The following is a 95,031-nucleotide window of genomic DNA, read 5'->3' on the forward strand; positions in this document are numbered from 1 at the left end:
TTCAAGGCCATCCTTTTTGCTCCTTCAAGGTCGCCGTTTCCGAGCATGGGGATCCCGCAGCATCCCTGGGCCGGCAGGACGACCTCGAAGCCATTGGCCTCCAGGACCTCCACGGTCGCCCTGCCCACATCCACCTCGTTGGTGTTGATGAAACAGCCATAGAAATAGGCGATTTTTTCCCCCTCGCAGGGCGACCGTTTCCTAAACCATTGCCTGAAGGTCGGGGATTGGAAGAAGGGAAGTTCTCTCCGGCGATCGATTCCCAAGAGGAGATGGAGGGTTCTTCTGACGATGCCGCTCCTCCAAAGCGGGTTGAGAACCCGGGAGAGCCTGGAACCCATCTCGCCAAAGAGGTAAGTATGGGAGAGAAGCCAATCCCTGAGAGGCCTTCCTCTCTCGTCGAGATGTTTGGCCCTGGCTATCAGGTTCATTTCGGAGATGGGGACCCCTGAAGGGCAGGCGAGATCGCAGAGGTGACAGCCGATGCAGAGGTCGGTCCATTCGCCTCCCGGATATGTTGAGGTTATTCGGAATCGCTCGGCCCCAGGTCCTGCCTGCTTCGGCCCCGGAAAGAAGGGGGTCACCCTCGAGACCGGGCAGACCGCCATGCAGGTGGCACAACGAATGCAGGCATCCGCTCCTCTCTTCGCTGAAAGGGCCCTTGTGGAATGTTCGGTCTTCGATCTGGAATGCTCATGGGAAGGCATACTTCGCTGCCCAATACCCTGTGACGATTTCAATCCCCTCTCTCGATTTTTCTTTAAGGAAATGATGGCCGGCAAGGAGGGTGCCAGCGATCCGGACGTTTTCAAGGACGATGTTTCCCCTCTCATCCAAGGGGCGAAAAGAGGCATCGGTTGAGATTCCCATCCGGTGAATCGGATGATCGTCGAAGAAGGAGGCCCCAAACCAATCCCTTGGGGAAAGAAAGGGGAAAACAGGGAGATGGAAGAGGGGTTCCCATACGCGATCTCGATCGGCCATCAACCCACCCCCCATAAAACGGCCCGTGGCAACGATATATTGTTCTGCCGTATCCAACCGGGTCACCGGAGGATGGCCGATTTCGATGCCTTCGCAACGTTTTCCTTTCAGGGTGGCCTTCGAAACCCAATGGCCCTGGAGAAAGGTCGCTCCCCGACGGATCAGCCACTCCTTGAAACGACCGAAGATTCTCAATCCGGGGATGGAGGGAGGGAGGATGGGAATCTCGAAGACGGCCACCCCGAGCCTCTTCTCGAGATCCCTTCTCGCCCTCATCGGATCGCGAATCCCCAAGACCGCGGGAAGCCCGACCATTTCCTCTCCCTTCAGCACGGCCTTTATTTCTCCGGCGACGAATTCCCGGAAGGGGGGCTGTTCCATCCACCTGGCCAGGGCAAGGGCCGAGACTTCGGTTCCGAAATCTCCCGGAAGGGGAAGAGTCGTTTGGCGGGACCCGTAGAGGTCAGCGAGGCGCCGGGGATGAAAATCTCTTAATCCTTTAAACCCTACGATGAGCGTCCTCTTCTCTCTGAGATGGATTCCCCTCATCAGGGTCGATGGGACGAGGTAGGTGGGCCTAAACGTTCCGGCCCCGGTAGGGATCAGGCTGTTCCTTCCGTCTCTCGCTTCAAAGGTGTAGGGCGGAGGAAAGAGGACCCCGAAGGAGGAGAGGGCCTCCTCGATCTTTTCCACCCCCACCCGGGCATAAGGGTGTTCAGGATGGTCATGGACCCAACCGTTCAGGGCTTCTCTCATCTTGCCTCCTTCCAGGGGGGTGCCGAGGAGGTCGATCGTATTGGAGAAGAGGGTGAGGCCGCCCATCCCTTTTCCCACGACCAAAACCTTCCTGCCTGCCTCGACGGCCGTTTTTGCCGCCATCAGTCCCGAAAGCCCCATCCCGATGACGATGAGATCGTAATGCATAGGCCCGACCAGGATCAGAAATCGGAATCTCGAAGTTGGAAAGGAAAATTACCCAATGCCTTAAAGGTTGAAGATTCCCTTGTAGATCCCCTCGATCAATTCCTCTTCTTTTAAGGCCGCTCCCCAGAGGATCGGCCGGATTCCTCTCCACCTCTCCTCGAGAAACCCTTTCAATATCCCGATGGAATCTCCATCGATCTTTCCCCTCTCGTGCAAAAGGCCCAAGAGTCGATAGACACAGAAGGCGCCCTGGCACGTCCCCTTGGCGAGCCGCGTCCGGTGGAGGATGTCCTGGAGGTTCTTCAGCTCTCTCTCCATGACCGCTTCTTCGATTTCGCCCTGAGAGACGAGCTCGCAATCGCAGAGGATTTCTCCGTGGCCAAGGGTTTTGAGCCGTTCGGCAAGGCCCGAAATTTTGAAAGCCTTCGGCAGGGGTTTCAGATGGGTGGTGCACGAGGCCGAAACCCCCATCTTCTGACAGATCAGGTCAGAGGTCTTTTCAGCCATCATTCGGTAGGTGGCGAGTTTTCCTCCCGTGATGGTGATCAAATTTTGGAGGCCGTCCCTCTCCCCATGATCGAGGAGGACGAAGCCCCTGCTAAGGGCACGGTCATCGCCCCTTTCTTCGGAGCGAAAGAGGGGTCGAATGCCGGCATAGGCGCGGAGGAATCGTGCCTCTTCTATGGCCGGGATCATCCTCGATGTCTCCCGGATCAGATGGGAGACCTCGGAGGGGGTGACCTCGAAATTCTCGGGATCTTCGACGCGCACCGATGTGGTCCCAAGAATGGAGACGGTATGGTTGGGGACGATGATATCCCCATCCGATGGAGGCCGACAGCGATTGATCACCCGGCGCGAAAGCCTCTGGTTCGTGATGAGCATCGACCCTTTTGAAAGGGCCATGGGAAGACGGAGGTTTAACCGTCTCAGAAAACCCTCCGCCCAGGCCCCGGTGGCATTGATGAGGAAGGAGGTTTCGATCTGATGCTCTTCACCGCTGAGAAGGTCTCGGAGGATGGCCCTCCGCACCCGATCCCCCTCCACGTGGAGGCGGGTCACCTCGGTGTGGAGGAGGGCCTTGGCGCCGTGGTCCTCCGCATCCCTCACGTTGGAGAGGACGAGTTCGAAGGGGTCGATCGCGGCGTCGGGAACCTCAACGGCGCTGAGAATCGCGGGGTTGAGTTCCGGTTCGAGGCCCAGGGCTTCGTCCCTGGATAGAAGGCGCGCGGGGAGGCCAAGCGCATCACAGGCCGCTAAAAATCGCCCTCGGAAATCGAGGCCGTCTTCGGGAAGGGTGACGAAGAGGCCCCCGGTCTCTTCGATGCAGTGGGAGGCGATCTTTTTAAGGATCTTGTTCTCGGAGAGACATTCCCGGGCCGCCTCTGGGTCGGAGACCGCATATCTCGCCCCGCTATGAAGTAGACCGTGATTTCTTCCGGAAGCCCCGGAGAGGAGATCTCCCTTTTCCACAAGGAGGCAGGGGATGCCTCTCAAGGATAAATCCCTCAAAATGCCTGCCCCTGTGGCGCCTCCTCCGACGATCAATACCTCGGTCGTAAACTTCATGTCCACCTCTTAACGAGATTTTCCATCCCCTGTCAAGGAAGAAGTTCTCATGCCGGCCCGAAAGAAGGAACTTCTCCGGAGGAGGGGCTCGATTTTTCTCCGTCGGTTTTTAAAAGAAGTCCTTGACTTTTTGAGGGGGCTTCATAAAATTCTTTTATCTGTCTCCGATCCTGGCGAACCATGGCCGAGCTCCTGCAGAACCGACATCCCCTGCTCGATTTGATCCATGTCGCCTTCATCCTTACAGACCTCCATGCGAGAATCCTCTATGTGAACCGTTTCGGAGAATCCCTGTTCGGCTATTTGAGGGAGGAGATCGAGGGGGAGAGGATTCGAATCCTCTTTTTTGACGAGGACCTGAAATACTTCCTACCCAATATCCTCTACCTGGCGATCGACAAGGCGGGTTTCGAGGGAGAGGCCCTTCTCAGGCAGAAAGATGGCAGGGGGGTCTTTGTCTACCTCAGGGTCCAGGCCTTTCAAGAAGGTGGGGAGAAGTTTCTGGCCTTCTCGTTCCAAGAGATTCAAAGGTTGAAGAGCCTGGAAAGGGAGAGGCTGGAGATGAGGCAGCAAGCAAACCTCGGATCGATGGTGGAGGAGATCGCTCATCAGATCAGGAATCCCGTGACCGTGATCGCGGGTTATATCCGGCGCCTTCGCAAAGCCTCCCTCACCACCGATCGGGTGGAGGCCTATCTACGGAGAGTCCTCAAGGAGACGGAACGGCTGGAGGAGATGATCCGGCGGGTGGAAGAGTTGATCAAGATGCCCCGGCCGGTCTTCCGAAGGGAGAAGGTCCTGGAGGTCGTCGAGGGGATCGTTCAGACCCTCTCGGAAGAGGCCAAAGCCAGGGGAATCTCTTTTAGGCTGGAAGAGGGTTCCCTCGGAAAAGAGGAAAGCTTCTTTGTGGATCGAGCGCTGCTGGCTCGGACCCTTTCCCACCTGATCGAAAACAGTCTCGAATCCCTCAAAAGGATTCAGGCCAAAGGGATTCGAAAGGTGATTAAGGTCTCCCTCTCCTGTGATGAGGAGACCGTTGAGATCACCGTTTCGGATCGGGGCGAGGGGATTGCCAAAAAGAACCTCCCGCGGATCTTCGAACCCTTCTTCTCTACCCGGCCCGAGCGGGTGGGATTGGGGCTCACCTTTGTCAAGAAGGCGGTAGAAGACCACGGTGGCACGGTCCGGGTCGAAAGCCGTCTCCACCGAGGTACGACGGTCAAGCTTACCTTTCCGAAAGACCGTCGGCGTCCTATCCGAAGAGGTTGGATTTCTTCGGAGGCCCAGGGGGCAGCCGCCTCCACTTGAGCCAGCGGGTTAGAGGGCATTCTCTTTTTCAGGGGGGAGACTCTCGATGGATTTCAGGACCAAAAAGGCCTTTTTCGACGAGGTGAAGCGGGAACCCCTTGCCAAGAAACTTGGCATGAGGTTGGTGGATGTCGACGAGGGCTATGCAAGGGTGGAGGTGAGGTTCACTCCGGATTTGGAGAACCTCTTCGGCATGGCCCATGGAGGCGCGATCTTTGCCCTGATCGATGAGGCCTTTGAGATTGCCTCCAATTCCCATGGAACATTGGCGGTGGCCTTGAGCATGAGCGTCACCTACCTCTCTTCGCCGACCCCGGAGAGCCTGTTGATGGCGGAGGCGAAAGAGGTTCATCAAACTCAAAAGACGTCCCTTTACGAGATCAAAGTGTTTGACGAAAAAAACAGGCTCATCGCTTCCTGCCAAGCCCTTGCCTATAAGAAGGGCATCCCCCATCCCTTCCTGAAATCGGAAAACGAATAGAACCCCTTTCTTTGGGTTGACATCTTTCCTGGACAGGTTAAAATTGGTCTATCTTCATTAGAGGACCAGACTATGGGGCTTGACCAGGAACTCTTAGAGATGAAGGTGATGGGGATCGTCCTCGATTCGAAGTCTTCGAACCCTGTTGTTGTCTTGACGGATCTTAACGGCGAAAAGGCCCTGCCCATCTGGATCGGCGTCTTTGAGGCCGAGGCGATTTCGAGAGGCCTCGAAGATACGATCACCCTCCGTCCTATGACCCACGATCTTCTCAAGCAGATTCTCGATACCCTCCACACCCCTCTCCTCCGGGTGATCATCCACGATCTCAAGGAGAACACTTATTATGCCCATCTCTATTTCGAGGTCGACGGAAAGGAGAGGGTTGTGGATAGTCGACCGAGCGACGCCATTGCCCTGGCCGTGAGGGTTAAGGCTCCCATTTATATCACCCGTTCCGTGCTTGAGGCGACGAAGAGTTTGGGCCTCCTGGCTTCCCGTCTCCTCGAGGAACAGGATGAACTGAAGGCCATTATCGAAAACATGACGCCCGAGGATTTCGGCAAATATAAGATGTGATATTAACCCCCTCGGCCCTGAGCAAAATCTATCCAGAATCGAAAGCCTGTCAATTTTGACCCCAGCCTCCCACCCCAACACCCGCGCGTTGAAATAGACTTTCCTTTTTAAATTGTAAAGTTACGGACGAAAAAGCGAGACTTCATTTTTTGGCCTACCTTTTGCAATTAATCAATTGAGGAAAAGTGTGAGAAAGAGGGGGCAAATCGATGTCTTTATCAAATAGGGATCAAGTCCTGACAACCGAGGATGCCATTCGATACCTCAAGATCTCCAAACCCACCTTCCTGAAGTACGTCCATACCGGCAGGATCAAGGCCATAAAGGCGGGGAAAGGGTGGAGGGTCCTCCTTTCGGAGCTGAACCGGTTTTTAAGAGGGGAGGAATATCGAAGATGAAGGCCTTCTGGAAGAGCATCACCTTTAAGTGGATGGCCTTTTCGATCCTCCTGGCCACCATCCCCCTTGCCATCGCAGGGACCAAGATCATCCAGTCCTACCAGAGAGATTTGAAGCATTCGATCATCAATCTCCAGAAGGAGAAGGCGACCCGGGTGGTCGAGAAGACTCGGGGCTACCTCGAAAAGACGAGGGATAAGCTACAGTCCATCTCAAAAGAGGCGCCCTTATTAAGATTGGGCATGTCGCATTACATCAAGGATTATTTCAAACATTTTCTCTTAACGGAAAAGGATATTATCGAACTTGCCCTTTTGGACGGGGACGGTTTTGAACAGCTTCGGGTTTCGAGACAGAACGGGGAGGAAAGGCCTACCCGAAAGGATCTATCCATGAGCCCGGTATTCCAGAGGGCTTCCAAAGGGGAAATTTATTATGGAGGGTTTCATTACACCCCTGAGGGCAAGCCTTCGCTGATCATCGGGATCCCTCTTCGGGGGTCCCAGGGGGAGCCGGTCTGGGTGGTTAAAGGCAAGGGCCATCTCGAGCCATTAATCGACCTCCTGAGACAGATGAGGATCGGGGAGAACGGCTCCACCTATGTGGTCGACCATGAAGGTTATCTCATAGCGACCAACCAAGATCAACGGATCCTTTTGGGACCTTTTGTGGATTGGGTTCTGTCCGGGAAGGAGGGGAGCCTGGAGTTTGAGGATCAAAGAGGTCGAAGATTCCTGGTGTCCTATGAACCCATCCCTGAATTGAAGTGGGGGGTCATCCTCCATGTGCCCCTGGAAGAGGCCTACCGACCTCTGCAGGAGGTCACCTGGACCGCCCTGAAATGGATAGGGATTGCATCCGCCTTCGCCTTTCTCTTCAGCCTCTTTCTCACCCGTCGGTTTACGGCCCCCATCAAATATTTGTCCAGAGAGATGTCCAAGGTCTCCGGGGGCAATCTGGAGGTCCAGATAAGGCCCTCCACCAATGACGAAATAGGGGAGCTGACTCATAACTTCAACCGGATGATCTTCGCGTTGAGACAATCGCAGGAATCGATCCAGGAGGCGAAGAAGATCTACCAGGCCATCTTCGAAAATTCGAAGGACATGATCTATATCACCTCCAAAGAGGGCCGGTTCCTTGATGTCAACCCGGCCGGGGTCGAGATGTTAGGATACGGTTCCAAAGAAGAGCTGATGGGGGTGGAGGTCCGAGAGATTTACCGGGATCCTGAGGAACGAGGCCGTTTCCAGGAGAGGATCGCCGAAAAAGGGTTCATCAAAGACTTCGAAGTCCAATTGAAGAGGAAGGACGGAACCCTTCTCGACTGTCTCATTACCGCCACGGTGAGAAGAGGACAGGATGGGAGGATCATCGGGTATGAGGGGACGATCAAGGACATCACCGACCGGAAACGGATGGAGGAGGAACTGTTCCGCAGAACCCGAGAGCTTGAAACCCTCTATGAACTGAGCAACCTGGTCAACGAGAGCCTGAATTTGGAGCAGATGATGCCCTTAGCCCTCGAACGGGTATTATCCCTTACCGGATTCGAGATGGGGACGATTTACCTCCTCAGCGACGATGGGGAATGGCTGGAGTTGAAATACCATCACAATTACCCCCGCCATTTGGCCGAGACGGTGAGAAGGCTCAAGGTCGGGGAAGGGGTGGCGGGAGCTGCGGTCCAACGGAAAGAGGTGGTCATCTGCCCGATCGAGGAGTATCCCTCCGCACGGATCCTGCCCAGTTTGATTCAGGAGAAGGTGAAAATGCTTGTGGGAATTCCGCTGATCTCCAAAGGCAACGTCATCGGAGGTTTCTGTCTGACCAGCCGGAAAGCCCACCTTTTCGGAGAGAGGGAGGTTCGTCTCTTACAGAGCGTAGGAAACCAAATCGGCATGGCCCTCGAGCATGCCCACCTTTTCACCTCCGTCTCCAAAGCGAAGGCCGAATGGGAGGCCACCTTCGATTCGGTCACCGATATCATCTCCATCAAGGACCGGCAATTCAGGGTCCTTCGGGGAAACCGGGCTTTTTTCAATCGTTATAGAATGAAGCCGGAGGACGTCGTGGGACGGAAGTGTTACGAGGTCCTCTACCATCGAGACCTCCCCTGCGAGGGCTGTCAGGTGAACGAGACGTTCAAGACCCATAGGCCGTCTTTTCGGGAATATTGGTCCGAACTTTTGAAAGGGGTCTTCGAGAACTTCACGTTTCCTGTTTTTGACGAGTCCGGGGAAATCGTGGCGGCGATCGATATGATGAGGGAGGTCACCGAAAAGAAGAGGCTGGAGAAGGAGAAGGAGGTGATTCACCAGGTTTCCAGAACCTTGGCCTTAAGCCTGGATATCCGGGAGGTTTTCAAGGCGGTCCACAAGGAATTGAAAGAGGTTCTCGGCAGCGATCGAATGGTGGTGACCCTTTTCGATGAGGACGGAGAGCGTTTCCGGATCTTCGCCAGGGATGGGGAGAATGAGACGGATGGCCTTCAAGAGGGGAAGGCCTACCCCCTGGAGGGGACCCCTCTACAAAAAGTGGCCGAGACAGGATTCCCCGTCCTCGTCTCTTGTACCGTGGAAAATGAGGACGGATACTGCCAGCCCCTGGCGAAGGAGGGGGTGGGTTCGATCCTGGTCTATCCCCTCGAGTCTCAGGGGAGGATCTTCGGAACCCTCACGTTCGGGGCCAGGGACGTCAATCATTTTTCCGAGAGACATCTCACCATCCTCCAGCAGCTCGCCCCCGGATTATCCATTTCTGTTCAGAACTCCCTTCTCCTGGAGGCCATCAAGGGTTCCGAAGAGAAATATCGGCGCGTGGTCGAAGGGGCTCTTGATGGCGTGCTGCTCGTGGGAGAGGATTATCGGATCAGGTTCGTCAACGGAAGGCTTGCCGAAATCCTGGGCTACACCGTGACCGAATTGATGGGCATGGATTTCCGGCGGCTTCTCGATGAAGAGAGCAGGGCCCTCGTCGAGGACCGCTACCTTCGGCGACAGGAAGGGGAGGAGGTCCCTCCGCAGTACGAAATTAAGGCGATTCGAAAGGACGGGACGATTCGGCATGTGGAGATCAGCGCCAATCTCATGAGGGATTCGAAGGGGGCGGTCCAGACCATCGCCTTCGTCAAGGACGTGACCGAAAAGAAGAAGATGGAGGAACAGCTCCTCCAGGCGGAAAAGCTCCGGGCCCTGGGAGAGATGGCGAGCGGCGTGGCCCACGATTTCAACAATGCCCTGGCCTCCATCCTCGGAAACACCCAGCTTCTCCTTTATACCGTCAAGGACGAGGAGGTTCGGGAGACGTTGAAGACGATCGAGAAGGTGGCCAAGGACAGCGCCCAGACCGTCAAAAGGCTTCAGGAGTTCACCCGTAGGAAGGCCCGGGAGGAGCTCTTCAAAGTGGACCTCAACCCCGTCGTCCGGGACGTCATCGAGATCACACGACCGAGGTGGAAGGACGAGGCCCAAAGGAGAGGGATACCGATCGACGTGCGGTTCCATCCCGAAGAGGTCCCCACCGTCTCCGGCCATGCCTCGGAAATGCGCGAGGTCCTCACCAACCTGATCCTCAATGCCATCGAGGCGATGCCCGAGGGAGGTAGGATTGAGATTCGGACCTATCAGAAGGCCACTCGGGTTTGCCTCGAGATCACCGATACGGGGATCGGCATGACCGAGGAGGTGAAGAAGAGGATTTTCGAGCCCTTCTTTACGACGAAGCCTTTCACCAATTCAGGCCTCGGGCTGAGCATGTCCTACGGGATCATCAAGCGGTTTGGAGGCGAGATCGAGGTCGAGAGCCAGGTCGGTTCGGGGACGACCTTTAGGATCCTCCTTCCGGTTTCGGAGGAAGGGATCGAGGAGAGGGCCTCCGACCCCGTTCCCCGGGAGATGCCTTCTGCCCGCATCTTGGTCATCGACGACGAAGAACCGGTCAGAAATGTCCTCTCCAAAATCCTCTCCCAATTCCACCACCGGGTGGTGACCGCACAGAGCGGTGAGGAGGGGGTTCGAATTTTCGGGGAGGATCGATTCGACATGGTCTTGACCGACCTGGGAATGCCCGGTCTTTCCGGCTGGGAGGTCTGCCGCCGGATTAAAGGGGTGGACCCTTCCGTCCCCGTGGGAATGATCACGGGATGGGGACTCGAAATCGAAGAGGAAAAGAGAAAGGAGTCCGGCCTCGATTTCATCCTCACCAAGCCTTTCGAGATCAAACAGGTGTTTCAGGTGGTCTCCATGGCCTTGAGAAAGAAGGGCCCCAATCTTCGTTCCTCCCCTTGACCCGCCCTCTTTTTTCTTTTATAGATCGATGGAAGGTCTTTTCCAACGCTTCTCCGATGGAGGGAGATAGGGGAAAAGGCGAATCGAGGTTTTCTGAGGAGGGGTGTTATGAAAAAGTTCACTTACATAGGATTATTTGCAGTCATTCTCCTTTCCATCCTTACCTCTGCACAAGCCCAGGAGGCGATCCGGATCGGGTTTTTTGCCCCGATCACGGGGCCGGCCGCAGCCGACGGGATGAGCGCCAAAAACGCGGTGGAACTGGCCTTGAAGGAGGTGAACGAGGCCGGTGGCATCCGCGGGAGGAAGGTGGAGCTGATCATCTACGATGATCGGCTCAACCCCCAGGAGGCCGTGGCGATCGCCAACAAATTGATCGAAAAAGACAAGGTCATCGGTGTGGTCAGCGGTTCTTACAGCGGTCCCACCCGGGTGACGGCTCCCATCTTTCAGAAGGCGGGGATTCCCATGGTGGTCGGCTATGCGGTCCATCCCGATGTGACGTGGGATCCGAAGGAGAAGAAACCGAACGACTTCATCTTTCGAAACGGGTTCCTCGGAGAGGTCGAGGGGGCTGCGGCAGCCGAGTTTGCGGTCAAACATTTGAAGGCCAAGCGGATCTCCATCATCTCCATGGACAACGATTTCGGAAGGGCCATCTCCGCGGGGTTTGCCGAGAGGGCAGAGAAGTTAGGATCGCAGATCCTCACCAAACAGATGTATAAATTCCCAGGGGAGAAGGACTTCCGGCCCTTCCTCACCCGAATCAAAGAAGGAAACCCGGACCTGATCTTTGCCGCAGGGTACTACAACGAGGCGGCCTCGATCGTCCGCCAAGCCAAAGAGCTCGGCATTACCACGCAGATCCTCGGTGAAGAGGGTTTCGACTCCCCGAAGTTTTTAGAGATCGCAGGCCCGGCGGCTGAAGGCGTCATCATTGCCACCAACCTCGACCGCGACGACCCCAGGCCGGTCGTCCAGAACTTCTTGACCAATTATCGGAAGGCTTATAACGAGGATGCGGATATGGTGGGCGCCTCCAGCTACGATGCCTTTATGATCCTCGTCGATGCGATCCGCAAAGCCGGAACCGATCCCAAGGCGATTCAGAAGGCCCTGCTTGAGACCAAGGACTACAATGGCTTGACCGGAAAGATCAGCCGGTTCGTCCAGGGTGAGGTGATTAAGCCCGTTCAAATCCAGATCGTCCGGGGCGGCAAATTCCGAAGGCTTGCCGTGATCGATAACCCCGAGGTGATCCCCCCGCCTCCGAAACAGTAGCTGAAAGAGGGGATCGCCCCCCGGAAGGCCTCGATCCCCTCCCTTTTTGATATACCTCTTATGCTCATCCAGCAACTCGCCAACGGGATCGCCATGGGGAGCGTCTATGCCCTTGTCTCCTTGGGCCTGACCATGGTCTATGGCATCCTCCGGATCCTCCACGTGGCCCATGCAGGGGTCTATGCCCTGGGCGCCTACATCGGCCTCTTCTCCTTCAAGCTCACGGGAGATTTCTGGGTTTCGTTGCTGATCGGGATGGCAGGGTCAGCCCTTGCAGGCTACCTCATCGAGCGCCTCCTCTATTCGCCCCTCCTTCATCTGCCGAGGATTGCGCCCCTTATCGTCTCCATCGGCCTCTTCATCGCGATGGAGGAGGCCTTCCGGATCATCGCCGGCCCCCATACCCTCACCTACAATGCCCGGATCGGAATCGGGGACGTCTCGATCGGAAGCTTCCGTCTCACCGAGACGCAGATCCTCATCCTCCTGGTGACCTTTGGGGCCCTGATCTTCCTCTGGGTCTTCCTCACCCGGACGAGGACCGGCCTGGCCATGCGGGCCTGTGCCCAGGATGCTGAAACCGCCTCGGCCTTCGGCGTCAACGTGAGGGCGATCATCGCCATCAACTTCCTCTTCGGGTCGGCCATGGCCGGGGCTGCAGGCGTCCTCATCGGCGTTTACGACAATCAGGTCTGGCCCACCATGGGCGCGATTCCGGCCTACAAGGCCTTGGCCATCGTCGTCCTTGGAGGGCTGGGAAACATCCCGGGAACGGTGCTGGCTGCCCTCGGCGTAGGGCTGGCCGAGACCTTCTTCATCGGCATCTTGGCCATTCCTTTTCCGAGGGATGCGGTGGCCTTCATCGCGATGATCCTGGTGTTGATGTTCAAGCCTTATGGATTGTTAGGGAAGGGGTAACCCTGAGATGATCAGCGGCTATCTCATCACCATCCTCATCACCCTCCTGATCTATGCCATGCTGGCACACAGCCTTAACATCATCACCGGCCAGGCAGGCCAGATCTCCCTCGGCCATGCGGCCTTCATGGCGATCGGCGCCTACACCTCGGCCATGCTTTACACGGAGGCCGGTTTTTCCTTCTGGTTCAGCCTCCCCCTGGCGGGCCTCGTGGCCGGAGCGATCGGAGCCCTTCTCTCCATCCCCTGCCTGCGAGTCCGGGATGACTTTCTGGCCATCACCACGATGGGAATCGGCTTTGTGGCGGAGGCGGTTTTCCTCTATACTCCTTTTTTCGGAGGCGCCATGGGCATCGGGGGGATCGATCTCCCGAAATGGTTTGGCAGGGAGATGACCAAGCCCGAATATTTCTTGCTCATCGTCGTGGTCTTCGGGCTTCTCCTCCTCTTGGATCACCGGTTAGGGCGATCCTGGATCGGTCTGGCCTGGGCCTCCATTCGCGAGGACGAACTGGCCGCGGGAGCCCTGGGAGTCCACGTCGTCCGATTTAAAGTCCTCGCCTTCGTCTTGGGAAGCGCAATTGCCGGCCTCGCGGGAGGGTTTTACGCCCACTTTTTGAGCTTCATCATGCCCCAGAATTTCGGCTTCGGTCAATCGATCGCCATCCTCTGCATGGTCGTCTTCGGCGGGATCGGAACACGTTGGGGGCCGATTCTGGGCGCGGTCATCCTGGGCCTACTCCCCGAACTCTTCCGACCCATCATGGAATATCGGACCCTACTTTACGGGCTGCTCCTTTTGGCGATGATGCGGTTTCAGCCCGGAGGTCTCCTCGGGGAAGAATCGACGATCCCAAAAACCCTGAAGCGGTTCTTTCTCCGCCGCAGGGGGGGTGAGTGACGATGCCCCTGCTCGAAGTCTCGAATCTCGGCAAGGAGTTCGATGGACTGAAGGCCCTCGACGGGGTCAGTTTTTCAGCCGAACCCGGAGAGATCCTCGGCCTCATCGGACCCAACGGCGCGGGGAAGACGACCCTTTTCAATATCATCACCGGGATCTTTCCCCCCACAGCGGGAGAGATATTCTTCCAGGGAAAGGCCATCCACACCCTCAAGACCCACGAGATCAGTCGGCTTGGAATCAGCCGGACCTTTCAGATCGTCCGGCCTTTTCAGAATCTCGATGTGGAGACCAATATCCTGATCGCCCTCGGGCACGCCTCCTATCCCTCCCTGAGAAGGTCCTTGGGACTGTGCCGGACTCCGGATCATCTTCGGGAGGTCCAGAGGTTGATCGATCGAACCGGCTTAGGGCCATTCGCCGGTCAGTTGGCGAAAAACCTCCCCCTCGGGATTAAGAAACGACTGGAGATCGCCCGGGCCCTGGCCCTGAAGCCCAGGCTGCTCCTTCTGGACGAGCCCTCCGGGGGGCTTCGTTTCGAAGAGTCGGTTCAATTGATGGGGCTGATCCGACAGATCCGGGAGGAGGGGATCGGGGTGTTGCTCATCGAACATAACATGCAGGTGATCATGGATCTCTGCAAGAGGATCGTGGTGCTCGATCATGGGACGAAGATTGCAGAAGGCTCTCCGGAGGAGATCCGTTCGAATCCGCTGGTGATTCAGGCCTATTTAGGAAAGGAAGCCTGAGATGCTCGAGGTGCGTCAGATCGAGGTGGCCTATGGCGAGTTCTTAGCTCTCAAAGGGGTGAGCTTTACGGTGAGGGAGGGTGAACTGGTCACCATCATTGGAGCCAATGGAGCGGGAAAGAGTACGATCCTTCGGACGGTCATGGGTCTGGAGAGGTGCCGAAAAGGGGCCATCCTCTTTCAGGGAGAGGAGATCACCGGGACTCCTTCCCATGTCCGGGCGCGGCTGGGCATCAGCATGGTCCCGGAGGGGAGGAAATCCTTTCCGGACCTCACCGTGGTCGAAAATCTGCTCATGGGCGGTTATATTGAGAAGGACCGGAAGAAGCTCCAAAACCGGATGGAAGAAGCTTTCCAGCTCTTTCCGGTGCTCCGGGAGAGACAGAATCAGGTGAGCAAGACCCTGAGCGGAGGGGAACAACAGATGCTGGCCATCGCCCGGGCCCTCATGTCGAAACCCAGGGTCATTTTGATGGACGAGGTCTCCTTGGGGTTGATGCCGATCTACGTGGAGGAAACCTTTAGGGTGATCCGGGACCTTCATCGTCAGGGCGTGACGATCCTTCTTGTGGAGCAGAACGCCCGAAAGGCCCTTTCCGTGGCAGACCGGGGTTATGTGCTCGAAACGGGAGAGGTGATCTTGAGCGATACGAGCGAGGTCCTCGCCAACCACCCCCTGGTGAAGAAGGCCTATCTCGGGGGAGCATGAGGGGACCTCTCTTTTCGAGGTGAATTATGGAAAAGACGAAAGTTGGGGTGAAAGAGAGAGAAGAGACGATGGTCGGCGTTCAGGTGGGGATTCGGGCACCGAGGGGAACCCAATTGACCTGCAAGAGCTGGCAGACCGAAGCGGCCTTGAGGATGCTGATGAACAACCTCGATCCGGAGGTGGCCGAAAAGCCGGCCGAGCTGATCGTCTACGGAGGCTCGGGCAAGGCCGCACGAAACTGGGAGGCCTACCACCTGCTGGTCAAATGCCTCATGGATCTGGAGAAGGACGAGACCTTGCTTGTGCAGTCGGGCAAACCGGTGGGAATCTTCAAAACCCATGAGGACGCGCCCAGGGTCCTCATCTCCAATGCGATGCTCGTCCCCCACTGGGCCAACTGGGAGAAATTTAGGGAACTCGAAGAGCTCGGGCTCACGATGTATGGTCAGATGACTGCCGGCAGCTGGATCTACATCGGCACCCAGGGGATCCTTCAAGGGACCTATGAGACCTTTGCCGCTGCGGCAAAAAAGCACTTCGGCGGGTCCCTCAGGGGTAGGCTCGTCCTCTCCGGAGGGCTGGGGGGGATGGGCGGGGCCCAGCCCCTTGCGGCCACCATGAACGAGGGCGTTTTCATCGGCGTGGAGGTGGATCCGAATCGGATCAAACGCCGCCTCGAGACGGGCTACCTCGATGTGATGACGGACCGGCTTGAGGATGCGCTCATCATGGCCCTGAGCGCAAAGGAGAAGGGGATGGCGAAGTCGATCGGCCTCGTCGGAAATACGGCCGAGGGGCTTCCCGAAATCGTGAAGAGGGGGATCATCCCAGACCTCGTCACCGACCAGACCTCCGCCCACGATGCGCTCAATGGGTATGTGCCGGCGGGCTTGGGCCTCGATCAGGCTCTCGAACTCCGTAAAAAGGATCCCCAGGAGTACATCCGGAGGTCGATGGAGTCGATGGCAATTCATGTCAGGGCCATGCTCGACTTCCAAAAGAGAGGGGCCATCGTCTTCGACTACGGCAACAATCTCCGGGCCCAGGCCTATCAGGCAGGGGTGAAGGAGGCCTTCGATTATCCGGGGTTTGTCCCGGCCTTCATCCGGCCCCTCTTCTGCGAAGGCAAAGGCCCCTTCCGATGGGCCGCCCTTTCAGGAGACCCTGAAGATATCTACAAGACGGACGAGGCGATCCTCAGGACCTTTCCCGACGATGTCTCCTTGACCAGGTGGATCCGTCTGGCAAGGGAGAAGGTCAAATTTCAGGGCCTGCCTGCACGGATCTGCTGGTTGGGCTATGGTCAGAGGGCGCGCATCGGCAAGGTCTTCAACGATATGGTGGCCAGGGGGGAGTTGAAAGCCCCTCTGGTGATCGGAAGGGACCATCTTGATAGCGGCTCGGTGGCCTCGCCCTATCGCGAGACCGAAGGGATGAAGGACGGAAGCGATGCCATCGCGGACTGGCCCATCCTCAACGCCCTTCTCAACGTGGCTGCCGGTGCCACTTGGGTCTCGGTCCATCATGGCGGAGGGGTGGGGATCGGTTATTCCATCCATGCGGGCATGGTCGTGGTCGTGGATGGGACGAAGGAGGCGGAGCGGAGGCTGGAACGGGTCCTCACGACCGATCCCGGTACAGGCGTGATGCGGCATGCCGATGCCGGCTACGAGGAGGCGATCGAGACGGCCAAAGAGAAGGGGATCAAGATTCCAGGCATAACCCTCTATCAGAAATGAAGACCCAGAGAGGAAACGAAAAAAGGACAAAGACCATCGTACTGGACGGTCACTCTCTCAGCCTGGAAGAGGTTCGGGAGGTGGCCGAGGGAAGGGCGATCGTCGAGATTTCTCCCGAGGCCGTTGAACGGGTCCGGCGATGCCGGGAATTTGTCGAGCGGGCCCTGGCGCAGGGCGAGAAGATGTACGGGGTGACGACGGGGTTCGGCCTCCTTGCCGATCAGGTGATCGATCACTCCCAGATCGAGGCCCTTCAGAGAAACCTCATCCGGAGCCACTGCGTGGGAGTGGGGCCCTATTTCGACGAAGAGACGACGCGGGCCATCATGCTGCTTCGGGCCAACGTCCTCGCCAAGGGCCATTCGGGGGTTCGGCCGGAGGTCGTCCAGACCCTCCTTGCGATGATCAACCTCGGCGTCCATCCCTTGCTCCCGGAACAGGGGTCGGTGGGCGCAAGCGGAGATCTTGCCCCCCTGGCCCATTTGGCCTCCGTGCTCATGGGAGAGGGCGAGGCCCTCTACCATGGGAAACGGATGTCGGGGAGGAAGGCCATGGAGAAGGCCGGGATTCCCATCCTCACGCTGAAGGCCAAAGAGGGCCTCTCCCTGATCAACGGCACGCAGGTGATGACCGCGGTGGCCATCCTCTCCCTGTTGCGCGCGGAGCGGCTCTGCAAGATGGCCGATATCATCGGGGCCTGCACCCTGGATGCCCTGAAAGGCAGTTTCCGGGCCTTTGACCTCGATATCGACCGGGTCAGGCCCTATCCCGGCTCCTTTGCCGTCTCGAGGAACTTCAAGAAGCTGGGCCAGAGGGACGAGATCGCCGAGTCGCATAAGTCCTGTTCCAAGATCCAGGACGCCTACTCCCTGAGGTGCATCCCCCAGGTCCACGGCGCGGTGAGGGATGCCTTGGCCTTCGTCCGGAAGACCCTCGAGATCGAGGTCAATGCCTCGACCGACAACCCCCTCATCTTCCCTGATAAGGGCAAGATCCTCAACTGCGGAAACTTTCACGGAGAGCCCGTGGCCTTCGCCATGGACCTTTTGGGAATCGTCGTCTCCGAGCTGGGAAGCATCTCGGAGCGGAGGATCGAGAAGCTGATCAATCCCGCCCTCTCCGGGCTTCCCGCCTTCCTCACCACCGAGGGAGGGCTCCACTCGGGGCTGATGATGGTGCAGGTCAGCGCAGCCTCCCTCGCCTCGGAAAATAAAGTGCTCGCCCATCCGGCAAGCGTCGATACCATTCCCACCTCCGCGGACAAAGAGGATCATGTCTCCATGGGGACGATCGCCGCAAGAAAAGGCCGTGAGATCGTCCGAAACGTCGAACACATCCTGGCGATGGAGCTCCTCTGCGCCACCCAGGGATTGGAGTTTCACCTCCCCCTTCGGCCGGGATTGGGGATCCACGAGGCCTACCGTGCCGTCCGGGAGAGGGTCCCGGCCATCAAAGGGGATCGACGGTTCAGCAAGGACATTCAGGTGATCTACCAGATGATCGCCTCGGGAGAGCTGCTTCAACGGGTCGAGAAGGTCGTGGGGGAATTAGATTAAGACCTCGAAGAAGAGACTGGACTCGTCCACCTCTTGGAGGGTGATCTCCCTCTGGGGGCCGGGAAGCAGGGCGAGGAAATCCGCAGGCCCATAGGTCGTCGCCCTGAACCCATCGCGGCAGACGATGACCCCGTCACGGGTGAGGCCCCAGTCGATCTCACCGATCAGCCCCGCCTCCGCCTGTCGGACAAACCACTCCAGTCGGTCTTTCCAGAACTTTTCGGAATAGCTCGAGAAGAGGACCCTTCCTCCGACCCGGGTGATCCGGAGGCTCTCCCGCAACAGCTCCTTCGGATCGACCTTGAAGGCCGAGATCCCGTTCTGGATACAGACGACCCGGTCGAACGATCGATCCGCAAAGCCAAGGCAGGCCGCATCCATCTGAAGGAGGAAGCAGTGGGAAAGTTGGGCGAGACGCTCCCTGGCGAGCCTCAGACTGGCCCAAGAGGTGTCGATGCCGACGACCTTTCTGGCCTTCTGCGCCAGCCTTTCGAGGACCCGGCCGTAACCGCATCCCAGCTCCAGGACGAGATGGGAGGAGTCGATCTGGCTCAGGACGTGCTCGATTTCGGCCTCCAGATATTGCTTCACCCTTGGAGGAGCGATGTCGTAGCATTGTCTTAATCGTTCGCCCGAAAGTTGGGTGGTGTAGTACCGATCCGGAGGCAAGGGGACCCTCCTGTCCGAGAGGTCCGGGGTTTTTCTACGCCTCTTTCATTTAACTGAAGAGCAGCCCCGGGAGCCAGGTCGCAATGGGAGGGAAGAAGAAGACCAGTGCCAGTCCGATCATCTGGAGGATCATGAAATCGATCATGCCCCGGTAGATGTCCTTCAGTTCCCATTGGGGAGCGACGGCTTTAAGGTAGTAGGCGGCCATCGCCACCGGCGGCGAGAGAAAGGCGGTCTGAAGGTTTACCGCGACCAGCGTCGTGAACCAGAGCAGGTCCATCTTCAACTCCTGGACGACCGGGAGAAAGATGGGGAGGAAGATGAAGACGATGGCCGGCCATTCGAGGGGCCACCCCAACAGGAAGATGATGAGCATGACCAAGGCGATAAGCCCCAGGGGAGGGATCTGGAGGCCGAGGAGCGATTTGGCGATCATCGTGCTCGTCCCGAGGCGGGTGAAGACGGCCCCGTAAATATTGGAGGCCATCCCCAAGAAGAGGATCATGCTGGAGGTCTGGAGGGTCTTGTAAACGGCCTCTTTGAGGGTCGACCAGGTCAGGCGGCGGTAGGCCAGGGTCAGGAGGAGGGAGGCCGTTGAGGCCATGGCCGCAGCCTCGGTGGGCGTCGCAAGCCCGAGGATGATGCTCCCCAAGGCCGAAAAGATGATGAAGGCCATGGGAAGGATGCCCGACATAAATTCACCCACGATCTTTCGGCTCGAGGTGAGCCGCTGCTCCGGCGGAAGGGGGGGGCCAAGCTCGGGGTTGAGATAGCTTCTGATCATGGCATAACTGATATAGAGAACCGAGAGCAGGAGGCCTGGAAGGATCGCCGCGCCGAAGAGCTTGACCACCGACACTCCGGCCACCGGGCCCATCACCACGAGCATCACGCTGGGGGGGATGAGGATGCCCAGCGTCCCTCCAGCCGTGATCGTCCCTGCTGAGAGCCTCACGTCATACTTGCTCTTCATCATGGCGGGAGCCGCCATAATGCCGATCACCGTGACCGAAGCACCGATGATACCGGTGGCGGTGGCAAAGATCGTGGCGGTCAGAAGGACGCCCAGGTAGAGAGACCCTCTCACCCCACCCAGCAGGTGCTGGAAGGAGGTGAAGAGGCGTTCCATCAACCCCGCCTTCTCGAGAAGATGGCCCATGAAGATGAAGAGGGGAACCGCCGCCAGGGTCTCCTCTTTCATGACGCCGAGGGTCTGATAGACCATCAGGGGGAAGACGGTTTCTCCGAATCCGATATAGCCGAAGACGATGGAGAGGATGATCAGGGTGAAGGCGATCGGAAACCCCGCGAAGATGCCGACGAGAAGGGCGGCCAGAAAAATCAACCCTAACTGCTCGGAGCTCATATCCACTCTCCCTTCAGGGCGGCGTGGAGGCTCTTAAGAAATTCGGAGACGCCTTGAATCATCAAGAGAAGGGCGGTCAGCGGGATGACGGTCTTAAAGGGGTAGAGCGGGGGCCGCCAGGGGCTGAGGTCCGACTTTTCGAGGATCGCCCAGGAGTGGATCGTCACCTCCAGCCCGGAGATGAAGAAGAAGATCATCCCCGGAAAGAAGAGGAAGAAATAGGAGATGACGTTGACCCATCCCTGCTTTCTCGGAGACCAGCGATCGTAGAGCATATCCGTCCGGATGTGGCCGTTGTTTTTCAACGTGTACATCGCGCCCAACATGAAAAGGGTCCCATAGAGCATGTAGGAGATATCGAAGGCCCAGACGGTGGGCGACTTGAACCCGTATCGGGCGATGACCTCGTAGGTGAGGCTGAAGACGAGAGGGAGGATCAACCATCCCACAATCCTTCCTGACCATTCTCCGATGGCATCGATGGTGCGTATTACCCTTTGTAGGACTTTAGGATAGGAATTCATACGAAGCCCTCCCCTCCCAGGAGCTTCGCCTGACCCGGAAAAAACCCTCCGCTCCCCTCTGAAGGGGGAGCGGAGCTTCGGTTTTGGCCACCCTTGAGTCGGTTGATAGGAATTAAGGTTTGATCACCTTAAAGGGATTGGCCCCTTTCCAGTAGTAGTCAGCGACCATATCATACGGGGGATGGCTCACCTGACGGAAGGGGACCATGCGGTTGGCCCAGGCCTTCTGGGAGGCCAACACCTTGGCAAAGAAGGGGCTCTCCTTCGATTTGCGCTCGGCCAGCCGGTCCCAGGCCTTGAGCATCTCCAAAAGCATCTCCCTCGGCGTCTCCACGACGTTGACCCCGTGTTTGGTCACCATCGTCTCGAGGTCTTTGACGTTCTGTTCCAGATGCTTCAGGGAGAAGTGGAGGGTTTCGGCAAGGCAGGCCCCCCTGACGATGGCCTTCAGATCGGGGGGGAGTTCCTCCCACTTTTTGCGGTTGATGAGGATCTCCATGTTGCCGGTGGGTTGATGGAGGCTCGGCATATGGAAGTACTTGCGAACATTATGGATCCCGATGGACATGTCCGCACTGGGGGAATGGAATTCCGCCCCATCGATCACGCCCCGTTCAAGGGAGGGGACGATGTCGCCACTGGGGAGGATGACCACCGACATTCCCATCTCTTTGAACAATTCGGCGGCCAGCCCTGCGGTGCGGAATTTGACCCCCTTGAATTCGGCCGTGGTCTTCATCGCCTTCTTGAACCAGCCCAGGGGTTCCGGAGGGTCGATGGAGCTCGGAAAGGCGACGACGTCGAACTTCAGCTCCTTCTGAAGGAGCTCGTTGTAGAGCTCGACCCCCCCTCCGATGAAGAGCCAGCTCATGTACTCCTCGTTGCTCATTCCGAAGGGACCGCCGCCCGGGGAGCCGAAGAGGGCGACGGCGGGATGTTTTCCTCCCCAGAAACCTGCCCAACCGTGGCCTGCATCGAGGACCCCTTTGTGGACGGCATCGAGGACTTCAAAGGCGGGGACCACGGCCCCTGCCGGGAGCAGTTCGATCTTCAATCGGCCCCCTGACATCTCCTCGATCCTGGCGACCAGGTCTTTGGGGTTCACGTACTCATAGGCTCCGGAGGTAAAGGCGCTCTGCATCTTCCAGGTGTAGACCTTGGGTTGGGCCGAGGCCGTCCCCTCGAAGCCGAGGATGACCACTAAGAAAAATACCCAGACCAAGCCGACCGATTTCTTCATTCCCAGCACCTCCTCTGAGGAAATTCAATCACCTGTGATTTAATACGTTCGGTTTCGTTTGTCAAATCGCCTCCCAGCCTTTCCTTGACATACCCACCGGATTCATTAAAATGAACACCATGCGACCAATCTCCGAGGGAGGAGAAGGATACGTGAAGATCGAAAGGTTGACGAGGAAAGGCATCCTGAACATCGCCCCTTATATCCCTGGAAAGTCGATCGAGGAGGTCCAGAAGACCTACGGAAAGAAGCGCTGGGTCAAGCTGGCCTCGAACGAGAATGTCTTGGGACCTTCTCCGAAGGCGGTGGAGGCGATTCGGGAGGAACTTCTGAACCTCCATCTCTATCCCGAGGGGCCCTGCCCGGACTTGAGGGCCGCCCTCGCTCGGAGATTTTCATTGTCGGAGAGAGAGGTGGTCATCTCCAACGGTGCGGACAACCTCATCCTGATGATCGCCAACGCCTTCGTGAATGAGGGCGACGAGGTGGTGATGGCCGATCCCACCTTCCCGGTCTATACGAACGTGACCCAGATCATGGGAGGAAGACCCCTCCGGGTAAAGCTTAAGGATTTCACCCACGACCTCGAAGGGATGTTGAGGCGGGTGACCCGGAAGACGAAACTGGTCTTCCTCTGCAACCCGAACAACCCCACGGGCACGACGGTCAGGAAAGACCAGTTCGAGGCCTTTCTCTCGGCACTCCCAGATCGGGTCATCGTCGTCCTCGACGAGGCCTATGGAGAGTTTGTCACCGATCCATCGAGCCCGCGGGGCCTCGACTATTTGTGGAAGAGACCGGTGATCCTCCTCAGGACCTTCTCGAAGGTCCACGGCCTGGCCGGGTTGAGGATCGGGTATGCCCTCGGACGGGAGGACCTCATCGATGCCCTCTACCGTGTGAGAGATCCTTTCCCGGTTAACCGCCTTGCCCAGGTGGCGGCCCTGGCCGCCTTGGGGGATGAGGCCCATGTCCAACGGACCATCCAGATGGTTCGCGAGGGGAGGGAATATCTCTACCAAGGGCTGGATGAGATGGGTCTTCCCTATGTTTCCAGTCAGGCCAATTTCGTCTTCATCGATTTCAAGAGGGATTCGGAAGAGGTCTTCCAGGCCCTTCTCGAGAAGGGCGTGATCATCCGACCGGGAAAGGCATGGGGTTATCCGACCTTTGGAAGGGTGACGGTCGGAAGGAGGATGGAGAATCGCCGATTCCTTCACGCCCTGAAGGACCTTTATGGGCGATAGAGACCGAGGATGAGCGAAAGGCTGATCATCAAGAAGGCGAAGGAACTCCTCACCCTCTCCCCAGCCTTTTCGGACGAATCCGGGCTGGGAATCCTCCGGGATGGCGCCGTGGTTCTCAATCAAGGGAGGATCGAGTGGGTCGGAAGGACGGAGGAGTTGCCCACGGCCCTTTCCAAGGAATCGGAGGGGAGGGTGATCGAGGCCACCGGAAAGGTGGTGATGCCCGGGCTGATCGATTCCCACACCCATCTCGTCTTTGCGGGTTCGAGGGAGAACGAATTTGAACAGAGGATTCGGGGGCGATCCTACCTCGAGATCGCGGCAGAGGGAGGGGGGATCCTTTCCACGGTTGAGGCGACCCGAAAGGCCGCATTCGAAGAGCTTTTCTGGCTGGGGATGAGTAGGCTTGACCGACTTCTCTCGATGGGGGTGACGACGATCGAGGCCAAAAGCGGTTACGGCCTCTCGCTCGAGGACGAATTGAAAATCCTTCGGGTGGTCCGGTCCCTGGCCCGCGAGCATTGGATTGAGATCGTCCCCACCTTTTTGGGGGCCCATGCCCTTCCGCGGGAATACAAGGCCGATCGAAAGGGTTACCTCGATCTTCTGACCAAGGAGATGATCCCCGAGGTGGCCAGGGAAGGCCTGGCGGAGTTCTGCGATGTCTTCTGCGAGGAGAAGGCCTTCACCCTGGAGGAGTCGAGGGAGATCCTCGAAACCGGAAAGCGGCATGGCCTCAAGCCGAAGATCCACGCAGACCAGCTCACCCCCGGGAAGGGCGCGGAACTGGCCGCAGAGGTCGGCGCCTATTCCGCAGATCATCTCGAATACGTGAGCCCTGAAGGGATGGAGCGAATGGCAGAGAGGGGCGTTGTGGCCGTGCTCCTGCCCGGCGCCAGCTTCTCCCTTTCGATGAAGAGGTATCCACCGGCAAGGGAGATGATCGAGAAGGGCCTCGCCGTCGCCCTTTCCACCGATCTCAACCCAGGCTCCTCCATGACCGAATCCCTTCCCCTCATGATGACCATGGGATGCCTCCTCTACCGGATGACCCCTGCGGAGGCGATCAAGGCCGTGACGATCCATGCGGCCAAGGCGATCGATCGGGAGAGGGAGATCGGGAGCTTGGAGCCTGGGAAAAAAGGCGATCTTGTCCTGCTCGATATTCCCAACTACCGATACCTTCCCTATCATTTCGGTGTGAACCATGTCGAGAAGGTGATCAAGGGAGGGCGGGTAGTCTATACGAGGCCCCCTATTTCCGAAAGCAAGGCATGAGGCTTCAAAGGCGGAGAAGGAAGGGAATAGAGGATGAGACTTCTGGAGTGCGTCCCCAACGTGAGCGAAGGAAGGGATGAAGGGAAGATCGCCTCGATGGCGCGGGAGATCACACGGCATCGCGGGGTGAGGCTTCTCGATATTTCTTCAGACCCGGACCATCATCGGAGCGTCTTCACCTTTGTCGGGGAGCCCGAGGGGGTCAAAGAGGCCGCCCTCTCGTTCGCCTTCAAGGCGATCGAGCTGATCGACATGAGGGGCCATCGGGGCGAGCATCCCCGCCTGGGAGCGGTCGATGTCGTTCCCTTCGTCCCCCTTTCGGGCGTGGAGATGGCCGAGGCCGTTGAGATCGCCAGGGAAGTCGGCAGGAGGCTTGGGGAAGGAGGCATCCCGGTCTTTTTTTACGAGGAGGCGGCCTCAAGACCGGAGAGGAAGGAACTTCCCGCCATCCGAAAAGGAGAATACGAGGGGCTTCCCGACAAACTGAGGGATCCCCTCTGGCAACCTGACGAAGGCCCTGCCCAGTTTAATCCGAAGTCCGGGGCCACGGTCGTGGGGGCCCGTTATCCCCTGATCGCCTACAATGTCAATCTCAAGAGTCAGGACCTCTCCTTGGCCAAGGAGATCGCAAGAAAGGTGAGATACAAAGACGGCGGTTTTCCTCGAGTCAGGGCGATGGGCGTAGAGCTGAAGGAGAGGGGATGGGTTCAGGTCTCGATGAACCTGACCGATTACCGGGTGACGAATATTCCGACGGTCTACAATTTTATAGAAGCGGAGGCCCGGAAGCACGGGGTGGAGGTGGCGGGGTCCGAGATCGTGGGGCTCGTCCCCCTTGGGGTCTTGGAGGGTGTGATCCAACATTACCTGAAGTGCCCTGAATTTTCGATCCGCCAGGTGATTGAACAGCGGATCCTCGAGTTCGAATAGGCTTTCTAAATCTTAAAACGATGGGGGAGAGTGAAGATGGACATCGAACAATTTTTGGAGGACCTCGCCTCGGATCGGCCGACCCCAGGGGGAGGGAGCGCCTCCGCACTGGCGGGGGCCCTTTCCGCTGCCCTGGTGGCCATGGTGGCCGGCCTGTCGCTCAGGAAGGACTCGAAGAACCGGAAGGCCATGGCAGCGATCCAGAAGAAGGCCACGGCCCTTCGGAAGCGGCTCTCCTCGGCCATGGTTGAGGATGCAAGGGCCTTCGAGGAGGTGATGAGGGCGTTTCAACTCCCTCGGATGACGGAGAAGGAACGGTCGATCCGGACGAGGGCGATCGAGAAGGCCTACCGGAAGGCCACGGTCACCCCGAAACTCGTATGCGAGCATTCCATTCGGCTCCTCGAAGCTTCGCGATTTCTCATTCACCATGGCAATCCCAATGCGATCAGCGACACAGGGGTGGCGGCCTTCCTTGCCGATGCCGCGCTGGCCGGGGGGTTGCTCAATATCGGGATCAACCTTCCTCCGGTGAAGGACAAGGCCTTTTTGAAGAAGACCCAATCCGAGATGAGGCAATGGGTCAAGCAGCGAAATCGACTGATGAGTGAGATCGTGAGCAGTCTGGCAAAGATTGGGCGTTGAGATTTCGGAAGGACCTGCGTTCCTTCTTGCTCTCTCGAAAAGAGGATAAACGGAAAGCCATTCCCCCGGTTGGAAGAATGGCTTCCGTTTTTTTTAGGGATAGGAAAGTCGCCCGGGACTACTTTTTGGGCGGGACGATGGCGTCTTTACAAGACTTGGCAATCCTCATCTTAACGACGGTCTTCGCGGGGATGTTGATGGGCTGGCCGGTGGCGGGGTTTCGCCCCACGCGGGCCTTTCGCTTCACCAGGACGAGCTTGCCGATGCCAGGAAAGGTGAAGGCACCGGCCTTCTTCGTCTCGCTAATGGCCAAAGCCGCCATCTCATCGATGATGGCTCCGGCCATCTTTTTAGAGAGTTCGAACTTTTTTGCAAAATAGGCCACGATCTGGGACTTGGTAAGGGGTTTCTTAGCTGGCATAGATGTGCCCTCCTCGAAAATTTAATTTTTGATGATTATACCGATCCCGTTCAAAAAAGCAAGAAAAAAATTTGGAGCGGGCAACGGGGATCGAACCCGCGACCCTCGGCTTGGGAAGCCGATGCTCTACCAGCTGAGCTATGCCCGCCTGGAGGTTTCTCGATCCGAAATCCCCCTATGGAGGAAACCGTTGGACTGGAACAATATAAGAAATTCTTCCGCAACGGTCAAGAGGATTTTTAAATCATCGTCAGCTCCCGGGGAAGGGGGGTTAAGACCTCGGCCCCATCCTGGGTGACCAGGACCATGTCCTCGATCCGAACCCCTCCCCAGTTCGGGAGATAGATGCCCGGTTCGACCGTGAAGACCATACCGGCCTGGATCAAACCCATATTTTCTCCGTTCACCACGGGGTCTTCGTGAACCGCAAGGCCGATGCCATGGCCCAATCCGTGGCCGAAATAGTCTCCGTATCCCTGACGTTTGATATGTTCCCTTGCGACCCGGTCGATTTCGGAGAACGGCACCCCGGGCCGGATCGCCTCGATAGCCAGATCGTGGGCTTCTTTGACGATCTGAAAGATCTCCTCCTGTTTTGGATCGGGTCGCCCCCAAACGAAGGTCCGGGTCTGGTCGGCATGATAGCCCTGGAACCTGACTCCGAAATCGACGAGGATCAATTCTCCCCTTAGGATCCGCTTCTGGCTCGCCCTTCCGTGAGGGAGGGCAGATCGACTTCCCGAGGCGACGATGAGGTCGAACCCCGTTCCTTCTGCCCCGTTTTTCTTCATGAAGATTTCCATCTCGAGGGCGAGGTCCCTCTCGGCCACCCCGTCTCTGATTCCCTGGATCATCTGGAGGAAGGATTTCGTCGAAAGATCGATGGCCTTCCTGATGAGGGAGAGTTCTTGGGCATCCTTGATCGCCCTTAAATCTTTCAGCTCCCCTTCGAGGGGGACCATCTCCAATGCGGTTCCCAATCTTTCGGTGAGCGCTCGATAGAAGGAGAGGGGTAGGGAAGGGCCCTCCACTCCCACCCGCTTCAAACCCAGATCAGAGAGGAGGGAAGCGACCCCCTCCAGTTTCTTCTTATAATGGACGATCTTGGCCCCTCTGACCTCCTCTTCGGCCTGGGTCCAGTATCGGGAATCGGTGAGAAAATAAGTCCCCTCGCGATCGATGAGGAGGGCTCCGTCGCTTCCCGTAAAACCACAGCAGTATCGAATGTTCTCCAGGCTGGTGAAGAGGAGCCCCTCGAGCTGGTTCAACCGGAGGATTTCCCGAACCGATTGCTGTCTGGCCTCGAAGGTCGAAGCCTCTATCATCTCTTCTTCCTTTTTTGAATGTTAGAGAGCCACCGTTGGAGGAATTCGATCCTCTCTTTCCTCGAACGGGGAAGGGTTGGGGTCCAAGAGGGAGAGGGATGGGTCAGCCGATTCAGTTCGTCCAGCCGTTGCTGGATTTCAGGATCGGAAGGGTCTTGCTCCGCGAGGATCTCATAGATCTCCCGCGCCTTCTGGAGGTCGCCCTGTGTTCGATAGATCTCTGCAAGCGTCTTCGTCGCGATTTGCACCATGGCCAATAACGGGGTATCATAAACGGGGGAAGGAAGTCAAGCCCTCTCCTTCGAAAGGGGGAAAGTCCTCCAATATTGACATGTCCCCGGATATCCAATAATATATTTCGGCCCATCATGGAGGTTCCTATGGAAAAAAAGTACCTTTTCTCCCCAGGCCCGACCATGCTCCCGCCCGAAGTTCTTCTGAAGATGGCCGAACCCATCATGCATCACCGGGAGCCCGAGTTCGAGAAGATCTACGAGGAGATCCGAAAAGGATTGAAATATCTCTTCCAGACGAAGAACGAGGTCCTCGTGTTTACCTCCTCCGGCACGGGAGCCATGGAGGGAGCGGTCTCCAACCTCCTGTCGAAAGGGGACAAGGCCCTCGTGGTCAGGGGAGGGAAGTTCGGTGAGCGATGGGGAGAAATCTGCAAGGCTTACGGAATCGAATTCGTCCCGATCGATGTGGAATGGGGAAGGGCGGTCGATCCCGAGCTGATCCGGCAGAGACTGGCCTCGGATCCCTCCATCCGGGCTGTGTATACCCAAGCGAGCGAAACCTCCACCGGTGTCAGGCACCCCATCCGTGAGATTGCTCAGGTTTTAAAGGATTACGAAGACAAGGTGATCGTCGTGGATGCGATCACCGCCATCGGTGTCTTCGACCTTCCCATGGATGCCTGGGGGCTCGATGTCGTGGTGAGCGGTTCGCAAAAGGCCCTGATGCTGCCTCCCGGTCTCTCCTTCGTGGCCCTGAGCCAAAAGGCCTGGAAGCTGGTCGAGCGGTCCGATCTCCCCAAATATTACTTCGACTTCAAGAAAGAGTTGAAATCGACGCAGAAGAACCAGAGCTCCTATACCCCGGCCATCTCCCTCTTCGTGGGGCTGAGGGAGTCTCTCCGAATGATTCAAGAGGAGGGTCTCGAAGCCCTCTTCCGGAGGCATGCGAAGCTGGCCAGGGCGACTCGGGAGGCTGTCAAGGCCCTGGGCCTGGAGCTTTACGCTCCGGAATCGCCGAGCGATGCGGTGACCGCGGTCAAAATCCCCGAGGGGATCGATGGGGAACGATTGAAGGATCTCTTCTTCGAGAGGTTCGGGATCACGGTGGCGGAGGGACAGGATCGGGCCAAGGGAAAGATCATCCGTATCGCCCACCTTGGCTATTATGACCGCTTGGACATGGTCATGGTCATCTCCGCGCTGGAGATGCTCTTGAAGGAGATGGGCCATCGCTTCGAATTGGGGACAGGGGTGAGGCGAATGGAAGAGGTCTTCCTGGAACCCTGAGGGGTTTCGAAAAGGGGAGGCCAAATTCCCTCTTTGAGAGGTGAGGCATCATGGACTATAAATGGAAGGTTTTGGTAAGCGATCCCCTATCGAAGAGCGGTCTGGAGATCCTCGAGGCGGCCAAGGAGATCACCTATGAGGTCAAGACCGGCCTTTCGGCCGAGGCGTTGAAGCAGATCATCGGTGAGTACGATGCCATCATCATCCGGAGCGAGACCAAGCTGAAGGCCGATCTCATCGAGGCAGGGAATCGACTCCGGGTGATCGGAAGGGCAGGAATCGGGCTGGACAATGTCGATATCCCGGCCGCGACAAAGAAGGGGATCGTCGTGATGAACACCCCCCAGGAGAATGCCATCGCGGCAGCGGAACATACGATCGCCCTGATGCTCTCCATCGCGAGGAAGATCCCCCAGGCGACCGCCTCGATGAGGGCGGGCAAGTGGGAGAAGAAGAAGTTCATGGGGGTCGAACTCTACCAGAAGACCCTCGGCCTCGTAGGGATCGGGGTCATCGGGACGATCGTCGCCGACCGGGCCAGGGGCTTAAAGATGAAGGTGATCGGTTACGATCCCTACCTGTCTCCGGAGATCGCTGAAAAGCGGGGGGTCGAACTGGTCTCCTTTGACGAGCTGTTAAGACGCTCCGACTTCATCAGCGTCCATACGCCCTTGACCGAGGAGACCCGGAATCTGATCGACCACCGGGCCATCGAGAAGATGAAGCGAGGGGTCATTTTGATCAACTGTGCCCGGGGGGGCATCATCAACGAAAGAGACCTCTACGAGGCCCTCCAGTCCGGAAAGGTCGCAGGGGCTGCCCTCGATGTCTTCGAGGAGGAACCGGCCATCGGAAACCCCCTCGTGGGACTGGAGCAGGTGGTCTGCACCCCTCATTTAGGGGCATCCACGGAGGAGGCCCAAGAGAACGTAGCCATCGCCATCTGCCGACAGGTGGTGGACTACCTGGTCCACGGAGAGATTCGAAATGCGGTCAATATCCCCGCGGTGAGCCCGGACCAGCTTCTCCTGTTGAGGCCTTACCTGAGACTCGGGGAGAAGCTGGGAAGCTTCCTCGGCCAGATCTCCAATTACGCCATCGAGGAAGTCCTGATCGAATATCACGGGGAGATCCTGGCCAACGGGACGAAGCCGATCACCACCTCGATCCTCAAGGGGCTACTCACCCCCTTCGTCGGCGAGACGGTAAATTTTGTCAACGCCCCTGTGATGGCCAGGGAGCGGGGGATTCGGGTGACCGAAATGGTCCGGGAAGAGGCGGAGGATTTCACCACCCTGATCGCCCTGACCGTCAGGTCGAAGATGGAGCAGAACTACATCGCCGGAACGCTTTTCGGAAGGAAGGAGCTGAGGATCGTCAAACTGAACGACTTCTTCATCGAAGCCCTGCCAGAGGGGCACATCCTCCTGATCAGCAATTACGACCGCCCGGGCGTCATCGGAAATATCGGGACGACCCTTGGGAGCAGGGACATCAACATCGCCACCATGCAGTTCGGACGGGATCGAATGGGGGGGAGGGCCATCTCCCTCCTCCATCTCGATTCTCCCCTGCCCCCCGGGATGCTGGGCGAGATCCTGCGGTTGCCCAACATCATCTCCGTGCGCCAGATCGAACTCTAACGAGGAGGAAGAGAGCCAAAGATGGCCAACGTGGTGATCGTCGGGGTCCAATGGGGAGATGAAGGGAAGGGCAAGATCGTCGACCTCCTCACCCGGGATGCGGATATTGTGGTCCGTTTCCAGGGAGGCAACAACGCCGGCCATACGATTGTCCTGAGGGGGGAGAAATTCGTCTTCCACCTGATCCCCTCGGGCATCCTCTACGAGAATAAACTTTGCGTGATCGGAAGCGGCGTGGTGGTCGATCCGGCCGTTTTGATCGAGGAGATCCGGGAGCTCAAACAGAGGGGGTACTTCAAAGAGGATTCCCAGTTGATGGTGAGCGAGGAGGCCCACCTGATCCTCCCCTATCACCGGAGGATCGATCTGGCCAGGGATCGCCTTTTTAAAATCGGTACCACGGGGAGGGGCATTGGGCCGGCCTACGAAGACAAGGTGGCCCGCTACGGGATCCGGATGGTCGATCTGATGGACGAGGAGGTGTTCCGGAAGAAGCTCAAGGCCAACCTGCTCCATAAAAATCTCTATCTCTCCGAGGTGCTCAAAGAGAAGCCCTTCGAATGGTCAGAAATCTTCGACCAGTTCCTCCGGTTCAAGGAGGAGATCGGCCGGTACGTTAAAGACACCACAAGCCTCCTTTACGAAGAGATTCGGAAAGGGAAACACATCCTCTTCGAGGGCGCTCAAGGAGCACTCCTCGATGTGGACCACGGGACCTATCCCTATGTGACGGCCTCCAATACGGTCGCGGGCAACGCCTGCGCCGGTTCGGGCATCGGCCCCACCATGATCGATTCGGTCCTCGGGGTCGCCAAGGCCTATACGACAAGGGTCGGTGAGGGCCCCTTCCCCACCGAGTTGAAGGACGAGATCGGAGAGAGGATCCGGGAGAGGGGAGGAGAGTATGGGGCCACGACCGGAAGGCCGAGACGGTGCGGATGGTTCGATGCGGTGGTCGTCAACCATGCCATCCGGATCAACGGGATCCAGGAGATTGCGATCACCAAGCTCGATGTGCTGAATGAGTTCGATAGGATCAAAATCTGCGTAGGCTACCGGGTCAACGGAAAGGTGATCCACCGCGTCCCTTCCCAACTGGAGCTGATGGAGCGGTCCGAACCGATCTACGAAGAGCTGGAGGGTTGGAAGAGGGACCTCAGGGGGGCAAGGGCGCCGTCCGAATTACCCCTCCAGGCCCAACGCTACCTCCGGAGGATCGAGGAGCTGACCGGGGCCAGGATCACGATCATCTCCGTCGGTTCGGAAAGGGACGAGACGATCGTTGTGAAAAAACCCTTCTGAAGGGGTGCCCATCCCTTGACAAGTTGGAAACCGATCTCTTAATGTAAACCGATAGGGCCGTTAACTCAGGAGGTAGAGTATCTGCCTTTTAAGCAGAGAGTCACTGGTTCGAGTCCAGTACGGCCCACCAGAGAATCAAAAGACCGAAAACGTCCCCATCGTCTAGAGGCCAAGGACACCGGCCTTTCACGCCGGCAACACGGGTTCGACTCCCGTTGGGGACGCCAGAGAAAGGAAAACCCTGACCCTGTTCAGGGTTTTTTTGTGGAAATCGGAAGGAAGAGAGGGGCAGAAAAGGCCGAGGGGAGGAAATTCTTTCCCGAAGCGGGAGGGGTTGGGGATGGGGGAAAAGGCCGAAGAAAAAGGATCTCCTCGATATCACAGAGGAATTAAAAACCGTGGTCCAATGCCCCGCTGGCATAAGGGTTGCTAAACCCATGGGCAAATGTCAGGGCTTCTTCCCATTCTGGATCTTAAAATCGATTTCAACGCGGAAAGCGTCTCTCTTCCGATCCAAGACTTCCTTTGGGAGAGCTTTTATAGCCATCTCCTCATTCGGTTGGTTGTTCCGGAACCGGCTAACGCGTTGGAGCCTTCCGAGCCTCCTGATTCAACCTCTAAACCGGCCCCTTTGCCCTCTCCTCCCATAACGCCCTTTTTTAATCCATCCTCACCCATAGTGAAAGAGATGGTTTCACCCCCTCAAATGGCCATCGTTGGCCCAGGGGATGAGGGAATTACCGTTTCTCCTCTGTTATATGGGGAGAAAGCGGCTTGGCCTTCCGAACACCTCTCAAGGGAAGGAGCTCCAGCAGATCTTGACGGAGCAAAGACCTTGGGCCTCCCATTCAACTCAGCTCCCCCTTCTTCCAAGGAGTGGGGGGAACCGCTTGCCCTGCCATTAGACCGCGTTCAGAAGGGAGGACCTCCGCCCTTTAAATACACCCCTATTGTTGAAGAAGGGGTGGCCCATCCACCCACTGTTGCCCCTGAGAACCCGAACCACTCCGTTTTAAGGCCACCAGAGTCTCATCCTTGGCCGGAGATCGACCTTTCGGACAAAAAGGCCGTGTTCCTAAAAGAAACGGGAGAGAAGACGGTGGAGGCGGTGAAGGGGGAAGATTTTCCCATCCCGCCCGAACCCCCACCGAGGGGCGAAGGGGAGGCATGGAGAAGGCCCGATCTTCTCGGGGAGAGACCTCAACGTGAAATCAATCAACTTGAAATAAATTTGGAGGATGACGGAGGCCCCCCAAAGGGATCGAACGCTGGGTTCGAGACGGATCGGAAGGGACGATCGGAGGCCCCTTCCCTCCGACCGATCCTCCATCTCAAAAGGGATGAAGTTTTTCACCTCGAGCCATCCGAAAGCGAGGGAGTTAACAGAGGGGAGGCTTTTAATCCTCTCCTCGGAGGGGGGCACGAGAAGGTGGGTTTGCCGAAGGAATCTTCTTCCCTTTCCACTCCCCCCTTGTCCCCGGAAAAAATCCTCTCCGTGAAAGAGCCCCCCTCCATAGGAGGAGCCAAACCGGTTCTGTATCACACCTCCCATGGGACCGATATGCTGGAGAGGATCGGTAGGACGGTCGCCTGGGCGGTACGGAAGGGCGAGGAAAGGATCGAGATGAGGCTTGAGCCTCCCGAGCTCGGCCCCCTTTTGATCAAAATCACGAGGGAGAAAGATCTCCTGAGGGCCACCTTCTGGACCGAAAACCAATCGGTGAAAGAGTTGCTCGAGGCCCAGCAAGCCGAATTTCGCCGAATTCTGGGAGAAGATGGGCTGAGATTGGAGAGGTGTGAGGTCTTTCTCGAGCCCGATCTAACTCAGATGGAGGAGCGGCAGGGGTTTTCCTTCCGCGAAACTCCCTGGCAGGAGAGAGAGACGAACGAGGAGGAGAACTTTCGAGGGGGGCAATCCGTGCAGGCCCCTGTGGTGGAAAGGCCTCGTTCATCAAGCGGCCATGGTCGAATCGACCGAATCGTCTAAAGGGAAGGAGGATGTCCATGAGTATCCCTTCGGTTTCGCCGGCCAACCAAGCCAAACAGATCCCTCAGGCCTCCCATTCCGGTAAGGAGAGGACGAGCCTCGGCCAGCAGGATTTTTTAAACCTTTTCATCACCCAGCTGAAGAATCAAAACCCCCTTAACCCCTTGGACCATTTCCAGATGGCTTCCCAACTCGTCCAGTTTAATCAACTCGACCTCCTTGTCCGGCTCCACCAATCGATGGAGACCACGAACGCTTATCAGTCCTCCATCCACGGACTGCAGGCCGCCCACCTGATTGGAAAGAGGATGGCCTTCGAAACTTCCCACCTCTTCCTCAAGGACGGAAGGGCCTCCGAAGGAAGCTATCAGCTTTCAAGGCCCGGGTGGGTGCGCATCGAGATTCACAACGAGATGGGACAGCTCGTCCGAATCCTCGAGGAGGGGTTCAAGGGTACCGACAGACAGACATTTGTCTGGGATGGAAAATCTCAAGGAGGGTTGAGTCAGCCTGACGGGAAATACTTCTTCAAGATCCTTGCCGTGGATGATCGGGGGGGGCCGATCCCTGTAGATCGCTCGAGGCTCGAGACGATCACCGGGGTCCAATTTGACAACGGGACGATCTATCTCTTCGGAGGATCCGAAAGGGTTTCGCTGAGTGAGGTCAGGGCGATCCTCAACGGGTCACAATAGGAAATCCATTAAAGGAAAGGAGGTTTTCACCATGTCCATTACATCGTCCTTTTATTCGGGACTTTCGGGGCTCGACAGCCATGCGACGGCCATGCGCGTCATCGGAGACAACATCGCCAATCTCCACACCACAGGGTTCAAAAGCAGCACCGCCCATTTCGAAGATGTCCTCGGAGTTTCGCTCACCGGCGTCTCAGGGGGAAACCAAACCGGAGCCGGAGTGAAGGTGGCGACCGTGGATGCCAACTTCATCCAAGGTTCGTTGATGACGACAGACGTCTCCACCGATGTCGCCGTCAACGGAAAAGGGTTTTTCATCGTGGAGGATCCCCTTTCAGAGGAGATGTTCTATACCCGGGCCGGCCATTTCCATATCGACAACCAGGGCTACTATGTGAATAATCTCGGTTATCGTGTCCAGGGATATCTCTACGATAGCACGGGCACGAGCCTCATCGAGACGCTCTCCGATATCCAGATTAACATGAACAGTATGGTTCCTCCCCGGGTCACCAGCCTGGTCAACATGGTGCTCAACCTGAACGCCACCGAATCGAGTCTCACCTTCGACCCCAACAACCCGTCTCGAACGTCCCATTTTTCCACGGCCCTCAATATCTATGACTCCCTTGGCCAATCCCACCAGATTCGGGTCTATTTCACCAAAACCGCCGATCAGACCTGGCAATGGAACGCCCTGATCGACGGCGCCGATGTCGAGGGCGGGACCCCGGGGGTTCCTGTGGCCTATGGATCTGGCAGCTTGAACTTCGATACAGACGGACAGTTGACCACAGGGATGCCGGTCGATTTTTACGTGGCTCAGAACCCACCCATCACCTTCGCCAACGGTTTGACCCCGCCTCCGACAAGGGTGGATTTTACCGGGACGACCCAATACGGTTCTCCGTCTGCCATCCAGGTTCTGTCCCACGATGGATATGCGGCCGGGACGGTCTCTGGGGTAAGCATCGACGAGGAGGGCAATATCATTGCCAGCTATACGAATGGGACGAGGCGTAAGATCGCCTGCCTCGCCCTGGCCGATTTTCCCAATCTCAACGGCCTGACCCGAAAAGGGGCCAACCTCTTTCAGGCGACCACCGCCTCCGGAGAACCCCTCTTCAACCGGCCCAAGGTGGGGGGGATGGGAACGATCTCTGCTTCCATGCTCGAGGAGTCGAATGTAGATATGGCTGCCGAATTTATCAAGATGATCATCATTCAGAGAGGCTATCAGGCCAATACCAAGGTGATCACCACCACGGACGAGATGCTTTCCCAGTTGATCAATATCCGATAGCCTAATTGGTGATTACGTTGGAGGGGGGAGGAAGGCCTTCCCTCCTCCCGACCCCCGCATAGCATGAGCCCCCTCCATTCTGTCAAACCATTGACGAAAAGCCTGAATCTTGACGGCCTCCTCTTTTCTCCCGCCCATCGGCAGTTGTGAAAAATTCAATCTTCTCAGAGGATTAAACAGTTTCCAGACCATTTCATCCCTTGGCATAACAGTTGCTCTTTCCCTCTTCAAAAATCGATCCCGGACCTCAAAAGATGGCAGAAGAGAAAGAGAAGGTAAAAGAGGCCGATTCAGCGGCCAAAGGGGCTAAAAAAGGGAGTAAGTTGCTCCTCCTCGTCGGGATCTTTGGCCTCTTGATCGTGGTTGCGGTCGGAGCGGTGGTCTTTCTGGCGCCCTCGCTCTTGCCCATCAAGGGGAAGAAGGGAGAGGAGTCGAGCCTCGAAAAAGGGTCGGGGAGTCCCTCCCAGGGCCATCTCTACAGCCTGGAGTCGATGATCGTCAATCTGGCCGACACCGATTTTCCCAGGTATCTGAAGGTCAAGATCGACCTCGAAAGTGACTCTTCGAAGCCCCAGGAGGAGTTTGAAAAGCGTCTTCCGCAGTTGAAGGACCTGCTTCTGAGCATCCTGACGAGCAAGACCTATGCGGAGATCGCCGATGCCTCCGGGAAGATGAGGTTGAAGGAGGAAATCCTCCAGCAAGCCAACCAAGTCTTCAGCACGCTGAAGATCAAGACCGTCTATTTTACTGAGTTCGTGGTTCAATAATGGCACCCGAAAAGATTCTGTCCCAGGAAGAGATCGATGCCCTCTTGAGGGGGATGGAGAACGGGGAGGTGGCCGCTTCGCCGGAACCCGTCGAGCGGTCCGATCTCAGGCTTTATGACTTTGCCAACCAGGACCGGGTCATCCGTGGCCGAATGGCCAGTCTCGAGGTGATCAACGATCAATTTTGCAGGCTCTTCCGGGGAAGCCTCTCGACCGCTTTACGAAGGGAGGTCGATATCGTTCCGAAGAGTATCGAGATGAAGAAATTCGGGGAGTTCATGAAGACCCTTCCCCTCCCCAGCAGCCTCCATGTCTTTCGCATGGATCCCCTCCGGGGATACTCCGTCCTCTCCTTGGAAGCCAAACTGATCTTTACGCTTCTCGATATTTTTTTCGGGGGGACCGGAAAGACCCATTATCGGGTGGAGGGAAGGGAGTTTACGGCCATCGAATTGAGGCTGATTCAGAAGATCGTTTCCTTGGTATTCGCCGACCTTCAAAAGGCCTGGAACCTGGTGCACCCGATCACCTTTCAGCATGTCCGAAGCGAGATCAACCCCCAATTCGTCACCATCGTCCCCGGCAGCGATCTCGTGGTCCAGGTCCCTTTCGAGGTGGAGCTGGAGCAGGCGATCGGAGAGATCCTCCTCTGCATCCCCTACGCGGTGATCGAACCGATCAAAGAAAAACTTTACGCCGGCTTCCAGAGCGACCAGCTGGAGGTGGACCAGACCTGGATCTCGAGGCTTTTCGAAAGATTGCAGGGGGCCGAGGTGGAGGTCAGGGTGGAACTGGGACGGTCGAGGGTGAGGGTTCAAGATCTGTTGAATTGGAAGGCGGGTGACGTGATCCCCTTAGACCAGGACCCTGCAAGCCCCCTTATCGTCGAAGTGGAGGGGGTCCCGAAATTTTTGGCGAGGCCAGGGATTTTAAAAGGGAACAAGGCGATCCAGATCGAAGGGAGGATAAATTCGGCTTAAGGCCTCTATGAGCCCAAAGGCCGGCCCCGATCTGGCCATCATTCCATGATCAAGGAGGGAAGGAGGTCTGCGATGGAGCAGGAGGGACAGAAGGTCCAGGAGACCATGGGTCGGGAGTTAAAGTTGAGCGAGGAGGGTTCTTCCCCTAAGGCCCATCCCAATCTCGATTTCATCCTCGATATTCCCCTGGAGGTCTCCGTGGAGTTAGGTCGGACGAAGATCCTGATCGGTGACCTCCTCCAGCTGGGCCAGGGATCGGTGATCGAACTCTCCAAACTGGCCGGAGAACCCTTGGAGATCCTGGTGAATCAGAAGCTGGTGGCCCGTGGGGAGGTGGTGGTTGTCAACGAGAAGTTCGCCGTCCGACTGACCGACATCATCAGCCCCGCCGAGAGGGTAAAACAGTTAGGGAGTTGAGGAAGATGACCTGGGCCATTGTAAAGATGATGCTCGTCTTGGGAGGGATGCTCGTTTTTCTCTTCCTTTTGAGCGGGTTCCTGAAGAGGGGGCGGGCTCGCTTCGCGGGATCGGTGCCTCATCCGGAGGTCCGGATCTTGGCCACCCAGTGTCTTGCGCCCCAGAAGTACCTCTCCCTGGTGGAGATCGGTGGAGAGGTCCTGGCCCTGGGGATTTCGGATGCGGCCATCACCCTTCTCACCAAGATCGAAAACAGGGAGTGGATCGACCGGCTGGTGATCCCCGAAGAGAAGAAACCGCCTGGGCCCCTTTCCCATCCTTCCCTTCCGCCCCTTTTCCAGAAACCCGGGGAAAGAAGGAGCAGGTGGACGAGGTGGATTTATGGGACGTAAGGCAGGAGCCATCTTTCCTCTTCTCTGCGGGATCTGCATCCTCCTTTTCTTCCTCCTCCCCTCGGAGGTCGCAGGCCAATCCTCCCCCCTCACCTTTCCCACCCTTAAGATCGGGGTCGAGGGCTCGAAAAAGGGAGGGGATGCCTCGGTGGCCATCCAGATCCTGTTTCTGCTGACCGTTCTCACGCTGGCCCCCGCCATTTTGATCATGATGACCTCCTTCACCCGGCTGATCATCGTCTTCTCCTTTTTAAGAAATGCGATCGGAATCCATCAGATGCCCCCCAATCAGGTCCTGATCGGCCTGTCGCTCTTTCTCACCTTCTTCATCATGAGTCCGGTCTGGCAGGCCATTAAAGAGAACGCCTATCTCCCCTACATGGAGAAGAAGCTCTCTCAGGAGAAGGCCCTCGAGGAGGCCATCAAACCGATCCGCCAATTCATGTTCCGGCAGACCCGGGAGAAGGACCTCGCCCTCTTCGTCAGCCTCTCCAAGATGCCGAGGCCGAAAAACATGGAGGAGGTCCCTACGGCCGTTCTCCTTCCGGCCTTCATGATCAGCGAACTGAAGACCGCTTTCCAGATGGGTTTCGTCCTGTTCATTCCTTTTTTGGTGATCGATATGGTGGTCTCGAGCATCCTCTTATCGATGGGCATGATGATGCTCCCTCCGGTGATGATCTCCCTTCCTTTCAAGATCCTTCTCTTCGTCCTGGTGGATGGGTGGCATCTCATCGTGGGTTCCATCGTGAAGAGTTTTTATTAGCGGGATTGCGCCCATGAATACGGAGTTGGTGCTCCACCTGGCCAAAGAGGCGATCGAGATGACCCTCTTTCTCTCCCTTCCCATCATGGGGGTGGGGTTGGTGGTGGGATTTCTCATCAGCCTCTTCCAAGCCGTCACCCAGATGCACGAGATGACCCTCTCCTTCGTTCCAAAGATCGTGGCCGTTTTGGTCAGCGTCCTCTTTTTGGGGCCGTGGATGCTTCAGAAAATGGTCACCTATATGGAAGGGTTGCTGACCCAGTTGCCTGGATGGGTGCGATGAGCGGAGAAATTCATCTGGTCAACGATCTCTCTCGGTGGACCCTCCCCATGGTCCAGCAGTGGCTCTTCGTGGTGGTGCGGGTCGCCCCCATCGTCTTCCTGATGCCCCTCTTTCAATCGCGGAATGTGCCGCAACGGGTGAAGGCGGCCATCACCCTGATCCTCAGCCTGGTTCTTTTTCCCTCCGTCGCGATCGAGGAGACGGCCTTTCCGAGCGAGCCCGTGGGTTTCGGGCTCCTCGTCTTCTCCGAGATGGCCATCGGATTGGTCTTGGGGCTTTCGATCCGCATGGTTTTCGCTGGGCTCCAGCTGGCGGGTGAGATCGCGGGCACCCAGATGGGGTTCGGAATGGCCAGGGTGATGGACCCCCAGTTCGGATCGGAATCGACGGTGATGACCGAATTTTACTTTCTGATCGGGCTGCTCCTCTTTCTCTCCGTCGATGGCCATCACTGGTTTTTCCGGGCCTTGGCCCAAAGCTTCCAACTCATCCGGCCCGGCGGGATCCATCTCCAAGAGGGCCTCTTCGATCAGTTTCTCCGGCTCTCCGGGAGGATGTTCGTCCTGGCGATCCAGATCGTGGCCCCCCTCTTGGCGATTTTGCTGTTGATCAAGATCGCCCTGGGGATCATCGCCCGGACGATGCCCCAGATGAATTTATTGATGGCCAGTTTTCCTCTGACGATCGGGCTGGGGTTGATCATGATCGGCCTCTCACTGGACCTTTTCTGGGTAAGCCTGGGAAAGTGGATGGATGAGTCGGGCCGGAGGTTGGTGACCACCCTCTTGCCCCTCATGAAGGAGTGACCATGGCGGAGGAGTCCTTTTCGGAACGGACGGAACAGGCGACGCCGAAGAAGCGGGAGGAGGCCCGGCGAAAGGGCCACGTGGCCAAGAGCCGGGAGATCCCCTCGGTCGCTCTCCTCCTCGGAGGAGGTTCCTTCCTCGTCCTCCTGGGCTCCTATGTTTGTCGCCACCTGTCCGACCTCATGGTCCTCTCTTTTCAAAGGGTCGGGGCCAGGACCTTCTCCTCGGAGGCCGTTCTCCTGATGAGCGAAGAGGTGGTTCGATCCGTCTTGACGATCCTCCTCCCCCTCCTCACCGTGCTCCTTTTGATCTCGGTCGGAAGCCATTACGTCCAGAGCGGAACGTTGATCACGGCCGAGGCGTTGAAGTGGGATTGGAACCGACTGAATCCGATCGCCGGATTGAAGCGCCTCTTATCGAAGCAATCGGTGGCGGAGCTTTTCAAATCGATCTTCAAATTGATCATCATCGGTGGGATGGCCTACCTGACGATCCAAAAGGCGCTGCCCGATCTTCTCCTGCTCATGGATCGATCGCCCGAGGCCATTTTTAGTTCGGTGGGGTCCCTCGCCTGGGGCCTCCTGCTCCGGACGGGCGCTCTGATGGGCCTCTTGGCGGGTTTGGATTACCTCTTCCAACGATGGACCTATGAGCGAAATCTTCGGATGACGAGGCAGGAGGTGAAGGAGGAGTTCAAGCAGACCGAGGGCGATCCGATGGTCAAGGCGCGGCTCCGGAGCCTCCAGCGCCAGATCGCCCGGAGGAGGATGATGGCGGAGGTGCCGAAGGCCGATGTCATCATCACCAACCCCACCCACCTGGCCGTTGCCCTCCTCTACCGAATGAAGAAGATGGAAGCCCCCAAGGTGGTGGCCAAAGGTTCGGGATGGATCGCCGAAAAGATCGTCGAGATCGCCCGACATCACCAGGTCCCGGTGATCGAGAACCCCCCCCTGGCCCGACTCCTCTATAAGACGGTCGAGGTGGGGCAGATGATCCCTTCCCAGTTTTACCAGGCCGTGGCCGATATTTTGGCCTATGTCTATCGCTTGAAGAACCGGAGAGGTTGAGACCATGGGCGGACCGGAGGGTTTCCTTTCCATTTTCAAAGGGGTTCGAAAGATCCAACAGGCCGATCTCTATCTGGCCACAGGGGTGGTTTCGATTCTCCTCGTCATGATCCTGCCCCTACCTGCGCTCCTGATCGATCTTCTCCTTTCGGTGAGCCTCACCTTCTCGCTGATCATCCTGCTGACCTCCCTCTACATCAAGACCCCTCTTGAGTTTTCCACCTTCCCCTCGCTCCTGCTGATGACCACCCTTTTCCGACTCTCCCTCAATATCGCCACGACCCGCCTGATTCTCCTCCACGGAAACGAGGGGACAACGGCAGCCGGCTATGTGATCCGGTCCTTCGGCCATTTCGTCATCGGCGGAAACTACTTCGTGGGTTTCGTCATCTTCATCATTTTGGTCATCATCAATTTCATCGTCATCACCAAGGGAAGCGGCCGGATTGCCGAGGTGGCTGCCCGGTTCACCCTCGACGCCATGCCCGGCAAACAGATGAGCATTGATGCCGACCTCAATGCCGGGTTGATCGACGAAAAGGAGGCGAGGAAGCGGAGGGCCCAGATTGCCCGGGAGGCCGACTTCTACGGCGCGATGGACGGGGCCAGCAAATTCGTGAGGGGAGAGGCCGTGGCAGGCCTGCTCATCATGCTCATCAACATCGTCGGAGGGTTTCTCATCGGGGTCTTTCAGCACCGGATGCCTTTTTTAACCGCTGCCGAGACCTTCACGGTCCTGACGATCGGGGATGGCCTGGTCTCTCAGATACCCGCCTTGATGATCTCCACAGCCGCGGGAATCATTGTGAGCCGGGCGGCCTCGGAGCACCATATGGGGAGGGAACTGGGAAACCAGATCCGGCTCCAGCCCCAGGCCATCACCCTTTCGGCAGGCATCCTCTTCTTTTTGGGACTGATTCCAGGGCTTCCCCATCTGCCCTTCATCGGCCTCTCCTTAGTCGTCGGCCTTCTCAGCTACCTCGTCTACAAGGAGCAGAGCCGGGTGGAGAGGCGACAGGCCGAGGAGGCCCGAAAATTGGTTCCCCCCACCGCACCGGAGCCGGTGGAATCCTTCTTGAACCTCGACCGGCTCGAGCTGGAAGTGGGATACGGTCTGATCCCGATCGTGGACGAGGAGCAGAACGGAGACCTCCTGGATCGCATCCGATCGATCCGGCGCCAGTTCGCCCTTGAGATGGGGTTCATCGTTCCCCCTCTGCGGGTCAGGGATAATCTCCAGCTGAAGCCGGGGGAGTATCGCATCCTCGTCAAAGGGAATGAGGTGGCCCGGGGCGAGGTGATGCCGGGCTTTGTGATGGCCCTCAGCGCGGGGGAGGTCAAACGGGATCTCGAGGGGATTCCGACCCGTGAACCGGTCTTCGGACTTCCCGCCCTCTGGCTCCCTGAGAAGCGGAAGGACGAGGCCCAGTTCGCGGGGTATACCGTGGTCGACGTCTCCACGATCATCACCACCCATCTGACGGAGGTCCTTCGATCCCATGCCGATGAGCTCCTGGGACGGCAAGATGTCCAGAAATTGCTCGATCGCCTGGGCCAACAATATCCGAAGGCCGTGGAAGAGTTGACCCCCCAGCTTCTTTCTCTGGGCACGATCCAGAGGGTCTTGCAGAACCTCTTGAAAGAACGGGTCTCCATCCGGGATCTGCTGACCATCGTGGAGACGTTGGCGGATTATGCCCCCCTGACCAAAGACCCCGATCTCTTAACCGAATATGTCCGGCAGCGGCTGGCCCGGACCATCGTCAAACAGTATGAGACGCCGGAAGGGGTCCTGCCCCTCATCACCCTGGATCAGCAGACCGAAGACCTGCTGCGGGACCGAATCCAGAAAGGAGACTATGGGACGACCCTCGTTCTGGAGCCAAGCCTGGTTCAGAAGATCGTCTCCAACCTCCACCAGATTCTCGAAAGGATGACCCAACTCAATTATCAACCCGTTCTCCTCTGTTCGCCGGTGCTGCGGAGGCATTTGAAACGCCTGCTCGACCGACTGCTTCCCCAGATCGCGGTCCTCTCCCATACCGAATTGCCTCCGCATACCAAGATTCAATCGTTGGGGACGGTGACGATTTGAGAGGGGTGAGGGAGAAGGGAAGAGGGGATTGGTATGCAGATTAAACCGTATTCAGGAAAAGACATGCAAGAAGTCCTGAGGAAGGTGAAGGAGGAGATGGGCCAGGAGGCGATCATCCTTTCGACCCGGAAGGTCAAAGGGGGGATCGAAGTCGTCGCCGCCATCGATCGTCCTCCTGCCGGGGCATCGGAGACCCCGATCCCTCCCCGTTTTTACCAGCTTTCCCCCTCCGAGGGCGCGGTTTTATCCGGGAGGTCGGAAGAGGAACGCTTTCTTCAGAAACTCACCTCTGCGGGCCTCTATCCTAAATTCGTCCAGGAGCTGGCCGAGGCGATCCATGACCTCCATCAAAGGCCTCTTGCCGTTCCCCTCCCGGAGGCCTACCGGGGTCTTCTCAACTGGAGATTGATGGAACAGGTGGAGGTGATGGTCCCCTCCCCGAGCCGGCCAAGGGTTTGGGCCTTTGTCGGGCCCACCGGAATCGGAAAGACGACCACGATGGTGAAGTTGGCGGCCCATTACCGGTTGAAGGAGACCGATCGGGTCACGCTGATCACGACCGACACCTACCGCATCGGCGCGGTGGAACAGTTGAAACAGTATGCCCAGCTCTTGCGCCTTCCTCTCGAGGTGGCCTATCGGCCCGATGACCTGAGACGGATCATCGAACAGCATCAGGACCGGGACCTCCTCCTGATCGACACGGCCGGCCGAAGTCCGAAGAGTCCCGAGGCCATGGAGGAACTGAAAGATTTTATGACCGCGCATCCGAAGATCGAGAATCACCTCCTCCTCAGCGCGACGATGAAAGAGACCGACCTCGCTTGGATCGTGGACCGGTTCCGGGTGATCCCCATCGCCAGCTACATCTTCACCAAGCTGGACGAAACGACCCATTATATCCCCCTTTTCAATCAACTGATGCGATACAAGAGGCCCCTGTCCTACCTGACCCATGGCCAGAACGTCCCCGAGGACATAGAACAGGCCACCAAGTCCCGGGTGGCCCACATGGTGCTCGATACGCTCCTATTCCATTGAAGAGGTGAAGAGGATGGATCAAGCAGAAGGACTGCGAACGCTGATGGCCCCGTCTTTGGATGGGAGAACCGGCTACCTTCCTGGCCGGGAGAGGGAGCAGAAGGAGGGCCTGAGGGGCTCTCCACGGGTCATCTCCGTCACGAGCGGGAAGGGCGGGGTGGGGAAGACGAACGTGGTGGTCAATCTGGCCCTGGCCCTCAGTCGATTGGGGAAGAAGGTTTTGGTCCTCGATGCCGACCTGGGGTTGGCCAACATCGACGTCCTGTTAGGTCTGGTTCCGCGGTTTACGATCGAGCATTTCTTCCAACGTCAGAAGACCCTTCCAGAGATTCTCATCGAGGGGCCCGGCGGGATCCGCATCCTCCCCGCCAGCTCGGGCGTCTCGAGCCTTGTCCACCTCGACGAGACCCAGAAACTCTTCCTGTTGGAGGAGGTGGAGCTTCTGGCCGAGGAGATCGACCTCCTTTTGATCGACACGGGGGCCGGGATCTCCTCCAACGTCCTCTACTTCAACATGGCGGCCCAGGAGTCGATCGTGGTGGTCACGCCCGAGCCGACCTCGTTGACCGATGCCTATGCCCTCATCAAGGTCTTATCGACCCACTTCGAGAAGAGGCATTTCATGGTGCTGGTCAATTTCGTCTCGAGCGAAGAGGAGGCGAAACGGGTCTTTCGGAAGATCAGCAAGGTGATCGACCGGTTTTTGAAGAGCCTTTCCATCGATTATCTGGGGTTTATTCCCTTCGATGAAAAGCTGCCGCAAGCGGTGAGACATCAGAAGCCCGTGCTGGAGGTCTTTCCCGCGGCCCAGTCGAGCCGGCGCTTTGAGGATCTTGCCCGGGTTCTCCAAGACCGACTTTTGCCTCCGCTGCCCACGGGCGGGATCCAGTTCTTCTGGAAGAGCTTATTCCAGGCGCAGAACCGTCTCGAATTGGAAAGGGGGATGGTGTGAAACCGAAAACCCTATACCGAACCCGACCGGAGCCAGCGGTGGATCCAGCCTCCGCCCCTTTTTCTTCCTCGGAAGATCGAAACGAGGTCATCCTGCGCTATGCGCCCTTGATCAAGCATGTCGCCCATCGGCTGGCCATGAGGCTTCCCTCCCACATCTGCGTGGACGATTTGATCAGCGCAGGGGTCATCGGTCTGATGGACGCCGTATCGAAGTTCGATCCCGAGAAGAAGGTAGAGTTTAAAACCTATGCCGAATTCCGGATCCGCGGGGCGATGATCGACGAGCTGAGGACCATGGACTGGGTCCCGCGTTCCCTCCGGCAGAAGGCCACCCAGATCGAACGGACGATCCAGCAATTGGAGAGGCGAAACGGGAGGGCCGTTGAAGACGAGGAGATCGCCTCTGCGATGGGCCTCTCCCTGGACGAGTACTACCGGACCCTCAAGGATCTCCAGGGCCTCTCTCCCATCGATCCCGAGGAGGTCCTGAGGCGATGCCCCCGGGTCTCCATCGAGGACGTCGTGGAGATCCTTGCCGGAGAGGAAGAGAACAACCCTTTTCATCAATACAGCCTCAACGAGCTGAAAGGGCTCCTCTCCAGGGCGATCGACACCCTTTCGGAAAAGGAACGGACCGTCCTATCCCTATACTACTACGAGGAGCTCACGTTGAAGGAGATCGGTGAGGTCCTGGGCCTCACCGAATCGAGGATCTGTCAGATTCATGCCAAGGCGATCTTGAAACTGAGGTCTCGCCTGAAGGCCTACCTGAGAGAAGACGAAGAGGCCCCAGGGCCTCTTCCATCTCATGCCAAAGGAGAAGTCCGATGCCCAACTTAACGATGAACATTTTGGTGGTGGATGACTTTTCAACCATGCGGAGGATCATCAAAAACGTCCTCAAACAGCTTGGCTACGCCAACATCTTCGAGGCCGAGGATGGGATGGCCGCCTTGGAGGTCCTCAAGCGGGAGAAGATCGATTTTATCATCTCCGACTGGAACATGCCTCAGATGACCGGGCTTGAACTCTTGAAGGCGGTGCGGGAAAGCCAGGCGTGGAAGGACATCCCTTTCCTCATGGTGACCGCCGAAGGGCAGAAAGAGAATGTGATCGAGGCGGTCAAGTATCGGGTGAACAACTATGTGGTGAAACCCTTCACCGCAGAGACCCTTACGGAAAAGATCAATAAAATCTTCGAGGGAAGGTGATCCTCATGTCCGAAGAGATCGGCTCCTCGACCCCGCTTGGCCAACTTCGGCCGATGGATCGCTCCAAGGACACGGGTCAGAGGCCCTCCGAACGGGACCTCCCCCTTCAGAGGCGGAGACCAAAGGTGAAGGAGAGCCCAGAGGAAGAGGAGAAGGGCCATCGGCGAGGGCCTGAGGAGGGAGGAGAGCCCTCCTCCGCTGGCAAGATCGTTGACATCGTCATCTGAGCCGAATTGTCTCAATCGAAAAGGAGGGAGCGCATGGTGAACTTGAATTCTCTTTTCAGTTCTTTGGAGTCCGGATACCTCTTGTTGACCGGGAGCATCTTCCTTCTGATCGTGGCTATGGTGGTCTATTTTAGGAAGATTTTAGCCCTTCTCAGGCCCGCAGGGACCGCGGGAAGAAACCCCGAAGGTCTGGCCCAGTGGGTTCAGGAATCGGAGCGCCTCTATGAGGAGCTTTCCAAGGTTCTCGAAGAGCGGAAGAAGATCGCAGAAGGATTGATCGCCCAACTGGACGAGAGGATCGAGGCCCTGCGGGCGATGAAGATCGATCTGGACCGATATGATCGTCCGATCGCCGAGGAGGTCTCCCCGAAAGAATCGGAGGAAGAGGTGCTTAAGATGGCCCAGGAGGGGAAAGACTATTCAGAGATCGCCAAGGAGACCGGGCTTTCCGTCGGAGCCATCCAATTCATCATGAACCTGAGGCGATACGAGGAGGCGTCCCCCTTCAAGAGCCCTTGAGGGTTGACCCTGCCCTCCTTGTCCTCCACTCCCTAACGTGAAAACGCTCTTTTCCCCGACATCCACCACCGCTGGGCTGATTCGCCTCGATGCAACCTCGATGAAGGCCCTTCTCCCTTTGGAGATAGGCCAGGTCCTCAAGGGGAAGGTCCTCGAGGTGATCGATGGCCGACAGGCGATCCTTCAAGTGAAGGAGTCTGTTTTCAAGGTGGAGAGCCGGATCCCTCTCCGGGAGGGCATGGAGGGAAGGTTTGAGGTGACGGCCCTCCGGCCCCACATCCTTCTCAAACTCCTTCCCGGAGAAGAGGAGATGCTTTCGAGCGAGGCCAAGCGAGGCCTCGCCTCCCTTCTCACAGCCCTCCCTTCGGAAGCGCTCTCCCAGCGGCTCCATCAAATCTGGGAGTGGGCGAGAGAGAAGGGCCCTCCTCAGATTCGAGCGACGATAGAGCGTCTGTGGCAATTGGGGACGTCGATTTCTCCGGGGCCATCGGGTTTGATCGGTCCCGAACAGATCGAGAGATGGATCGCCGGAAGCGGCCTCTTCTTCGGGGTCCTTTTCGGAGAGGTGGTCAAAGAGGGAAAACTGAACCGCAACGAGGAAAGGTGGCCTCGAGATCTCAAAGGCCTCTTGATGAGATTGAAGGGCCAGCTCCTCCATGAACGAAAGGGATTGGAAGCCTCGGCCTTAGGGCCAAGGGAATTGGAGGAACTCCTTGAAGGCGTAGACCTCCTTCTTCAGAGGATCGAGGCCTATCAACAACTCTCGGCCGCTTCTTTCCAGACCGGAGGGAAGCTCTTTCTCCTCCTCCCCCTTTGGATGGACGGCTTCCTCCGATTTGTCGATCTTCAGGTGTCCCTCCATCGCCGCCAAGATCCGCAGCCCTCCGAAGGCGAGGGAAGGACGATCCAATTTCTTCTTCACCTGCCGGAGTGGGGGAAGGTGAGCATCGAGGTTCAGACGATCGGCAGGCGGCTTCTCGGACGGTGTCTTTTCAGCCAGGAGGACGTGGCGACCTTCTTCAGAGAGAATCTTCCCGATCTTCTGGAAAGGCTGGTAGGGCTTGGATTTCAACCCGAGATCGAGGTGACCACTCAAAGGGCCGAGAAGATTTTGGAGAATTTTTTGGCCGAGATCAAGGGAGGGGAAAGGCCCTTTCTGGATCTCATCGTTTGACCTCTTCTGTTAGGCCTCCCGGGCCACGGGTCCTGGGCAAGGGAGAGCCGGGAGAGAGGACTTCTATGGGAAAACCCACCTCACCATTGCGATCGCTCAAAAAGGCCGTGGCTCTCAGGTACCGGCCCAAAAAGGATCGGGCCCCGAAGGTGACGGCCAAAGGGGAGGGTTGGTTGGCGGAGAAGATCATCGCCCTGGCCAGGGAACATGGGATTCCCATCCGGGAAGACCCTGCGTTGGTTCAGATCCTCTCTCAGCTCGACCTCCAACAAGAGATCCCTCCGGAGACCTACCGGATCGTTGCCGAGATCCTCGCTTTTGTTTACCGGGTGAACCAGAAGTGGAAGGCCTCGAGGGTCAAGACCGAAGGGGGCAAAAATTTCCCCATGCCGGAGCGCTCTTTGCCCGATCGGGTCGGAAAAGGGCCCGTCCGATGAGCGTTATCTGGCCGGAATCGAAGGAGACTACCTTGGCACAGGCCTTGCAAATTTTGGGATTAAAGGAGAGACGACGATGAGATCGCTTGATCTATCCGCTGCAGGGGCGCTCCGTGAAGAGAGACGATTTCACCTGATCTCCCACAATCTGAGCAATGCCCAGGTCGTGGGCTATAAGAAGGACGTTCCCCGTTTCTCCCTCCTCTTGGCCCAGGCCCTGACCCCCTTGGAGGCCGAGAGGGCCGACACTTCGAGGACCTCCTTTCAGCAAGGGAATATCCTAAAGACCGGGAACGATCTCGACCTTGCCATCGAAGGAGAGGGGTTTTTTAAGGTGATGACGCCGAGGGGGGTTCGTTATACCCGGTCCGGTCAGTTCAGGTTGGATCGAGAGGGTAGGTTGGTCTCGGCCAGCGGATTTCCGGTCCTCGGCCAGAAGGGGGAGATCAAGGTCAGTGGAAAGGCGATGGTCATCGAGAAAGATGGAAGGGTTAAGCTGGACGGGGAAGAGGCGGACCGGATCGCCCTGGTCACCTTCGATGATCTGACCCAACTGACCAAAGAAAGCCTCACCCTCTTCGCCCCGAAAATGGCCCAACAGGAGAGGGAGGTGGAGGCCCCCCTGGTCCTCCAGGGCTACCTCGAGGAGTCGAACGTCAATGCTCTACAGGAGATGGTCAACCTGATCGACACCCTCCGCTCCTATGAGGCCAATATGAAGGTGATTCAGGCCAAGGACGAGCTCACCGGGAAGGTGGTCAATGAAATGGGAAGGGTCTAATTCGATGAGGAGGAGGTAGACGATGCTTCGAGGGCTTTGGACCGCAGCCACAGGCATGGCCTGTCAGCAGACCAATATCGATGTGGTGGCCCACAACCTTGCCAATGTAAACACGAATGGGTTCAAGAAGAGCCGGGCCAATTTTCAGGACCTGATGTATCAGAACCTCCGGACGGCCGGCGCCACCACCGCCGACGGCGGGCAGGTCCCCTCCGGGATTCAGGTGGGGATGGGGGCGAAGGTGGTCTCCGTCGAGAAACTCTTCATCCAGGGAGACTATGTCAACACGAAGAACGAGCTCGACGTGGCGATCGAGGGGAAGGGGTTTTTTAAACTGATCAACAATGGCCGCGAGGTCTACACCCGATCCGGCGCCTTCAAACTGGACAAGGATGGCTATATTTGTGACAGCCATGGAAATCGGCTCCAGCCCGAATTTGCCGTCCCTCCGAGGACGGCCACGATCACCATCGACTCCGGAGGACGGCTGGTCGCCTCAGGGCCGGACGGAAGGGAGCTCGGAAGCGTCCAGATCCAGCTGTTCAACTTCCCGAACCCCGCAGGGTTGAGAAGTATCGGCCAGAACCTGTTCCTCCCGAGCGAGGCCTCAGGAGATCCCACCCAGGGCAATCCCGGGACCGATGAATTTGGGACCCTCGCCCAGGGCTTTTTGGAGATGTCGAACGTGGACGTCGTGGAGGAGATGATCCACATGATCATGGCCCAGAGGGCTTATGAGATCGGGAGCAAGGTGATCCAGGCGGGTGACGACATGCTCCAGATGGCCAATAACCTGAAGCGATAGGAGGCTTCGGATGAGAAACCCGAAGAAAAAGATCTTCCTCCTCTTCCTTTCGGGCATAACCGGCGGGACCCTCTTCTTGATGGCCTCCGCGGCCACGGGACAGACCTCTCTTTCCTTCGAGGTCTTCCATGAAGGGAATGGGTTCGAACCAGAAACGGTGAAAAAGAGCTTAATCACCGCCTATCAGCTTCTCTACCCTGAAAAACGGTTCCGGGTCGAGGTCAAGGCCATTCACCTCAACGAAAAAGTCGTGCTCCCCCCAGGGCCCCTTCTGGCCGAGCTCACTCTTCCGGAGCAGGCTCGACGCGGGGGGACGATCTCTACTTCGATCCTCTTTCGGGCCCAAGGGAAAGAAGCGGGGAAGATCAGGGTGAGCGGAAGGGTTGAGGTCTACACCGACGTCCTCGCGGCAGGCCAATATATGGGCAAACATCAAGAGATCCAGGAGAAGGATCTCCAGTGGGTGAGCCGAAGCCTCAACCTCCTCCCCCCGGATTACCTCGTCGAGAAAAGCGATGTGGTCGGGAAACGGGTGACCATTTCGATCAACCGTGGGGAGGTGTTAAGGGCGGGGATCGTAGAGGAACCTCCCCTGCTCAGGCGAGGGGACCGGGTCATCCTCCTCTTTGAGAGCCCCAAGCTCCGGATCACCGCATTAGGGGAGGCCAAGGAGGAGGGAAGGAGGGGAGATCGGATCCGGCTGATCAACCTCACGAGCCGAAAAGAGGTGACCGGCAGGGTGATGAACGAGCAGATGGTGGAGGTCGACTTTTAGAAATAAGAGATTGATGAGGATGGGCCGATGATGGCGAAATGGTCTCGGATCGGAAAGGGGTTCTGGCTCTTTCTGGGAGGCGCGCTGGTTCTTTCGGGTTGCGTGACGAGCGAGGTTCACCGGTTGATCCCACATAAGGTCGACAAGGAAGGGCTCGCTCACCCATCCCCCGCTCTCCCTTCCCAGGAAGAGGGAAGCCTCTGGTCCCCTTCTCACTCGGCCAATCTTTATAGCGATGTGAAGGCCAGAAATGTGGGCGACATCGTCACGATCAGCATTGTGGAGTCGGCCAGGGCCTCGAAGAACGCCGAGACCAAGACCGCCAGGGATTCCGGCCTGAACGCCAGCTGGACGGGGATATTCGAACTCATCACCAAAGGATGGAAGTTCCATAAGACCCCCATCGGGACCAGCCACCAGATCGACTTTTCCAATCAATTCGATGGAAAAGGGGAGACCACCCGCTCCTCCTCCATGAACGCCTATATCACCGCCAGGGTGGTGCAGGTCTTCCCCAACGGCAATCTCCTGATCCGTGGGACGAGGTTGATCCAGATTAACAACGAGAACCAGTATATCTCCATCGAGGGGATCGTCCGGCCGGAGGATATCTCCTCGACCAACGTCGTGTTATCGACCTATATCGCAGAGGCCAAGATCGAGTTGACCGGCTATGGGGCGATCAGCGACAAGCAGAGGCCCGGCTGGTTGGTCCACCTTCTCGACTGGTTATGGCCTTTTTAGGAGGTGCACGGTGGGGTGAAGACGACCGTCGTAATCCTGACCCTTCTCTTTTTCTCGGCCCTGCCCGCCGAAGCGGCACGGTTGAAGGACATCTCGGCCTTCAAAGGGGTCCGGACCAACCCCCTCTTCGGGTACGGGCTCGTGGTAGGGCTCAACGGAACCGGGGACGGTTCCGGGAGCGAATTCACCATCCGCTCGATCATCAACATGCTTGAACGGATGGGCGTCCATATCGACCGGGACAAATTGAGTCAGGTGAAACCGAAGAACGTCGCGGCCGTCATGGTGACCGCGGTCCTCCCCCCCTTTGCAAAGGTCGGAACGAGGGTCGATGTGACCGTCTCCTCCATCGGAGATGCCAAGAACCTCCAAGGCGGAACCCTCCTGCTCACCCCCCTTAAAGGCGTGGATCAGCAGGTCTATGCCCTCGCCCAGGGCCAGGTCCTGACCGGAGGCTTCGCCGCAGGTGGAGCGGCGGGAGGGGGCGTCCAGAAGAACCACCCGACCGTTGGGATGATCACCAAAGGGGCGCACATCGAGCGGGAGCTGCCCCAGAACTTGAACGGAAGGAAAGAACTCCTTCTCACCCTGTTCAATCCCGATTTTTCCACGGCCGTCAAGATCAAAGAGTCGATCAATCAGGTTCTGAACGGGCCTTATGCCCGGCCCCTCGATTCGGCCACCCTCTCCATCACCGTTCCCGATCCCTATCAGGAGAGGGTCGCCGAGTTGATCGCCCTGCTGGAGAAGGTGGAGGTCGTGCCGGATGCGGTGGCCAAGGTCATCATCAACGAAAGGACCGGCACGATCGTGCTCGGAGAGCATGTCCGAATTTCCACCGTTGCCATCGCCCATGGCTCCCTCCATATCCAGGTGAAGGAATCCTTCAACGTCTCCCAACCCCCTCCTCTCGCACCTCCGCCGCCCCGGGGCTCGGCCACGACCGTTGTTCCCCCGGAAGGGGGGATAGTGGTGGCACCCGGCGGTTCCACCGTGGTCACTCCTGAGTCGACCGTGACGGTGAAGGAGGAGGGTCAGCCCCTGAAGATTGTTCAGGGGGGGGTGAGCCTGGGGGAATTGATCCGTGCCCTCAATGCCATTGGCGCAAGCCCCAGGGATCTCATCTCGATCCTTCAAAGCATCAAGGCAGCCGGTGCGCTCCAGGCCGATCTTGAGATCCTATGAGGATCAAGAAGGGCGGACAAGATGCCGATAAATAAGATAAATGATGCCCCCATAGGACAGGGAGATCCAAAATTACAAGGTCCCCGGGAGAGAGATCCAAAGAAACTGGAACAGGCGTGCCGGGATTTCGAGGCCATCCTGATCCAACAACTTTTTAAGACGATGCGGCAGACCCTTCCTCGCTCGGGCCTCTTCGAGGCAGGCCAGGAGAGAGAGGTCTTCCAGTCCCTTTTCGACGAAGAGATCAGCAAGACGATCTCGAGAAGGGGGGAAGGATTGGGCCTGGGCAAGGTTCTGTATCAACAATTTATGAGGAGGGAGAGAGCGATCCCGCTGAGAAAGGAGGTTCAACCCCAGGATGGAAGAGTGGAGGAAGGAGGTCGATACCCTCTATCGCCTTCTCGACCAGGAGGTGTCCCATTATCGTCAGCTGATCGGAGAAGTGAAAGAGGAGGCCCGGTGTCTGAGGTCGGGCGACCCAGAGGCCCTGATTCGGTCGGTCAGGGTGATTGAGGATTGGACACATAAGATCCGAAACTTGGAAGAGGAGGTTCGGAAGAGGGCCCAAAAACTCCTTGGCTCCCTTGGGAAAGGCGGGGTGGACCATCCCCTTTCCTCCCTTCTGCCTCTTCTTCCACCGCCCCATCGAAGCAGGCTCTCCTCTTATCAAAAAGAGATCGATCACCTGAAGACTTGGCTCAAACAGATCAATGAACGGAATGTCATCTATATCCGCGACTGTCTGGACCTCCTTTCCAGTCTGATCAGACCGATGGTGGAGGGAGATGGGGCCTCGTCCCGTTACCCAGGCTATCGGCCCTTGAGGGCCACGGCTCCCATGGCCTTGAACCAGGAGGTGTGAGGATGAGCGGGATCCGGAACGTCATCGACATTGCCAAGGGGGCCCTCCTGGCCAACCAGAAGGCGATGACCGTGATCAGCCACAATATCGCCAATGTGAACACACCGGGTTATACCCGACAGAGGATGATCCTCGAGGCCAATCCTCCCTATTTTGCGAACCGGTTGAAGATCGGAATGGGGGTGAAGGCCGAATCGGTGGTCCAGTTCGTCGATCCCTTTGTGAACCGCAGCATCCATCAGAAAACCTCCCTCCTGAAGGAGCACGAGACCCGGGCCTCCGTCCTGTCTCAGATGGAGGTCATTTTCAATGAGACCAAGGGTCAGGGTTTGGTTCAGGCCCTGAACGAATTCTGGAACGCCTGGCAGGATGTGGCGAGCTCCCCCAACGGGATTTCCGAGAGGACCGCCCTCCTGGCCAAAGGGGAGGTGCTGACGAGGCAATTCCATGTGATGAGCGAATCCCTTCATCAGATGAAGAGCGAGATGAACACCAACCTGAAGATCTCTCTCCAGGAGGTGAACCAGCTGGTTCGGCAGATCGCAGAGCTGAATGAGAAGATCGTCTTTGCGGAGTCGAACCAGACGATGGCCAACGATCTGAGGGATCAGCGTTCCAGCCATCTGGAGAGGCTCTCCGAGTATTTAGGGAATGTCTATGTGACCGATGCGCACGGGGCCTGGACCGTGATGACCCCCGACGGGATGATCCTGGTCGACGGGAAGCATTACTGGCAGTTAAGGATGGAAGGGGATGCGATCTACTGGAACAACATCCCCAATGACATAAGCAAAAAAATTCAAGGGGGAAAGATCGGGGCCTGGCTCGATTTGAGGGATGATCTCATTCCGCAGACCATTGCCAATTTGGATGAGCTGGCCGGAGCCCTGATCCGGGAGGTCAATGCCTTGCACGTGAGAGGGTATACCCTTGGGGGGGAGACGGGGTTGAATTTCTTCGCCCCCTTCAAAGCCCCTCCGGAGACCCCTCACTTGAATGATTTTACGGGGGCGGCCTCCTATATCCGCTTGAGCGACGAGGTGAGAGGCCTGCCGGTCAATGTGGCGGCCGCCCGCGCTCCTGGCGCCCCGGGTGACAACGAGAATGCCTTGAGAATCGTCTCGCTCCAGACCGATGGGTCCCTCTCGCTTCGGCGATGGAACTACGCCCAACGGGGCCTCTCCATCTCGAGCACCCTCCAGATCGGCACCCTCGACGACTATTACCGGATGATGGTGGGCGAGATCGGCATCCTTGTGGACGAAGCCTCTGAGAACCATGATTTTACGAAGGCCCTGATGGATCACCTCACGGCCTTAAGGGATTCGGTCTCCGGTGTCAATCTCGAGGAGGAGATGGTGGAGTTGATGAAGATCCAGAGGGCCCACGAGGCGGCCTCCAAGCTGGTGACGATCACCGACGAGATGCTCCAGTCCCTCCTTGCCATGAGATAGAGGTGAGACGATGCGCGTGGCCACCCGATCGTTCTATCAATTCGTTCAGGAGAGGATCCTCAGGCTCACCGAGGAGCTGAAGCGGGTGAATGATAAGGTCTCTTCGGGGAAGAATCTGAACCGACCCTCGGATGATCCCCTTTCCCTCCTCGAATCGCTCAACCTCCGAACCGGCCTGGCCCAGATCGAGCAATATCAGAGGAACATGAGACGGGGGGAATCTTGGTTGAGTTTGAGCGAATCTGTCCTCACCCAGGCCCTTCTCCTGTTGGACCGCGCCAAAGAGATTGCGGTTCAGATGGCCAGTGACACGCAGACGGCCGAGACCCGATCCTTTGGAGCGACTGAAATCGATCACCTCCTCCATCAGGCGATCTCTCTGGGCAATACCAGACTGGGAGGGGCCTACATCTTTTCCGGGTATCGGACGGAGACAGCCCCCTTCGCCAAGATAGAGGCCGGCGGAGTCGAGACGGTCCAGTACCGAGGGGATGAGAACGATTTCCAGGTCATCATCGGCAGGGATGAGACTTTGACGATCGGGAAGAACGGTCAGCGGGTCTGGATGAACTCCGGGATCTTCGCCTCTCTCCTGAGGTTGAAACAGGCCCTCCAGACCAACGACAGAGAGGGAATCCGCCAGGAGATCGGGGAATTAGGAAGGGTGCAGGATTACCTCAATAACGAGGTGGCGGACATCGGGGCGAAGACGAACCGGCTCGATGGAAAGCGGGAGGTCCTCCACCAGCTCGATTTGGATCTGAAGGACCGCCTCTCCCAGATCGAGGATGCCGATTATGCGAAGGTGATCACGGAGTTGAGGGCGAAGGAACTGGCTTATCAGGCCGCCCTTCTTGCCTCGACGAGGATTGCCGAATTGACGATCCTCAATTATTTCAAATAGGCACACGATGTCGGATCAGGGTCTATTGGCCAGGGAAGGTGAGGGATGCTCCTTCTGACCCGCAAGGTCGGGGAATCGATCGTCATCGGCGAGCGGATCAAGATCCATGTCATCGAGATCAGGGGACAGCAGGTTCGTCTTGGAATTGAGGCCCCGACGGAGACTCCGGTGTTCCGCGAAGAGATCTTCCAAAAGATCGTTGAGGAGAACCGTCTGGCCTCAGGGGTCGAGCCTCACCACCTCCATCTTTGCCTCGGGAGAAAGGAGTAAACTCGGTTGCAGCTTTTTACGGACCGTTTCGGAATGATCGAAATCGCAGAGGATCAGATCCTCCATCTTCCCGATGGGATGATCGGTTTCCCTGACGAAAAGCGATTTGTCCTTTTAAAACACAGCGAGGAATCCCCCTTCCTCTGGTTCCAGTCGGTCGATAACGGCCACCTGGCCTTCGTCGTGACCGACCCCTTCTGGTTTCAACCCGACTACGATTTTGAGATCGATCCTCAAGAGGCCGAGGTTCTCGAGCTCAAAGGCCATCCCGAGGAGGTCCAGACCTTGGTGGTGGTCAATCTCCATCTCTCCAATGGCCCGCCCGTCATCACGGCCAACCTCCTTGGACCGATCGTCATCAATCTTCGGAAACGATTGGCGAAACAGCTCGTCCTCTACCGGAGCGCCTACTCTCACCGACACCCGATTCCGCTTCAAAGTAATCAAAAGCCCTGAAGGATCTTCGGATGATCCTCAGGGCTTTCCTTTAATTTTCAGAAAACCCATCGCTTTTCCAAAGGAGGAGGATGGGAGGAGAAGTTTTTTTGTGTCTTAAAGCAGATCGAGAAGAGACTCTTTTATAATCTTCTCGGCAAGGGCGTCCCTTTCCACATGGTAGCGGCCTTCCTCGATCTGTTTTTTCAGCTCCGCGACCCGCTCCGCCCGTATGTCAGGGGTGGATCGGAGGACCTCGTAAACCTTCTGCATCTCTTTCGAGCGGGCCGAGAACTCGACGCGATCTCCGGACAAGGGCTTGGCCTCCATTTCCCCGGCCTTGGAAGGCCTCTCCGGTGGAGGGGTGGATTGGGACTGAGGGACGTTCTGCAAAGGGTTCTTCTGATGAAGGTCTGATATTTTCATGCCTCGCTCCTTCCCGCTCAGATGAGATGTTCGTGGATGAACGATTTCGTCACCTCATACAGTTTATCCTTGAGGAATTTGTTCTCCTCGGGCGAGAGATACTCTTGGTATCCCCCATTGTTCTCAGAAAGGATTCTGAAAACCATCCCTTGGCCATCTTCTGAGGTGACATCAAGGGGCTTTCCGTACTCCTGGCTCAACCGGTTCAGGATGGCCTTCCCCGTTTCATTTCGTGGCGACCCGTTGACCAGCTGGGAGATGATCTCTTCGGCGATCTTGTCGATGATCAACATCTTTTTGCTCTCCTTGGAGATGGTCACCTCGTCCCGTTGCCCCGCCTGCTTGGCGAGTTTGTCCTTAGAAATCCGGGACTTCGCCGAAAGCTGCTGGGTATAAGCCCTCAAGACGTGCTGGACATGGTAGTCGGTGAGGATCATGGCCTTCTCGTTCATCATACTTATCGGCTCCCCCCTGAAAAACTTTAACCTTTTTTCCAAGAGCGGCAAAAATTTCCTTTCTCACACTAAAGAAATGGATGTTCTTACCTTATTCAGAAATTTAAAAAGCATAACTATTTGTAATTTTAAGCATTTACATTGCAGTCATCTGGCATGAACCTTGCCTAAATAGATAAGTGAACTCGATCGGTTTTTACTTAGGGAAAGTTGTAAAAAGAGGCTTTTAAAGAAATAAAGGAATGAATCAATAAGTCGATAAGTTAAAATGAATTAGGAATAGGAGGACCATGGGAAAAACATTGAAGATTTTAGGAAGAGGAAAGGTTCCCCAACGCACCATTTTTAATGAAAGGTTTGTGGCAGAATGCTGTGAAACCTTCCATTTCCATATTAGGAATATCCGGCATGAATTTAAATGGGAAGATTTTTTAAAGTTAACACAAGCCTTTAAGGAAATTGATGAAACTTATTCCAGACATGGGAGACCGAAGTCTCATCACCATCTTGAGTTGGGAAGGACGCTATTAAATCCTAATCATAGCTCCCAGGAACTTTTGGTTGAACTCTGTGAAAATATTTACAAAAAATATCCGACAGGATGGGATTCTTATTTTCATGAAGAAGACTCATTCATCCATCTCCATTTTCGTGATCTTCGGATCGAGATGGGTAATGCCGAATTCCTTGAGTTTGCGAAAATCATAAGCCAAGCCTATAGAGAATTGGTGGCTTTGAAAGCTAAAACTCTATCAGAAGTGTTTGATCTGCTCGATCAACAAAAAATCATTTATGCCGTGCTTCGAAACTGGGAAAACCTTCCAGAAAAGGTTGAAGTTGGGCCACACAGCGATCTGGATTTAATCATTCACCCAGACCATGTTGAAAGGTTTTGCGAACTCGTAAATGCACAATCAACTACCCAACTCCCCTATAGAGTCCAGCGACGGGTTATGATAATGGGCCCAGAAGGAGAGCAATCTTACATTCTCGTAGACCTTCGTCAACCTGGAGATGGCTACTTCCCAGATATTCTTGCCTACCAGATGCTCAATCGGAGGGTTCGCTTCAGAAACTTTTGGGTGTTACATCCAGAAGATCATTTGGTTGGGCTTGCTTACCATATCCTTTTCCACAAAGGATATGTGGGGGAGGGATATCTCGATCGATTGAAATGGTTATCCAGTCATTTGGCCAAATGGCCCTGGCGCTCCATTCAAGGTCCCTCTCTTATGTCCTATCTAAAAAAAATATTGTCTGATAACAACGTTCATTATGTTTGTCCGGTCGATCTAACAGTTAGACCGACTTTACCTATGCTTTATCCAATTGAGTATGTAGTAAATCAGGGCTACCGGCGGGATGACAATGGTCAGCCTGTCTTTTCACGGGTGTATAAAGTGTTTTCTGAAAGGGGAGAGCCCTTTCTGGTGAAACAAGCCAGTGGCTCATTCGCAAAACATGAATTTAGGATTTTGAGCAAGTTGAACTCGGAATATTTCCCAAAGGCGTGGGGGTACGAGGAATATGAGGGGTACTCCATCTTCCAAGAAGAATATATTGAGGGGACCCCCTTGTCTGAAGCTCATCCGATGATATCGGCATGGGACTTCACAGAGGCAAAGGAATTTGTAGGAGGATGCATCAAAATACTCAAGGCCTTAACTTCGAGTGAGATCGAGCATAGGAATATTTGTGCAGACCACCTTTTGATATCCGGCAAAAGGCCGGTGTTGATAAGTTTTGGGCGGGCTAGGCCTAAAGAGAGACCCCTTGAAGGGCTAAATGGAAAAGAGAAAACTTCAGAGGACTGTTCTCCAAAAAACGATCTCTGCGATCCTTATGATATGGGATTGTTGTTACGGAATACTCTTGAACCTATTTTCCCTCAATTCTCTCCATTGATCGAGACGTTACTGAAAAGTAGAAAAGAGAAGCCTGTGAACTGGGATACAGTGGATATTCTTTTCACCACCTTGGAGGAACCGACATTTTCATCATCTGAGGAAAAATTTTTAGCCTATTGCAATGCGGGACGATACCAAAAAGCCGAAGAGATTCTTCCCACTTTGGGAACATTTCAAGATGAGTCAATACGTTTTTGGATCTATTACCTCAAATTCATCAATCGGGAAGAGTCCATCGACTTTGCCCTTTCGATTCCCCAGTATATCAAGGAAAATAAGGGTCTCCTATGTCGATTAATTCGAGAGTGTTTTGAAACAAAAAAGATAAACCAGGGAGCGACCCTAGTTAAACAATTTCTATCCACCTCCATCGCCCTTCACCCAGATTGGACCTTCTCGATCTTTATTGATTTGGGTGATCATTTTCTTGATGACCATTTTCATGAGTTATCCAAGGTCCTCCCTCCGAATATTTTAAAGGCCCTTTACGACGAGAGAGGGAGGAACCGGGAATGGGTCCGCCTTTGGATTTCCAATCTATGCAAATATGGTAATCTGTCCGATCTACAAATGGCGTTAGGCGAAATCAATATGGATCCAAAATCCCTGCCCCCCTCTTGCCTCTCCGAAATTGCTCAAAGGTTTTTTTCCGAGGGTGAGGAGGCAAATGCATTGCTTTATGCAAGTCGTGCCCTTGATGAGGATCCTTATTTTGCAGAGTGTGCGAAGATATTAGCCACTCTCCATGAAAAGCATGGCAACATTCTTGAAGCGGCTAAGTGGTGGAGACATTATCTGACGTTAAACCACGATGAAGATTCCTCAATAAAAAACTACATCGGATCGAGCGCTAAGTTTGAAGGTGACCATAAAGAGGAGGATCACCCGTGGATTCTGATCCCCAAGTTGACCGAAGATATCTATTCCAAAAATCTGGCGATGATGAAACGGCAGCTCGAGGAAATTTTACATACAGAGTTAGGTAATCATCCGATTCTTAAAAAGGAATACCAAGAAATTGTCGAAAGGATGAGTGTTGGCGAATCAGATCCTAATAAAAAGGCCCTCCTAAATTTAGAAAAAGTATTGCTGGAGTTTCCCAATAATGCACTCGTTCATAATGATTTAGGAGTGCTCTATTATAGGACAGGAGACCTTCAGAGGGCTATGAAATATTTTGAGTTGGCCATAACCCTTGACCCCTGGAATTATGATTTTAAAAAGAACCTGGCCGACCTTTCTCTCGAGCTTCATCATTATCCCCAAGCCATAAAGTTATATCAAGAAATTTTGGCGAAAAGCTCCGAACAAACCGATGATTATTTAAAAGTCGGGTATTGTTACCTCCAGTTAGGTTCTCTGTCCAAAGCGTCTTATTATTTCAAAAAAGTATTAGAACTTGATCCAGAAAATAAGATAGCTAAAGATTATCTTGCTCTCACGGGGAATACCACAAGAAACGGATGTTCCAATCAAGTTTAAGGGGGAAGGCGACCTATGACTGTTCGGTTGAAAATAAATAAATGGAATTTCCTCATCGATTGAGCCGGAGGGCTGCCAACCGATGCATGCCCCGAGGCCGCTGGAAAAATGTTCTCAACATGATAACCATTTTGGAACGAAAGGATTTCCAATGAAATTAAGTGAATTTCAATACGATTCGTTCAATCGCATCTATCTTCCAGATCGTTCTTCAAATCTCCCCAGCGAGGGGAAAAAGGAAGAGTCTCCTCAAGAAAAGATCGGAAAAAAGCAACCTACAAGTCATGATCCCCTCGATACAAATAATGAGACGTCCCTATTATTTGACGAACGAATCTATCTTATTGATGCAATAAAAGAATTATTGCCTTCCGGTGGAAAAGCGCTTGAGTTAGGGGCGAGCTCAGTGGGAATCAATCAAATTCTCTCAGGCTATTATGGGCAGATAGATGCCGTTGAAATAGATTTAGATCGAGCCAAAAATCTTAGCTTGCAAACGGAGAAAATGGGAAACATCAGAGTATTTGTTGGAGACATTTTCGATTTGGAATATCCCCATGAAGATTATCATTTGGTGATTTTATTAGGCGTATTGAACCACCTTTTAAGTGATGGGGATGAAAATATTAAAGTCTCTCTATCCTCCTTTTTCAATAATATTTATCTCAGCCTAAAAAACGAAGGGATAATGTTAATTGCTTTAGACAATCCCTATGGCATGAAATTCCCCATTAACGGCCTCCAAGATCATCGACAAAAAATATTTTTAGACTGCAAAGGGTCTTCAGAAGAGGCTCCTTTGATATTTAGCCGAGATGGATTGGAGGCGGTCTTAAAATTAGCAGGGTTTAAAAATACTCAATATTACCATCTATTTCCAAATTGGAAAGCCCCAAAATTAATTATAAGAGAAGATGATGAATTTTATGGATTAAAACCAACAGGACTTTTAAGGGGTAATTTTGAAAATTACCCAATGGACAAGAGGCCGTATGATTATCCCGATGCGCTTAGAATGGAATCAGCCATTAAAACTCGGCTCCTATTTCAATTGTCGAATTCTTTTCTAATCCTTTGCTCAAAAAATGAGCAGAAAAATTTGAGAACAAGGTATATGATTAGGAAATATTGGGATTATGCCAAAAATAATCCCGCGCTGCACCATGTTATCGACGTCGTAAAAAAACCAGACGCAGAGGCGCAAGTAGAAAGAAAATTTCTGTATCATTCGAAGACGGAGATGACCTTAAAAAAATTAAATATCAAAATGATTTCGTCAAAATGGATCAAGGGAGAATCCCTATTGAACGAAGCCTATCTTTCCATCCTCCGGAATGATTCCCTGCAATCCTTTCGCAATTTGCTAAGAGAACTATTGAACAATTTGATCATCAATTATGGGACTGGAAAAAAAGATCGAGAGGGATATCCTGAGGTAGATGGGGAGGCATTTGATTACACTTTTTGGAATATCAAAAGGGATGAGCACGGCCTTTGGCATTTTATCGATCCCAAGTGGACTTACTTGGAACCATTGCCAGCAGATTACATTTTATATAGGTCAATTATTGGTATTTATAACGAGATCAAGCCACTTATCGCCTATAAAGATCACCAAACGTATCTATTAGATACACTAAAAGATATATTTCCAGAGTTTAATATGGATCGCCTCATGAATCATTTTCAAAGGGAACAAGAGAAAGAGGAGGAGTTAAAGAATAGTGTTTCTCATTGGTCGGAAGAAGAAACGAGCCACCTAAAGAGTGAGCCCGCGAGGAGTCAAATCGAAGTTATCTCAAATTCAGAGAGGGCGAAATCGGGACAAGTCAATTATCAAAGAAACACTAATTCTTTTTTGGCACCTGAGTCTTATCAGAAGCAGGCCTTTTTTGAGAGAGGAAAAAAGACTAACCCTAAAATGATGTTTCATCTCCAGGAAGAAAAAAAGCCCCACAAGATTCGTCTGATTACGTTTTATTTACCTCAATATCATCCCATCCCAGAAAATGACCAATGGTGGGGAAAAGGATTTACAGAGTGGACCAATGTTACAAAAGCAAGGCCATTATTTGAAGGCCATTACCAACCCCATCTGCCAGCCGACCTCGGCTTTTACGATCTCCGCCTTCCCGAGGCCCGGAAGGCCCAGGCCGAACTGGCGAGGGAATACGGGATCTACGGGTTCTGTTACTACCACTATTGGTTCCTGGGGAAGCGATTGTTGGAGAGGCCCCTCGAAGAGGTGTTGCGGACCGGGGAACCGGACTTCCCCTTCTGTCTCTGCTGGGCCAACGAAAACTGGACCCGGGCCTGGGATGGCCAGGAGAGAGAGGTCTTGTTGAAGCAGGAGTACAGCGAAGAGGACGACCTCCGGCACATTCGATGGTTGGCCGAGGTCTTCCGAGACGAGCGCTACATCCGAGTGGACGGGAAGCCTCTCTTCCTCGTGTATCGGGCAAGCCTCCTGCCCGATCCCAAACGGACCACCGAGGTGTGGCGAGACGAGGCCCGCCGGCTGGGTCTCGGGGAACTCTACCTTTGCAAGGTTGAGTGCACTATGGAAGAGCACGGAGACCCCGCTCTTTGGGGATTCGATGCCTGTGTCGAGTTTCAGCCAGACTGGACCCGTTTGGGAGAGAGGATCCTGGAGCATCCTTCCCATTTTCGACACATGGTCTACCGCTACGGGGACATTGTCGAAAGAATGCTCCGGAAACCGCCCGTTCCTTACAAGAGGTTTCCCTGCGTCACGCCCTCTTGGGACAATGCGGCGAGAAGGAGATCTGGGGCCGTCATCTTCATCGACTCCACTCCAGAACGATACGAACGTTGGCTCAAAGAGGTCCTTCTCACTTGGAATCCTCCCTCCCCTGAGGAAAATCTGGTTTTCATTAACGCCTGGAACGAGTGGGCGGAGGGGAACCATCTCGAACCGGACCAGAGATTTGGAAGGGGGTACCTGGAGGCGACCCGAAGGGCTTTGTGGGCGGCCGATCCCATACCCGATTGGATCTCTGCGGATGCCCTCTATCGAGACTGCACATCCCTCGTCGAGAGAGGCCGGCTGAAGGAGGCCATTGCGGGCCTGGAGAAATTGTTGAACTTATGGCCCCTCCATGCCTCTGCCCATAACGACCTGGGGGTCCTCTATTTCCGGGAGAGGGAGTTCCAAAAAGCGAGACACCATTTGGAAATGGCCGTGAAACTTGCCCCCGACGACGTGGACTTCAGGAGGAACCTGGCGGATCTCCTTTTCGAGACGGGACACCCCGAAGAGGCGATCCGTCTCTGTGGAGAGATCCTCCGAGAGAGGCCCGGGGGGATAGAGGTTCCCTTGGAAAGGGCACAGGGTTTGGAGGGAAGGCCGGAAGAGGCGGGGGGTGAGGCTCCCTTTGTTTCGGTGGTCCTTCCGGTATGCAACGCCCTTGGGATCGTTGAGAAGTGCCTGAAGTCCTTGATCCGATCCCTTCGAGAGGTCCGGTATGAAATCCTCGTCATCGACGATGCCTCGACGGATGGGACGGCCGAATTCCTGGGAGAGTTGAAGAGCCCTCTTCTGAAGACCACCTTTAACAAGGACCGGTTGGGATACGTCGAGGCCTGCCGCTTCGGGGCAAAGATGGCATCCGGGAAATTTTTGCTCTTCCTTTCCCAGCATACCGAAGTCTCTCCCGAATGGCTGGCCGGCCTGCTCCGCCAAGCCCAATCCTTCGAAGATCTGGGCGCGGTCAGCTCGAAAAGGACCTCTCCTCCGGAAAGCTCCCTCCATTTGGGGGGCTCCGGGTCAAGGGTCCCATCCGGAAGCCTCCTGCTGGTTCGGAGGGATCTCTGGGAGGCTACGGGGGGATTCCACCAGCACTACTGCTTCGGCCATTTCGAGGACGCGGCCTTTCTTTCGGAAATCGTCAAAAAGGGGTTCAGGGTCTCCTCCCACACCTTCCTGGATTCTCCCTCGGACCCCGGGGAAGTGGAACCCCCCAAAGGAGGGTCTCACCAAGTAGATCCTTTCCCATCGGAGAAGGTTTTTCCTCACCCCCGAGATCGGTTGGTCTCCATCGTCTTGTTGGTTTGCAACCAAATCGAATACACCCAGAGGTGTCTCGAGAGCCTTTTCTTGCATACAGACATCCCCTTCGAATTGATCGTGGTGGATAACGGTTCGACGGATGGGACGCTGGAATACCTCAGACAGGTTCGGGAGGGAAGGCAGAAGGTCGGGGGGTGGCGTCTGGAGGTGAGCGAAGCCGGGGAGGTAATGAGGGTCACGGATGCGCGGAAAAAGAGGGAGAAGAAGGTCTCCGGCAAGCGCCCATTTTTTTGTAGGCGTTTCAAGATCCTCCGAAACGAGAAGAACTTGGGTTTTGCAAGGGGGAACAACCAAGGGATGGCGGAGGCAAGGGGCCATTACATCCTTCTGATGAATAACGACGTGGTCGTGACGCCTGGGTGGCTGAGGGCCATGGCCGAAATCGCAGAGAAAAGGCCTGAAATCGGCTTGGTCGGGCCGATGACCAATTCCGTCTCCGGTCCCCAGCTGGTCGAGAAGATCGGCTACGATCCCGTCTCGTTGTCGGGCCTCGAGGGATTTGCCCTTGAGTTTTCGGAGAGGAACCGAGGAAGATCCAGGCCCTTCTGGAGGGTCGTCGGGTTCTGCATGCTCATCAAGCGGGAGGTGATCGAAGAGATAGGAGGGTTGGACGAGCGCTTCGGCCTTGGAAACTTCGAGGACGACGATTTCTGTCTCAGGGCGAAACTGGCCGGGTTCGAATCCTGGATCGCCGAGGGATGCTTCGTCCACCACTTCGGCCACAAGACCTTCGAAGGGGCGGGGATCGACTATCGGGAAAGCCTCCTCAAAAATTGGGAGGTTTTTAAGAAGAAGTGGGGGATTCCCAAGGAGGTCCCTTACGGAGTTCCTCTGGATCTGACCCCGATCCTCCATCAGGGGTATTCACGGACGAAGCATTTTTATCCCTTGTTTCCAGAAGATTTCTCCCTCTCCCTCGGAGAGGCCCTTTTCAAAACGGGAGATCTCGAAGGGGCCCGTCTTGTCTTCCAACGCCTCTTAAATCGGAACCCCATGGAAATAGATGGGTGGAACAATTTAGGGGTCATCGCTTTCCAAGAGGGGGAGATCGAAAAGGCGATCTCCCTATTTAGAAAGGCGTTGATTCTCAGCCCCGAACATCCCGAAGTTTTGGAAAACCTCGGCCTATGCCTCCTGGCCAAGGAGGACTACGAAGAAGCAAAGTCCCTTTTCGAGAAGGCCCTGGCCCTCCGACCGGATTCCCTCTCCTTGCTCAACCGCTTCGGCCAATGTCTCATCCAGAGAGGAGATTTCAGGAAAGCGGAGGAGGTCTATAGCCGCTCCTACGAGCTCGATCCGAGCCAGAAAGAGGTTGGGGAGATCCTTTCGGAACTCCAACGGTTGAATGGGGCCGAAAAAGAGAGGAGGGCATCTCTATGAGAAAGAGAGAACGCCGTGGCAAGCCCACGTCCTCCCATTTTCCTCCTCCCGCCACCCTCTCTTTGTGCCTGATCGTACGAAACGAGGCCCGAAATATCAGCGATTGCATCAACCCGCTCCGGTCCGTGGTCGAGGAGATTGTCGTGGTGGACACGGGCTCAACGGATGATACCAAAACGATCGCAACAGGGTTGGGGGCAAAGGTTTTTGACTTCCCCTGGCGGGACGATTTCAGCGCTGCCCGGAACGAGTCGATCCGGCATGCTTCGGGCGATTACATCCTTTGGCTCGATGCCGATGACCGGATGGATCCGGGGGAGATCCGGAAACTCGAAAGACTCAGAGGGCGCCTTACGCCCGCAAAGGACGAGGCCTACTTCTTCCTCATTCGGAACCTATCCCAGGTGGACGGAGAGACCCAGTTTCAGCAGTTGAGGATCTTTCCGAAGATCGAGGGGGTCTATTTCGAAGGCCCGATTCACGAACAGATCTTTCCACGCCTCAAACTCCTCGGTGTGAGGATGGTCGAAACGGACATAGAGATCCTGCACCAAGGATACCAAACCCCCGAGGAGGTGCTCCGAAAATCCCTAAGAAATCTTAGGATGATACAGACCGCCCTCGATAGGGACCCTGAAAATGTCTTTCTGCATTATCAAGCAGCCCGAACCCTGGCAGGACTCAACCGGTTTAAGGAAGCCATCGGCCATATGGCAAAGGTCGTCCAACACCCCGAAGTCCGGCAAAATGAGAGGCGCTTTTGCTTCGAGGCAACCCTTCTTCTAGCACAGTGGGAGATGGAGATGGGTGACTATGGAGAAGCGAACCGCCTGCTCGAAGAGGCGGCTGCCCTCGGAGAAGGAAGTCCTCTCCTCCATTTTTACAAGGGGGACTTATTCTTTCGGATGAGAGAGTATCCGAAGGCCATCGATGAGATGTCCGCCTTCCTGAGGGTTCCCCAAAGGGTAGGGACGATTCCCGTAAGCCTCGATTGGCTTACCCATTATCCCTATTTTGTCCTCTGGCTGAGTTATCGGAGATTGGGGGGGATGGCTCAGGCTGAAGAGAAGCTTCACGCTTTGTTCTCCCAACCCCGAACTCACCCAAAGTGCCTGGAGGAGATGGGGAATCGATGCCTCCAAGAAGGGCTTTTTCTCGAAGCAGCCCAATTTTACCGAAAGGTCATCGAGGAGGGGGGAACCGGGGAGACCACTTTTTCCAATCTCGGCCTCGCCTTATGGAAGGCGGGCGTCCCTGAAGAAGCGGAAAAGGCCTATGAAAAAGCCCTGGCGTTGAACCCCCAGAGGTTGGAGAGTCTCACCAACCTCGGACATCTTTACCATCGCAGAAAGGATTACGAGAAGGCCATTGGATGTTTTCTGAGGGCCCTCGAGCTTGATCCAAACCTCCTCGATGTGAGGCTCGCCCTGGGAGAAATCTATTTTTGTCTCTACGATCCCGATCGCTTGGTGGAGCAGTGCGATCAATTGCTCAAATTTCTCTGCCTCCCTCGGAATTTCGTCATCGAAAGCCTCAAGGATGTGAGCCTCTTATATCAAACGATCGGGGAAGCCCTTCTCGAGAAAGGGCAGATCCAGAACGCTCTGAAGGCTCACGCCCTCTCCTTTCTCATGAGTCCTTCCCGGGAGGGGATGGAGAGGCTCTTCGAGTTGGGGAAATCCCATGGCCAACTAAAAACCGTCTTGGAACAGATCGAAGAGGCCCTGGCCATCCACGGGGCGCCCTCGGGTCTTTTAGAGGCGAAAAGGGGGATTTAAGTTTTCCCTCTCCTCTGACGATAATAAAGGTGAAGAAAGTCCGGACTTTCCTTCACCACACATTTTAAACCCGGGCAGGGACGCCCGGAAATCTTTTATCCAAGGAGGAGAGACTATGGCGCTTAGAATTAACACCAATGTGGCGGCGTTAAACGCGCATCGTCAGCTGGCCGATACCGATGCCAGGTTGGCGGTCTCCATGGAAAGGCTCTCATCGGGCTACCGAATCAACAAAGCAAAAGATGACGTGGCCGGCCTCGGAATCGCCAATAAGTTCAGAATGGAGGTCCGAAGCCTCCGGATGGCCCAGCAGAACGTCTCCCAGGCGACAGCGATGCTCCAGCTCGCTGAGGGAGGGGTTCAGAAGATCGAGACCATTGTCGAAAGGTTGAAGGAGCTTGCGACGCTTGCAGCCTCGGACAACACCGACGATAACGGCCGGACCCAACTGCAGGCTGAAGCAACGGCTTTGTTGAACGAAATCGACCGGATCGCCTCGGATACGAGATATGGCAACACTGCAATGATCAGTACCGGAACCAGTTTCACATTCCAGATCGGATCCGGCAATACACCGACCGAAGATCGGATCACCGTTACTACCACAAGGGGATTGAAGTCAAGTGATTTGGGACTGAGTGCATTCAATATCTCAACTCTCAGTGGCGCTCAGAATGGAATCAACCTCTTGGATACCGCCCTCGATCGGGTGAACGCGGTAGCAGGGGAGATCGGTGCGGCTCAGAGCCGACTGGAGTTTGCGGCAGCCAACCTGGCCATTTCGGTGGAGAACATCGCGGCCTCCGAATCGACGATTCGGGATGTGGATATGGCCTTCGAAATGGTCAATTTCACGAAGAACCAGATCCTGCTGCAGGCGGGCACGGCCATGCTGGCTCAGGCCAATATGGCCCCGCAGAGCATCCTGGCCTTACTTGGCGGACGATAACCCTAACCCAGGGGGAGGTGGAAAGCTCCTCGCCTCCCCCTTCGCTTGATTCTCAGGGAGGGGGCTGAGATGGAGATCCCCGCCATTAAAGCCGCACAACTTCAGACCGCTTCCTCGGAGCCGGTTGAAAAACGGACAAACAAGGCCTCCCCTCCTTTAGACAGGGAGGTTCCTTCAGGGGAGTTCGGATCGAAGATCACCCAAGCCCAGGAGGAGAATATCCGACAGGTTGCGGAGAATCTCAACGAGTTTATGAGGAGCATCGATTACAACCTCCAGTTCATCCCGGACCGGGAGTCGGGGATAGTCATCATCAAGGTCCTCGACGGCAACGGAAAGGTCATCCGCCAGATTCCTCCCGAGGCGATCCTATCTCTTTCCGCGAGGATCGGGGAAAGCATCGGTGTTTTGTTCAACTCTAAATTGTAATTCCCATGAACCTGCTTCGTTCTCTCCCTTACCTCTTTATCCTCGAAGTGAGATTTCTCTGTCTCAAGGGCCGGATAAATTTTTTTAAGCTCACCCGGAGGTTCAAATGGCTGGGACCAGTTTCGTGAGCGGTCTTGCCAGTGGCCTCGACTGGCGGAACATCATCGACCAGCTCCGAAGGCTTGAGAATAAAAAGGTCGACCTGATCAACCAAAAAAAGAAGGAATACGGGGAGAAGGTCACCGCCTGGCAGGAGATCAACAAGAAGTTGCTCTCCTTAAAGACCAAAGCGGAGGAATTGAATTCGAGTCAGGGGTTTGGCCTTTTCAAAAGTATCCTCACTTCCAACAGTACCACAAAGCCTGAGGAGATCCTCTCTGCCACCGCCGGGGAGGAGGCCTCGGCCGGGATCTATCAGATTGTCGTCCACCAGCTGGCCAGGGCCCAGAAATATGCCTCTCAGGGATTCGCGAGTCAGACGAGCCCTTTAAATTTCGAAGGGGAACTCCTCATTAACGGGAAAAGCCTCGTCGTTTCTCCGACAGATTCCCTTTTGACGATCCGGAATAAGATCAATGCCTTGAACACCGGGGCCGACCCTTCGAAGGTCACCGCGACCCTTCTCCACTACGGAGGGCAGGGATATCGTCTGGTGTTGACGAGCGACCTGGAGGGGGCTGCCGGGATGAGCCTCCTCAATGGGGCTTCAGGAAATCTCATGGGAGCCCTGGGGCTGACCGAGATCCAGTCGGGAGCCGATGCCCATCTCTCCGTGGACGGCATCGCCCTCTTCGTCCCTTCAAATGCGGTTCGGGATGTGATCCCAGGAGTCATCCTCAACCTTAAAAAGGCCCAGGCCGATACCACCGTCACAGTGAAGATCGAAAGGGATCATCTCGCCATCAAAGAGAAGATCAAAGAGCTGGTCAAGGCCTATAACGAGGTGGTGGAGGCGATTCAAACCCAGTTTACCTACGATGCGGAGAAAGAGAAGACCGGTGGCCCCCTTTTTGGGGATAGTGGTTTGAGATCGATCCGGGCAGGGCTGTCGCAACTCATCCTGAACCCGATCCCCGGGGCCCAGGAGGCTTTTTCAACCCTCGGGATGATCGGGATCAATCTGGACCAACAGGGGAAGCTGAAGATCGATGAATCGAAGCTTCAGGACCATCTTGAGACCCACTTTGACGATGTCCGGAGATTGTTCGCCTTCCAGTGGACCTCCACCAGCAGCCATCTCACGTATATCCACCATTCCCGGGAGACGAAACCGGGGACGTACTCGATTCGGATCACCGGGTTGAATCCGGTGGCAGGCTATTTTGTAGAACCGGGGGATGCGATCGGGGAAGGGGAGTATTTGAAGGGGATCTCGGGCGATGCGAAGGGGTTGGTCGTGCGCTATTCAGGCCAAACGACAGGGACGATCGGAACGGTTACGTTGAGCTTCGGGGTCGCAGAACTTCTTCAGCGGACCCTCCATCAGATGACCGATTCCTTGGGAGGTCTCATCGCGGCTAAAACGAGGGGCCTCGAGGAGACGATGGCCAGGATGGACAAGGATATCGCCCAGATGGAGTTAAGGATTAACCGGAGGATGGAGGAGCTGGAGCGCCAATTCATCACCATGGAGACGGCCCTGAGCCGATTGCAAAGCCAGACGAACTGGTTGGCGAGCCAGATTCGAAACCTGAATCGTAATTGGCAATAAGGTCACCAGGAAGAGAACCGGGTGGAGAAGTTCGATGGAAGGATAGGAGTTGCGAAAGGTTATAGGAGGTTGCTTCGGCATGATGGGGATTGGCTATCAAGCTTACGAAAGATCAAAGCTCTTGACCTCGGATCCGAAACGGCTGGTCCTCCTCTGTTATGAAGAGGCGGTCCGAAGTTTAGAGGAGGCGAGGGCGAGATACCTTTGCGAGGATTATGAGGCCAAAGCCAGAGCGGTCCAGAAGGCATTAGATCTGCTCAACCACCTCAGGGAGGCGCTCGATTTTGAAAAGGGAGGGGAGATTGCGAGAAATCTCGACCGCCTCTATGGGTTTATGATCGCTCACCTCCTTAAGAGCGACCAGCGAAAAGATGTCAAGGGGATTGACCAGGTTTCCAAGATGCTCCAAGAGCTGAAGTGGGCTTGGGAAGAGGCGTTCCGCCAGGTCCCCGCCCTTTCCGAGGAAGAAAGGGTATTATCCTCCCCGCTTCCGGGAGTTTCGATCCGGTGACCTCCATGGATTTCGATCGTGCTCATGACGCGCTGACCGAGAAACTGGGAGCCTTAAGGGCATACCTTTCCGCCTCGCAGGAGATGAAGAACTGCCTGGATCGGCAGGAGACCGACCAGATGCTTCGTTGCCTGGCCACTCGGGAAGGGCTCATCGAAAGAATTAACCGTATCGATGAGACGCTGGATAGGATCCTAAAGGAACCCTTCTTTCTCGTTACGGGGCGGGAGGGGCCTGAGTGGAAAGGGGTCGCATCCCTCTGCCGATCGATCGAGGAGACCCTTGATCAGATACAGAAGATTGACCAGGCCTGTCGGGAGAGGCTCTCCGATTTAAGAAGTGAGATCGGAACGGCCATACGAAAGGTCAGCCAAGAGAGGGCCACCCTCCACCACTATAGAAGGATCGTGAGCCATCCCCCAACCTTGATCGATCTGCGAAGATAGATGATCATACTTCCATGAACCCTGCCCTCCCGCAACCGATTCGCATCTGGATCGCAGAGGACGAGGACGAACTCCGAGAGCTTTTAAAGGATTTCCTCATCCAAGAAGGTCGGGTGATCCGGACCTTTCGAAACGGGGCCGAGGTGGTCACGGCCCTCGATCGAGACTCCCTCGATCTCCTCCTCACCGATCTGGTGATGCCGGAGGTGGACGGGATCGAGCTTCTCCACCGGGTCAAGAGACGCCATCCCGATTGCGTCGTCATCCTCATGACCGGCTACGCCTCTCTCGACTCTGCCCTTCAGGCGATCCGGGGAGGGGCCTACGATTACATCCGAAAACCCTTCAAGTTGGAAGAGCTTGCAATCCTCATCGAGAACGCCTGCGAAAAGATCCGGCTCCATCGGGAGAACCGAGACCTCCTCCGGATGCTCAGGGAGACCAAAGAGGAGCTCGAGCGGCTCAAAGGGGTCTGGGAGGACCATCTGGACCAGGTGCTCCGGGTCTGTTGGCTGATGTTCAGGGAGAAGAGGCCGCCGGAGATCGACTGGATCGTCAAACAGATTCAACCTCCTGTCTTCGATCCGGATCCCAAGAGGAACAAGGTAGATGAAAGGGCCATCGAAAGTCTCCAACGTCTGGTCGACCTCAGACGTGAGGGATCGATCACGGAGGAGGAATTCTCCACCTTCAAACAGGTGCTGATGAGAAGGTTGAAGGAGGGTTGAGACTCAAGCGGCGTTGACAAACAAGGTGCCTCTGAGTTAAAAAATTTCAAAAACGCATGGTTTGGGAACCGTTTTTTGTTGGAGTTTTTGATTTACCCAAGCATCCCAAATCCCCCTTTTAGAACTTAATCCTATGAAGCCCATCCCGAAGTGCTTTTAAGACTTCCCATGTCCGATTTCCAACGGATCGATGACATCGAAAAGCTCCTGCTTGTCCTCCGGGATCGTTCTCGGATGGCCAGGCTCGGTTCCCTCATCAGAGGGGTTGCCCATAATCTGAACGGGACCCTCCAGGTCCTCTCCATGCAGGCGGAGATGGTCCAACGGATCGCCCATCGGCTTGACGAGAAGACCGTCTCCACCCTTAGAGAGAAGGTGGAGCATTGCGTGGGTCAGATCGACAAGCTGAGGGAGATGTTGCTCATCCTTCAGATGGCCTCGCCTTCGAACGAGGCGACCGAGGTCCAAAAGGTTCATATCAACGAGGTGCTTGAAAAAACGGTGGGGCTTTTCCACCACCATCTCATGTTCAAGCACCAGATCGAGGTGAAGAAGAACTTTTCAAGTCGCATCCCCTCCCTTAAAGGGCATGCGATCGATTTTGAGGAGGGGCTTTCGAACCTGATCGAGAATGCGATCGAAGCGATGGAAGAGACCTCCCAAAAGATCCTTACCTTGACGACCAGGGCGAGCCAAGACCACATCCAGGTCGTGATCGGCGATACGGGGTGTGGAGTCCCTGAATCCCTTCGGCCGAAACTGTTCACCCCCTTTTTCACGACCAAAGATGGAAGCCATTACGGGCTGGGGCTCTATATGGCTCGACGGCTCTTGGCCCCCTATGGCGCCACGATCGAACCCCATTTCAAAGAGGGAGAGACCCTCTTTTCTGTCAAGATCCCTCTCCGCCGCTCTTAAAAGCCATTCTTTATATCGGGTTCTTCTGCTCCGAGCCCGGTTCCTTCTGGGGTTCGGTCTCCATCTCCTTCTGGCTCAGGATGACGAAATCGACCCTCCGATTCTGCATCCTGCCTTCCGGGGTTTGGTTCGTGGCGATGGGCCGATATTCTCCATATCCCGTGGCGGAGAGGCGTTCGGGATCGAACTGGAAGTGCTCGAGAAGGTATCGGACGATCGTCGTGGCCCTCGCTGTGGAAAGCTCCCAGTTGGAGGGAAATCTGGGGGTGTGGATGGGCACATTGTCGGTATGGCCTTCGATCCGGACATGGTTAGGGACCTTCTCGAGGGTCCGGCCCAGGACCTGGAGGATGGGTTCCATCTCAGGCCGGATGGTCGCCTCCCCGGAGTTGAAGAAGATATGTTCGGAGATCCGGATGACGAGCCCTCGCTTTTCGAGGATGAAACGGATCTGGTGGGCCAGGCTGGTCGTGATCTTGGAGGAGGGGTTCTTCGAGAGCTCCTCGATCCCCTTCTTGACGTCTTCGGCCATTTTGACGAGAGCCCGTCCATCGGCGGTATAGGGTTTCCCCTCGATGGGCGTCAGGCTGAAGTGGATGGGAACGACCTGATTTGGAAAGACCCCCGGCTCCTTCTGGGTCATCTGGATGGGCATGACCGAGCCCAGGGCCCTCTGCAGGGATTCCACCGCGGAGCCTAATTTCTTTCCATCGACCCTCGACACCGAATACATCGTCACAAAGAAGGCGAAGAGGAGGGTGATGAAGTCTGCATAGGAGACGAGCCACCGCTCCATGTTTTCATGCTCTTCCTCATGGTGCTTCTTCTTTTTCGCCATCGGGATGGACCGACCTCCCCTCTCTTTCTTAACCCTTCGACTCCGAAGCGAGGAGGCCCTTCTGTTTCTCTGTCAGAAAGGCCCTCAGCTTTTCTTCGATCAACCTGGGGTTTTCACCCGTCGAGACGGAGACCACCCCTTCGAGGATCATCTCTTTCAAAATCATATCGTGACGATGCCTCAGCTCCAACTTGCTGGCGATGGGCAAAAAGATCAGGTTCGCCGATCCCACGCCATAGACCGTCGCCACGAAGGCCACCGCGATCCCTGAACCCAATTTGGAAGGGTCGTTCAAATTTTCCATCACGTGGATGAGTCCGAGGACGGCCCCGAGGATCCCGATGGTGGGCGCATATCCCCCGGCCGCCTTGAAGACCTTTGCACTCATCTTTCCATGTTCATCGAGATACCCCAACTCGGTCTCCATGGCCTCCCGGATCGCATGGGGTTCGATGCCGTCGACGGCCAGGGTGAGGGCCTTTCTTAAAAAGGGGTCATCGATATTTTTGAGCTCCTTTTCGAGCGAGAGGATTCCCTCTTTCCGGGCCTTGTTGGCATAGGCGGTGATCTGCTGGATCATCTGGCGGGGGTCGTGCCTCGGCTCCTTGAGGGCAATCTTGACCCCTTTGAAGGCGTCCATGACGCCCTCGAAAGGAAAGCTCACGAAGACCGCCCCTAAGGTTCCTCCGAGGACGATGATGGCGGCCGTGATCTGCATGATCGACCCCACATGGCCGCCTTCCAGGGCCTGACCCACGAGAATCGCTCCGATGCCGCCGACTAAACCGATCAATGTCGCCTTATCCATGGATGCCCAAGGTTTTGGCTATCGCTACATCGCCTTCCATCTTCGGGGAGATTATTCGATCGGGATCGACGGATTGAAGATGGACCGACGGTAATTGAGGACCCTGTGAATCACTTCGCCCACCGTCTCCTGGACCGTGATCTTCTCGCCATTGGAGAGGGTGATGATGGTGTCTGGGGTTTCTTCAATGAAAACGATTAGATCCGGATTAAGCACAATGGGCGTGTTATTGAGCCGGGTGACGGTAATCATCAAGGGTGCCCTCTCTTGAAGGATTCAATCTATTCATCGGCTTCGGGGAATCCGAACTTTAGTCCAATTTAAGGAAATTCTGGATTGACCCGATAAAGAGATTGATCAACGAAGAAGAAGGGGGATCAACCAGAAATCGATCCCGAGCCTTTGGATGAAAACGAGGAGGATGGGGAATGGAGGATAAGATGGAATGGTCGGCACTGATCGAACAATTGTCCCTTCAAAGTGTGATGGTGGAAGCGGATGATCTTCCGGGATTGGGCGAAATCCTTCGTCTCCTCGAAGAGGTGGAGAACCAGGATGGGGTTAAGGGGCATCCGAGCCTTGGGCCTTTGATCCGGGGTCTCCGGAGATTGGTCGAACGGATCATTCTCAATGAGGTCTCGGACTCCCAAGGGGCGATCGGTTTGCTCCGAAGGGGGGTCAAATGGATGCAGTCCCGCCTCCTCTTTTCGGAGAGATCCAACGGCGAGGAGGAAGAGGAGTTCTGGAAAAGTTGGAGGTCCCTCACCGGAGAGGAGGCCCCGGTGGAAGGCCAAGGGGATACCTCACCTGACAAAAAGACAGCCCCCGCCCCCGTCACCCTGGATCAGGATCTTGACCTCTACAAAGACTTTATCTCGGAATCCCTTGAGCATCTCGGGACGATCGAGCTCAATCTGATCAACCTTGAGCAGTCCCCTGACAACAAGGAGTACATCAATTCCATCTTTCGACCATTCCACACGATCAAAGGGGTTTCGGGATTTCTCAACCTCCAGGAGATTCAAAAATTTTCCCACGCCATGGAGTCCCTTCTCGATGAGGCCCGAAACGGGAGGCTCCAAATCACCCAGGCGATCATCGACTTCATCCTCGAATCGGTCGACCTTCTGAAACAGATGATCCTGGATCTGAGAGGCCATATCGAATCGGGACAAATCGGGACCTCCTCTTTTGACTTGGACCCCTATCTCCAACGGATCGAGGCTTTTAAAAAAGGTCGACCCATCTGCGAGGAATCCAAGGACTCCGGAAGCGTCGAAAAGGACGTTTCGATTCCCATCGACGAAGAGAAAACGCCCCGCCTCGGCGAGATCCTCACCGCCAAAGGAACGGTCTCCCCCGAGGACATCACCGAGGCCCTCAAGGCCCAGGAGAGTCAGGAGGAGCCTTTGAAATTGGGTGAGATCTTGATCCGGGAGAAGAAGGCCTCTCCGAAGGAGGTCCTCGATGCCCTGAGGGAGCAAAAAAGGGTGGTCTCCCAGTTCCGAGAGACGTCGGTCAAGGTGGACACGGACAAACTGGACAATCTGGTCGATCTGATCGGCGAGCTGGTGATCGCCCAGTCCCTGGTGGAACAGAATCCCGTTTTCTCCTCCCTGAGAGACCAGAAGCTCCTTCGGGATTTTTCCCAGCTGAAGAGGATCACCAATGATCTGCAGAAAATCTCCATGTCCCTCAGGACCGTTCCCATCCGCCAGACCTTCCAGAAGATGGTTCGGCTGGTGAGGGACCTGGCCAAGAAATCGAAAAAAGAGGTGGAGTTGGTCATGTCCGGCGAGGAGACGGAGATCGATCGAAATATGGTGGAGAGCCTCTACGACCCCCTGGTCCACATGATCCGGAATGCCATCGATCACGGCATCGAATCGCCCGAGGAGAGGCGGGCGAAGGGCAAACCGGAGACGGGAACGATCTTTCTCAGGGCCTACCAGAAGGGGGGGAATGTGGTGATCGAGATCGAGGATGATGGCCAGGGCCTGAACCGGGAGAAGATTCTCAAGAAGGCCCGGGAGAGGGGGATCGTTTCGGATGAACCCCTGGCGGAGCACCAGATCGACCACCTCATCTTCGAGCCGGGGTTTTCGACCGCGGACCAGATCACCGACATCTCCGGGCGAGGCGTTGGGATGGACGTGGTGAAGAAGTCCATTGAGCAGTTGCGGGGAAAGGTCGAGATCTTCTCCCAGGAGGGGAAGGGCACCCGGTTCATCATGCGCGTTCCCCTCACCCTTGCCATCATGGATGGCATCATCGTGCGGGTGGGAGAGGAGCGGTATATCATCCCCACCGTTTTTGTAAAAGAGACATTGAAGCCACGGAGGGAGGAGGTCTATTCGGTTCACCAGAGAGGCGAGCTGGTCAAGGTCAGGGAGAGTCTGCTGCCCTTGGTCCGCCTTTACCAGATCCTCGGCGTGGCCACGGCAAAGCAGAATCCATGGGAGACTTTGCTCATCGTAGCGGAGAACGAAGGGGTTCAGAAATGCCTGATGGTGGACGACCTGGTCGGGAAGCAGGAGGTCGTGATCAAGAATTTAGGGGAGAAGTTGAAGGATTTGAAGGGGGTGGCCGGAGCCACCATCATGGGGGATGGAAGGGCGGGCCTCATCCTCGATATCCACGGCCTTTTTCAGATCGATCAGGGGCCTTCCCCGAGAAACGGAGGCGGTGGGGTAGCCCTCCGATCCTGATGAAAATGTCTTGCAAGGGGGGGAGAAGATTGGGTAAAAAGGGGATATCCAAATTTCATTGACGAGGATGGCCGACCATGAGAGACATCACCCTGTTTACCGTGGTTCCCCGGATGCCCGAGAGGTTGAGACCCTTGGAGGAGATGGCGAGAAACCTCTGGTTCGCCTGGAATTTGGAGGCCATCGACCTTTTCCGGTCCATCGATTCGAACCTCTGGGAGGAGAGCGGGCACAATCCCGTGGCCCTTCTCGGAAAGCTCGAAAAGGAGCGGATCGAGGAGCTCGTGGCCGACGAGGGATTTTTGCTCGAGATGGACCGAATCTATCAGGAGTTCAGACATTACTGCCTCGAGAGGAAACCCTACCAATTCGGCCTTGAGACCCCTGCCGATTTCACCGTCGCCTACTTTTCTGCCGAGTATGGCCTGACCGATTGTTTGCCCATCTATTCCGGGGGGCTCGGGGTCCTCTCTGGCGATCACTTGAAATCGGCGAGCGATCTCTGCATCGATGTCGTGGGCATCGGCCTCCTCTACCAGAAGGGGTATTTCCGCCAATACCTGAATGCCGACGGCTGGCAGATGGAGACCTATCCGGATAACGATTTTCACATCCTCCCCGTCGAACTCGTCAGGGATTCCCAGGGAGCCCCGCTCTCCCTCTGGGTGGAGATCGAGGAACGGAAAGTGACGGTCCGGATCTGGAAGATCCAGGTGGGCCGGGTCCCGCTTTATATGCTCGACACAAATACGGTAGAAAACGAAGAGAGAGATCGGGACATCACCTCCACCCTGTACGGAGGGGATGGGGCGATGCGCCTGAAACAGGAGGTGGTCCTCGGCATCGGCGGCATCCGGGCCCTGGAACGGCTGGGCATCACGCCTTCGGTCTATCACATGAATGAAGGCCACTCCGCCTTTGCCCTCCTCGAGAGGATCCGCTCCCTCATGGAGAAACACCCCCTCTCCTTTGATGAGGCGAGGGAGGCGGTTCGCACCAACAGCGTCTTCACCCCCCACACGCCGGTCCCCGCCGGGATCGATGTCTTCGACCGCAACCTGATCGCTTCGATCCTGGGGCCCTATATCCGCACGCTTGGCATTTCGATCGATGATTTTATGGCGATGGGGATCGAGGGGGAGAGGGGGGCGGACCGGAGCTTCAATATGGCGGTCCTGGCCCTCAGACACTCAGCGAGATCGAACGGCGTCAGCCAACTCCACCGGACCGTCTCCAGGCGGATGTGGAGCCACCTCTGGCCGCAGGTGCCCGAGGCCGACATCCCGATCGACTCCATCACGAACGGGATTCACACCCCGTCCTGGATTTCAAACGACCTGGCCGGTCTTCTCGACCGCTACCTCGGAAGGCGCTGGGCAGAGGACCCTGACAACCGGAAGATCTGGGAGAGGGTCGATCGCATTCCCGATTCGGAACTCTGGCGGACCCACGAAAGGCGGAGGGAGCGTCTGATCAGCTTTGCCCGGCGGAGGCTGATCGAACAGCTCCTCCATCGGGGGGCCAAGAAGGGAGAGGTTCAGAAGGCCTCCGAGGTCTTGAACCCCGAGGCCCTCACCATCGGATTCGCCAGGAGGTTTGCCACCTACAAAAGGGGAGACATGATCTTGAGCAATCCGGAACGCCTGGCGAAGATCCTCAATGATCCTCAGCGCCCGGTCCAGATCATCTTCTCCGGCAAGGCCCATCCCCAGGACCATCCGGGGAAGGAGGTGATCAAGAATATCATCCATCTGGCCCGGAGGCCCGAGTTCAGGGATCGGATCGTCTTCATCGAAGATTATGATCTCAATGTGGCCCGTTACCTCGTCCAGGGCGTTGACGTCTGGCTCAACAACCCCCGACGCCCCCTCGAGGCGTGCGGGACGAGCGGGATGAAAGCCGCGGCCAACGGCGCCCTCAACCTGAGCATCCTCGACGGGTGGTGGGCCGAGGGCTATGCCTCCGGTCTGGGATGGGCGATCGGCGGGGGAGAGGAGTATGAGGATGAGGAGCTTCAGGATCGGATCGAGAGCGAGGCGACGTACGACCTCCTCGAAAAGGAGATCGTCCCCCTCTTCTATGAGCGAGGCCGGGACAACCTGCCCCGAGAATGGATTCAGATGATGAAACAGTCGATGAAGACCCTGGCCTCCTACTTTAACACCCATCGGATGGTTCAGGACTATTTCCATCAGTTCTATTATCCCCTCTCCTCCTTGTGGGATCGGATCCGGGAAGACGGGTTCAGGGGCGTCCGGGAGCTCGTCCGCTGGATGAACAACCTGAGGGCGAACTGGGGTCGGATTGAAATCCTGGAAAAGAGGAGCGAAGTGAGGAGGAGCCTGGCCCTCGGCGAGTCCCTCTGGGTGGAGGTGGATCTCAGGCACCCAGGGTTGATCCCCCAGGATCTGAACGTCGATCTCTACTGGGGGCCGGTCAACTCAAAGGCCGAATTCTTGGACCGTTTCTTCGTCCCCATGCGTCCCGAGAAACAGAACGGACCGCTGACGACCTTTCGGGGGGAGATCCCTTGTCAGAGGGTCGGCCGCTTCGGGTTCCGGATTCGGATCCTCCCCCACCATCCTTTTCTGAGCAACCCCTTCTCCATGGGCTTGATGTTGTGGGGGTAGAGGGGGGATGAATGGATACGTTCATTGCCAGGCAACCCATCTTCGATATGAAGATGAGGGCCTATGGTTATGAACTTCTCTTTCGTTCGGGGCTGGAGAACGTCTTTCGTCACCCCGATCCCAATCAGGCCTCCTCCAAGGTGATCTCGGATACCTTCTTCCTCCACGACCTCGCTTCCCTCACCCGGGGGAGGAGGGCCTTCATCAATATCACCCGGGACCTCCTCCTCGAGGAGCTTCTCTTCCTCATTCCGAAGGAGAAGCTCGTGGTAGAGATCCTCGAAAATGTCCCGCCCGACGAGGAGGTCGTCCGGGCTTGCGAAAAATTGAAACGGGCCGGATACCTCCTGGCGATGGATGATTTTGTCTACGACGAGCGGTACCAACCTCTGATCCGGCTGGCCGATTTCATCAAGGTCGACTTCTTGGCCACGAAGGAAGCCGAGCGGAGGGAGCTGGTCGAGCGGCTGAGCCCGTCGGGGGTTCGCTTTTTAGCCGAGAAGATCGAGACCGTCGAGATGTTCAGGGAGGCCAAGGCGCTCGGTTACAGCTACTGTCAGGGATATTTTTTCAGCCGGCCCAAGGTCATTTCGGGCAAGGACATTCCGGGGTTGAAGCTCCACTATTTACACCTGCTTCAGGAGATCCATCGACCCGAACTGGACTTTCCAAAACTGACCGAGATCGTCCGGAGGGAGGTCTCCCTTTCCTATAAACTCCTCCGCTATATCAATTCGGCCTTTTTCGGCCTGAGAAATAAGATCTCCTCTTTGAAACAGGCCCTTCTCCTTCTTGGGGAGAGGGAGATTCGGAAGTGGATTACCCTTGTGACCCTTGCCACCTTAGGGGAGGATAAGCCCGAAGAGATCGTTCTTCAGTCGATCTTGCGGGCGAAGTTCTGCGAATCCCTCGCCGGGTTGAGCGGTCTCTCCGACCGGTCGGACGACCTCTTCTTGATGGGGATGTTCTCCATGATCGACGGCCTGCTCGACCGGCCTTTGTCCGAGATTCTTGAGGGCCTCCCGATCGCAGAGGAGATCAAGGGGGCCCTCTTGGGAGAGGAGAACCGGTTAGGAGGTATCTATCAATATCTGCTTGCCTATGAACAGGGTAGGTGGGAGAGGCTTTCCGAGCTCGGAGACCGACTCCGGATCGATGAAACGAAGGTCAGTTCCCTTTATCTTGAAGCGGTGCGTTGGAGTTCTAAGTTCTTGGCCTCCTGATGAAGCGGCCTGGGGATCATCGAGGGGGCCGACCGTAGCGCGCCTGGCCAAAGCCCGCCCGATGGGCGGCGCGTTTCCTTCTTGGAACAGGGACGTCAATTCGTTGACATGTCTCCTACTGATCCGGGGTTGAGTCTTGGGCAGGCCATCGGGTTTTTAGAGCCAATTCGTATTTAAAATCATTGGGTTAAAAAATCCTTAGAAAGAAGAGGGTCGAAGAGGCTCTTGGCACAGGCTGTGCAATTTTGTTTGATTGAGAAATGAACCAGGAGATGGCGAAGGAGGTTTCATGGAAAGGGAACCGGCGTTTGAATCCCTCTCGTTTGCCCCTCTTTACGAAGAGACGAAGAGGAAACTAAAAGAGGTCACCCTCCTCTATGAGTTGACCCAGATCTCCCATTCAGCCTTGAGCGTCGATCAGATGCTCGGGGAGATCGTCCTCGGTCTTTGTGATTTTTTTAAATTCGAGAGGCTTGCGGTTTTGTTGATCGAGGAGGCCACCGGCCGATTCATACTCCATCCCGCTTCGGTCGGATTCTCGAAGGAGGAGATGGAGAGGTATTGCCTCGGGACGGGAAAAGGGATTACGGGGTGGGTGGCCGAAAAGGGCGTCGGCCTGTGGGTTCAGGATGGGCAAACGGATTCAAGAGATTTTGGAGACCGAAAGGATGTCGGGTCCGAAATGTGTGTCCCTCTCCTCGCAGGAGGGAAGGTGATCGGATTGCTCGATGTGCAGAGCGATAAGGGCCGCGCCTTTACGGAGGAGGAGTTCCGTCTTTTCGAGAAGGTTGGAGAGCACCTCGGACAGATCCTCGAGAGTGCCCAGTCTGAGGAGCGTTACCGGACCGTGGTGGAGAGCGCCCTCGATGGGGTCCTGGTGATGGGAGAGGACCATCGATTGACCTACGTCAACGAGAGGTTTGCCGGCCTTGTCGGCTACGAGAAGGAGGAATTGATCGGCCTCAACTTTCTCGCCTTGCTCGATCCGGAAAGCCAGAGACGATGGGAAGAGAGGGCTCTTTCCTCCTCCCAAGGCCCATCTGCCGCTTCCCCGTGTGAACTTCGCATCCTCCGGAAGAACGGCGAGATCCGGATGGTGGAGATGAACGCCACCCAGATTCGGGATCTCCATGGCAACCAAACCCAGATCGCCTTTTTGAAGGACATCACCGAGAAACGAAGGATGGAGGAGCAGCTCCTCCAGGCCGAGAAATTGAGGGCCCTTGGAGAGATGGTGAGCGGGGTGGCCCATGACTTCAACAATGCCCTTTCCATCATCTTAGGAAACGCCCAGCTTCTTCTGCTGGGTTCGAAAGACCCTGAGCAGATTCACACTTTGAAAGTGATCGAGAGGGTGGCCAAGGAGAGCGCCCAACGGGTTCGACGACTTCAGGAGTTCACCAAGAGCCAGGCGAGACAGGATCTTTCCCGAGTGGACCTCAACGCCCTCGTGAGAGAGGCCGTCGAGATCACCCAACCCAAATGGCGGGATGAGGCCCAAAGAAAGGGCCTCGCCATCGAGGTGAGGACGAACCTCGGAACCATCCCCCATGCCGCAGGAGACATTTCTGAGCTGAGGGAGGTCCTGATCCATCTGCTTTTGAACGCGATCGAGGCCATGCCTGAGGGGGGGACGATCGAGATCCAGACCTATCATCGAAACGGAAAGGTCTATCTCGCCCTTTCGGACACCGGCCAGGGCATGACCGAAGAAGTCCGAAAGAAGATCTTCGAACCCTTCTTCACCACCAAACCCTTCACCCACAGCGGCCTCGGGTTGAGCATGGCCTATGGCGTCATCAAACGATTCGGAGGGGAGATCGAGGTGATGAGCGAACCCCAAAAGGGGACCACCTTCCTGATCTCGCTCAGGACCGATGCCGTTGCCAACCCTCCCGAGGAATCGGCGGAGGCGGCGATGACCCACAGAAAAGCAAGGATCTTAGTGATCGAGGACGAACCCCAAGTCAGGGAGATCCTCTGCCGGGGCCTCTCAGCCTTTCAGCACCAGGTGACCGAGGCCCCGTCCGGAGAACAGGGGATCAAGCTTTTTCAGGAGAAGGAGTTCGACCTCGTCCTGACCGATCTGGGGATGCCCCACCTTTCGGGGTGGGAGGTCTGCAAGATCATCAAGAGCCTCCGATCGGACGTGCCGGTGGGGATGATCACCGGATGGGGAGAGGAGATCGATGAGCTGAAGCGGAGGGAGAGCGGGGTCGATTTCATCATCTCGAAACCTTTCGACCTGTCCCGGGTCCTTTCCCTGGTCGCCCGATCGATCGAGCAGAATTCCGCCTCCTCCTTATCCAAGTTGCCTTGAATCGGCCCCATTTTTCATTTAAGATATCCCAACCGTGGGTGATCCGAAGGAGCTGATCCGACAGTATATGACCTTGGCCGAGATCGGCCGGATCGTGAGTTCCTCCCTCGAATTCGATGAGGTCTGCGAACGATTTGCTCTCGCCGTCCAAAAGCTCATCCCTTTCGACCGCATCGCCATCGTCCTCTTAGAAGCTGACCAAGGAACGCTCACCTATCAGTATGTCAAAGGCGTGAGGGTCCCCCAGTGTGAGGTCGGAGACCGGGGAAAGATCGAAGGGCCCCTCGTTGAAAAGATCCTCAAGACCCGCAAAGGGCTACTGATTCAGGGAAAGGAGATCGAGAGGTGGACCGAACAGGATGAGAGGCTTTTCCAAACCCTAAAGGCCGGGCTTCGTTCCATGATCTCCGCCCCATTGATCTTCCGAGGGGAGGTGATCGGGATCCTCCATCTCCGGGCCAAGAGGCCGGAGGCCTATACCCCCACCCATCTCAAACTGGCCGAGGAGATAGGCCTCCAGATCTCTGGGGCCCTGGGCAGTGCCAAGCTCTTCCAAGAACATCGGCGGCTTGGAGAGAGGATGTTCTTCCAGGCCTCCTTGTTGGATCAGGTCCGCAACGGGGTGATCGCGACCGATTTGAAACGGAGGATCCTTTTCTGGAATCCCTTCGCCGAGCGGCTCTTCCTTTGGAAAAAAGAGGAGATCTATCAAAAGGAGATTACGGAGGTCCTCTCCGAGGAGAGCCTCGTCACCTTGAAGCAGTCCGGCTACTGGGAGGGCGAATGCGTGGGCATCCGAAAGGATGGGACCACTTTCCCCGTCCACCTCACCAATTCGATCTTCAGGGACGAAAAAGGGAAGATCAGGGGCATGATCTTCGTCGTCAATGATATGACCGACCGCAAACGGATCGAGGACCTGCTCAGGGCCTCGGAGGAACGATATCGGAGTCTCTTTGAAGAGTCGAAAGATGCTATCTTCATCACCTCTTTAGAGGGAAGGTTTATCGACATCAATCCTGCCGCGGTGGAGCTTTTCGGGTACGATTCGAAGGAGGAGCTCCAACAGGTCGATATCGCACGGGACCTCCACCTCGATCCCACGGGCCGGGAGAGGGTGGTCGGGCTCTTGAACCAGGAGGGGTTCGTAAAAGACCTCGAACTCGTCCTGAAGAAAAAGGGGGGCGAAAGGGTCACGGTCCTCATGACCGCAACGACCATGCGAAATGATCGGGGCGAGATCGTTGGATACCGAGGGATCTTAAGGGATGTCACCGAGAGAAAGGCGCTGGAAGAGCAGCTCGTCCAATCTCAGAAGATGGAGGCGATCGGAATGCTGGCGGGAGGGATCGCCCACGATTTCAATAATCTCCTGATGGTGATCCAGGGGAATGTGGAACTGGGGCTGATGAACCTGGACCCGTCCCATCCGGCCTATGACTCCCTGCTCAAGATCGAGGAAAGCACCCAGAAGGCGAGGGGCCTCACCCGCCAACTCCTCGCCTTCGGCAGGCGTCAGGTCCTGAACCCGAAGGCCCTCGATGTGGCCGAGGTCATCGGGAACCTTTCGAAGATGGTCTCCCGCCTCATCGGCGAGGACATCGAACTCCGGATCGAGATCAAACCTGGCCTCCACCTCATCTATGCCGACCCCTCTGCCCTCGACCAGGTCCTGATGAACCTGATCGTCAATGCCAGAGACGCCATGCCCCGGGGAGGGGTCCTCACTCTTCAGGCCCTCAATGTCCACCTCGGTGAGGCCTTCTGCCACCAGCATCCCTTCGTCACGCCCGGGGATTACGTCCAGATCTCGGTCATCGACACGGGCATGGGCATGGACGAGGCGACCTGCCTGAGGATCTTCGAGCCCTTCTTCACCACAAGGGAGAAGGGCTCTGGTTTAGGTCTTTCGGTCGTTTACGGGATCGTGAAGCAACATAACGGCCATATTTTCGTTTCCAGTCGACCGGGTGAAGGGACCCGTTTCGACCTCTATTTCCCCGTTCATCGGGAGGCCCTCCCTCCGGAGACGGTGGAGAGTGTGCCTGAGGAGATCCCCCGGGGGCACGAGACGATCCTGATCGCAGAGGACGAGAAGGAGATCCGGGAGCTCTTGAAGGTCCTCCTCGAAGGCCTGGGCTACCGGGTCTATATGGCCAAGGACGGAGAGGAGGCGGTAAGCGTCTTTCGTGCCTACCGAGAGGAGATCGACCTTGTCATCCTCGATGCGGTCATGCCCAAAATGAACGGCCCCCAGGTCTATGAGGAGATCGCCTCCTCGTCGGATCTGCCCTGTCTTTTTCTCTCGGGATATAGCGAAGAGATCGTGGAGAGGTATTTCGACCAGAGTTTGAATATCCCCATCCTCCACAAACCCGTCTCCCTCCGGGAACTCGGCCTGAAAGTGAGAGAGATCCTGGATGGGGCTCCGAAGTCCCCCAAAAAGGTCTGACCTCCCCTCAAGAAAATCGAGAGAAATGCCGATAACACCTTTGGTTAGCGCTTGAAGGGGGGGAGGTCTATCTATTCGATGGAAGTCCTTGCGCTCGATGCGATCAAGCCAGGGATGGTCCTCGGAGGGGATGTTAAGGATCGCAATGGACGAATCCTCCTTTCGGCTGGGTCGGAAATTACCGAGAAACACCTGAGAATCTTCCGGATGTGGGGGGTTCACACCGTTGCCGTCCAGGATCATGAACGAGCGGAGCCTTCCTCGACGGGAGAGTCCGAGATCGATCCGGTCCAATTTCAGGCGGCGGAAGAGAAGGTCAGGGCCTTATTCCGCCATCATGATCTGAACCATCCCTTCCTCAAGGTGTTGTTTCGGCTTGCGACGCTCGAATATCTTTCCCGCGGGGAGGGTAGGGGCCGTGGTGCTTAATCCCCAGGACCTTCTGAAGGGGTATCTCGAGGTCTCGTCGCTTCCGATGATCTATTATAAGATCGACGAGGTGATCCACCGGCCCAACACCTCCATGGCCGATATCGGCAAAATCGTCAGCCAGGATCCGGGCCTGACGGTCCGGTTGCTCCGGTTGGTCAACAGTGCCTTCTACAATTTTCCCTCCAAGATCGAAACGATCACCCAGGCGCTCGTCATCATCGGGACGCAGCAGTTGAGGGAGCTGGTCCTGGCCACCTCGATCATCCACCTCTTCCAGGGGATTCCAAAGGACCTGGTGAGCATGGAATCGTTCTGGCGCCACAGCATCGCCTGCGGTCTGGCCGCCAGGGCCTTGGCCTCTTATCGAAACGAGGCGAACGTCGAACGGTTCCTCATTGCGGGGATGGTCCATGATATCGGCCGACTCATCATGTATAAAAAGATCGGCGATCTCTCCCGGTGTGCCCTCATCCAGTCCAGGGCCAAAGGCACCCCTCTCCTTCAGGAGGAGAGGGAGGTGATCGGCTTCGACCATAGCCAGATGGGACGAGTCCTCCTCCAGGCCTGGAAACTGCCCCAGAGCCTTGAGGAGGTGGTGGCCTATCACCATCACCCCCAACGGGCCGACCATTATCCCGTCGAAGCGGCCATCGTCCACATCGCAGATATTCTCATCAACGCCCTCCAATGGGGGACGAGCGGCTCCCATCAGGTTCCTCCTTTTGAACCCTCGGCTTGGGATCTTCTCGATCTATCCCCGGCCATCTTGCCCCCCTTGCTCTCGCAACTGCGGAGCCAGGTCCAGGAGGTCGTCCATTCCATTTTGGGAGGCATGGAGGGATGATCCAGACCATTGGAGCCTATCAGGATCGGATGGCCTCGGAAGAAAGGCTAAAGAACCTCGAGGTCCAGAACCGGTGGATGGTCGAGGCCCTCGAGTGGATGGTCTCCCTGAGCGAGGTCATGGTCGGTTTTGCCCCCGATCAGGGACCGACGAAGATTTTTAATACCGCCAGGCTCTACCTGAAGCGGTTAATCCCCTTTCAATGCCTCTCTTTCCTGACCGTCAACGAAGAGGATTTCGATTTCACCATCGCCTTTTGCGAGCCCGAGGCCGATCGCCCCCTCCTCCAGAGGGAGATCGAGGGACAGATCGCCAAGGGTCACTTCGCCTGGGCCCTTCAGCAGAATCGGAATTTGACCGTCCCCGCAGACCAGTTCGAGGCCAACCTCCTTCTCCACCCCTTGGTCACGCGGACCAGCGTCGTGGGTCTCTTTGCAGGCGTGCTCTCCAGGGGGAAGGAGTATCTGAGCGATGTGGAATCCAACCTCCTCACCCTCGTCCTTTACAACACGGCCCAAGGCCTCGAAAATGCCCTCCTTTACCAGAAGATCAACGAGCAGAACCGAAACCTCGAAAGGATCGTCCAAAAGAGGACGGAGGAACTCCAGCACGCCCTGGAATTGGCTAAAGAGGCGAGCGTGGCCAAGGGGATGTTTTTGGCCAATATGAGCCATGAGATCCGGACTCCCCTCAATGCCGTGGTCGGCTATACGGAGATGCTTCTGGAAACCGGCCTCAACGAAGAGCAGTTCGATTATGCCATGACCATCCGGTCGAGCGGAGAGGCCCTGCTCGCCCTCATCGACGATATCCTCGACTTTTCGAAGATCGAGGCAGGCCAGCTTCGGCTCGAGCGGATCGATTTCGACCCCGAGATGGTGATCTACGAGGTCTGTAAGATGGTCTGCCCGAAGATCGGGCGGAAGCCCGTAGAACTCCTGTGCCGGATCGGCGAGGACCTCCCTACCTTCGTCAAAGGAGATCCCCATCGTTTCAGGCAGGTCCTGCTCAATCTGGTAGGCAATGCCGCAAAATTCACGGATGCGGGCGAGATCGAGGTGGCCATCCATCCCGAGGCGGAGGAGGCCGATCGGTTAAAACTCCATGTGAGGGTCCGGGATACGGGCATCGGCATCTCCAAGGAGAAGCTCGGGGTGATCTTCGATCTCTTCCAGCAGGCCGACGGCTCTACGACCCGGAAGTACGGGGGAACGGGACTCGGGCTGGCCATCTGCAAGCAGATTTCGAGGGCCATGGGGGGAGATGTGTGGGCGGAAAGCGAACCCGGTCAGGGCAGCCTCTTTCACTTCACCGCCTGGGTCGAAAAGTCCGAAGGGGCCAAGGTGAGACGGTTTACCTCTCCGTCTCTTTCGAACAGAAGGGTGCTCTTGATAGACCCCCACCAGACCCGAAGGGAGCTGATCGAGACGGTCCTCCGGGGGGCCGGGGTCGAGGTGATCTCTTCCGAAGACGGCCAGGAGCTGGGGTCGGACAGTTTTTCCTCCATCGATCTCTGCCTCCTCGATGCCGACCACCCGAGCGGATTCAGGATGGCCAGGAAGATCAGAGGAGCTGGATGGACCACGATCCCCCTCCTCAGCATCACCCCTCCTTTGGAACAGAACGCCCAGAGATTCAAAGAGGAAGGGTTTTTGGGTTTTCTCAACAGGCCTCTTCGGCGGGACCGCCTCTTCGAAATCCTCCTGCGATTTCTTAAAGAAGAGAAGCCGACGAAGGAGCCGGCCGGGATCCAGAACCGGCGGGAGGAACCCTTGACCGCCCATCTCCCGCGCCGGATCCGGGTCCTTCTGGCCGAAGACAATCCCGTCAATCAGAGGATGATGGTGAAGATGCTCGACAAATTGGGTTGTCATGTCGATACGGTGGTCAACGGCATCGAAGCCATCCGTCGGGTGGAGCAGTCGACCTATGACCTGGTGTTGATGGACTGCCAGATGCCCGAGATGGATGGCTATACGGCCACGGCCGAGATCCGCAGGCGAGGCGGGACCTTCCTCGAGATCCCGATTATAGCGGTGACCGCCCATGCCTTGGCCGAAGACCGTGACCGGTGCATCAAAGCGGGGATGAATGACTACCTCTCTAAACCCGTTCAAAAAGAGGTCCTCGTCGAGACGATTCGGAAGTGGGTTCGAGATTGAGGATCGGCGGAAAAAATGCTCATCATCAGAAGGGGGAACAATATGGACCTCAAGACGTTGGCCGAACAAGTGGATTTGGAAGTAGAGGAGTATCGGGAGATGATCGAGCTCTTTCTCCAGACGGTGACCCTTCAGCTCCATCATCTGAAAGCCGCCCTTGAAACGGGGGATAGTCAAAAGGTCGCAGAGACGGCCCACTCGATCAAAGGCTCCTCGGCAAGCCTCGGTTTGACCCAGATCTCAGGGATGGCAAGAGGGATGGAGCTCAAGGCCCGCGAGAACAACCTGAACGAAGCTGCCCTGGCCTTTCAAACGATCAAAGCCGAAATCCACCAGATCGCCCAGTGGGTGTCAGATCTCCGATAGGAAAGGGACCCGGAGGAGAGGAAGACCAATGGAACGAAAAAGCCTTGTCGTCGATAATGACCCCATCATGTTGAAGTGGATGTCAAACTTTCTTGAAAACGAGGGATATCAGGTCGTCACCGGAGAGGATGGATTGGAGGCCCTCAATCTTCTGAAACATTACAAGCCGGATATCATCTTCGCCGACCTCATCATGCCCAATATCGATGGAGAGAAACTCTGCCAGGTCATCCGGAGGGACCCGGGGTTGAAGGATGTCTTCCTGGTGGTCTTTTCCGCGGCAGCTCCGGAGGAGAACCTCCATCTTTACGACACCGGCGCAGATGTCTGTATCGCAAAGTCCTCCTTCGACAAGATGGCCAAACAGATTCGAAAAGCCCTCGAGGAATATCAAAGGAGGGCGCGTCATGCGGCCTCAAAGCCTCTGATCGATTTTGACGATGCCTTTCCCCGGCAGATCACCCGGGAGTTGCTCAACAGCCGGAAGCATTTCGAGCTGATTCTCAGGAGCATGGAGGAGGGCATACTCGAGATCACACCTCAAGGCCAGATCATCTATAGTAATCCCTCGGCCCTCTCTCTGGTCGGGCTTCCAGAGGAGAGGCTCCTGGCTTCCAATTTCATCGAACTGTTTCAGGAAATGGACCGGGAGAAGATCAAGGGATATCTCTCCTCCCTTGAGACCAACGGGCGGAGAATCAAGATCGATCCTCCCCTCCCGTTGAACGGAAAACAGATCTCGCTGACCTTGCTCTCCATCCCGGATGAAGACAACCGGACCACCATTGTCCTTCTCAAAGATGAAAGTGAGCGGAAGAAGATGGAGGCCCAGCTCCTACAGGCCCAGAAGATGGAGGCGATCGGGACGCTGGCAGGTGGAATCGCCCATGACTTCAACAACCTCCTCATGGTGATCCAAGGGAATGTCTCGCTGATGCTCCTCGACACCGAACCCTCGCATCCCCATTACGAGATGCTCAAGGCGATTGAAAAGAAGGTTCAGAGCGGTTCGAAATTGACCTCCCAGCTCTTAGGATACGCCCGGAAAGGGCGTTACGAGGTCAAACCCCTTCTGTTGAACCCGTTGGTGAAGGAGACCGCGGAGACCTTTGGCCGGACCCGGAAGAATATCGTCCTCCATTTCGATCTCGATGAGGACCTCCATACGATAGAGGCCGATCCGGGACAGATCGAACAGGTACTCATGAACCTGCTCGTCAATGCAGGGGATGCCATGCCCCATGGAGGGGAGCTATACCTGAAGACCCTCAATGTTACCCATCGAGAGATCCAGAGCGAAATCTACGAAGCGGCCCCCGGCCACTATGTCCTCCTCTCCGTCAGGGATACGGGGATCGGCATGGATCAGAAGACCAAGGAGCGGATCTTCGACCCCTTTTTCACCACCAAAGGTCTGGGGAGGGGGACAGGGTTGGGTCTTGCTTCGGTGTACGGGATCGTCAAGGGGCACCAGGGATACATCAATGTTGAATCGGAATTGGGCAAAGGGTCAACCTTTTCCATCTTTCTCCCGGCTTCTGCCGAAAGGGTCGAGGCCCAGGTTTCGAAGGTCGAACAGATCGTCAAGGGCCAGGGGACGCTGCTCCTGGTAGACGATGAGGAGTATATCCTCGAGGTCGGAGAGAAGATTTTAAAGACCTTGGGGTATGACGTTCTGTTGGCGAACAACGGAGAAAAGGCCATCGAACTCTTCGAAGCCAACCGGGATCGGATCGACCTGGTCATCCTGGACCTCATCATGCCTTATAAGGGTGGACAAGAGACCTTTGACGAGATCAGGAGGATTAACCCGCGGGTGAAAATCCTCCTCTCCAGCGGTTACAGCATGGAGGGGCAGGCCGCGGAGATCATGAGAAAAGGATGCGAGGGGTTTATCCAGAAACCCTTCTCGATCCAAGAATTCTCCCAGAAGCTGAAGGAGATTTTGGATTCAAAACGGGGCAAGCCGTAGGTCTCGAGTTTTTAATAAAACTCCCTCCTCCCTTTTTCCCCGCATAACCCATCTTTAAGGTTTTTCCCTTTTCTGCCGAAAAGTCTATTGAACAGGTATTCTAGCCTTCCCCTTCTCTTCTTGAAGGAAGAAGGCCGGAGCTATCGGAAAATCCATCAAAACCGAAGAGGAAAGGGTTGAAGGAGGTGAGGGGGATGGTGAAGAAGCACAGTTGCAGGTTCTTTCGGCATGCCGAGGGGACCCACTTCGGTCTCGGCATCGGCTATTGCGACCTCGGGGTCATCTGGTCGATCTGTGATGGGGATGTGAAATTCTGCGAAACACCTCAGGAGATGATCCGGGTCTTCCGGAAGGATTGGGAAAGGAGGATGGAAAGGGCCATGGGGAACAGCCATCCGTGGTAAAAGGAGAGAGAATTAAAATGATTAATGGGGCGGCAAAACAGGGGATGGGAAGTCCCAGAAAAGCTCAAGGGAGCGAGAAGATGGAGGTGAAGTCGATGGTGGGTCGGGAGGGGAAGTATTTGACCTTTTCGTTGGGTTCGGAGGAGTATGGGATTGGGATATTGAAGATCAAGGAGATTATTGGGGTGATGCCGATTACGCCGGTTCCCCGGACGCCTTCGTATGTGAAGGGAGTGATCAATCTTCGGGGGAAGGTCATTCCGGTGGTGAATTTGCGTTTGAAGTTTGGGATGGAGGAGGTGGGGTATACGGATCGGACGTGTATTATTGTGGTGGAGGCGGGGGGTCAGGGGGGTTCGGCGTTGGTGGGGATTATCGTGGATTCGGTGTCGGAGGTATTGAACATTCGGGGTTCGGAGATTGAGGAGGCGCCTTCGTTTGGGGTGGGGTTGGAGGCGGGTTATATTTTGGGGATGGCGAAGATGAACGGAGGGGTGAAGATCCTTTTGGATATTGATAAGGTCCTTGGGGCCGAAGCACTCACTTCGGTGGAGCAGGCGGCATAGAATGCCGCAATTTGTCCGGCATCTGAAGGGGGGAAGGGGGTAAGAGAAATGAAGTTAACGCTCGGGAAAAAGATATTTTTAGGTTTCGGATTAGGGGTGGGTGCGTTGGTCATCATGAGTGTCTTGGCCTACACAGGTGCAAGGAGCATTTTATCAAATGCCAAAGCCGTCATGGATTCCAGAGAAGTTGACCGGATCATCACCCAATCCGAAGTGGACCATCTGATCTGGGGCCGGAAAGTGGTCAATGCCGTCATCG

Annotated in this window: 84 protein-coding genes, 3 tRNA genes and 3 pseudogenes; 74 read left to right on the forward strand and 16 right to left on the reverse strand. The window is 56.1% G+C overall.

What is annotated here, in order from left to right:
* The 3 genes from N3G78_06040 to glpA form a co-directional block, all read right to left on the reverse strand.
* Positions 1 to 707 (reverse strand): 4Fe-4S dicluster domain-containing protein (locus N3G78_06040; GenBank protein MCX8117473.1); only part of this gene is annotated, 707 nt, incomplete at its 3' end.
* Positions 694 to 1,908, reverse strand: a complete 1,215-nt coding sequence (glpB, locus tag N3G78_06045) for an anaerobic glycerol-3-phosphate dehydrogenase subunit GlpB (protein ID MCX8117474.1) — start codon at positions 1,906 to 1,908, stop codon at positions 694 to 696. The genes N3G78_06040 and glpB, both read right to left, overlap by 14 nt.
* A 60-nt stretch (positions 1,909 to 1,968) precedes the next feature.
* Entirely contained in the window at positions 1,969 to 3,477 is a 1,509-nt protein-coding gene (gene glpA, locus N3G78_06050; protein ID MCX8117475.1) for an anaerobic glycerol-3-phosphate dehydrogenase subunit A, read from the reverse strand.
* A gap of 180 nt (positions 3,478 to 3,657) precedes the next feature.
* Here glpA and N3G78_06055 point away from each other — a divergent pair, with 180 nt between their 5' ends.
* The 12 genes from N3G78_06055 (at position 3,658) to hutH (ending at position 18,385) form a co-directional block, all read left to right on the forward strand.
* Positions 3,658 to 4,785, forward strand: a complete 1,128-nt coding sequence (locus N3G78_06055) for an ATP-binding protein (protein ID MCX8117476.1) — start codon at positions 3,658 to 3,660, stop codon at positions 4,783 to 4,785.
* 46 nt (positions 4,786 to 4,831) lie between these two features.
* Complete coding sequence (locus tag N3G78_06060) at positions 4,832 to 5,266, forward strand: PaaI family thioesterase (protein MCX8117477.1); 435 nt, start codon at positions 4,832 to 4,834, stop codon at positions 5,264 to 5,266.
* Between the two features lie 72 nt (positions 5,267 to 5,338).
* Complete coding sequence (locus N3G78_06065) at positions 5,339 to 5,845, forward strand: bifunctional nuclease family protein (GenBank protein ID MCX8117478.1); 507 nt, start codon at positions 5,339 to 5,341, stop codon at positions 5,843 to 5,845.
* Between the two features lie 209 nt (positions 5,846 to 6,054).
* A complete protein-coding gene (locus N3G78_06070) occupies positions 6,055 to 6,243 on the forward strand; it encodes a helix-turn-helix domain-containing protein (GenBank protein ID MCX8117479.1) in 189 nt (62 codons plus the stop codon).
* Complete coding sequence (locus N3G78_06075) at positions 6,240 to 10,532, forward strand: PAS domain S-box protein (GenBank protein ID MCX8117480.1); 4,293 nt, start codon at positions 6,240 to 6,242, stop codon at positions 10,530 to 10,532. Before N3G78_06070 ends, N3G78_06075 begins: the two co-directional genes overlap by 4 nt.
* 108 nt (positions 10,533 to 10,640) lie before the next feature.
* Positions 10,641 to 11,813: an ABC transporter substrate-binding protein gene (locus N3G78_06080; protein MCX8117481.1), complete on the forward strand. Its 1,173-nt coding sequence runs from the start codon at positions 10,641 to 10,643 to the stop codon at positions 11,811 to 11,813.
* Positions 11,814 to 11,873: 60 nt separating this feature from the next.
* Complete coding sequence (locus N3G78_06085; GenBank protein MCX8117482.1) at positions 11,874 to 12,731, forward strand: branched-chain amino acid ABC transporter permease; 858 nt, start codon at positions 11,874 to 11,876, stop codon at positions 12,729 to 12,731.
* 10 nt (positions 12,732 to 12,741) lie between these two features.
* Positions 12,742 to 13,632 carry a branched-chain amino acid ABC transporter permease gene (locus N3G78_06090; GenBank protein MCX8117483.1) on the forward strand — a complete coding sequence of 297 codons (891 nt, stop codon included), beginning with the start codon at positions 12,742 to 12,744 and terminating at the stop codon, positions 13,630 to 13,632.
* 2 nt (positions 13,633 to 13,634) lie between these two features.
* Positions 13,635 to 14,381: an ABC transporter ATP-binding protein gene (locus N3G78_06095; GenBank protein MCX8117484.1), complete on the forward strand. Its 747-nt coding sequence runs from the start codon at positions 13,635 to 13,637 to the stop codon at positions 14,379 to 14,381.
* Position 14,382: 1 nt separating this feature from the next.
* Positions 14,383 to 15,090, forward strand: coding sequence for an ABC transporter ATP-binding protein (locus N3G78_06100; protein MCX8117485.1), 708 nt, complete (start codon positions 14,383 to 14,385; stop codon positions 15,088 to 15,090).
* A 68-nt stretch (positions 15,091 to 15,158) separates the two neighbouring features.
* Complete coding sequence (hutU, locus tag N3G78_06105; GenBank protein MCX8117486.1) at positions 15,159 to 16,829, forward strand: urocanate hydratase; 1,671 nt, start codon at positions 15,159 to 15,161, stop codon at positions 16,827 to 16,829.
* Positions 16,826 to 18,385 (forward strand): histidine ammonia-lyase, encoded by a 1,560-nt coding sequence (gene hutH / locus N3G78_06110; GenBank protein MCX8117487.1) that lies wholly within the window; start codon positions 16,826 to 16,828, stop codon positions 18,383 to 18,385. The genes hutU and hutH overlap by 4 nt, the downstream gene beginning before the upstream one ends.
* Here the strand turns inward: hutH and N3G78_06115 are convergent.
* From N3G78_06115 to N3G78_06130, 4 genes are all read right to left on the reverse strand, one after another.
* Positions 18,377 to 19,054 carry a methyltransferase domain-containing protein gene (locus N3G78_06115; protein ID MCX8117488.1) on the reverse strand — a complete coding sequence of 226 codons (678 nt, stop codon included), beginning with the start codon at positions 19,052 to 19,054 and terminating at the stop codon, positions 18,377 to 18,379. The genes hutH and N3G78_06115 overlap by 9 nt on opposite strands.
* Before the next feature lie 49 nt (positions 19,055 to 19,103).
* Complete coding sequence (locus N3G78_06120) at positions 19,104 to 20,420, reverse strand: TRAP transporter large permease subunit (protein ID MCX8117489.1); 1,317 nt, start codon at positions 20,418 to 20,420, stop codon at positions 19,104 to 19,106.
* On the reverse strand, positions 20,417 to 20,944 hold the full coding sequence (locus N3G78_06125) for a TRAP transporter small permease subunit (protein MCX8117490.1): 528 nt from the start codon (positions 20,942 to 20,944) through the stop codon (positions 20,417 to 20,419). The genes N3G78_06120 and N3G78_06125 overlap by 4 nt, the downstream gene beginning before the upstream one ends.
* 112 nt (positions 20,945 to 21,056) lie before the next feature.
* Positions 21,057 to 22,184, reverse strand: coding sequence for a TRAP transporter substrate-binding protein (locus N3G78_06130; protein ID MCX8117491.1), 1,128 nt, complete (start codon positions 22,182 to 22,184; stop codon positions 21,057 to 21,059).
* 152 nt (positions 22,185 to 22,336) lie between these two features.
* Between N3G78_06130 and hisC the strand changes: the two genes are divergently transcribed.
* From hisC to N3G78_06150, 4 genes are read left to right on the forward strand one after another with little or no spacing between them, the layout of a single operon-like run.
* The gene (gene hisC / locus N3G78_06135) at positions 22,337 to 23,431 is read left to right on the forward strand and encodes a histidinol-phosphate transaminase (protein ID MCX8117492.1); all 1,095 of its coding nucleotides are present in this window, start codon (positions 22,337 to 22,339) and stop codon (positions 23,429 to 23,431) included.
* Between the two features lie 9 nt (positions 23,432 to 23,440).
* Entirely contained in the window at positions 23,441 to 24,709 is a 1,269-nt protein-coding gene (gene hutI / locus N3G78_06140; GenBank protein ID MCX8117493.1) for an imidazolonepropionase, read from the forward strand.
* A gap of 33 nt (positions 24,710 to 24,742) precedes the next feature.
* The gene (gene ftcD, locus N3G78_06145) at positions 24,743 to 25,639 is read left to right on the forward strand and encodes a glutamate formimidoyltransferase (GenBank protein MCX8117494.1); all 897 of its coding nucleotides are present in this window, start codon (positions 24,743 to 24,745) and stop codon (positions 25,637 to 25,639) included.
* A gap of 36 nt (positions 25,640 to 25,675) precedes the next feature.
* Positions 25,676 to 26,284, forward strand: a complete 609-nt coding sequence (locus N3G78_06150; protein MCX8117495.1) for a cyclodeaminase/cyclohydrolase family protein — start codon at positions 25,676 to 25,678, stop codon at positions 26,282 to 26,284.
* A gap of 118 nt (positions 26,285 to 26,402) precedes the next feature.
* Here the strand turns inward: N3G78_06150 and N3G78_06155 are convergent, their stop codons facing one another.
* The 4 genes from N3G78_06155 to N3G78_06170 form a co-directional block, all read right to left on the reverse strand.
* On the reverse strand, positions 26,403 to 26,705 hold the full coding sequence (locus N3G78_06155) for an HU family DNA-binding protein (GenBank protein MCX8117496.1): 303 nt from the start codon (positions 26,703 to 26,705) through the stop codon (positions 26,403 to 26,405).
* 72 nt (positions 26,706 to 26,777) lie between these two features.
* A tRNA-Gly gene (locus N3G78_06160) sits at positions 26,778 to 26,853 on the reverse strand.
* A gap of 91 nt (positions 26,854 to 26,944) precedes the next feature.
* Complete coding sequence (locus N3G78_06165; protein ID MCX8117497.1) at positions 26,945 to 28,030, reverse strand: Xaa-Pro peptidase family protein; 1,086 nt, start codon at positions 28,028 to 28,030, stop codon at positions 26,945 to 26,947.
* Positions 28,027 to 28,281, reverse strand: coding sequence for a tetratricopeptide repeat protein (locus N3G78_06170; protein ID MCX8117498.1), 255 nt, complete (start codon positions 28,279 to 28,281; stop codon positions 28,027 to 28,029). The genes N3G78_06165 and N3G78_06170 overlap by 4 nt, the downstream gene beginning before the upstream one ends.
* 117 nt (positions 28,282 to 28,398) lie before the next feature.
* Here N3G78_06170 and N3G78_06175 point away from each other — a divergent pair, with 117 nt between their 5' ends.
* The 35 genes and pseudogenes from N3G78_06175 to N3G78_06345 all read left to right on the forward strand — a co-directional run bounded on the left by N3G78_06175 (position 28,399) and on the right by N3G78_06345 (position 57,858).
* On the forward strand, positions 28,399 to 29,553 hold the full coding sequence (locus N3G78_06175; protein ID MCX8117499.1) for an alanine--glyoxylate aminotransferase family protein: 1,155 nt from the start codon (positions 28,399 to 28,401) through the stop codon (positions 29,551 to 29,553).
* Positions 29,554 to 29,603: 50 nt separating this feature from the next.
* Complete coding sequence (serA, locus tag N3G78_06180) at positions 29,604 to 31,196, forward strand: phosphoglycerate dehydrogenase (GenBank protein MCX8117500.1); 1,593 nt, start codon at positions 29,604 to 29,606, stop codon at positions 31,194 to 31,196.
* Between the two features lie 21 nt (positions 31,197 to 31,217).
* Positions 31,218 to 32,498 (forward strand): adenylosuccinate synthase, encoded by a 1,281-nt coding sequence (locus N3G78_06185; protein ID MCX8117501.1) that lies wholly within the window; start codon positions 31,218 to 31,220, stop codon positions 32,496 to 32,498.
* Between the two features lie 54 nt (positions 32,499 to 32,552).
* Positions 32,553 to 32,628: transfer RNA gene (locus N3G78_06190), tRNA-Lys, on the forward strand.
* Between the two features lie 21 nt (positions 32,629 to 32,649).
* Positions 32,650 to 32,725 (forward strand) — tRNA-Glu (locus tag N3G78_06195).
* Between the two features lie 1,268 nt (positions 32,726 to 33,993).
* Positions 33,994 to 34,485, forward strand: a complete 492-nt coding sequence (locus tag N3G78_06200) for a flagellar hook-length control protein FliK (GenBank protein ID MCX8117502.1) — start codon at positions 33,994 to 33,996, stop codon at positions 34,483 to 34,485.
* Positions 34,486 to 34,502: 17 nt separating this feature from the next.
* Positions 34,503 to 35,180 (forward strand): flagellar hook assembly protein FlgD, encoded by a 678-nt coding sequence (locus N3G78_06205; protein ID MCX8117503.1) that lies wholly within the window; start codon positions 34,503 to 34,505, stop codon positions 35,178 to 35,180.
* 31 nt (positions 35,181 to 35,211) lie between these two features.
* The gene (locus N3G78_06210) at positions 35,212 to 36,483 is read left to right on the forward strand and encodes a flagellar hook protein FlgE (protein MCX8117504.1); all 1,272 of its coding nucleotides are present in this window, start codon (positions 35,212 to 35,214) and stop codon (positions 36,481 to 36,483) included.
* A gap of 254 nt (positions 36,484 to 36,737) precedes the next feature.
* Entirely contained in the window at positions 36,738 to 37,250 is a 513-nt protein-coding gene (locus tag N3G78_06215; protein MCX8117505.1) for a flagellar basal body-associated FliL family protein, read from the forward strand.
* On the forward strand, positions 37,250 to 38,230 hold the full coding sequence (gene fliM / locus N3G78_06220) for a flagellar motor switch protein FliM (GenBank protein ID MCX8117506.1): 981 nt from the start codon (positions 37,250 to 37,252) through the stop codon (positions 38,228 to 38,230). The genes N3G78_06215 and fliM overlap by 1 nt, the downstream gene beginning before the upstream one ends.
* A 159-nt stretch (positions 38,231 to 38,389) precedes the next feature.
* Positions 38,390 to 38,647: pseudogene (gene fliN / locus N3G78_06225) on the forward strand (flagellar motor switch protein FliN).
* A gap of 5 nt (positions 38,648 to 38,652) precedes the next feature.
* On the forward strand, positions 38,653 to 39,039 hold the full coding sequence (locus N3G78_06230) for a flagellar biosynthetic protein FliO (protein ID MCX8117507.1): 387 nt from the start codon (positions 38,653 to 38,655) through the stop codon (positions 39,037 to 39,039).
* Positions 39,029 to 39,805, forward strand: coding sequence for a flagellar type III secretion system pore protein FliP (gene fliP / locus N3G78_06235; protein MCX8117508.1), 777 nt, complete (start codon positions 39,029 to 39,031; stop codon positions 39,803 to 39,805). The genes N3G78_06230 and fliP overlap by 11 nt, the downstream gene beginning before the upstream one ends.
* 13 nt (positions 39,806 to 39,818) lie before the next feature.
* On the forward strand, positions 39,819 to 40,088 hold the full coding sequence (fliQ, locus tag N3G78_06240) for a flagellar biosynthesis protein FliQ (GenBank protein MCX8117509.1): 270 nt from the start codon (positions 39,819 to 39,821) through the stop codon (positions 40,086 to 40,088).
* Positions 40,085 to 40,894 (forward strand): flagellar biosynthetic protein FliR, encoded by an 810-nt coding sequence (fliR, locus tag N3G78_06245; protein MCX8117510.1) that lies wholly within the window; start codon positions 40,085 to 40,087, stop codon positions 40,892 to 40,894. Before fliQ ends, fliR begins: the two co-directional genes overlap by 4 nt.
* A gap of 2 nt (positions 40,895 to 40,896) precedes the next feature.
* Complete coding sequence (gene flhB / locus N3G78_06250) at positions 40,897 to 41,964, forward strand: flagellar biosynthesis protein FlhB (protein MCX8117511.1); 1,068 nt, start codon at positions 40,897 to 40,899, stop codon at positions 41,962 to 41,964.
* Between the two features lie 4 nt (positions 41,965 to 41,968).
* Positions 41,969 to 44,059 (forward strand): flagellar biosynthesis protein FlhA, encoded by a 2,091-nt coding sequence (gene flhA, locus N3G78_06255; GenBank protein ID MCX8117512.1) that lies wholly within the window; start codon positions 41,969 to 41,971, stop codon positions 44,057 to 44,059.
* Positions 44,060 to 44,092: 33 nt separating this feature from the next.
* Positions 44,093 to 45,100, forward strand: coding sequence for a hypothetical protein (locus tag N3G78_06260; GenBank protein ID MCX8117513.1), 1,008 nt, complete (start codon positions 44,093 to 44,095; stop codon positions 45,098 to 45,100).
* Positions 45,101 to 45,113: 13 nt separating this feature from the next.
* Entirely contained in the window at positions 45,114 to 46,052 is a 939-nt protein-coding gene (locus N3G78_06265) for a MinD/ParA family protein (protein ID MCX8117514.1), read from the forward strand.
* Positions 46,049 to 46,894, forward strand: a complete 846-nt coding sequence (locus tag N3G78_06270; protein ID MCX8117515.1) for a FliA/WhiG family RNA polymerase sigma factor — start codon at positions 46,049 to 46,051, stop codon at positions 46,892 to 46,894. The genes N3G78_06265 and N3G78_06270 overlap by 4 nt, the downstream gene beginning before the upstream one ends.
* Positions 46,882 to 47,265 (forward strand): chemotaxis response regulator CheY, encoded by a 384-nt coding sequence (locus tag N3G78_06275; protein ID MCX8117516.1) that lies wholly within the window; start codon positions 46,882 to 46,884, stop codon positions 47,263 to 47,265. Before N3G78_06270 ends, N3G78_06275 begins: the two co-directional genes overlap by 13 nt.
* Before the next feature lie 5 nt (positions 47,266 to 47,270).
* Positions 47,271 to 47,492, forward strand: a complete 222-nt coding sequence (locus N3G78_06280; GenBank protein ID MCX8117517.1) for a hypothetical protein — start codon at positions 47,271 to 47,273, stop codon at positions 47,490 to 47,492.
* Positions 47,493 to 47,525: 33 nt separating this feature from the next.
* A complete protein-coding gene (locus tag N3G78_06285) occupies positions 47,526 to 48,011 on the forward strand; it encodes a hypothetical protein (GenBank protein MCX8117518.1) in 486 nt (161 codons plus the stop codon).
* 37 nt (positions 48,012 to 48,048) lie between these two features.
* Positions 48,049 to 49,185 carry a flagellar hook-length control protein FliK gene (locus tag N3G78_06290; protein MCX8117519.1) on the forward strand — a complete coding sequence of 379 codons (1,137 nt, stop codon included), beginning with the start codon at positions 48,049 to 48,051 and terminating at the stop codon, positions 49,183 to 49,185.
* A gap of 65 nt (positions 49,186 to 49,250) precedes the next feature.
* Positions 49,251 to 49,526 (forward strand): annotated as a pseudogene (locus tag N3G78_06295) (EscU/YscU/HrcU family type III secretion system export apparatus switch protein).
* A 172-nt stretch (positions 49,527 to 49,698) separates the two neighbouring features.
* On the forward strand, positions 49,699 to 50,403 hold the full coding sequence (gene flgF, locus N3G78_06300) for a flagellar basal-body rod protein FlgF (GenBank protein ID MCX8117520.1): 705 nt from the start codon (positions 49,699 to 49,701) through the stop codon (positions 50,401 to 50,403).
* A 22-nt stretch (positions 50,404 to 50,425) separates the two neighbouring features.
* A complete protein-coding gene (gene flgG / locus N3G78_06305) occupies positions 50,426 to 51,208 on the forward strand; it encodes a flagellar basal-body rod protein FlgG (protein MCX8117521.1) in 783 nt (260 codons plus the stop codon).
* A gap of 10 nt (positions 51,209 to 51,218) precedes the next feature.
* The gene (gene flgA / locus N3G78_06310) at positions 51,219 to 51,983 is read left to right on the forward strand and encodes a flagellar basal body P-ring formation chaperone FlgA (GenBank protein ID MCX8117522.1); all 765 of its coding nucleotides are present in this window, start codon (positions 51,219 to 51,221) and stop codon (positions 51,981 to 51,983) included.
* A gap of 30 nt (positions 51,984 to 52,013) precedes the next feature.
* Complete coding sequence (locus tag N3G78_06315; protein ID MCX8117523.1) at positions 52,014 to 52,727, forward strand: flagellar basal body L-ring protein FlgH; 714 nt, start codon at positions 52,014 to 52,016, stop codon at positions 52,725 to 52,727.
* A gap of 15 nt (positions 52,728 to 52,742) precedes the next feature.
* Complete coding sequence (locus N3G78_06320) at positions 52,743 to 53,912, forward strand: flagellar basal body P-ring protein FlgI (GenBank protein MCX8117524.1); 1,170 nt, start codon at positions 52,743 to 52,745, stop codon at positions 53,910 to 53,912.
* Positions 53,913 to 54,270: 358 nt separating this feature from the next.
* A complete protein-coding gene (locus N3G78_06325) occupies positions 54,271 to 54,774 on the forward strand; it encodes a flagellar protein FlgN (protein ID MCX8117525.1) in 504 nt (167 codons plus the stop codon).
* 2 nt (positions 54,775 to 54,776) lie between these two features.
* On the forward strand, positions 54,777 to 56,228 hold the full coding sequence (flgK, locus tag N3G78_06330; protein ID MCX8117526.1) for a flagellar hook-associated protein FlgK: 1,452 nt from the start codon (positions 54,777 to 54,779) through the stop codon (positions 56,226 to 56,228).
* Positions 56,229 to 56,238: 10 nt separating this feature from the next.
* Complete coding sequence (gene flgL, locus N3G78_06335; GenBank protein MCX8117527.1) at positions 56,239 to 57,132, forward strand: flagellar hook-associated protein FlgL; 894 nt, start codon at positions 56,239 to 56,241, stop codon at positions 57,130 to 57,132.
* Positions 57,133 to 57,177: 45 nt separating this feature from the next.
* Entirely contained in the window at positions 57,178 to 57,402 is a 225-nt protein-coding gene (gene csrA / locus N3G78_06340) for a carbon storage regulator CsrA (protein ID MCX8117528.1), read from the forward strand.
* Between the two features lie 33 nt (positions 57,403 to 57,435).
* The gene (locus tag N3G78_06345) at positions 57,436 to 57,858 is read left to right on the forward strand and encodes a flagellar assembly protein FliW (GenBank protein MCX8117529.1); all 423 of its coding nucleotides are present in this window, start codon (positions 57,436 to 57,438) and stop codon (positions 57,856 to 57,858) included.
* A 96-nt stretch (positions 57,859 to 57,954) separates the two neighbouring features.
* Here N3G78_06345 and flgM read toward each other — a convergent pair whose 3' ends face one another.
* Together flgM and N3G78_06355 are read right to left on the reverse strand one after the other, a co-directional pair.
* On the reverse strand, positions 57,955 to 58,263 hold the full coding sequence (gene flgM, locus N3G78_06350; protein MCX8117530.1) for a flagellar biosynthesis anti-sigma factor FlgM: 309 nt from the start codon (positions 58,261 to 58,263) through the stop codon (positions 57,955 to 57,957).
* 17 nt (positions 58,264 to 58,280) lie between these two features.
* Entirely contained in the window at positions 58,281 to 58,715 is a 435-nt protein-coding gene (locus N3G78_06355; GenBank protein ID MCX8117531.1) for a hypothetical protein, read from the reverse strand.
* 293 nt (positions 58,716 to 59,008) lie between these two features.
* On the opposite strand from N3G78_06355, the gene N3G78_06360 reads away from it, so the two are divergent.
* The 11 genes and pseudogenes from N3G78_06360 (at position 59,009) to N3G78_06410 (ending at position 75,047) form a co-directional block, all read left to right on the forward strand.
* A complete protein-coding gene (locus N3G78_06360) occupies positions 59,009 to 62,107 on the forward strand; it encodes a tetratricopeptide repeat protein (protein ID MCX8117532.1) in 3,099 nt (1,032 codons plus the stop codon).
* A 1,924-nt stretch (positions 62,108 to 64,031) separates the two neighbouring features.
* A pseudogene (locus N3G78_06365) lies at positions 64,032 to 65,093 on the forward strand (glycoside hydrolase family 99-like domain-containing protein).
* Entirely contained in the window at positions 65,091 to 67,577 is a 2,487-nt protein-coding gene (locus N3G78_06370; GenBank protein MCX8117533.1) for a glycosyltransferase, read from the forward strand. The pseudogene N3G78_06365 and the gene N3G78_06370 overlap by 3 nt, the downstream one beginning before the upstream one ends.
* Complete coding sequence (locus tag N3G78_06375; protein MCX8117534.1) at positions 67,574 to 69,355, forward strand: tetratricopeptide repeat protein; 1,782 nt, start codon at positions 67,574 to 67,576, stop codon at positions 69,353 to 69,355. The genes N3G78_06370 and N3G78_06375 overlap by 4 nt, the downstream gene beginning before the upstream one ends.
* Positions 69,356 to 69,470: 115 nt before the next feature.
* Positions 69,471 to 70,304 (forward strand): flagellin, encoded by an 834-nt coding sequence (locus N3G78_06380; GenBank protein MCX8117535.1) that lies wholly within the window; start codon positions 69,471 to 69,473, stop codon positions 70,302 to 70,304.
* 69 nt (positions 70,305 to 70,373) lie between these two features.
* The gene (locus N3G78_06385) at positions 70,374 to 70,733 is read left to right on the forward strand and encodes a flagellar protein FlaG (GenBank protein MCX8117536.1); all 360 of its coding nucleotides are present in this window, start codon (positions 70,374 to 70,376) and stop codon (positions 70,731 to 70,733) included.
* Between the two features lie 106 nt (positions 70,734 to 70,839).
* Complete coding sequence (gene fliD / locus N3G78_06390) at positions 70,840 to 72,444, forward strand: flagellar filament capping protein FliD (protein ID MCX8117537.1); 1,605 nt, start codon at positions 70,840 to 70,842, stop codon at positions 72,442 to 72,444.
* A gap of 82 nt (positions 72,445 to 72,526) precedes the next feature.
* Entirely contained in the window at positions 72,527 to 72,955 is a 429-nt protein-coding gene (gene fliS / locus N3G78_06395) for a flagellar export chaperone FliS (protein MCX8117538.1), read from the forward strand.
* A 5-nt stretch (positions 72,956 to 72,960) separates the two neighbouring features.
* A complete protein-coding gene (locus N3G78_06400) occupies positions 72,961 to 73,401 on the forward strand; it encodes a hypothetical protein (GenBank protein MCX8117539.1) in 441 nt (146 codons plus the stop codon).
* 14 nt (positions 73,402 to 73,415) lie between these two features.
* The gene (locus N3G78_06405; GenBank protein MCX8117540.1) at positions 73,416 to 74,129 is read left to right on the forward strand and encodes a response regulator; all 714 of its coding nucleotides are present in this window, start codon (positions 73,416 to 73,418) and stop codon (positions 74,127 to 74,129) included.
* Positions 74,130 to 74,297: 168 nt separating this feature from the next.
* Positions 74,298 to 75,047 carry an ATP-binding protein gene (locus N3G78_06410; protein MCX8117541.1) on the forward strand — a complete coding sequence of 250 codons (750 nt, stop codon included), beginning with the start codon at positions 74,298 to 74,300 and terminating at the stop codon, positions 75,045 to 75,047.
* 10 nt (positions 75,048 to 75,057) lie between these two features.
* On the opposite strand, the gene N3G78_06415 is transcribed toward N3G78_06410, so the two are convergent.
* Genes N3G78_06415 through N3G78_06425 form a run of 3 tightly spaced genes read right to left on the reverse strand, consistent with a single transcriptional unit; the run spans position 75,058 to position 76,945 of the window.
* A complete protein-coding gene (locus N3G78_06415; GenBank protein ID MCX8117542.1) occupies positions 75,058 to 75,885 on the reverse strand; it encodes an OmpA family protein in 828 nt (275 codons plus the stop codon).
* Positions 75,886 to 75,913: 28 nt separating this feature from the next.
* Entirely contained in the window at positions 75,914 to 76,693 is a 780-nt protein-coding gene (locus N3G78_06420; protein MCX8117543.1) for a flagellar motor protein, read from the reverse strand.
* Positions 76,694 to 76,744: 51 nt separating this feature from the next.
* Positions 76,745 to 76,945: a flagellar FlbD family protein gene (locus N3G78_06425; protein MCX8117544.1), complete on the reverse strand. Its 201-nt coding sequence runs from the start codon at positions 76,943 to 76,945 to the stop codon at positions 76,745 to 76,747.
* Between the two features lie 176 nt (positions 76,946 to 77,121).
* Here N3G78_06425 and N3G78_06430 point away from each other — a divergent pair, with 176 nt between their 5' ends.
* The 12 genes from N3G78_06430 to N3G78_06485 all read left to right on the forward strand — a co-directional run bounded on the left by N3G78_06430 (position 77,122) and on the right by N3G78_06485 (position 94,772).
* Positions 77,122 to 79,401: a chemotaxis protein CheA gene (locus tag N3G78_06430; protein MCX8117545.1), complete on the forward strand. Its 2,280-nt coding sequence runs from the start codon at positions 77,122 to 77,124 to the stop codon at positions 79,399 to 79,401.
* Positions 79,402 to 79,478: 77 nt separating this feature from the next.
* A complete protein-coding gene (gene glgP, locus N3G78_06435; protein MCX8117546.1) occupies positions 79,479 to 82,031 on the forward strand; it encodes an alpha-glucan family phosphorylase in 2,553 nt (850 codons plus the stop codon).
* Positions 82,032 to 82,042: 11 nt separating this feature from the next.
* The gene (locus N3G78_06440; GenBank protein ID MCX8117547.1) at positions 82,043 to 83,254 is read left to right on the forward strand and encodes an HDOD domain-containing protein; all 1,212 of its coding nucleotides are present in this window, start codon (positions 82,043 to 82,045) and stop codon (positions 83,252 to 83,254) included.
* A 289-nt stretch (positions 83,255 to 83,543) separates the two neighbouring features.
* Positions 83,544 to 85,574, forward strand: coding sequence for a PAS domain S-box protein (locus N3G78_06445; GenBank protein MCX8117548.1), 2,031 nt, complete (start codon positions 83,544 to 83,546; stop codon positions 85,572 to 85,574).
* Between the two features lie 34 nt (positions 85,575 to 85,608).
* On the forward strand, positions 85,609 to 88,026 hold the full coding sequence (locus tag N3G78_06450; GenBank protein ID MCX8117549.1) for a PAS domain S-box protein: 2,418 nt from the start codon (positions 85,609 to 85,611) through the stop codon (positions 88,024 to 88,026).
* Positions 88,027 to 88,104: 78 nt separating this feature from the next.
* The gene (locus N3G78_06455; protein ID MCX8117550.1) at positions 88,105 to 88,455 is read left to right on the forward strand and encodes a hypothetical protein; all 351 of its coding nucleotides are present in this window, start codon (positions 88,105 to 88,107) and stop codon (positions 88,453 to 88,455) included.
* A complete protein-coding gene (locus N3G78_06460) occupies positions 88,445 to 89,302 on the forward strand; it encodes an HDOD domain-containing protein (protein ID MCX8117551.1) in 858 nt (285 codons plus the stop codon). The genes N3G78_06455 and N3G78_06460 overlap by 11 nt, the downstream gene beginning before the upstream one ends.
* Positions 89,299 to 91,464 carry a response regulator gene (locus N3G78_06465; GenBank protein MCX8117552.1) on the forward strand — a complete coding sequence of 722 codons (2,166 nt, stop codon included), beginning with the start codon at positions 89,299 to 89,301 and terminating at the stop codon, positions 91,462 to 91,464. Before N3G78_06460 ends, N3G78_06465 begins: the two co-directional genes overlap by 4 nt.
* A gap of 15 nt (positions 91,465 to 91,479) precedes the next feature.
* Positions 91,480 to 91,830: an Hpt domain-containing protein gene (locus N3G78_06470; GenBank protein ID MCX8117553.1), complete on the forward strand. Its 351-nt coding sequence runs from the start codon at positions 91,480 to 91,482 to the stop codon at positions 91,828 to 91,830.
* A 28-nt stretch (positions 91,831 to 91,858) separates the two neighbouring features.
* Positions 91,859 to 93,802: a response regulator gene (locus N3G78_06475; GenBank protein MCX8117554.1), complete on the forward strand. Its 1,944-nt coding sequence runs from the start codon at positions 91,859 to 91,861 to the stop codon at positions 93,800 to 93,802.
* A 194-nt stretch (positions 93,803 to 93,996) separates the two neighbouring features.
* The gene (locus N3G78_06480) at positions 93,997 to 94,206 is read left to right on the forward strand and encodes a hypothetical protein (protein ID MCX8117555.1); all 210 of its coding nucleotides are present in this window, start codon (positions 93,997 to 93,999) and stop codon (positions 94,204 to 94,206) included.
* A gap of 80 nt (positions 94,207 to 94,286) precedes the next feature.
* Complete coding sequence (locus N3G78_06485) at positions 94,287 to 94,772, forward strand: chemotaxis protein CheW (GenBank protein ID MCX8117556.1); 486 nt, start codon at positions 94,287 to 94,289, stop codon at positions 94,770 to 94,772.
* The last annotated feature ends 259 nt before the right edge of the window (positions 94,773 to 95,031 follow it).

Source organism: Thermodesulfobacteriota bacterium, assembly GCA_026415035.1.
GTDB lineage: Bacteria > Desulfobacterota > BSN033 > BSN033 > UBA1163 > RBG-16-49-23.

What these genes read in the sequence shown, in the direction of transcription:
- glpB (MCX8117474.1), bottom strand. Translation starts at nt 1,908, where the DNA reads ATGCATTACGATCTCATCGTCATCGGGATGGGGCTTTCGGGACTGATG.
- glpA (MCX8117475.1), bottom strand. Translation starts at nt 3,477, where the DNA reads ATGAAGTTTACGACCGAGGTATTGATCGTCGGAGGAGGCGCCACAGGG.
- N3G78_06055 (MCX8117476.1), top strand. Translation starts at nt 3,658, where the DNA reads ATGGCCGAGCTCCTGCAGAACCGACATCCCCTGCTCGATTTGATCCAT.
- N3G78_06060 (MCX8117477.1), top strand. Translation starts at nt 4,832, where the DNA reads ATGGATTTCAGGACCAAAAAGGCCTTTTTCGACGAGGTGAAGCGGGAA.
- N3G78_06065 (MCX8117478.1), top strand. Translation starts at nt 5,339, where the DNA reads ATGGGGCTTGACCAGGAACTCTTAGAGATGAAGGTGATGGGGATCGTC.
- N3G78_06070 (MCX8117479.1), top strand. Translation starts at nt 6,055, where the DNA reads ATGTCTTTATCAAATAGGGATCAAGTCCTGACAACCGAGGATGCCATT.
- N3G78_06075 (MCX8117480.1), top strand. Translation starts at nt 6,240, where the DNA reads ATGAAGGCCTTCTGGAAGAGCATCACCTTTAAGTGGATGGCCTTTTCG.
- N3G78_06080 (MCX8117481.1), top strand. Translation starts at nt 10,641, where the DNA reads ATGAAAAAGTTCACTTACATAGGATTATTTGCAGTCATTCTCCTTTCC.
- N3G78_06085 (MCX8117482.1), top strand. Translation starts at nt 11,874, where the DNA reads ATGCTCATCCAGCAACTCGCCAACGGGATCGCCATGGGGAGCGTCTAT.
- N3G78_06095 (MCX8117484.1), top strand. Translation starts at nt 13,635, where the DNA reads ATGCCCCTGCTCGAAGTCTCGAATCTCGGCAAGGAGTTCGATGGACTG.
- N3G78_06100 (MCX8117485.1), top strand. Translation starts at nt 14,383, where the DNA reads ATGCTCGAGGTGCGTCAGATCGAGGTGGCCTATGGCGAGTTCTTAGCT.
- hutU (MCX8117486.1), top strand. Translation starts at nt 15,159, where the DNA reads ATGGTCGGCGTTCAGGTGGGGATTCGGGCACCGAGGGGAACCCAATTG.
- hutH (MCX8117487.1), top strand. Translation starts at nt 16,826, where the DNA reads ATGAAGACCCAGAGAGGAAACGAAAAAAGGACAAAGACCATCGTACTG.
- N3G78_06120 (MCX8117489.1), bottom strand. Translation starts at nt 20,420, where the DNA reads ATGAGCTCCGAGCAGTTAGGGTTGATTTTTCTGGCCGCCCTTCTCGTC.
- N3G78_06125 (MCX8117490.1), bottom strand. Translation starts at nt 20,944, where the DNA reads ATGAATTCCTATCCTAAAGTCCTACAAAGGGTAATACGCACCATCGAT.
- N3G78_06130 (MCX8117491.1), bottom strand. Translation starts at nt 22,184, where the DNA reads ATGAAGAAATCGGTCGGCTTGGTCTGGGTATTTTTCTTAGTGGTCATC.
- hutI (MCX8117493.1), top strand. Translation starts at nt 23,441, where the DNA reads ATGAGCGAAAGGCTGATCATCAAGAAGGCGAAGGAACTCCTCACCCTC.
- ftcD (MCX8117494.1), top strand. Translation starts at nt 24,743, where the DNA reads ATGAGACTTCTGGAGTGCGTCCCCAACGTGAGCGAAGGAAGGGATGAA.
- N3G78_06150 (MCX8117495.1), top strand. Translation starts at nt 25,676, where the DNA reads ATGGACATCGAACAATTTTTGGAGGACCTCGCCTCGGATCGGCCGACC.
- N3G78_06155 (MCX8117496.1), bottom strand. Translation starts at nt 26,705, where the DNA reads ATGCCAGCTAAGAAACCCCTTACCAAGTCCCAGATCGTGGCCTATTTT.
- N3G78_06165 (MCX8117497.1), bottom strand. Translation starts at nt 28,030, where the DNA reads ATGATAGAGGCTTCGACCTTCGAGGCCAGACAGCAATCGGTTCGGGAA.
- N3G78_06170 (MCX8117498.1), bottom strand. Translation starts at nt 28,281, where the DNA reads ATGGTGCAAATCGCGACGAAGACGCTTGCAGAGATCTATCGAACACAG.
- N3G78_06175 (MCX8117499.1), top strand. Translation starts at nt 28,399, where the DNA reads ATGGAGGTTCCTATGGAAAAAAAGTACCTTTTCTCCCCAGGCCCGACC.
- serA (MCX8117500.1), top strand. Translation starts at nt 29,604, where the DNA reads ATGGACTATAAATGGAAGGTTTTGGTAAGCGATCCCCTATCGAAGAGC.
- N3G78_06185 (MCX8117501.1), top strand. Translation starts at nt 31,218, where the DNA reads ATGGCCAACGTGGTGATCGTCGGGGTCCAATGGGGAGATGAAGGGAAG.
- N3G78_06205 (MCX8117503.1), top strand. Translation starts at nt 34,503, where the DNA reads ATGAGTATCCCTTCGGTTTCGCCGGCCAACCAAGCCAAACAGATCCCT.
- N3G78_06210 (MCX8117504.1), top strand. Translation starts at nt 35,212, where the DNA reads ATGTCCATTACATCGTCCTTTTATTCGGGACTTTCGGGGCTCGACAGC.
- N3G78_06215 (MCX8117505.1), top strand. Translation starts at nt 36,738, where the DNA reads ATGGCAGAAGAGAAAGAGAAGGTAAAAGAGGCCGATTCAGCGGCCAAA.
- fliM (MCX8117506.1), top strand. Translation starts at nt 37,250, where the DNA reads ATGGCACCCGAAAAGATTCTGTCCCAGGAAGAGATCGATGCCCTCTTG.
- N3G78_06230 (MCX8117507.1), top strand. Translation starts at nt 38,653, where the DNA reads ATGACCTGGGCCATTGTAAAGATGATGCTCGTCTTGGGAGGGATGCTC.
- fliP (MCX8117508.1), top strand. Translation starts at nt 39,029, where the DNA reads ATGGGACGTAAGGCAGGAGCCATCTTTCCTCTTCTCTGCGGGATCTGC.
- fliQ (MCX8117509.1), top strand. Translation starts at nt 39,819, where the DNA reads ATGAATACGGAGTTGGTGCTCCACCTGGCCAAAGAGGCGATCGAGATG.
- fliR (MCX8117510.1), top strand. Translation starts at nt 40,085, where the DNA reads ATGAGCGGAGAAATTCATCTGGTCAACGATCTCTCTCGGTGGACCCTC.
- flhB (MCX8117511.1), top strand. Translation starts at nt 40,897, where the DNA reads ATGGCGGAGGAGTCCTTTTCGGAACGGACGGAACAGGCGACGCCGAAG.
- flhA (MCX8117512.1), top strand. Translation starts at nt 41,969, where the DNA reads ATGGGCGGACCGGAGGGTTTCCTTTCCATTTTCAAAGGGGTTCGAAAG.
- N3G78_06260 (MCX8117513.1), top strand. Translation starts at nt 44,093, where the DNA reads ATGCAGATTAAACCGTATTCAGGAAAAGACATGCAAGAAGTCCTGAGG.
- N3G78_06265 (MCX8117514.1), top strand. Translation starts at nt 45,114, where the DNA reads ATGGATCAAGCAGAAGGACTGCGAACGCTGATGGCCCCGTCTTTGGAT.
- N3G78_06275 (MCX8117516.1), top strand. Translation starts at nt 46,882, where the DNA reads ATGCCCAACTTAACGATGAACATTTTGGTGGTGGATGACTTTTCAACC.
- N3G78_06280 (MCX8117517.1), top strand. Translation starts at nt 47,271, where the DNA reads ATGTCCGAAGAGATCGGCTCCTCGACCCCGCTTGGCCAACTTCGGCCG.
- N3G78_06285 (MCX8117518.1), top strand. Translation starts at nt 47,526, where the DNA reads ATGGTGAACTTGAATTCTCTTTTCAGTTCTTTGGAGTCCGGATACCTC.
- flgF (MCX8117520.1), top strand. Translation starts at nt 49,699, where the DNA reads ATGAGATCGCTTGATCTATCCGCTGCAGGGGCGCTCCGTGAAGAGAGA.
- flgG (MCX8117521.1), top strand. Translation starts at nt 50,426, where the DNA reads ATGCTTCGAGGGCTTTGGACCGCAGCCACAGGCATGGCCTGTCAGCAG.
- flgA (MCX8117522.1), top strand. Translation starts at nt 51,219, where the DNA reads ATGAGAAACCCGAAGAAAAAGATCTTCCTCCTCTTCCTTTCGGGCATA.
- N3G78_06315 (MCX8117523.1), top strand. Translation starts at nt 52,014, where the DNA reads ATGGCGAAATGGTCTCGGATCGGAAAGGGGTTCTGGCTCTTTCTGGGA.
- N3G78_06325 (MCX8117525.1), top strand. Translation starts at nt 54,271, where the DNA reads ATGGAAGAGTGGAGGAAGGAGGTCGATACCCTCTATCGCCTTCTCGAC.
- flgK (MCX8117526.1), top strand. Translation starts at nt 54,777, where the DNA reads ATGAGCGGGATCCGGAACGTCATCGACATTGCCAAGGGGGCCCTCCTG.
- flgL (MCX8117527.1), top strand. Translation starts at nt 56,239, where the DNA reads ATGCGCGTGGCCACCCGATCGTTCTATCAATTCGTTCAGGAGAGGATC.
- csrA (MCX8117528.1), top strand. Translation starts at nt 57,178, where the DNA reads ATGCTCCTTCTGACCCGCAAGGTCGGGGAATCGATCGTCATCGGCGAG.
- N3G78_06345 (MCX8117529.1), top strand. Translation starts at nt 57,436, where the DNA reads ATGATCGAAATCGCAGAGGATCAGATCCTCCATCTTCCCGATGGGATG.
- flgM (MCX8117530.1), bottom strand. Translation starts at nt 58,263, where the DNA reads ATGAAAATATCAGACCTTCATCAGAAGAACCCTTTGCAGAACGTCCCT.
- N3G78_06355 (MCX8117531.1), bottom strand. Translation starts at nt 58,715, where the DNA reads ATGAACGAGAAGGCCATGATCCTCACCGACTACCATGTCCAGCACGTC.
- N3G78_06360 (MCX8117532.1), top strand. Translation starts at nt 59,009, where the DNA reads ATGGGAAAAACATTGAAGATTTTAGGAAGAGGAAAGGTTCCCCAACGC.
- N3G78_06375 (MCX8117534.1), top strand. Translation starts at nt 67,574, where the DNA reads ATGAGAAAGAGAGAACGCCGTGGCAAGCCCACGTCCTCCCATTTTCCT.
- N3G78_06380 (MCX8117535.1), top strand. Translation starts at nt 69,471, where the DNA reads ATGGCGCTTAGAATTAACACCAATGTGGCGGCGTTAAACGCGCATCGT.
- N3G78_06385 (MCX8117536.1), top strand. Translation starts at nt 70,374, where the DNA reads ATGGAGATCCCCGCCATTAAAGCCGCACAACTTCAGACCGCTTCCTCG.
- fliD (MCX8117537.1), top strand. Translation starts at nt 70,840, where the DNA reads ATGGCTGGGACCAGTTTCGTGAGCGGTCTTGCCAGTGGCCTCGACTGG.
- fliS (MCX8117538.1), top strand. Translation starts at nt 72,527, where the DNA reads ATGGGGATTGGCTATCAAGCTTACGAAAGATCAAAGCTCTTGACCTCG.
- N3G78_06400 (MCX8117539.1), top strand. Translation starts at nt 72,961, where the DNA reads ATGGATTTCGATCGTGCTCATGACGCGCTGACCGAGAAACTGGGAGCC.
- N3G78_06405 (MCX8117540.1), top strand. Translation starts at nt 73,416, where the DNA reads ATGAACCCTGCCCTCCCGCAACCGATTCGCATCTGGATCGCAGAGGAC.
- N3G78_06410 (MCX8117541.1), top strand. Translation starts at nt 74,298, where the DNA reads ATGTCCGATTTCCAACGGATCGATGACATCGAAAAGCTCCTGCTTGTC.
- N3G78_06415 (MCX8117542.1), bottom strand. Translation starts at nt 75,885, where the DNA reads ATGGCGAAAAAGAAGAAGCACCATGAGGAAGAGCATGAAAACATGGAG.
- N3G78_06420 (MCX8117543.1), bottom strand. Translation starts at nt 76,693, where the DNA reads ATGGATAAGGCGACATTGATCGGTTTAGTCGGCGGCATCGGAGCGATT.
- N3G78_06425 (MCX8117544.1), bottom strand. Translation starts at nt 76,945, where the DNA reads ATGATTACCGTCACCCGGCTCAATAACACGCCCATTGTGCTTAATCCG.
- N3G78_06430 (MCX8117545.1), top strand. Translation starts at nt 77,122, where the DNA reads ATGGAGGATAAGATGGAATGGTCGGCACTGATCGAACAATTGTCCCTT.
- glgP (MCX8117546.1), top strand. Translation starts at nt 79,479, where the DNA reads ATGAGAGACATCACCCTGTTTACCGTGGTTCCCCGGATGCCCGAGAGG.
- N3G78_06440 (MCX8117547.1), top strand. Translation starts at nt 82,043, where the DNA reads ATGGATACGTTCATTGCCAGGCAACCCATCTTCGATATGAAGATGAGG.
- N3G78_06445 (MCX8117548.1), top strand. Translation starts at nt 83,544, where the DNA reads ATGGAAAGGGAACCGGCGTTTGAATCCCTCTCGTTTGCCCCTCTTTAC.
- N3G78_06455 (MCX8117550.1), top strand. Translation starts at nt 88,105, where the DNA reads ATGGAAGTCCTTGCGCTCGATGCGATCAAGCCAGGGATGGTCCTCGGA.
- N3G78_06465 (MCX8117552.1), top strand. Translation starts at nt 89,299, where the DNA reads ATGATCCAGACCATTGGAGCCTATCAGGATCGGATGGCCTCGGAAGAA.
- N3G78_06470 (MCX8117553.1), top strand. Translation starts at nt 91,480, where the DNA reads ATGCTCATCATCAGAAGGGGGAACAATATGGACCTCAAGACGTTGGCC.
- N3G78_06475 (MCX8117554.1), top strand. Translation starts at nt 91,859, where the DNA reads ATGGAACGAAAAAGCCTTGTCGTCGATAATGACCCCATCATGTTGAAG.
- N3G78_06480 (MCX8117555.1), top strand. Translation starts at nt 93,997, where the DNA reads ATGGTGAAGAAGCACAGTTGCAGGTTCTTTCGGCATGCCGAGGGGACC.
- N3G78_06485 (MCX8117556.1), top strand. Translation starts at nt 94,287, where the DNA reads ATGGAGGTGAAGTCGATGGTGGGTCGGGAGGGGAAGTATTTGACCTTT.